81 protein-coding genes and 1 riboswitch (1 of these 82 cut by a window edge) are annotated in these 84,367 nt (G+C 67.5%); of the genes, 49 read left to right on the forward strand and 32 right to left on the reverse strand.

Annotated elements, in window-relative coordinates; genetic code table 11:
• On the forward strand, nt 1–328 hold the 3' portion of the coding sequence (locus tag ACPXB3_RS11280; RefSeq protein WP_425705578.1) for a hypothetical protein. The gene continues 209 nt to the left of window position 1, outside the view; 328 of the gene's 537 nt are visible here — the last part of the coding sequence; its start codon lies beyond the left edge, outside the window; its stop codon occupies nt 326–328.
• Nucleotides 329–521: 193 nt separating this feature from the next.
• Here ACPXB3_RS11280 and ACPXB3_RS11285 read toward each other — a convergent pair whose 3' ends face one another.
• Both ACPXB3_RS11285 and ACPXB3_RS11290 read right to left on the reverse strand, forming a co-directional pair.
• The gene (locus tag ACPXB3_RS11285; RefSeq protein ID WP_425705577.1) at nt 522–1,913 is read right to left on the reverse strand and encodes an FAD-dependent oxidoreductase; all 1,392 of its coding nucleotides are present in this window, start codon (nt 1,911–1,913) and stop codon (nt 522–524) included.
• A gap of 153 nt (nt 1,914–2,066) precedes the next feature.
• A complete protein-coding gene (locus ACPXB3_RS11290) occupies nt 2,067–3,050 on the reverse strand; it encodes an ABC transporter substrate-binding protein (protein WP_425727646.1) in 984 nt (327 codons plus the stop codon).
• Nucleotides 3,051–3,262: 212 nt separating this feature from the next.
• Between ACPXB3_RS11290 and ACPXB3_RS11295 the strand changes: the two genes are divergently transcribed.
• Genes ACPXB3_RS11295 through ACPXB3_RS11310 form a run of 4 tightly spaced genes read left to right on the forward strand, consistent with a single transcriptional unit; the run spans nt 3,263 to nt 5,913 of the window.
• Nucleotides 3,263–3,757, forward strand: coding sequence for a hypothetical protein (locus ACPXB3_RS11295; protein WP_425705576.1), 495 nt, complete (start codon nt 3,263–3,265; stop codon nt 3,755–3,757).
• Complete coding sequence (locus tag ACPXB3_RS11300) at nt 3,754–4,167, forward strand: rhodanese-like domain-containing protein (RefSeq protein ID WP_425727647.1); 414 nt, start codon at nt 3,754–3,756, stop codon at nt 4,165–4,167. The genes ACPXB3_RS11295 and ACPXB3_RS11300 overlap by 4 nt, the downstream gene beginning before the upstream one ends.
• Nucleotides 4,168–4,210: 43 nt before the next feature.
• Entirely contained in the window at nt 4,211–5,410 is a 1,200-nt protein-coding gene (locus tag ACPXB3_RS11305) for an O-succinylhomoserine sulfhydrylase (protein ID WP_425727648.1), read from the forward strand.
• 8 nt (nt 5,411–5,418) lie between these two features.
• Complete coding sequence (locus ACPXB3_RS11310; protein WP_425727649.1) at nt 5,419–5,913, forward strand: GNAT family N-acetyltransferase; 495 nt, start codon at nt 5,419–5,421, stop codon at nt 5,911–5,913.
• Nucleotides 5,914–5,921: 8 nt separating this feature from the next.
• Here the strand turns inward: ACPXB3_RS11310 and ACPXB3_RS11315 are convergent, their stop codons facing one another.
• Nucleotides 5,922–7,022 carry an isochorismate synthase gene (locus ACPXB3_RS11315; protein WP_425705573.1) on the reverse strand — a complete coding sequence of 367 codons (1,101 nt, stop codon included), beginning with the start codon at nt 7,020–7,022 and terminating at the stop codon, nt 5,922–5,924.
• 91 nt (nt 7,023–7,113) lie between these two features.
• Nucleotides 7,114–7,227, forward strand: a riboswitch (SAM riboswitch).
• Between the two features lie 17 nt (nt 7,228–7,244).
• On the opposite strand from ACPXB3_RS11315, the gene ACPXB3_RS11320 reads away from it, so the two are divergent.
• From ACPXB3_RS11320 to ACPXB3_RS11330, 3 genes are all read left to right on the forward strand, one after another.
• Nucleotides 7,245–8,615: an aminotransferase class V-fold PLP-dependent enzyme gene (locus tag ACPXB3_RS11320; protein WP_425727650.1), complete on the forward strand. Its 1,371-nt coding sequence runs from the start codon at nt 7,245–7,247 to the stop codon at nt 8,613–8,615.
• Entirely contained in the window at nt 8,612–9,043 is a 432-nt protein-coding gene (locus ACPXB3_RS11325; RefSeq protein ID WP_425705571.1) for a hypothetical protein, read from the forward strand. The genes ACPXB3_RS11320 and ACPXB3_RS11325 overlap by 4 nt, the downstream gene beginning before the upstream one ends.
• Before the next feature lie 512 nt (nt 9,044–9,555).
• A complete protein-coding gene (locus ACPXB3_RS11330) occupies nt 9,556–9,867 on the forward strand; it encodes a hypothetical protein (RefSeq protein ID WP_425727651.1) in 312 nt (103 codons plus the stop codon).
• A 129-nt stretch (nt 9,868–9,996) separates the two neighbouring features.
• On the opposite strand, the gene alc is transcribed toward ACPXB3_RS11330, so the two are convergent.
• On the reverse strand, nt 9,997–10,980 hold the full coding sequence (gene alc, locus ACPXB3_RS11335) for an allantoicase (RefSeq protein WP_425705569.1): 984 nt from the start codon (nt 10,978–10,980) through the stop codon (nt 9,997–9,999).
• Between the two features lie 185 nt (nt 10,981–11,165).
• Between alc and ACPXB3_RS11340 the strand changes: the two genes are divergently transcribed.
• Nucleotides 11,166–11,690: a MarR family winged helix-turn-helix transcriptional regulator gene (locus ACPXB3_RS11340; protein WP_425727652.1), complete on the forward strand. Its 525-nt coding sequence runs from the start codon at nt 11,166–11,168 to the stop codon at nt 11,688–11,690.
• A gap of 89 nt (nt 11,691–11,779) precedes the next feature.
• The gene (locus tag ACPXB3_RS11345; RefSeq protein ID WP_425706392.1) at nt 11,780–13,489 is read left to right on the forward strand and encodes an MDR family MFS transporter; all 1,710 of its coding nucleotides are present in this window, start codon (nt 11,780–11,782) and stop codon (nt 13,487–13,489) included.
• Between the two features lie 96 nt (nt 13,490–13,585).
• On the opposite strand, the gene ACPXB3_RS11350 is transcribed toward ACPXB3_RS11345, so the two are convergent.
• Complete coding sequence (locus ACPXB3_RS11350; RefSeq protein WP_425706393.1) at nt 13,586–14,098, reverse strand: inorganic diphosphatase; 513 nt, start codon at nt 14,096–14,098, stop codon at nt 13,586–13,588.
• A gap of 159 nt (nt 14,099–14,257) precedes the next feature.
• On the opposite strand from ACPXB3_RS11350, the gene dacB reads away from it, so the two are divergent.
• From dacB to tilS, 3 genes are read left to right on the forward strand one after another with little or no spacing between them, the layout of a single operon-like run.
• A complete protein-coding gene (gene dacB / locus ACPXB3_RS11355; protein ID WP_425727653.1) occupies nt 14,258–15,682 on the forward strand; it encodes a D-alanyl-D-alanine carboxypeptidase/D-alanyl-D-alanine endopeptidase in 1,425 nt (474 codons plus the stop codon).
• Entirely contained in the window at nt 15,673–16,803 is a 1,131-nt protein-coding gene (locus tag ACPXB3_RS11360) for a zinc-dependent metalloprotease (RefSeq protein ID WP_425727654.1), read from the forward strand. Before dacB ends, ACPXB3_RS11360 begins: the two co-directional genes overlap by 10 nt.
• On the forward strand, nt 16,782–17,729 hold the full coding sequence (tilS, locus tag ACPXB3_RS11365) for a tRNA lysidine(34) synthetase TilS (RefSeq protein WP_425727655.1): 948 nt from the start codon (nt 16,782–16,784) through the stop codon (nt 17,727–17,729). Before ACPXB3_RS11360 ends, tilS begins: the two co-directional genes overlap by 22 nt.
• Before the next feature lie 41 nt (nt 17,730–17,770).
• On the opposite strand, the gene ACPXB3_RS11370 is transcribed toward tilS, so the two are convergent.
• Nucleotides 17,771–18,160, reverse strand: coding sequence for a GlcG/HbpS family heme-binding protein (locus tag ACPXB3_RS11370; RefSeq protein WP_425706397.1), 390 nt, complete (start codon nt 18,158–18,160; stop codon nt 17,771–17,773).
• Nucleotides 18,161–18,173: 13 nt separating this feature from the next.
• Nucleotides 18,174–18,923, reverse strand: a complete 750-nt coding sequence (locus ACPXB3_RS11375) for a glycine zipper family protein (RefSeq protein WP_425706398.1) — start codon at nt 18,921–18,923, stop codon at nt 18,174–18,176.
• Between the two features lie 303 nt (nt 18,924–19,226).
• Between ACPXB3_RS11375 and hpt the strand changes: the two genes are divergently transcribed.
• From hpt to lysS, 14 genes are all read left to right on the forward strand, one after another.
• Nucleotides 19,227–19,796, forward strand: coding sequence for a hypoxanthine phosphoribosyltransferase (gene hpt, locus ACPXB3_RS11380; RefSeq protein ID WP_425706399.1), 570 nt, complete (start codon nt 19,227–19,229; stop codon nt 19,794–19,796).
• A gap of 189 nt (nt 19,797–19,985) precedes the next feature.
• Nucleotides 19,986–22,373 (forward strand): ATP-dependent zinc metalloprotease FtsH, encoded by a 2,388-nt coding sequence (gene ftsH / locus ACPXB3_RS11385; protein ID WP_425706400.1) that lies wholly within the window; start codon nt 19,986–19,988, stop codon nt 22,371–22,373.
• Nucleotides 22,374–22,408: 35 nt separating this feature from the next.
• Nucleotides 22,409–23,023: a GTP cyclohydrolase I FolE gene (folE, locus tag ACPXB3_RS11390; RefSeq protein WP_425706401.1), complete on the forward strand. Its 615-nt coding sequence runs from the start codon at nt 22,409–22,411 to the stop codon at nt 23,021–23,023.
• Nucleotides 23,024–23,043: 20 nt separating this feature from the next.
• Entirely contained in the window at nt 23,044–23,985 is a 942-nt protein-coding gene (gene folP, locus ACPXB3_RS11395) for a dihydropteroate synthase (protein ID WP_425727700.1), read from the forward strand.
• Nucleotides 23,985–24,356: a dihydroneopterin aldolase gene (gene folB / locus ACPXB3_RS11400; RefSeq protein ID WP_425706402.1), complete on the forward strand. Its 372-nt coding sequence runs from the start codon at nt 23,985–23,987 to the stop codon at nt 24,354–24,356. Before folP ends, folB begins: the two co-directional genes overlap by 1 nt.
• Entirely contained in the window at nt 24,353–24,886 is a 534-nt protein-coding gene (gene folK, locus ACPXB3_RS11405) for a 2-amino-4-hydroxy-6-hydroxymethyldihydropteridine diphosphokinase (RefSeq protein ID WP_425727656.1), read from the forward strand. The genes folB and folK overlap by 4 nt, the downstream gene beginning before the upstream one ends.
• Nucleotides 24,886–25,428, forward strand: coding sequence for a DUF3180 domain-containing protein (locus ACPXB3_RS11410; RefSeq protein WP_425706404.1), 543 nt, complete (start codon nt 24,886–24,888; stop codon nt 25,426–25,428). Before folK ends, ACPXB3_RS11410 begins: the two co-directional genes overlap by 1 nt.
• A 105-nt stretch (nt 25,429–25,533) precedes the next feature.
• On the forward strand, nt 25,534–26,868 hold the full coding sequence (locus ACPXB3_RS11415; RefSeq protein ID WP_425727657.1) for a DUF6779 domain-containing protein: 1,335 nt from the start codon (nt 25,534–25,536) through the stop codon (nt 26,866–26,868).
• Nucleotides 26,869–27,048: 180 nt separating this feature from the next.
• Nucleotides 27,049–28,050, forward strand: a complete 1,002-nt coding sequence (locus ACPXB3_RS11420; protein WP_425727658.1) for a Rossmann-like and DUF2520 domain-containing protein — start codon at nt 27,049–27,051, stop codon at nt 28,048–28,050.
• Complete coding sequence (gene panC / locus ACPXB3_RS11425; RefSeq protein ID WP_425706407.1) at nt 28,047–28,967, forward strand: pantoate--beta-alanine ligase; 921 nt, start codon at nt 28,047–28,049, stop codon at nt 28,965–28,967. Before ACPXB3_RS11420 ends, panC begins: the two co-directional genes overlap by 4 nt.
• Before the next feature lie 68 nt (nt 28,968–29,035).
• Entirely contained in the window at nt 29,036–29,470 is a 435-nt protein-coding gene (panD, locus tag ACPXB3_RS11430; RefSeq protein ID WP_425706408.1) for an aspartate 1-decarboxylase, read from the forward strand.
• Nucleotides 29,470–30,270: a type III pantothenate kinase gene (locus ACPXB3_RS11435; RefSeq protein ID WP_425706409.1), complete on the forward strand. Its 801-nt coding sequence runs from the start codon at nt 29,470–29,472 to the stop codon at nt 30,268–30,270. Before panD ends, ACPXB3_RS11435 begins: the two co-directional genes overlap by 1 nt.
• Nucleotides 30,271–30,463: 193 nt before the next feature.
• A complete protein-coding gene (locus tag ACPXB3_RS11440; RefSeq protein ID WP_425706410.1) occupies nt 30,464–30,883 on the forward strand; it encodes a rhodanese-like domain-containing protein in 420 nt (139 codons plus the stop codon).
• Between the two features lie 90 nt (nt 30,884–30,973).
• A complete protein-coding gene (gene lysS, locus ACPXB3_RS11445) occupies nt 30,974–32,548 on the forward strand; it encodes a lysine--tRNA ligase (protein ID WP_425706411.1) in 1,575 nt (524 codons plus the stop codon).
• A gap of 116 nt (nt 32,549–32,664) precedes the next feature.
• Here the strand turns inward: lysS and ACPXB3_RS11450 are convergent, their stop codons facing one another.
• A complete protein-coding gene (locus ACPXB3_RS11450; protein ID WP_425727659.1) occupies nt 32,665–34,170 on the reverse strand; it encodes an AAA family ATPase in 1,506 nt (501 codons plus the stop codon).
• Nucleotides 34,171–34,567: 397 nt separating this feature from the next.
• Here ACPXB3_RS11450 and ACPXB3_RS11455 point away from each other — a divergent pair, with 397 nt between their 5' ends.
• Nucleotides 34,568–35,191, forward strand: a complete 624-nt coding sequence (locus ACPXB3_RS11455) for a TetR family transcriptional regulator (protein WP_425727660.1) — start codon at nt 34,568–34,570, stop codon at nt 35,189–35,191.
• Nucleotides 35,188–36,006 (forward strand): mycofactocin-coupled SDR family oxidoreductase, encoded by an 819-nt coding sequence (locus tag ACPXB3_RS11460; protein ID WP_425727661.1) that lies wholly within the window; start codon nt 35,188–35,190, stop codon nt 36,004–36,006. Before ACPXB3_RS11455 ends, ACPXB3_RS11460 begins: the two co-directional genes overlap by 4 nt.
• An 18-nt stretch (nt 36,007–36,024) precedes the next feature.
• Here ACPXB3_RS11460 and ACPXB3_RS11465 read toward each other — a convergent pair whose 3' ends face one another.
• A complete protein-coding gene (locus ACPXB3_RS11465; protein WP_425727662.1) occupies nt 36,025–37,572 on the reverse strand; it encodes a FadD3 family acyl-CoA ligase in 1,548 nt (515 codons plus the stop codon).
• Between the two features lie 42 nt (nt 37,573–37,614).
• On the opposite strand from ACPXB3_RS11465, the gene ACPXB3_RS11470 reads away from it, so the two are divergent.
• The 5 genes from ACPXB3_RS11470 to ACPXB3_RS11490 all read left to right on the forward strand — a co-directional run bounded on the left by ACPXB3_RS11470 (nt 37,615) and on the right by ACPXB3_RS11490 (nt 43,148).
• Nucleotides 37,615–38,865 carry an acyl-CoA dehydrogenase family protein gene (locus ACPXB3_RS11470; RefSeq protein WP_425727663.1) on the forward strand — a complete coding sequence of 417 codons (1,251 nt, stop codon included), beginning with the start codon at nt 37,615–37,617 and terminating at the stop codon, nt 38,863–38,865.
• Nucleotides 38,862–39,683, forward strand: a complete 822-nt coding sequence (locus ACPXB3_RS11475) for an SDR family oxidoreductase (protein WP_425727664.1) — start codon at nt 38,862–38,864, stop codon at nt 39,681–39,683. Before ACPXB3_RS11470 ends, ACPXB3_RS11475 begins: the two co-directional genes overlap by 4 nt.
• Nucleotides 39,684–39,708: 25 nt before the next feature.
• A complete protein-coding gene (locus ACPXB3_RS11480; RefSeq protein ID WP_425727665.1) occupies nt 39,709–40,866 on the forward strand; it encodes an acetyl-CoA C-acetyltransferase in 1,158 nt (385 codons plus the stop codon).
• A 137-nt stretch (nt 40,867–41,003) separates the two neighbouring features.
• Nucleotides 41,004–42,509 (forward strand): aldehyde dehydrogenase family protein, encoded by a 1,506-nt coding sequence (locus ACPXB3_RS11485; protein WP_425727666.1) that lies wholly within the window; start codon nt 41,004–41,006, stop codon nt 42,507–42,509.
• A 48-nt stretch (nt 42,510–42,557) separates the two neighbouring features.
• Nucleotides 42,558–43,148, forward strand: a complete 591-nt coding sequence (locus tag ACPXB3_RS11490) for a TetR/AcrR family transcriptional regulator (RefSeq protein WP_425727667.1) — start codon at nt 42,558–42,560, stop codon at nt 43,146–43,148.
• Between the two features lie 40 nt (nt 43,149–43,188).
• Here ACPXB3_RS11490 and ACPXB3_RS11495 read toward each other — a convergent pair whose 3' ends face one another.
• On the reverse strand, nt 43,189–44,031 hold the full coding sequence (locus tag ACPXB3_RS11495; RefSeq protein ID WP_425727668.1) for a hypothetical protein: 843 nt from the start codon (nt 44,029–44,031) through the stop codon (nt 43,189–43,191).
• Nucleotides 44,032–44,246: 215 nt separating this feature from the next.
• The gene (zapE, locus tag ACPXB3_RS11500; RefSeq protein ID WP_425727669.1) at nt 44,247–45,248 is read right to left on the reverse strand and encodes a cell division protein ZapE; all 1,002 of its coding nucleotides are present in this window, start codon (nt 45,246–45,248) and stop codon (nt 44,247–44,249) included.
• Between the two features lie 55 nt (nt 45,249–45,303).
• On the opposite strand from zapE, the gene ACPXB3_RS11505 reads away from it, so the two are divergent.
• The gene (locus tag ACPXB3_RS11505) at nt 45,304–45,867 is read left to right on the forward strand and encodes a TetR/AcrR family transcriptional regulator (RefSeq protein ID WP_425727670.1); all 564 of its coding nucleotides are present in this window, start codon (nt 45,304–45,306) and stop codon (nt 45,865–45,867) included.
• 19 nt (nt 45,868–45,886) lie between these two features.
• On the opposite strand, the gene ACPXB3_RS11510 is transcribed toward ACPXB3_RS11505, so the two are convergent.
• Genes ACPXB3_RS11510 through ACPXB3_RS11525 form a run of 4 tightly spaced genes read right to left on the reverse strand, consistent with a single transcriptional unit; the run spans nt 45,887 to nt 49,460 of the window.
• A complete protein-coding gene (locus tag ACPXB3_RS11510) occupies nt 45,887–46,996 on the reverse strand; it encodes an NAD(P)H-dependent flavin oxidoreductase (RefSeq protein WP_425727671.1) in 1,110 nt (369 codons plus the stop codon).
• Nucleotides 46,993–47,751: a CoA-transferase subunit beta gene (locus ACPXB3_RS11515; protein WP_425727672.1), complete on the reverse strand. Its 759-nt coding sequence runs from the start codon at nt 47,749–47,751 to the stop codon at nt 46,993–46,995. Before ACPXB3_RS11515 ends, ACPXB3_RS11510 begins: the two co-directional genes overlap by 4 nt.
• On the reverse strand, nt 47,748–48,689 hold the full coding sequence (locus tag ACPXB3_RS11520; RefSeq protein WP_425727673.1) for a CoA transferase subunit A: 942 nt from the start codon (nt 48,687–48,689) through the stop codon (nt 47,748–47,750). The genes ACPXB3_RS11515 and ACPXB3_RS11520 overlap by 4 nt, the downstream gene beginning before the upstream one ends.
• The gene (locus ACPXB3_RS11525) at nt 48,690–49,460 is read right to left on the reverse strand and encodes an enoyl-CoA hydratase family protein (RefSeq protein ID WP_425727674.1); all 771 of its coding nucleotides are present in this window, start codon (nt 49,458–49,460) and stop codon (nt 48,690–48,692) included.
• A gap of 72 nt (nt 49,461–49,532) precedes the next feature.
• On the opposite strand from ACPXB3_RS11525, the gene ACPXB3_RS11530 reads away from it, so the two are divergent.
• From ACPXB3_RS11530 to ACPXB3_RS11540, 3 genes are read left to right on the forward strand one after another with little or no spacing between them, the layout of a single operon-like run.
• The gene (locus ACPXB3_RS11530) at nt 49,533–50,354 is read left to right on the forward strand and encodes an SDR family oxidoreductase (RefSeq protein WP_425706428.1); all 822 of its coding nucleotides are present in this window, start codon (nt 49,533–49,535) and stop codon (nt 50,352–50,354) included.
• Nucleotides 50,335–51,276 carry an SDR family oxidoreductase gene (locus ACPXB3_RS11535; protein ID WP_425727675.1) on the forward strand — a complete coding sequence of 314 codons (942 nt, stop codon included), beginning with the start codon at nt 50,335–50,337 and terminating at the stop codon, nt 51,274–51,276. Before ACPXB3_RS11530 ends, ACPXB3_RS11535 begins: the two co-directional genes overlap by 20 nt.
• A gap of 37 nt (nt 51,277–51,313) precedes the next feature.
• Nucleotides 51,314–51,700 carry a hypothetical protein gene (locus tag ACPXB3_RS11540; protein ID WP_425706430.1) on the forward strand — a complete coding sequence of 129 codons (387 nt, stop codon included), beginning with the start codon at nt 51,314–51,316 and terminating at the stop codon, nt 51,698–51,700.
• Between the two features lie 70 nt (nt 51,701–51,770).
• Here the strand turns inward: ACPXB3_RS11540 and ACPXB3_RS11545 are convergent, their stop codons facing one another.
• Nucleotides 51,771–52,427 carry a GNAT family N-acetyltransferase gene (locus ACPXB3_RS11545; protein WP_425706431.1) on the reverse strand — a complete coding sequence of 219 codons (657 nt, stop codon included), beginning with the start codon at nt 52,425–52,427 and terminating at the stop codon, nt 51,771–51,773.
• 159 nt (nt 52,428–52,586) lie between these two features.
• On the opposite strand from ACPXB3_RS11545, the gene fadD8 reads away from it, so the two are divergent.
• Nucleotides 52,587–54,224: a fatty-acid--CoA ligase FadD8 gene (gene fadD8, locus ACPXB3_RS11550; RefSeq protein WP_425727676.1), complete on the forward strand. Its 1,638-nt coding sequence runs from the start codon at nt 52,587–52,589 to the stop codon at nt 54,222–54,224.
• A gap of 23 nt (nt 54,225–54,247) precedes the next feature.
• Here the strand turns inward: fadD8 and ACPXB3_RS11555 are convergent, their stop codons facing one another.
• From ACPXB3_RS11555 to ACPXB3_RS11575, 5 genes are all read right to left on the reverse strand, one after another.
• Nucleotides 54,248–55,342, reverse strand: coding sequence for a DUF5685 family protein (locus ACPXB3_RS11555; RefSeq protein WP_425727677.1), 1,095 nt, complete (start codon nt 55,340–55,342; stop codon nt 54,248–54,250).
• An 82-nt stretch (nt 55,343–55,424) separates the two neighbouring features.
• The gene (locus ACPXB3_RS11560; RefSeq protein ID WP_425727678.1) at nt 55,425–56,651 is read right to left on the reverse strand and encodes a glycosyltransferase; all 1,227 of its coding nucleotides are present in this window, start codon (nt 56,649–56,651) and stop codon (nt 55,425–55,427) included.
• A complete protein-coding gene (locus ACPXB3_RS11565; RefSeq protein WP_425727679.1) occupies nt 56,648–58,048 on the reverse strand; it encodes a hypothetical protein in 1,401 nt (466 codons plus the stop codon). The genes ACPXB3_RS11560 and ACPXB3_RS11565 overlap by 4 nt, the downstream gene beginning before the upstream one ends.
• 37 nt (nt 58,049–58,085) lie before the next feature.
• Complete coding sequence (locus ACPXB3_RS11570) at nt 58,086–58,973, reverse strand: ABC transporter permease (protein ID WP_425727680.1); 888 nt, start codon at nt 58,971–58,973, stop codon at nt 58,086–58,088.
• On the reverse strand, nt 58,970–59,938 hold the full coding sequence (locus ACPXB3_RS11575) for an ATP-binding cassette domain-containing protein (protein WP_425706437.1): 969 nt from the start codon (nt 59,936–59,938) through the stop codon (nt 58,970–58,972). Before ACPXB3_RS11575 ends, ACPXB3_RS11570 begins: the two co-directional genes overlap by 4 nt.
• Nucleotides 59,939–60,245: 307 nt before the next feature.
• Here ACPXB3_RS11575 and ACPXB3_RS11580 point away from each other — a divergent pair, with 307 nt between their 5' ends.
• Genes ACPXB3_RS11580 through ACPXB3_RS11595 form a run of 4 tightly spaced genes read left to right on the forward strand, consistent with a single transcriptional unit; the run spans nt 60,246 to nt 65,543 of the window.
• Complete coding sequence (locus tag ACPXB3_RS11580; RefSeq protein WP_425706438.1) at nt 60,246–61,220, forward strand: alpha/beta hydrolase; 975 nt, start codon at nt 60,246–60,248, stop codon at nt 61,218–61,220.
• A 53-nt stretch (nt 61,221–61,273) separates the two neighbouring features.
• Nucleotides 61,274–62,749 carry a condensation domain-containing protein gene (locus ACPXB3_RS11585; protein WP_425727681.1) on the forward strand — a complete coding sequence of 492 codons (1,476 nt, stop codon included), beginning with the start codon at nt 61,274–61,276 and terminating at the stop codon, nt 62,747–62,749.
• Nucleotides 62,746–64,203, forward strand: a complete 1,458-nt coding sequence (locus ACPXB3_RS11590; protein ID WP_425727682.1) for a condensation domain-containing protein — start codon at nt 62,746–62,748, stop codon at nt 64,201–64,203. Before ACPXB3_RS11585 ends, ACPXB3_RS11590 begins: the two co-directional genes overlap by 4 nt.
• Complete coding sequence (locus ACPXB3_RS11595) at nt 64,200–65,543, forward strand: condensation protein (RefSeq protein ID WP_425727683.1); 1,344 nt, start codon at nt 64,200–64,202, stop codon at nt 65,541–65,543. The genes ACPXB3_RS11590 and ACPXB3_RS11595 overlap by 4 nt, the downstream gene beginning before the upstream one ends.
• Nucleotides 65,544–65,550: 7 nt before the next feature.
• Here ACPXB3_RS11595 and ACPXB3_RS11600 read toward each other — a convergent pair whose 3' ends face one another.
• On the reverse strand, nt 65,551–66,390 hold the full coding sequence (locus tag ACPXB3_RS11600; protein WP_425727684.1) for a glycosyltransferase: 840 nt from the start codon (nt 66,388–66,390) through the stop codon (nt 65,551–65,553).
• A gap of 60 nt (nt 66,391–66,450) precedes the next feature.
• Nucleotides 66,451–67,701 (reverse strand): cytochrome P450, encoded by a 1,251-nt coding sequence (locus ACPXB3_RS11605; RefSeq protein ID WP_425727685.1) that lies wholly within the window; start codon nt 67,699–67,701, stop codon nt 66,451–66,453.
• A 184-nt stretch (nt 67,702–67,885) separates the two neighbouring features.
• On the opposite strand from ACPXB3_RS11605, the gene ACPXB3_RS11610 reads away from it, so the two are divergent.
• The gene (locus ACPXB3_RS11610) at nt 67,886–68,497 is read left to right on the forward strand and encodes a TetR/AcrR family transcriptional regulator (protein ID WP_425727686.1); all 612 of its coding nucleotides are present in this window, start codon (nt 67,886–67,888) and stop codon (nt 68,495–68,497) included.
• A 49-nt stretch (nt 68,498–68,546) separates the two neighbouring features.
• Here the strand turns inward: ACPXB3_RS11610 and ACPXB3_RS11615 are convergent, their stop codons facing one another.
• Both ACPXB3_RS11615 and ACPXB3_RS11620 read right to left on the reverse strand, forming a co-directional pair.
• Nucleotides 68,547–69,026, reverse strand: coding sequence for a nitroreductase family deazaflavin-dependent oxidoreductase (locus ACPXB3_RS11615; protein ID WP_425727687.1), 480 nt, complete (start codon nt 69,024–69,026; stop codon nt 68,547–68,549).
• Nucleotides 69,027–69,047: 21 nt separating this feature from the next.
• Nucleotides 69,048–70,211, reverse strand: coding sequence for a steroid 3-ketoacyl-CoA thiolase (locus ACPXB3_RS11620; protein WP_425727688.1), 1,164 nt, complete (start codon nt 70,209–70,211; stop codon nt 69,048–69,050).
• A 319-nt stretch (nt 70,212–70,530) separates the two neighbouring features.
• Between ACPXB3_RS11620 and ACPXB3_RS11625 the strand changes: the two genes are divergently transcribed.
• Both ACPXB3_RS11625 and ACPXB3_RS11630 read left to right on the forward strand, forming a co-directional pair.
• A complete protein-coding gene (locus ACPXB3_RS11625; protein WP_425727701.1) occupies nt 70,531–71,838 on the forward strand; it encodes a cytochrome P450 in 1,308 nt (435 codons plus the stop codon).
• 31 nt (nt 71,839–71,869) lie between these two features.
• Entirely contained in the window at nt 71,870–72,319 is a 450-nt protein-coding gene (locus ACPXB3_RS11630) for a nuclear transport factor 2 family protein (RefSeq protein ID WP_425727689.1), read from the forward strand.
• A gap of 183 nt (nt 72,320–72,502) precedes the next feature.
• Here the strand turns inward: ACPXB3_RS11630 and ACPXB3_RS11635 are convergent, their stop codons facing one another.
• The 4 genes from ACPXB3_RS11635 to ACPXB3_RS11650 form a co-directional block, all read right to left on the reverse strand.
• A complete protein-coding gene (locus tag ACPXB3_RS11635; protein ID WP_425727690.1) occupies nt 72,503–73,483 on the reverse strand; it encodes a hypothetical protein in 981 nt (326 codons plus the stop codon).
• Nucleotides 73,484–73,707: 224 nt separating this feature from the next.
• Nucleotides 73,708–74,886, reverse strand: coding sequence for a thiolase domain-containing protein (locus tag ACPXB3_RS11640; protein WP_425706449.1), 1,179 nt, complete (start codon nt 74,884–74,886; stop codon nt 73,708–73,710).
• The gene (locus ACPXB3_RS11645; protein ID WP_425727691.1) at nt 74,886–75,941 is read right to left on the reverse strand and encodes a thiolase domain-containing protein; all 1,056 of its coding nucleotides are present in this window, start codon (nt 75,939–75,941) and stop codon (nt 74,886–74,888) included. Before ACPXB3_RS11645 ends, ACPXB3_RS11640 begins: the two co-directional genes overlap by 1 nt.
• A 56-nt stretch (nt 75,942–75,997) precedes the next feature.
• On the reverse strand, nt 75,998–77,050 hold the full coding sequence (locus ACPXB3_RS11650) for an OB-fold domain-containing protein (RefSeq protein WP_425727692.1): 1,053 nt from the start codon (nt 77,048–77,050) through the stop codon (nt 75,998–76,000).
• A gap of 87 nt (nt 77,051–77,137) precedes the next feature.
• Here ACPXB3_RS11650 and ACPXB3_RS11655 point away from each other — a divergent pair, with 87 nt between their 5' ends.
• The gene (locus ACPXB3_RS11655; protein WP_425706452.1) at nt 77,138–78,175 is read left to right on the forward strand and encodes an LLM class F420-dependent oxidoreductase; all 1,038 of its coding nucleotides are present in this window, start codon (nt 77,138–77,140) and stop codon (nt 78,173–78,175) included.
• Nucleotides 78,176–78,193: 18 nt separating this feature from the next.
• Here ACPXB3_RS11655 and ACPXB3_RS11660 read toward each other — a convergent pair whose 3' ends face one another.
• Both ACPXB3_RS11660 and ACPXB3_RS11665 read right to left on the reverse strand, forming a co-directional pair.
• Nucleotides 78,194–79,660, reverse strand: a complete 1,467-nt coding sequence (locus ACPXB3_RS11660) for a cytochrome P450 (RefSeq protein WP_425706453.1) — start codon at nt 79,658–79,660, stop codon at nt 78,194–78,196.
• Complete coding sequence (locus ACPXB3_RS11665; RefSeq protein WP_425727693.1) at nt 79,657–80,478, reverse strand: crotonase/enoyl-CoA hydratase family protein; 822 nt, start codon at nt 80,476–80,478, stop codon at nt 79,657–79,659. The genes ACPXB3_RS11660 and ACPXB3_RS11665 overlap by 4 nt, the downstream gene beginning before the upstream one ends.
• A gap of 79 nt (nt 80,479–80,557) precedes the next feature.
• On the opposite strand from ACPXB3_RS11665, the gene ACPXB3_RS11670 reads away from it, so the two are divergent.
• Nucleotides 80,558–82,291, forward strand: coding sequence for an acyl-CoA synthetase (locus ACPXB3_RS11670; RefSeq protein WP_425727694.1), 1,734 nt, complete (start codon nt 80,558–80,560; stop codon nt 82,289–82,291).
• Nucleotides 82,288–83,427 carry an NAD(P)H-dependent flavin oxidoreductase gene (locus ACPXB3_RS11675; protein WP_425727695.1) on the forward strand — a complete coding sequence of 380 codons (1,140 nt, stop codon included), beginning with the start codon at nt 82,288–82,290 and terminating at the stop codon, nt 83,425–83,427. The genes ACPXB3_RS11670 and ACPXB3_RS11675 overlap by 4 nt, the downstream gene beginning before the upstream one ends.
• Nucleotides 83,428–83,535: 108 nt before the next feature.
• On the opposite strand, the gene ACPXB3_RS11680 is transcribed toward ACPXB3_RS11675, so the two are convergent.
• Nucleotides 83,536–84,367 (reverse strand): DUF222 domain-containing protein (locus tag ACPXB3_RS11680; RefSeq protein WP_425727696.1); only part of this gene is annotated, 832 nt, incomplete at its 5' end.

The raw sequence follows: 84,367 nt of genomic DNA on the forward strand, positions 1-84,367 counted from the left end.
CGGCGCGGACTTCCCGAACGTCACGCTGCAGGAATTCAACGGTGAGCACAAGTTCGTCTCGAACCTCAAGAAGGACCAGTCGCTGACCATCGCGACCGACTGGCGCGCCTGCTTCCCGTCGTCGATCTCGGGCTACACCATCTCGAGCAACGCCGACAACCTGCTCGACAACGTCGGCTTCTGGTGGAACCTGCGCAAGCTGGAGGAGAAGGCGCCGAAGAACGCCGCTCCGTCGGACAAGGCAGGTCCCAACGCGGGTCTGTCCGGTGGTGGCAACACCACGTCGCGCGCACAGGCCCAGCAGCTGCAGGCCGAGTTCGGGCACTGATCGCCGAATTCTCCTTTCTCTCACAGACGACGAGGGGCGACCGGAATTTCTCCGGTCGCCCCTCGTCGTGTCTGTGGTGTTGTAAGTTCTTCCCCTGCTTCTCGTTACGTTCCCCAGAAGTTCCTGGGGAGCGAAAAGAAAAGTGGGGGAAGAAGATTCTTCCCCCACTTTCAGCGGCTGTGTGCCGGGTGTGTCAGCCCTTGGGAACCTTGTGTGGCTCCGACGCGGCGACCATGTCCTCGCGCTCGACGACCTTCACCCGCTCACGACCCTGTGCCGCACCGAGATTGCGCTCATGCTCATCGAGTCGGTACCAGCCATCCCAGGTGGTGAAGGGGATGTCCTTGGACTCCAGGAACTCGATGACGGCGTCCTCGCCGGGATGTGCCGGCTCGAGGAGCGCGCCGTTGGCCATGTCCTCGAGGATGCAGTCGACGGTCTCGTTGGCGTCGCCCTTGGTGTGGCCGATGAGGCCGACGGGGCCGCGCTTGACCCAGCCTGTCGTGTAGAGCCCGGTCTGGTGGGTGCCCTCGTCGAATACGCGGCCGGCCTCGTTCGGGATGACTCCCGCCTGGCTGTCGAACGGGATCTGCGGCAGGTTGTCGGAGAGGTATCCGACGGCGCGGTAAACGGCGGTCACGTCCCAGTCGGTGAACTTGCCGGTCGGTTTGACGTTGCCGGTGCCGTCGAGCTGGGTGCGCTCGGTGCGCAGGCCGACGACCTTGCCGTCCTCGCCGAGGATCTCGGTCGGACTCTCGAAGAAGTGCAGGAAGAGCTTGTGGACGGCGCCCTGCTTGGGATCGCGGATCGCGTAGTTCTCGATGATCGTGGCGACCTGGTCGGTGATCTTCGACCCGCGGCGGGCCACGGCCGAACCCTCGTCGTAGTCGATGTCCTCGGGGTTCACGATCACCTCGATGTTCGGCGAGTGATCGAGTTCCTTGAGCTCGAGCGGGGTGAACTTGGCCTGCGCGGGTCCGCGCCGGCCGAAGATGTGCACCTCCACGGCCTTGTTGGCCTTGAGGCCCGCGTAGACGTTGTCGGGGATCTCGGTCGGGAACAGCTCGTCGCCGGTCTTGGCGAGCACCCGCGCGACGTCGAGGGCCACGTTGCCGACGCCGATGACGGCGACCTTCTCCTCTTCGAGCGGCCATTCGCGCGGGAAGTCGGGATGACCGTCGTACCAGGCGACGAACTGGGCCGCACCGTAGGAGCGGTCGAGGTCGACACCGGGGATGGCGAGGGCCCGGTCGTCGGTGGCGCCGGTGGAGAAGATGACCGCGTCGTAGTGCGACTTGAGTTCGTCGAGGGTGATGTCGGTGCCGTAGTCGATGTTGCCGAGCAGGCGGACCTGCGGCTTGTCGAGGACCTTGTGCAGCGCCGTGATGATGCCCTTGATGCGCGGGTGGTCGGGTGCGACGCCGTAGCGGATGAGACCGAAGGGCGCGGGCATACGCTCATAGAGGTCGATGGACACGCCACGATCCTTGGCCGTGTCGGACTTCATCAGCGAGTCGGCGGCGTAGATCCCGGCGGGACCTGCGCCGATGATGGCAACGCGCAGTGGGCGGGCTTGGTCGGTCATTGGGCGTCAGTACCTCGGTTCTCAGATGAATCAGACGCCGCGGTACGCAGGCGGCGCGTCGACACTTATCTCTTCTACGGTAGGCGTTCGCAGCCTGTACCCAAAATCCTCGCTTAGGGTGACCTTACTCATATCGTGTTGTGTCCACATCGGTCAGCCCGCCCGTCCGGCTGCCGTCGCGATCCGACCGATCGATTGGTCGGCGATCCACGGAATGGACAGCACGGTCGGCACACCCATCGCGGTGCCGACCTCCTGATCGAGATAGACGGTGCGGCCACCGGTCACGAACGGCTGGGCGTTCCAGGCGGAGTTCTTGCGTATCTGGTCGTTGGCGCCCTGCCAATCGAGGACGACGACGACGTCGGCCTGGTTGAGCAGGCCGATGTTCTCCGGCGCGATCGATCCATAGAAACCGCTGGTGACGGCCGATTTCAGGCCGTCGGGGAAGCGTAGGCCGTACGAGGCCAAGATCTGTTGGCGTCCGTCGCCGGGCCCGAAGATCGAGATCGTCCCGTCGGGCGACGCGGTCACCGCGACCGCGGTCTTGTCTTTCAGTTCGGGGTGGGCGGCGGCGAGGCCGGCGACGTGCTTGCTGGTCTCGCCGATCTTGGCGGCGACGGCGCCGGGGCGGCCCACGGCCCGGCCGATCTCGGTGGCCTGTACATCCCACGGCACCTGCCAGTCCGGGTGGTTCGCCGGGCGGGTGATGGTCGGCACGGCGGCGGCAAGCTTGGCGTACTGCTCCTTCGTGGGAGCCGCACCAACCGCGGTGACGAGGTCCGGGTCGGTGCTCAGTGCCTTGGCGATCTCGTTGCCGAACTGCTGGGACGCCTCGGGGAGTGCGACCGGCTCGTCCGACCCCAGCAGCTTCTCGTTCCACGGCGTGCGCACGTTCGCGGGAGAGCCGAACGGTGCGGCCGCCACGGGACGGAAGCCGAGCGCGAGCAGGGTGTCGGCGTCGCCCACACCCATCGCGGCGACTCGGGTGACCGGTTTCGAGATGGTGGTCGAGCCGTAATTGTGCTCGATGGTGACCGGCAGGGCGCCCGACTCGGGCGATGGCGCGCCGGGCGTGGTGTGGTCCTCGGCAGGGGCGCTGCACGCGGCGAGGCCGATCGCGGCGGTCAGTACCAACCCCGCCAGCGCAAGGTGGCGAGCGTTCCTTCGGGGACGAGCGTTCTTCCGGGGGCGGGGCACACGGCCTCGGATGTTGGGCACGGCTCTCCTTTGGTTACGCACAATCGGCGGATCTAGTTGGTTAGCCTCACCTTAACTGCTGGGGGTGGTGGGGTGGAGTCCCATGGGTGCTCGATCCGGGATCGGGGTACGTCGATACACTCGCCGACATGGTCGGACGCGGAGGCGGGCGGAGTGAGCCCGAGGCCGTCGACGACGAACCGGCCGCACCGTCGTGGCGCAAAGCCTGGCCCTTCCTGGTGGCTCTGCTCGTCGTCGTGCTGGCGGCTGCGGGCATCGGACTGTCGTATCTGTTCCGTCCGGCGCAGGAGCGGGCCGGCGATTCGGCGCAGGTGCAGTACGCGATCAACGATCTCTACACCGCGCGCAACAACGTCGACTACACCGCCTTTCGGGACCACACGTGTTCCGTCGACGTGAATTCGGCCGGGTTTCCGGCGCAGCCGGAGTTCGCGACGGAGAACCGGCAGTCGTTGGAGAGGAACGGCCGGATCGTGATCCCGGAGATCACCGACCTGAAAGTGTCGGGTGACCGCGCGAGGGCGACGGTACATTGGCATTTCGACAAACAGTCCGATGAGACGCAGACGACCAAGGTTGCCGCGGTTCGGGAAGACGGGAACTGGAAGGTGTGCAAGGCATGACGTATGCCGGTGATCTGACCCCGCAAGAGGCGTGGGACAAGCTCGAGCAGAATCCGAAGGCCAAGCTGGTGGACTGTCGCACCCGTGCGGAATGGTCTTTCGTCGGGGTTCCCGACCTCGAGATCGTCGGTAAGCGACCACTTTTCGTCGAATGGACCACCTTTCCCGACGGCCGACCCAACGAGGGATTCGTGGCGCAGTTGCGCGACGGCGGAATCGCCGACGACGACGAGGTGATCTTCCTCTGCCGCTCCGGACATCGCTCGATCGGTGCCGCCGAGGCGGCCACTGCCGCCGGGGTCGGCAAGGCCTACAACATCCTCGACGGATTCGAGGGGGCGCTCGACGAATACGATCACCGTGGGTTCAAGGGTTGGCGGGCCCTCGACCTTCCGTGGAGGCAGTCGTGAGCGAAGCGAGCGAGCTGGCCGACCCTACAAGCTGGAGGCAGTCGTGAGCGACGGTTTGCCGGAGGGGGTTTCGGCGGAGACGCTGTCGGTCCGCGGCGGTATCGAGCGGTCGGGGTTCTTCGAGACCTCCGAGGGGCTCTACCTGACGAGCGGATACGTCTACGAGTCCGCCGAGGCCGCGGAGCGCGCCTTCACCGGCGAGGACGAGCGTTTCGTCTACTCGCGTTACGGCAATCCGACCGTGGAGATGTTCCAGGAACGGCTGCGTCTGATCGAGGGAGCCGAGGCGTGTTTTGCCACGGCCAGCGGGATGGCCGCGGTGTTCGTGTCGCTCGGTGCCCTGCTGAAAGCCGGTGACCGGCTGGTCTGTGCGCGCAGTCTTTTCGGGTCATGTTTTGTGGTGGCGAACGAGATCCTGCCGCGGTGGGGTGTGCACACCGACTTCGTCGACGGGGAGGACCTGTCGCAGTGGGAGCGGGCGCTTTCCACGCCCGCCGACGCGGTGTTCTTCGAGACTCCGTCGAATCCGATGCAGAGCCTCGTCGATGTGGCCAAGGTATCCGAACTGGCGCATGCGGCAGGGGCAAAGGTCGTGTTGGACAACGTATTCGCCACTCCGCTCCTGCAGAGCGGTCTGGAACTCGGGGCGGACGTCATCGTCTATTCGGGCACCAAACACATCGACGGGCAGGGCCGCGTGATGGGCGGCGCGGTGCTCGGGACCAAGGAATTTGTCGACGGTCCGGTGAAGATGCTGATGCGGCATACCGGTCCGGCGCTCTCCCCGTTCAATGCCTGGACCCTGCTCAAGGGGCTGGAGACAATGAAGCTGCGTGTCGACGCATCGGTCGCCGCGGCGTTGCGGATCGGTGAATTCCTCGAAGCCGATCCACGTGTGCGGTGGGTGAAGTATCCGTTCCTGAAGTCGCACCCACAGTACGAGCTGGCGACCGCGCAGATGTCCGGGGGCGGCACGGTGGTCACCTTCGAGCTCAACGACCGCGACGGCGTGGACGGCAAGGAGCGCGCCTTCGAGGTGCTCAACGCACTGCGCATCATCGACATCTCCAACAACCTCGGTGATTCCAAGTCGCTGATCACCCATCCGGCCACCACCACGCACCGTGCGATGGGGCCGGACGGGCGCGCGGCAATCGGGTTGAGCGACTCCGTGGTTCGGCTCTCGGTGGGCCTCGAGGGCATCGACGATCTGCTCGCGGATCTGGATCAGGCGCTGGGATAAGGGCGTTCATGGCGCCGTCGTTGTCGATCCGCCGTGCCACCGCCGCCGATGCTCCGGCCGTTGCGGGCGTGCACGTGCGGTCGTGGCAGCGCGGCTATCGCGGATTGCTGCCGGATGCCGAGCTGCGGGCGATGCGTCCGGCGGATCGGGTCGGCGACTACACCTTTGACGATGACCGTGGTCCGCACACGTGGGTCGCCGAGACGTCGGGCGGGATAGCCGGATTCGTGACGATCTGCGAGCTCGATGGTCATGCCGCGGTGATGGCGCTCTACGTCGACCCGGACCATTGGCGGACCGGGATCGGGTCGGCGCTGATGGATCGGGCGGAGTCGGAGATCGCCCGGCAGGGTTATCCGGTGGCCCGGTTGCATGTGCTCAAGGGCAATGAGCGAGCGATGGATTTCTACGCCGGCCGTGGATGGGCTCCGACCGGACGAGTGCGTTCCGGCGACGTCTGGGGTGTGCACGTCGACGAGGTCGAATACGAGAAGATCGGCTGAAAGGTCGGTTAGCTGCCGTCGACACCCAACGCCCGCAGCACCGTTCGTAATTTGGCGGTGGTCTCCGCGAGCTCGGCGTCGGGATCGGAGTCGGCGACGATGCCGCCGCCGGCCCAGGTGCGAAAGGATCGTCCGTCGGAGTCGATCTCGAGGCAGCGGATGGTGACCATCCATTCGCCGTCACCGTGGGCGTCGGCCCAGCCGACGGCGCCTGCATAATTTCCGCGCGGCTCCTCGTGGTCGCGAATGAACTGTGCCGCAACATCTGTCGGCGTTCCGCACACCGCGGGAGTGGGACTCAGGGCGAGGGCGAGTTCCAGCGCGTTGAGATCGGGATCGGTCAGGTGCGCCCGGATCGGGGTGGCCAGATGCCACATCTCTCCGGTCGACAACAGTTGTGGGGCATCCGGAATGGTGATCTCGTCGCAAAGCGGCGCGAGTCGTCGGCGCAGATGGTCGACCACGAAGGCATGCTCGCGGTGGTCCTTGCCGGATGCGGCCAGCTTCTCGCGGGCCTCGCGGTCGGCGACCGGATCGGGGAACCGGGGCGCCGACCCAGCATACGGCCGGCACGTCACCTCGCGACCGGCCTTGCGTAGCAACAACTCCGGGCTCGCACCGAGTAACCAGCCCGGTCCGGTGTCGACGGCGAAGGCATTGTGTTCACTGTTGCCATGGGCCAGTGCATCCAGCAGTCCGGTCACCTCGGCCGGGGAATCGAGCACTGCCCGAACGGTTCTCGCGAGCACCACTTTGTCGAGGTCGCCTGCAGTGATGGCGGCGACTGCGCGCCGCACGCGGTCGCGGTGGGTGGCGGCGTCGGGGATCTCGGTGAACCGGTCGAGTGTGTGCCGGGCCGGCGAGCGGCCGGCCAGGGGCGGCAGATCTCGTCGTAACCGGCGGGGGACCATCAACGCGGAGGTGCCGGCGGGATCGAACGGCAGGGCACCGACGACGGTGTCGGCGCGGCCGGTCCGCAGGTCGTCGATGGCCGCGTCGACCTCGGTGAAGCGCCGGATGATGCCCTCGGCGCGCACCGTCCCGTGGGGGCGGGAGAGGACGAAAGGCGCCTGCGCCGGGTTGTCGACGCTTTCCGGGTCACCGCTCACCAACCCAACCTAGCGCCCACATCGCGGCGACTTCGGCCCACGGTGAGTGAAAATTGACACCCCGACGCGAGATGGGCCACTCTGGACGTCAGGTCATGAGTGCCAGTGACAAGCCCCGGCTCGCTGGTCGGCAACCCTCCTCCACGGTGGGGTGCTCCGGGTGACGACCGGGCTGTGTTCCAACCGGACACGGCAAGCGTGGATTTCCGAGGAGTTCTTTCGATGACTGCTGTCGTGCGCACCGCACCCGTTCTGTCCGATACCGTTTTCGCCAATCTTGCGGCCTGTACCGAACCGCTGGCGGCGGTCGTCGGCGCCGACGAGAAGGCGCCGCTGGCCGGCGGTGGCGAGATCGCCTACGCCAACCTCGACTACGCCGCCAGTGCACCCGCGCTGGTCGCCGTCGCCGAGTCGGTGTCGGCGGCCCTACACCAGTACGCGAGCGTTCACCGCGGCGCCGGCCATCTGTCGCAGGTCACCACCCGGCGCTATGAGCAGTGCCGAGAGACGGTGCGGCGCTTCGTTCGTGGGCGTTCCGATGACACCGTCGTCTTCACGCGCAACACCACCGATGCGATCAATCTGGCCGCTCACTGCACACCCGGCGACGTCGTCGTCCTCGATATCGAACACCACGCGAACCTGCTGCCATGGCTGTCACGGGACGCCGGTTCGGCGCGCATCGTGACCGCGCGGCCCAGCATCGAGGACACTCTCACCGCGCTCGAGTGCGAGCTCGCCGCGGCCCCCACATCGCTGTTGGCGGTGACCGCCGCATCCAACGTCACGGGAGAGGTGCTGCCGGTCGGGCGGCTCGCCGCGATCGCCCACCGCCACGGTGCGCGCATCCTCGTCGACGCCGCGCAACTCGTCGCCCACCGCCCGGTGTCGGTGGTCAGCCACGGCATCGACTACCTGGTGTTCTCCGGCCACAAGCTCTACGCCCCGTTCGGGGCGGGTGTGCTCATCGGCCGCTCCGACTGGCTCGACGACGCCGATCCCTACCTCGCGGGCGGCGGGGCGTCGGCGCAGGTGAGTGTGGTCGACGGCCCCGACGAGAACTGCGCGGCGACCGCCTGGCACACCGGTGCTGCCCGGCACGAGGCCGGATCGCCGAATGTGTTGGGCGCCATCGCGATCGCCGCTGCGTGTGACGCCATCGCCGACATCGGCATCGAGTCGATCGGAGCGCACGAACACGAACTGCGCCGCCGCCTCGACGACGGGCTCGCCGCAGTCGACGGGGTCCGCACCCTGCAGGTCTTCGACGACGTGACCGATCGTGTCGGGATCGCCGGGTTCAGTGTTGCCGGACATACCCCGCGTGCGGTCGCGGAATACCTCAGCGCAGAACACGGGATCGGCGTGCGCGACGGCAAATTCTGCGCGCATCCGGTACTCAACCGCCTCGGACTCCCCGGCGGCGCGATCCGCGCCAGCTTCGGCCTGGGAACCGGCTCGTCCGACATCGACCGCCTCACCGGCGCCCTGCGGCAACTGGCCGCCACGCAACCGACCTCCACCCGACCGACCTCCACGCAACCGACCTCCACGCAACCGAGCGCGACGACACCCCCAGGAGCCCCGGCATGAGCATCGAACTCGACCGCATCAGCATCGGGCGTCCGCCGCTGCACGTGGCGATCCTCGGCGACGAGCCCGCCGACGCGGCACCCATCGTCGTGCGCCGACCCACGCTGCGTGACGCGCAGCGCGCCCGTTCGGTGCTGCGATCGGGCACCCGCGACACTGCCGGCTTCTCGGTCGCGCTCGAAGTGGAGGTGGCGATCGCACCGAGTGCCGCCTCGGCCCGCGCGGCGGTCGCCGGCATCCCGGACGAACTCGACGGCGGCACGGTCCGCTACGTCGGCACGCCGAGCGGTCTGGTCACCTTGATCCGCGACATCTACGCCGCCGAGGTCGCCGACGCGGTGATCCTGGTGCCGCTCGACGGATCGGCCACCGACAACCGGCTGCGTCAGCTGGTGCTGCCGTCGTTCGCGCCGCGCCGCGCGGCCTGAGCGACCGAAACAGATGAACCCCGGTTGTCCGAATGGACGCCGGGGTTCATCTGTGGAAGTTCTCCGCTGTCCCCGGGTGAGGCGAACCAACATGTGCCCAGGGCAAGCGCTAGACGGTGTACGTGTTCTCGGCTCTCGATGCAATGACGATGGCGCAGGTCAAGGCGGTGCGCAGCACAATCAGCCAGGCGCGAACGTCCACGTACGACAACGCGGTGACCTCAGTCGATTCGGCAGGGGAAGCGCGCACGCGCAGGGCACTGAAGCTGTAACTCTGGAACGCAGAAGTTGCCGGGGCATTCCTTTTGCCACTGCATCTGTGCGAAGTGTCAATTCGCAACGCGGTGTCGGACGCGATTGCCGCTCACTACGGAAGGCGCTGGCCTTGGTCTCAAGGTTTTGAACGGTCGTTGCCCGCAGACGCCCGTGGCCGGTACAACCCACGAACTGACCTGGCAAATGCTCGTCGGGACACATCGTCGACAGGGAAAGTCATCCCTGAGGTGAAGTTCGTGTTCTGGCAGAAGGTGTTCACCAGCCGCTACGATGCCGTCATCTGGGACTCGCAGATCGCAACCGTCCTGCCCGGCGACAACGTCAACCGGGGTAGTACGGCGAGACTCCGAGCTCGCGTGTATAGCGACCTTGACCGTATCCGATTGCTTCGCAACCGCATTGCTCATCACGAACCGATCATCTCTCGCGACCTTGCGGCGGACTTGGCCGCGATCAAGGACCTTGTTCAACTGCGCTGCACCCACACAGCGCATCTACTCGAAGAAGCAGAGAGTGTCACGGCGCTGCTGCCTCAGCGGCCTCTCTGAATCGGCATCTGGATGGTGGGCCGTATGAGCTGCGTTACCGGACGGTGCCGTTCCCGCACGGGGCCTCACCATTGGCCTCGGCATGCCAACAGGTCACCGAGAGCCCGCTTTCGCAGGCACCGGATGGTCCTACGCCTCCCCGCGCTCCCATTGTTCGACCAGTTCGGTCTGCGATTCCTCGGTGAGCACCCCGTACAGCCGGAGTCGGGCCATCCCGCCGTCGGGATAGACGTCGACGCGCGCCTCGGTCATCGGGCGGTCGGCGTCGATGACGAAGCGGTGGCGGGTGTCGGGCTGTAAGTCGGTGCGCCCCAACACCTCGAACCACTCGCCGTCCTCGCCGTCGCGTCCGTGGATCGTCGCGGCGCCGGGCGCATTGCCGAGGAAGTAGCTGGTGTCGAGTTCGACGAGACTGACCAGTCCCTGCCCGGCCAGCCGAACCTGCACCCAGTCGTTGCCGTCGTCGCGGCGGCGGGAGGTCTCCCAGCCCTCGCCCATGTTCCGGGCGCGGCCGGGCATCAGCAGGTTGTTGGGGGAGCTGTAGAACATGTTGGAACAGGCGGTGATCAGTCCGCCGTTCTCCAGTGCCGCGAGATCGAAGTGGCCGTACCGGAAGAAGTGCGGATTGGGCACGCCGCGGCCGTGCACGCGGAAGCGGGCGATGCCGCCGTCGGGATGCATCGTCAACCGCACATGGGTGAAACGATCCTTCGCATCGACCCGGAACGGGTTGCGGGTGTCGCCCTCGACGGGGCTCTTCTCGACGATGGTGACCCACTCGGTGTCGGTGAGCAGCTCGTCGACGGAGACGACGCCCTCCTTGGCGGCGGCCTCCACCGAGATGAACGGCGGATAGTTGCCCGTGAACCATGCGGTGTCGACGACGACGCCGTAGATGACCCCGGGTGCGCCGAGCCGGACGATTGCCTGATCGACACCTGGTTTGCGCCGCCGCCGCGATTCCCACCCGTCGTAGATCTGTCCTTTGTGCCCGAAGGTTGCCGGCTGATACTGCGCCGGCGTCGTCTTGATGAGGTTCTGTGCCTCGGCGAACAGGTCGTCGTTGGTCCACACCACGGCACCGCCGAGGTCGCGTAAGGCCAGGTCAGGCATCGAAGTGAAGTGCGGGCGGTTACCCGAGGGCGTCGGTGGGGGTGCTGGGGTCACGAGTGTCGATCCTAATGCGAGTTGCGACGGCATCTGAGGTGAGCGCATACTTGCGGCCGCCAACTAGGTGTGTGTCGCAACTAGTTGTCGCTCGCACGGAATCGGTAGCAACTCTGGAATCGGGAATCGTCATGCTCAACGACCGCGACGTCGATCAGCTCTTCGACACGCTCGCGCGGTACGTACGTCTACGCGACCGGGCGGTGCACACGACTTTCCGAACCGTCGACGGCGAATTCGAGACGGCTGCCTTCAAGGGCCTGTTCCACCTGGCACGGCAACCGATGCGTTCGCGTGAGCTGGCAGCCGAGCTCAACACCGACCCGTCGACGGTCAGCCGGCACGTGTCGCAGCTCGTCGAACTCGGGCTGATCCGCCGCGAAGCCGATCCGCACGACGGCCGCGCCACGCTGCTGGTGATCACCGGCACCGGACGCGAACGCGTCGAGGCGATGCGCTCGGGACGTCGTACCGCCCTGAACTCCGCGCTCAGTGAGTGGCGGGGTGAGGAGCTTGCGACGCTGCTGAGCCTTCTCACCCGCTTCGTCGATGCCGCCGAAACCCTGGTCCCGCCCGCCTGCGAACGTCGAACCCCGGACCCGGCGCCGCCGGGATCGGGGTTGGATTCGCCCGTCACTGGAGAACCTCACCCCTAGGACCTCTCCCCCCGAGAGATCCCGCCAGAGAACCCGACCAATCGATCCGCCCAGAGAATTCGTTCCGCCACTACCATCCCGAGGACTTCATGAGCAACGAGAACGCGGCCGCATCGTCGGCGTCACCACCGGTCGAGCAGGCCGGAGCCGGGCTCTCGCACCGGCAGATCCTGACGGTGCTCGCCGGGCTGATGCTCGGGATGTTCCTCGCCGCGCTCGATCAGACGATCGTCTCCACCGCGATCCGCACCATCGCCGACGACCTGCATGGTTACGACATGCAGGCGTGGGTCACCACCGCCTACCTGGTGACCTCGACGATCGTCACGCCGCTGTACGGCAAGCTCTCCGATCTCTACGGACGCAAACCGTTCTTCCTCGTGGCCATCACGATCTTCGTGGTCGGCTCGCTGCTGTGCAGCATGGCGACCTCGATGTACATGCTCGCCGGCTTCCGCGCCCTGCAGGGACTCGGTGCGGGCGGGCTGTTCACCTTGGCGCTGACCACGATCGGCGACATCGTGCCACCCCGCGAACGCGCCAAGTACCAGGGCTACTTCCTGGCCGTGTTCGGCACCTCGAGCGTCCTGGGCCCGGTGCTCGGTGGCCTGCTCGCCGGACAGACGACGATCCTGTGGGTGTCCGGCTGGCGTTGGGTGTTCCTGGTGAACGTCCCGATCGGCATCATCGCGCTGGTCGTCGTCTACTTCGTGCTCAACTACGAGCAGAACAAGTCCACCGGAACCCGCACCGACTACTGGGGTGCGACCGCACTTGCCGTCACCGTGGCGCCGCTGCTGGTGGTCGCCGAGCAGGGACGCGTCTGGGGATGGTTCTCGACGAAGTCGATCGTCTGCTACATGATCGGCGTCGTCGGTCTGGCCGCGTTCATCTGGATCGAGAAGAAGATGGGCGAGGATGCGCTGATCCCGCTGCGGGTCTTCAAGAACCGGGTCTTCGCGCAAGGTGTCGCCATCTCGGTCATCGTGGGTGCGGTGATGTTCGGCGGAATCTCGATGCTGCCGCAGTACTTTCAGGTCCTGCGTGGTTCGAGCCCGATGATCGCCGGGCTGCAGATGCTGCCGATGGTGCTCGGCCTGATGACCGGCTCGATATTGTCGGGTCAGCTGATCTCGCGGACCGGAAAGTACAAGATCTTCACGATCATCGGGTCGGTGCTCATCACCGTCGCGACCTTCCTGCTGCACTATCTGAGCGTCACGATGCCGGTGTGGGTGGTGATGGTCCTCGCCGCGCTGCTCGGCTTCGGGCTCGGCAACCTGATGCAGCCGATCACCTTGGCGATGCAGAACATCCTGCCGCCCAAGGACATGGGGCTCTCGACGGGTACGGCGACGTTCTTCCGGCAGATCGGTGCGACTCTCGGTGTGGCCGTGTTCTTTTCGGTGCTGTTCTCGCTGATGGGCCCGAACATCAAAGACCAGATGGTCCAGGCCGCCGAGCAGCCGTCGTTCTCCGCGGGAGTCATCGAGGCCGCCCAGAGCAGCGATCCGCAGGTCCGTGCGTTCGGTCAGTCGCTGATCGCGGCCAAGGAGCATCCCGGGCAGGCCGGGTCGGGATCGTCGGACAGCGTCATGAGCGACACATCGGTGATCGCCAAACTGCCCGACCAACTCTCACGGCCCATCATGACCGGCTTCGCCGACTCGATGGACCGGGTGTTCCTGTCCGTCTCGATCGTGTCGCTGCTGGTGCTCATCGGTACCGTCACCTGGCCGCAGCTGCCGCTGCGTACCGGACGCCCGGCCGGTCCGGCCAAGGAGCCCGCGACGACCTGACCCGCGGCCGGCCGAGGTCACCGCACCGACGACGACGGCGCCCGTCCCCTACGTGGGGCGGGCGCCGTCGGTCTTAGGTGATCAGCAGCTATGTGATCAGCCGCGCGAGGGCTCGGCGGCGTCGTGCGGGTGTTGCTTCAGGCGGTCGATGGCCTCCTGGGCGACCTTCTCGCCCTCGGCCTTGTCGACCCAGCCGCCCGGGGTGACCTCCTTGCCGGGCTCGAGATCCTTGTAGTGCTCGAAGAAGTGGGAGATCGCGCTCTTCTCGAAATCCGAGACGTCACCGATGTCCTGGATGTGATCCCAGCGGACGTCGCCGGCCGGCACGCACAGCAACTTGTCGTCGCCGCCGGCCTCGTCGGTCATGGTGTACATGCCGACGATCCGCGCGCGAACGATGACGCCGGGATAGACCGACTCCGGAAGCAGGACAAGCGCATCGAGCGGGTCGCCGTCCTCGCCGAGCGTGTTGTCGACGAAGCCGTAGTCGGCGGGGTAGCCGAAAGCGGTGTACAGATACCGGTCGAGGTAGATCTTCCCGGTCTCGTGGTCCACCTCGTACTTGTTGCGGCTTCCCTTGGGGATCTCGATGGTCACATCGAATTCCACGCTTCCTCCTTGATCATGGCAGTGTCGTTGGGGTGACGGCAGCCGATGATGCCCGATGCGCCGGATGGTGCGATCGTGGCATCGTGCGAGTCGGCGGCGCGAATCGCCTCAACGATACTGTTAGGGCCGCACGAAGGATTGTCGAGACCCGGAGGTTGTGTGGGTGCACATCACGGAAATGCTCCCGTGAAGCGACCAGGAACGCGTCGTCGACGCCTCATCTGGTCGCTGATCTCGGTGATCCTCGTCGCCGCCATCGCGGTCGGTGGCGTGTTCACCTACCGGCAGCTGACCGAGCCGGACCCGCTGCCGCCCGGAACCCCGGGCCGGCCGGCGCCGATCGCGTTCACCCCGGTGATCAACCCGGTCTCGGCGAACGCGCCGGAGCCGACGGCACCCGGGATCACCAAGGCCATCGTGCAGTCGCTCAAATCACCCGCGTTGGGCACGCTGACCGGCCAGATCAGTGACTCGCTGACCGGCACGGTGCTGTGGTCGCAAGGCGCCGAGCGGCCGCGCACACCGGCGTCGAACGCCAAGATCCTCACCGCATCGGCCGTCCTGCTGGCGTTGCCGCACGATCAGCGCCTCACCACCAGCGTGCTGGCCGGACCCGGCGGGCAGGTCATCCTCAAGGGCGCAGGCGACCCGACGCTGACCGCGCAGCCGCCCGGCGTCGAATCCTTCTACACCGATCCGGGCCGTATCTCGGCGCTCGCCGACCAGATCAAACGCGCCGGCATCGATCCCACCTCGGTGGCGGTGGATCTGAGCGCCTACTCGGGTCCGACGATGGACCCCACGTGGTCACGCGGGGATATCGCCGGCGGCGACATCGCACCGATGGAATCGCTGATGGTCGACGGCGCGCGCATCAAACCGCTCGACGAGTACTCGCCGCGCGTCGACGATCCGGGCGTCACCGCCGGGCAGGCCCTCGCCCGCGCGCTGGGCGTGTCCACCGACGTGACCGAACAGACCGCACCGGCCGGAGCGCGCACCGTCGCGCAGGTGACCTCGGCGCCGCTGGTCACCCGCGTCGACGACATGATGCGCTTCTCCGACAACGTCGAGGCCGAGGCGCTGTCCATCGAACTCGCCCGCTCGCAGGGGGAGCCGGCGACTCTCGCGGGCGGTGCCCAGGCGGTGCTGAAGGTGCTGAACGCCAACGGTTTTCCCACCGCGGGCGCCAAGCTCCAGGATTCGTCGGGACTGTCCTATGGCAACCTGGTCCCGGCATCGTTGCTGGACACGTTGATGGGTGCGGCCAGCGGACCGATCGGCTCCGACTCGCCGGCGCAGGCCCACGCCGCGAAGATGCGTCCGATGCTCGACGGACTGCCGATCGCCGGCGGCACCGGCACCCTGGCCGATCGCTTCGATGCGCGCACCAACCCGGGTGCGGGCTGGGTGCGCGCCAAAACCGGAACTCTGACCGGGGTCAGTTCGTTGACGGGCATAGTCCAAACCGTCGATGGGCGGGTGCTGTCGTTCGCGTTGATGTCGGGGGGAACCTCTCCCGCCGACGCGCGGCCGGCGCTCGACGCCATCCCCGGTGATCTGAGGGAGTGTGGATGTCGATAGACGACGAGACCGCGAACACGCTGGAGTCGGCCGCGCTGGAGTCGGTCGGGGCGAAGATCGACTGGGGACTGGCCGCGACGGTGGGCAAGAAACTCTCCCGTCCCGGCCCGAAGATGACCGACTACACCCGGATGGCCGCGCGCACCGAACTGGCCGACGCCGCGGTGCGGGCCGAGGGACCGGTTCGGGAGGTCACCGGCCTGGCCGACGGGCTCGCGGTGCCCGCGGCACGGGTCCTCGAACGAGACGAGTGGATCGACGCCTCCGGCGAATCGATGCGCGCCATGCTATCCGGGGGTGCCACCGAGGAGTCGCCCGGTCTGTCCGGCCGGATCGGCGGCCTGCAGGCGTCGGGACTGCTCGCCTTTCTCTCGACCGCGATCCTCGGCCAGTACGACCCGTTCTCGCCGCCGGCCGATTCCCCCGCTGGCCCCGGCTCAGCTGCCCCTGACCCCGCTGCCCCCGGCTCGTCTGTCACCGACCCCGGCGTCCTGATGCTGGTGCTGCCGAACATCGTCGGCGTCGAGCGTGCCCTGCGGGTGGTGCCGTCGGATTTCCGGCTGTGGGTGTGTCTGCACGAGGTCACCCACCGTGTGCAGTTCTCGGCGAATCCCTGGCTGCGCCAGTACATGCTCGACAACATCGAGGTCCTCACCTCCGATGCCGGTGAGTCGGTGTCGGACGTCGCTGCGCGCCTCACCGGTGCGCTGCGCGGTGGCAAGCCGCGCGAGAAGGGCATCATCGGCGCGATGCAATTGCTGCAGACGCCCGAACAGTACGACGCGTTCAACCGGATGCTGATGCTGGGCACCCTGCTCGAGGGCCACGCCGACCACGTGATGGACGCGGTCGGCCCGGCCCAGGTGCCGACGGTCGCGTCGATCCGTGAGGCGTTCGACCGCCGCCGAACCGGCCCGCGAAACCCGGTGCAGCGCATCATCCGTGCCCTCATCGGCATGGATGCCAAACTGGCGCAATACATTCGGGGCAAGGCGTTCGTCGACGAGGTGGTCGCGACGGTGGGGATGGCACGATTCAACACCATCTGGACCTCGCCGGAGACGATGCCGCGGCCCGACGAGATCGACGAACCGGCGCGATGGATAGCGCGGGTGCTCTGACCCGGGCGGTCGAGAGGTTCGTCGCTGAACACCTCGACGGTGCCCGTCGGGTGTGCGTGGGGTTGTCCGGTGGTCCGGATTCGCTTGCGCTCACCGCGGCGACGTTGCGTGCCGGTCTCGAGGTCCGGGCCCTCGTCGTCGATCACCGGCTGCAGCACGGATCGGCGCATGTCGCCGACGCCGCCGCCCGGGCCGCCACCGCGCTCGGCGCGCGGGCCGAGGTCCTCGAGGTGAGCGTCGGTACCGCCGGCGGAATGGAGGCGGCCGCCCGCGACGCGCGCTACACCGCACTGGGCGCCGCCCGCGACGGAGCGCCGGTGCTGCTCGGCCACACCATGGACGATCAGGCCGAAACCGTGCTGCTGGGCCTGGCCCGCGGGTCGGGCGGGCGGTCGATCGCCGGCATGCGCGCGTGGTCGCCGCCGTGGGGGCGGCCCTTCTTGGGCATCCGGCGCGCCCAGACCGTCGCCACCTGCACCGAACTCGGGCTGGCCCCGCACGCCGACGCGCACAACCGCGATCCCCGGTTCACCCGGGTCCGGCTGCGTTCGGAGGTGCTGCCGCTGCTCGACGACGTCCTGCGTGGCGGGTCCGTCGAGGCACTGGCCCGCACCGCCGACGCCCTGCGTGCCGACAACGACGCGCTCGACGCAATCGCCGACGAGCACTACCGCCGGACGGTCACCGATGCGGGCCTCGACATCGGCGCGGTCACCGGACTCGCGGTGGCACTGCGCACCCGCGTGTTGCGTCGCTGGCTCGTCGACCTCGGCGCCACCGAGCCGACGAGCCGGGTCATCGGCGCCGTCGACGCGCTGCTCACCGGCCGGGCCGGGGGCCAGGTGGCGATCGGCGGCGATCCAAGCCACCGGCTGGTCGTGGAATCAACCGGTACGACGCTGGTCGTCGCCGCCGTCGCGCGCTGACAGCGGCGGCCTGCTCGCCACCTCATGGGAGCCGGTGGGTGTCATCCGAGCGCAGCAAACCCGGCCTCGGCGATGGTCTGATCCTGTTCCCCGGACCCGCCGCTCACCCCGATCCCGCCGACCACCACATCGTCCACGACGAGTGGGATACCTCCCGCGAAGATCACGACACGATCGTCGTTGGTGGTGTGGATGCCGTAGAACTGCTGTCCTGGTTGCGAATTGGCCCGCAGCTCTTTGGTGGAGATGTTGAACGCACGCGCCGTCCAGGCCTTGTTGATGGAGATCTCGACACTGCCGATCCACGCCCCGTCCTGCCGGATGTGCGTGATCAGGTTGCCCCCGGCGTCGACGATCTTGCGGGCACGGCTGTTCGGCGGCCGCCTGCCGTCCCGATTCCCTCGCAGGTCGCCGCCGTCGCGCGCCGACACCGCGCGGGCCGGATCAGTTGGCTGGTGCGGTGAACGGTGCGTTGATCGTCTGGAAGTACTGGATGGCAGCGACGATCAGGACGCCACCGCCACCGGCGATGGTCCCGGCCACTCCACCCAGCGAGGCGCCGAGCGGGATCCCGGGTAGGCAGCCGAGACCGGCGAGCGGGAGCCCGAGGAGGCAGCCGGCCACGCCGCCGATCACCGCACCGATCGCGGTGCCGACCAGCGTGGAGATCGTCAATCCCGCGGCGAGCTGCTGGTTGAAACGCGCGAGCGCGGCATCATCGCGTTCTTGGCGGGTTTTCGGGCCGGCCGATTGTGTCGCCGATTGTGCGGCCGGGGTGCGAACCGGATCGACCGATCGCGGATTCACCGGTACCGACTCGTCGACGTCTCGCACCGGCGTGAGGATCACCGACTTGTCCGCTATTTGGGCACGAATGGGGAATTGTCGATATTCGAGACGATAAGTCAGCGGCAACCGGAATACGACAGTGCCGTCGGCATCGACCACGGCGAGGTCGTCGCCGCGGCGCTCCACGGTCCCGTTGTCCACCGACAGGTGTACCTGTCCTGGTGTGGTGGAGACGGCGTAGCGCACCGGCGTCGGTGGCGCGGCCTCGGCGACGCTCCCATGTATGAGCGGGGCGAAGAGGACCGACACCGTCACAGCCGCAGTCAGCAGCCGGAACAACCGTTTTCGGGTGGGGGCCGACGAGACGGTGGTGATAAGACCGGGACGGTGCGGCAAATCGGACATGACGTGTGTTTCTGAGATGGGGGAGTCGGCGGCTTCGGCCGCGCGGGAAACGGTCTCCGATGGTGCTTTGCGTACGTTCGTCGCCGATCATTACCGAGAGCCGGAGAGAATGACGGATAAATCGAAGAGGAGTGACAATTGTGGCATCTTGTTATTCACCTGAGACGATTCGTCATGGAAATCCGCCAAGAATGGCAGGTATTAATACGGCAGCTGTATTCGTGAGCGTCATCGCGACACGGGCGGGTACGTCCGGGCCCCGTGTGATGGGTCACTCGCGGTCGGCATGACAAGCTAGAGCCCGTGGCGAACGAGATCGAACACCATTACGGCGATGACATCGAGGCGGTGCTGATCACCGAGGAGCAGATCCGCGAACGCACGGTCGAGCTGGCCGAGTCGGTCGCCGCGCGTTATCAGGACCTCGACGAGGACCTCGTCCTCATCGGCGTGCTGAAGGGCGCGATCATGTTCATGACCGACTTTGCGCGGGCGCTGCCGATTCCCTCGCAGATGGAGTTCATGGCGGTGTCGAGCTACGGCTCGGCGACCTCGTCGTCGGGTGTGGTCCGCATCCTCAAGGACCTCGACCGCGACATCGCCGGCCGGGACGTGCTGATCGTCGAGGACATCATCGATTCCGGGCTCACGTTGTCCTGGCTGATGAAGAATCTCGCGACCCGCTCGCCGCGGTCGTTGTCGGTGTGCACGCTGCTGCGCAAACCCGAGGCCGTTCGCTCGCCGGTCGACGTCGCCGACGTCGGCTTCGACATCCCCAACGAATTCGTCGTCGGTTACGGCCTCGACTACGCCGAGCGGTACCGCGACCTGCCGTTCATCGGCCGGCTGCGGCCGAGTGTGTACCAGCAATGAGTTCGGCCACCGGTTCACGGGTCCGGCGGGATTCCGCCCGTAGGGGAACGGTTTTACCTGCGTGATCGTTGACCGGTAGCCTTATCTCAACGACCGCCATCGGGCCCGGGCCCACGGCGATCACGAACCGATGGGAAGGACCAACGGGACCGGCCGGCTGACAACAGCATCGGCCGAACCTTCACTGGCATGAATCGCAAGACAGTCTTCCGCAACCTCGCCATCGTGGCGGTCATCGTGCTCGCCTTCTGGGGCTGGAGCGTATGGCGCGACAACGGTCGCGACTACACGGCCGTGGACACCTCGGTCGCGTTGACGCAGCTCAACACCAAGAACACCAAGTCCATCCAGATCGATGACCGCGAGCAACAGCTGCGCATCGAGACCAAGTCGCCGGTCAAGGTCGGTGGCGACGAGCTGACCAAGATCAGCACGAAGTATCCCGCCGCCGCGAGCGAGGAGATCTTCAACGACGTCAAGGCCACCGGCACGCAGTACCAGACCAACGTCAACCAGCAGTCGGTGTTCTGGCAGATCATGATCTTCCTGCTGCCGATGCTGCTGTTGTTCGGCCTGTTCTTCTTCGTCATGAGCCGGATGCAGGGCGGTGGTCGCGGCGGCGTGATGGGCTTCGGCAAATCTCGCGCCAAACAGCTCACCAAGGACATGCCCAAGACGACCTTCGCCGACGTCGCGGGCGCCGACGAGGCAGTCGAAGAGCTGTACGAGATCAAGGACTTCCTGCAGAACCCGGCGCGGTATCAGGCGCTCGGCGCCAAGATCCCCAAGGGCGTGCTGCTCTACGGTCCGCCCGGAACGGGTAAGACACTGCTGGCGCGCGCGGTGGCCGGCGAGGCCGGGGTGCCGTTCTTCACGATCTCCGGATCGGACTTCGTCGAGATGTTCGTCGGTGTCGGCGCGTCCCGGGTGCGTGACCTGTTCGAACAGGCCAAGAACAACAGTCCCTGCATCATCTTCGTCGACGAGATCGATGCCGTCGGACGCCAGCGTGGCGCAGGTCTCGGCGGCGGTCACGACGAGCGTGAGCAGACCCTCAACCAGTTGCTCGTCGAGATGGACGGCTTCGGTGACCGTCAGGGCGTCATCCTGATCGCCGCCACCAACCGGCCCGACATCCTCGACCCGGCGCTGCTGCGTCCCGGTCGTTTCGACCGCCAGATCCCGGTCGGCAACCCGGACATGGCCGGCCGCCGCGCGATCCTGCGCGTCCACGCCAAGGGCAAGCCGGTCGACGCCGACGCCGACCTCGACGGTCTGGCGAAGCGGACCCCGGGAATGTCGGGCGCCGACCTCGCCAACGTGGTCAACGAGTCCGCTTTGCTCGCCGCCCGCGAGAACAAGCACAGCATCACCGCGGAGATGCTCGAAGAGGCCGTCGACCGCGTGATCGGTGGGCCGCGTCGCAAGAGCCGCATCATCAGCGAACACGAGAAGAAGGTCGTCGCCTACCACGAGGGCGGCCACACACTCGCCGCCTGGGCGATGCCCGATCTCGACCCGATCTACAAGGTCACCATCCTCGCGCGCGGCCGCACCGGTGGACACGCCTTGGCCGTGCCCGAGCAGGACAAAGATCTGATGACCCGCTCGGAGATGATCGCGCGACTGGTCATGGCGATGGGCGGGCGAGCCGCGGAAGAGCTGGTCTTCCACGAGCCGACCACCGGCGCCTCCTCGGATATCGATCAGGCCACCAAGATCGCCCGCGCGATGGTCACCGAATACGGCATGAGCGCCAAGCTGGGCGCGGTCCGTTATGGACAAGAACAGGGCGACCCGTTCCTGGGCCGGTCGATGGGCAACCAGACCGACTATTCGGCCGAGGTCGCCGGCGAGATCGACGACGAGGTGCGCCGGCTCATCGAGGCCGCGCACACCGAGGCGTGGGCCATTCTGTCGGAATACCGCGACACCCTCGACGTGCTCGCCAGTGAGCTGCTCGACAAGGAGACGCTGACCCGCAAGGACCTGCAGAAGATCTTCTCGCAGGTCGAGAAGCGTCCGCGGATCACGGCCTTCAACGACTTCGGGGACCGCACGCCCAGCGACAAGCCGCCGGTCAAGACGCCGGGCGAGCTCGCCGTCGAGCGCGGTGAGCCGTGGCCGCCGGAACCGGCGAAGGTGCCCGAGCCGGTCGGTGCCGGTGGGGGACCGGGCGCGCCGACGTACCCGCCGCAGGCGGCGCCCGGATATCCGCCGCAGCAGGGGCAGTACCCGCCGCAGCAGAATCCCTATCCGCCCCAGTCTTATCCACCCCAGTCCTATCCACCCCCGCCCTATCCGCCGCAAGGCCCCCCGCAGTCGGGCCCCCAGGGTGCGACGTGGCCGGATTACGGTGCGCCCCGTGACTGGTCGGCGCCCGGGTGGCCGCCGCGCGAGCAGGGCCACGGTCCAGGTGGCGGCGAGCCCAACGGTGCGCAGGGCCGCAACGGCGCGCAGGGTCCTAATGGCGCATATGGCAACGGCGGCAACGGTTCTGCGCCCGGCACGCCCGGTCCGGGCCACCCGGGACGGCCCGACGAGTCGGGTAAAGACGCGAACGGCAACGGCGCCTGAACCGGGAGTGACTTCTGGCGATCGAAGGGACGGATGTGACGACACTCGACCAGCGCGGAGCGGAGTCCGCTTCGGAGCCGAGCCGGCAGTTCGATCAGGCCCGGGCCGAGGCGGCCGTGCGCGAACTGCTCATCGCAGTCGGCGAGGACCCGGAACGAGAAGGCTTGCGGCGCACGCCGACCCGCGTGGCCAACGCCTACCGCGAGATGTTCGCCGGGCTCTACACCGATCCGTCGGAGGTCCTCGCGACGACCTTCGACGAAGATCATGACGAACTCGTCCTGGTCAAGGACATCCCCTTGTACTCGACGTGTGAGCACCACCTGGTGTCCTTCCATGGCGTCGCGCACGTCGGCTACATCCCCGGCGTGAGTGGGCAGGTGACCGGGCTGTCCAAACTCGCGCGGCTCGTCGACCTCTACGCCAAACGGCCGCAGGTCCAGGAGCGGCTCACCACCCAGATCGCCGACGCCATCGTGCGCAGGCTCGACCCGCGCGGGGTCATCGTGGTGATCGAGGCCGAACATCTCTGCATGGCGATGCGCGGTATCCGTAAACCCGGAGCGCGTACCACCACGTCGGCGGTTCGCGGACTGTTCAAGACCAGTGCGGTGTCCCGGGGCGAAGCGCTCGACCTGATCACCCGGTGAACACCGCTGCAACCCAGGTGATGGGAATCATCAACGTCACCGCCGACTCGTTCTCTGACGGCGGCCGGTACCTGGACCTCGACGCTGCGCTGGCCCACGGGCAGCAGCTGCTCGATGACGGTGCCGACCTGATCGACGTCGGCGGCGAGTCCACCCGGCCCGGAGCCATCCGCGTCGACCCGGACATCGAGACCCGACGCGTCGCCCCCGTCATCTCCGGACTGACCGGTCTCGGGGCCACCGTCTCGGTCGACACCATGCGTGCGTCGGTCGCCGCCGCCGCGATCGAGGCGGGCGCCCGCCTCGTCAACGACGTCTCCGGCGGTCGCGCCGACGCCGACATGGCGCGCGTCATGGCCGATGCCGGGCTGCCCTGGATTCTCATGCACTGGCGGCCCGCCGGCGATGACTCCGATGCGGGACGCCGGTTCATCCACCGCGTCGACGACACCGGCGGCTATCACGACGTCGTCGCGGAGGTGAGCCGGGAACTGCTCGGACAGGTCGACGCAGCGGTTGCCGCCGGAGTCGACCCGGATCGGATCATCCTCGATCCGGGCCTCGGTTTCGCCAAGACCGCCGAACACAACTGGACCCTGCTGCACGCGCTGCCGACCTTCGTCGGACTGGGCTTCCCGATCCTCATCGGCGCGTCCCGCAAACGCTTCTTGGGTAGATTGCTCGCCTCCGGCGGTGGATTATCCGCCTCCGGCGATGGTGGATCGCTCGCCTCCGGCGACGCCGAACGACCACCGGCCGGACGCGATGTGGCGACTGCCGCGGTCTCGACACTGGCCGCCGCCGGTGGCGCGTGGGGCGTCCGCGTGCACGATGTGGCCGGCAGTCGCGACGCCGTGCGCGTCGCCGCCGCGTGGTGCGCGGGCGGAGCGGACCGCGTCGGGCGGGACACGTCCACACCGACCGGATACGCCGCCCATGGACACGTCGGGGAGCAGCACTGATGGCCGACCGGATCGAACTGCGCGGTCTGCGTGTGCACGGCAACCACGGGGTCTTCGACCACGAGCGCACCGACGGTCAGCTGTTCATCATCGACGTCACCCTGTGGCTGGATCTGCGTGCGGCCGCGGCCACCGATGACCTCGCGCAGACCGTCGACTACGGGACGCTGGCCCAGCAGGTCCACCGCATCGTCGCCGGTCCACCGCATGATCTGATCGAGACGGTGGGCGCCGAGATCGCCGACGAGGTGATGGCCGACCAACGCATCTCGGCCTGCGAGGTCGTCGTCCACAAGCCGTCTGCACCCATCCCGCTGGCCTTCGACGACGTCGCCGTGGTGACCCGACGATCCCGGAAGTCGGTCAAGTGATCGCGCCCGGTCACAGCCGCGCGGTGCTGTCGGCAGGCGCCAACGTCGGCGACCCGATGGCGATGCTGCGCCTCGTTCCCGGCGGGCTGGCCGATGCGGGCGCCGACATCCGCGTCGTCGATGTCTCGCAGGTGTACGCGACCGCCCCGTGGGGCGGTGTCGAGCAGGATGATTTCCTCAACATCACCCTGATCGTCGAGGGCGAACGAAGCCCGGTGGACTGGCTGCGTCTGGGCGCAGAACTGGAGACCCGCGCCCACCGCACGCGGGAGGTGCGATGGGGTCCGCGCACCCTCGACGTCGACGTCATCAACGTGGCCGACGCCGACGGGGTCGTGCGCTCCGACGACCCCGAACTGACGCTGCCCCATCCGCGGGCCGCGCAACGCGCCTTCGTGCTCGTGCCGTGGCTCGAGATCGAGCCCGACGCCGAACTCGTGACGCCCGACGGCCCTCGGCGGGTCGCCGAGCTGGCCACGGCGCTGCCGCAGGCCGAGCAGGACGGTGTACGCCGGATCGGACCGCTGTGATGAGCGGATCCACCGCACCCAAGAAGGACGACGACGAACAGCAGGGCATGGGGCCGACCAAGCCGCTCGACCTGGTCCTCGTGGCCGTCATCGTGGGTGTCACGGCCTGGATCCTGGTGCGCTACAACTACTCCAGCGTGCCGCCGATCCCGGCGCTGGCCGGCATCGTCCTCTATGTTCTCGCGGTGATCGAGGCCGTCACCGGGTTCATCGTGCATGCTCGGGTCCAGGGTCGCCAGGTCGGCCGGGCCCGCGGACAGCTGCACCCGCTGACCGCGGCGCGGGTGCTGGCGCTGGCCAAGGCGTCGGCGATCCTGGGGGCCATCGCCACCGGGCTGTGGGCCGGAATCCTGGTGTTCCTGCTCAACCAGACCGGTGTCACCGCCGCCCAGCACGACACGCCCGCCGCCGTCGTCGGGGTGATCGGCGGTGTGTTGCTCACCGTCGCCGCGCTCTGGCTCGAATACTGCTGCCGCGCCCCCGACGATCCCGACGACACCCCGGTCGACGGCGATACCCACCGGCATCCCGGTCCGGCCTGAGGTGCCGCGAACATCGACTGCGCGCGCGTGTATCGCATCGATGATTCGTGACTCTCCGCCGGGCTTGCGCGCCGCGAGCGAGCCCACCGGGTAAGTTGCACAGATATGACGACCTCCACCGGCCGTTCCACGGAAACCCGGCGCACGGGCCGCTCGGTCGGCCAGTGGTTGCTCGGGCTGCTGATTGTGCTCGCGCTGGCGGCCAGCATCCTGATGATCTTCAGCAACAATCTGTCGGTTGCCGGCACCCTGGCGGTGGTCGCGGCCCTGTGGGCAGCGGTCATCGGCGCGATCCTGGTGACCCGGTTCCGTAAGCAGGCCGAGACCGCCGAGGCCAAGAGCCGGGATCTGCGGTTGGTCTACGAATTGCAGCTCGAACGGGAGATCGCCGCCCGCAGGCAATACGAGCTGGACGTCGAGACCACCATCCGCAAGGAGATCTCCGCCGAATCCGGGACCGAACTGACCGCGCTCAAAGAGCAGGTGGTCTCACTGCGCGCGAGTCTGGAACGGCTGCTCGGCGAGTCCTTGCCCGACGACCAGGTCGCGCTGCCCAACGAGCGGCTGCGTGAGCTGGCGTCCGGCCTCGGCGGCGGTGGCCTCGGGCCCGATCGCTACGGCACCTCCTACGGGGATCTGGGACACGGCTCGGCCGCCTACGACTTCAGCGCCCCCGACGACAGTGTGGTCGCAGCCCGCGACTTCGCCGAGACCGTCCCCGCCGCCGACGACGGGCGTCACATCGAGCGCACGGCCGACCCGAACGAGATGACCGAGGTCATCCCCGTCGTCACCGAGGAGACGCTGTCCGGGAGTTTCGCCGCGTTCGGCACCGCACCGGAGCCGGACGAGACCGCATCGGTCGTCGAGGAACCGGTCGACCTGACGAGCACGCAGGCGCCCGCCCACCCCGGCCGGAATGAATCCGGGCCGAACGAGTCCCGTCCCGCCGAGTCTGCGGTGTTTGTCGACGAGACACCCACCGACGAGTGGGACCGGCCTGCCCCGGACTCCGCCACCGAGACCGCGGGCGCCGAGACCGCGGGCGCCGAGACCGCAGGCGCCGAGCCCGAGCCGGAGTCGGCCCCCACATCCGAAGCCGTCTCGGCCCCCACATCTGAAGCCGTCTCGGCCCCCACATCTGAAGCCGTCCCGGCCCCCACATCTGAAGCCGTCCCGGCCCCCACATCTGAAGCCGTCCCGGCCCCCACATCTGAAGCCGTCCCGGCTTGGGCCCGTGGTCGTCACGAGACCGCCGCCGGGCCCGGAGCGGTCGGCGGGCGGCGCCGCGCCGATGAGCCGCAGGCGTCCACCGAGACCTCGGAGCCCGTCGACGACCCGGACAGTGCCCACTCCAACGGTCTGCCGGTCTCCGAACTGCTTCGGCAGCTCCGCAATGCCGAAGCAGGTAGCGGCGGTCGCCGCCGCCGGGGCGACTGAATCCCGCGTCCGCACACACGCCGCAGTTGCGGGCGGTGAGTCCGGTCACATGGATTGGATTCGCCCAATCCGGCGGCCTAGCCTGGCTGTGCAACGTCTGGTACCCGGCCGTCGCGGTCCGGCACAATCGCTGTGCCTCCGCGCGGCAGCCACGGGACTGGAACGATCCGGAGGACAACGGTGACCTCACCGAATGATGACGCCCGCGCGGCGTCTTCTGGTACCCGCCCCGCATCAGGGGCGATCCCCGGTATCTCCAATCTGCCCACCCCGGCCCGCCTGACGGTCGGTCTCGTCTCGGCCGGACGGGTCGGCACCGCACTGGGCGAAGCACTCGAACGCGCCGGACATGTCGTCGGCGCCGTCGTCGCCCGTTCGCCGCAGTCCCGGCGACGCGTTGCGCAGCGACTGCCGGAATCGGCCGTCCTCGATCTCGCCGACGTCGTCGCCCGCTCCGAACTGCTCATCATCTCGGTTCCCGACGTGGTCCTGCCGTCGGTGATCGACGCCGTCGCGGCCACCGGTGCACTGCGTCCTCGGACCCTGGTCGCCCACACCGCCGGCGCCCACGGCGTCGGAATCCTCTCGCCGCTGGTCGAACTCGGCGCCATCGGATTGGCCATCCATCCCGCCATGACGTTCGTGGGGACCGTCGACGACACCGCGCGGCTTGCCCAGGCATGCTTCGGGATCACCGCGGCCGGCGAGGTCGGCGACGCTATCGCCTCGGCGCTCGTCCTGGAGATGGGCGGCGAGCCGGTGCGGGTGGCCGAGGCCGACCGCACGCTCTACCACGCCGCCCTCGCCCACGGCGCCAACCACCTCGTCGCCCTCGTCGACGACGCCATCAGCGCCCTGAACCGCGCGATCGCCGGCTCCGGCGGTGCCGGACAGTCCACCGCGACCGTCGACGGGAACCCGGTCCGGCTGGCCGAACGCGTCCTCGCGCCTCTGCTCACCGCGTCGCTGCAGAATGTTCTCGACCTCGGCGCCGGCGCACTCACCGGCCCGGTGGCCCGCGGTGACGCCGACGCCGTCGCCGCCCACCTCGCGGCGCTGCGGACACTGCCCGACGCGGATACCGACGACTCGATCGCCGAGGCCTACCGCATCCTCGCCCGCCGTGCCGCCCACCAATCCGGCGCGCCGCCGGCTGTTCTCGACGTATTGGAGCCACGATGAGCGCACACGTCGTCGCTGATGAGACCAACCTCTACACACCCGGGACGCTCACCGTGCACCGGGAGCCGCAGACCCTGCACCGCGTGAGTAATGCGTTGCGCCGCGCGGGCAAACGCGTCGTGCTGGTGCCGACGATGGGCGCCCTGCATGCCGGTCATCTGCAACTGGTGCGTGCTGCGAAGGGCAAGGGTGACGCCGTCGTCATCGTGTCGATCTTCGTCAATCCCTTGCAATTCGGTGTCGGCGAGGATCTCGACGCCTACCCGCGCACCTTCGACGCCGATCTCGAACTGCTGCGCCCGCTCGGTGTCGAGTTGGTCTTCGCGCCGACCGAGGCCGCGATGTACCCCGACGGCCGCCGCACGACGATCCAGCCGGGACCCGTCGGCGACATCCTCGACGGCGCCGCGCGCCCCGGGCACTTCGCCGGAATGCTCACCGTCGTCAACAAACTCCTCGCCATCGCGGCCCCGCACGCCGCGTACTTCGGTGAAAAGGACTACCAGCAACTGGTTCTCATCACGCAGATGGCCGCCGACCTGAACATGGATGTCGAGATCGTCGGGGTGCCGACGGTCCGTGAATCCGACGGCCTCGCGATGAGCTCACGCAACCGCTACCTCGATGCCGGCCAGCGTGAACTGGCGACCGCCCTGTCGGCGGCGCTGACCGCCGGATCGCATGCCGCCCCGGGCGGCAAGGACGCCATTCTCCATGCCGCGCATGCAGTTCTGGCGTCCGCACCCGACATCGAGCTCGACTACTTGGCCCTGCGTGGCCGGTCGTTGGAGGAGGCGCCGGACAAGGGCCACGGGCGGCTGCTCGTCGCCGCCCGCCTCGGTCCGGCGCGGCTGATCGACAACGTCGGCGTCGCGATCGGCCTGAGTCTGGAAGAACGCGCGGCCGGCTCCCCGTGAGCAAGTAGAACACCCACTGAGACAACATATTTCCTATCGAACGCACCGCCGATTCCGGAGGACCGCACATGCTACGCACCATGATGACCTCAAAGATCCACCGCGCCACCGTCACCCAGGCCGACCTGCACTATGTCGGCTCGGTGACCATCGACGCCGACCTGCTCGACGCCGCCGATCTCCTCGAGGGGGAGCAGGTCACCATCGTCGACATCACCAATGGCGCCCGCCTGGAAACCTATGCGATCGCCGGCGAGCGTGGTACCGGAGTCATCGGGATCAACGGTGCCGCAGCACATCTCGTTGCGCCCGGGGATCTGGTGATCATCATCGCCTACGGGATGCTCGACGCGCAGGAGATCGCCGACTACGCCCCGCACGTCGTCTTCGTCGACGAGCGCAACCGCATCCTGGAACAAGGTGCCGATCCCGCCCGCGCGCCCGAGGGCTCGGGATTGCGGGATCCGCGGCACGTCGACGAATTCGCCGTCGCCGGGATCTGATGCTCCTCACCATCGAAACCGGCAACACGAACACCCATCTCGGGGTGTTCGCCGGCACCGGCGCGCACGCCAGCCTCGTCCGCGACTGGCGTCTGCACACCGAGCCCGAACGCACTGCCGACGAACTGGCCCTGCTGATCAGGGGACTGCTCGGCTCCGACGTCGAGCAGGTGACCGGTGTGGCGGCCCTGTCCACCGTGCCGTCGTTGCTCCGGGAGACGCGGGTGATGGTCGGTCGGTACTTCGACAACCCGCACAACGTGATTCTCGAACCCGGTGTGCGCACCGGTGTTCCGCTGCTGGTCGACAACCCCAAAGAGGTGGGCGCCGACCGCGTCGCCAACTGCCTTGCCGCGCACCACAAATTCGGCGGACCGACGATCGTGGTCGCGTGCGGAACGGCCACCGTCGTCGACGCGGTGTCGGCGCGCGGCGAGTTTCTCGGCGGTGCGATCGCCCCCGGCGTCGACCTCGGCGTCGAGGCCCTGAGTGAGCACACCGTCACCGTCCGCAAGGTGGAGCTGATGCCGCCGCGCAGTGTGCTCGGCAAGAACACCATGGAGGCGTTGCAGTCGGGCATCCTCTTCGGCTTCGCCGCGCAGATCGACGGGCTCGTCGAACGCATCCGCACCACCGTCCCCGGATTCGACGGCGACGTCACCGTCGTCGCCACCGGCTACCTGGCGCCGCTGATGTTCGACGAATGCCGGACCCTGAGCACCCACCACACCCACCTCACGCTCGAGGGACTGCGACTGGTCCACGAGCGCAGCAAAGCCGCAACCACCCGCCGCAAATAGCCACCGGCCGTCACCACCTGGGGCGACTTTCGCCCGCAGCTGCACAAAATGTGGACCGTCGGACGCCACTGTGGCAAACTGTCCGGCGTGATCAAGAGCTGTCCGGAGTGTTGTCAGGGCTGAGTCCGCATCTGCGGCCGCCCTCCTTCGTGCTCCCTGCTCATCTTTCTGATCACTTTCGAGGTTTCTCACCATGACCGCATCGGTCCGGGTTCTCGCACCCGTCTCGGCACCAGCCCCCGACGCCCCACTCTCCCTGCAGGCCACCGACTACCGGTCCGCGATTGCCGCGGGCGCCACTGCCGTCGACATCCGCAGCCACCGCAAACGGCAGACCGACGGTGCATTGATCGGGGCCCTGGCACTCGACGCCGCCGAAGCGTTGGACCTGCTCACCCCGGGTTCGCCGTCGGCGCTGCGCTCGGCGACCGCCGGCGCCCGCTGGATCCTCGTGTCCGACGACGGCCACGAAGCCGAATGGCTGACATGGCATCTGCAGGCCCGCGGGGTGACCGGCGCGGTGTTCGTCGTCGGTGGCCATCGCAGTCTTCGGCGGGCCGGGATCAACGGCCTGATCAACCAGGGCGAGTTCGACGTCTTCTCCGCCCACTGAACCGGTACCCGTCGCGTCGGCGCCGGTCGACTCCCGTCGACAGATGCCACAACTTGGTACCCGCCGCTGCCGACGAATACCCTCACGTGCGTGAGTGACGCCCAGACTTCCCAGGCCGCGACCGCCGCCACTGCCGGTGGCGATCCGAGTGCAGACGAGCAGACCCCGGAGCAGTTACGCATCCGCCGGGGCAAGCGCGAGCGCATCCTGGATACCGGACGCGAGGCCTACCCGGTATCGATCCCGCGCACCCACAGCCTGGCCGAGATCCGCGCGCAGTTCCCCGACCTGGCGGCCGGCACCGAGACCGGCGAGATCGTCGGCGTCGCCGGCCGCGTCATCTTCTTGCGCAACAAGGGCAAGCTCTGCTTCGCCACGCTGCAGGAGGGTGACGGCACCCAGCTGCAGGCGATGGTCTCGTTCAACGGCGTCGGGGAGGAGTCGCTGACGCGGTGGAAGACCGACGTCGACCTCGGCGACATCGTGTTCGTCCACGGCCAGGTGATCAGTTCGCGCACCGGCGAGCTGTCGGTGATGGCCGACAGCTGGGCGATGGCATCGAAGTCGTTGCGGCCGCTGCCGGTGGCGCACAAGGAGATGAACGAGGAGACCCGCGTCCGGCAACGCTACGTCGATCTCATCATGCGGCCCGAGGCGCGCAGCATCGCCCGCACCCGGATCTCGGTGATGGCCGAACTCCGGGCGGCACTGGACCGGCGCGCGTTCCTGGAGGTCGAGACGCCGATGCTGCAGACGTTGCACGGTGGGGCGGCGGCGCGGCCGTTCGTCACCCATTCCAACGCCTTCGACATCGACCTGTATCTGCGTATCGCACCGGAGCTGTTCCTCAAGCGGTGCGTCGTCGGCGGCATCGAGCGCGTCTTCGAGATCAACCGCAACTTCCGCAACGAGGGCGCCGACTCCACCCACTCGCCCGAGTTCGCGATGCTGGAGACCTATCAGGCCTACGGCACCTACGACGACGCCGCGGTGATGACTCGTGAACTGGTGCAAGAGGTTTCGCAGGGAGTGCTCGGCACGCTGACCCCGACGATGCCCGACGGCGAGATCTACGACCTCTCCGGCGAGTGGACCTCACTCGAGATGTATCCGTCGCTGTCGGAGGCGTTGGGCCAGGAGATCGTCCCGCAGAGCGCAGCGACGGGAAATGAGTCCGGCACGAGCGTCGACGAGTTGCTCGCGATCGCGGCGAAGGTCGGCCTTGAGGTCCCGAAGGGCAAGGGTTACGGCCACGGCAAGCTCGTCGAGGAACTGTGGGAACACATGGTCGGCGAGAAGCTCACGCAGCCGGTGTTCGTCCGGGACTTCCCGGTGGAGACCTCGCCGCTGGTCCGCGCACACCGCAGCGTGCCCGGCGTCGTCGAGAAGTGGGACCTCTACGTCCGCGGCTTCGAACTCGCCACCGGCTACTCCGAGCTCGTCGACCCCGTCATCCAGCGCGAACGCTTCGTCGACCAGGCCCGGCTGGCCGCCGCCGGCGACGACGAGGCCATGCGCCTCGACGAGGACTTCCTCGCCGCGATGGAGTACGGCATGCCGCCGACCGCGGGCACCGGCATGGGAATCGACCGCCTCCTGATGGCCCTGACCGGGCTCGGCATCCGCGAGACCATCCTCTTCCCGCTGGTCAAGCCGCGCGACTGAGCGGTCGGCGACGGCGCTGCTGGAACCGGGGGAAGAACCGTTCTTCCCCCACTTCTTCGATCGTCCCCCAGAAGTTTCTCGCCGAAGAACCAAGAAGTCACGGAAGAACCAGCAAGTCACGGAAGAACCAGCAAGTCACGAAAGGACGATGTGTCGGCGCGGGCGTCGACGTGCGTCCAGTCCGCCGGCGGTTCGAGGGTGTCGCTTTGCCGGCGCGCGACGGACGCGTCTGCGTCGGAGGCATCCGGGCCGCGCTGCGCGATCCGTGAGATGCGTTCGGCCTCATCGAGTTCCAGCCAGATTCCGGTGAACTCGACGCCGGTCTCGGCGGCCACGTCGGCGATCGCCTGTTGCTGGGGCGGGCTGCCGAAGACGGCGTCGGCGACGACGCTCATCCCGCGCCCCAGGTCGGCGCGCGCCAGTCGGTCCAGTTCGACGTAGACTCCCGCCCGGGCCTCCGGTGTGTAGGCGCTGCGGGGCAGGGCCTCGGTCATGGCGACGCCCGCGAGCCGTTTGCGCAGGACGTCGGTGCGCAGGATGCGTGCTCCCGGTGCCGGTTCGACGTCGCCGCCGACGGCCCGGGCAACGGTGGTCTTGCCGGTGCCCGATCCGCCGCCGATGGCGATGAGCCGCGGCGCGACCGGATCGGTGAACCCCAGTGCCAGCGCCAGATATCGTCGGGCGTCGTCGGTGGCGTCCGCGGCCGCCGACACGTGCGCGCGGACGGTGGCGCGCACCGCCAGCATGGCCGGGAGCAGGCAGAAGCCGTCCTCGTCGGCGGCGCAGAGATCCAGATAATGGTTGACGACGACGTTGGCCTCGTGTCGTAGTCCGCGCGCCCACAGATCCATCACCAGGAAGGCGAGGTCGTAGAGCACGTCGGTGGTGGCCATCTCCTCGTCGAATTCCAGGCAGTCGAAGGGGACGGGCCGGCCGTCGATGACCGCGATGTTGCCCAGGTGCAGGTCGCCGTGCACGCGGCGCACCCGTCCGGCGCGGGCACGGGCGTCGAAGAGGTCGGCGTGCGCGGTGATCATCGCGGTGATCCGGTCGGTGACCTGCCGGGCCGTGGCGGGATCGAGGACGTCCGGGAACGCCGACATGCTCGCCAGATTGCCGTCGACGATCTCCTGCAGCCGGGCCGCGCCCTGCGGGTCGTCGTGCACCGGTGAGGTCGCATGGAGGTCGACGACGCTCTCGGCGAGCAACCGCAGGAAGGCATCGTCGAGACGGCCCGGTTCGGCGCGCTGTACCAACAGCGCTCCGTCGTCGAAGCGCGTCATCTCGAGCACCCAGTCGAGCGTCTCGCCCGGCCCGTCGAGGGTAGGCGAAGCATCGTCGGCGCGGCGGATCGCATGCACCGCGCGGTACAGCTCGGGCGCGAACCGCTGATTGAGCTCGAGCTCCTTGACGAGGACGTCGTGTCGCAGCTCCGGGGTGGAGAAGTCGAAGAACCGCAGGCGCACCGGGCGTTTCATCTTCCACGCCCGCGGCCCGTTCAGGAACACGAAGGCGCCGTGCGTGACGATCCGCGTGGTCGGCACGGTCGGGTCGAGGGCACCCGCCCGGGTGAGGAGATCCTCGGCCGTATCGAAGCCTTCGGGGTGCTTCGTCGTCGCCATACGTCCATCCGATCACAGCCGGCCGGGGGTCGCCAACAGGCCAGGAATCCAATGACAGTCGTACGGCCGCGAAAACGCGAACCGCGAGAAGTGCGGTCGACATGCCGATCCCGGATGCCTCGAGCCGCGCCGAGAATTGCGGTCACCTCTCTTCTTAACCCGACCAGCAACAGGGTGCGGCACACCAGTCCAGCGGCCAAGCCATCCACCAGGGTGCGAGCAGGGCCCCCTGTCGAAGCGGGGAATCAGGGAAACTCGTGCCGCCGGCACCACAGCCCCGGTGCCGTTCAAGACGCAGGCGAGGAGCCAACCGACAGGCTGGATTGCGCGACCACGAACAATGTAGTCAGTTTCCGACTATCTGTCAGAAACTGACACACGAGTGTAGGTTCAGAGCATGAGCACGAAACCGGCGTCGCTACGCGAACGCCGAACGGCGCAAACGCGCACAGAGCTGTCGGCGGTCGCCGCCGACCTGTTCATCCGGGACGGGCTCGCCGATACCACGGTCGAACGGATCGCCGCCGAGGCGGGCGTCTCCACACGCACCTTCCATCGATATTTCGTCACCAAGGAGGAGGCGATCGCGCCGATCCTCGACGCCTGTTGGCACGAGTACGTCGACGCCGTCGATCGGCAGCCCGGGGACCGGCAGATCGTCGACGTCCTGGTCTCGGCGCTGACCTCGACATTCGATGGCCAGTTGGGACGGCGTCACCGAGAGCTTCTCCGGTCGTTGCCCGAATCTCCGGCGCTCAAACCGATCTGGGAATCGGTGCATGCGCGCAGCGCCGAGGGGCTGCGCACAGTCTTGGCGAGCCGGCTGGGTCTCGACCCGAGCTCGTTGCACGCACGCTTCGCGGCAACATGTGTGGTCGCGGCCAACAGATTGGCCGTGGAGGAATGGGCCGCCGACACACGGGCCTCGGTGCCCGACGTGACACGCAGGTGCCTTGAGCTTCTCGGCGCTGGAGTACTACAAACATTGGCCCCGATGATGAAAGAAGGAGAACAATCATGAGTACAGGACGACTGGCAGGCAAGGTCGCATTCGTGACCGGTGCAGCCCGTGGGCAGGGCCGGGCGGAGGCGCTGCTCTTCGCCGAGCAAGGAGCCGACGTCATCGTCACCGATCTATGCGCAATCCCCGCCCAAACAGATTATCCCGCAGCAACTCCCGGTGATCTCGACGAAACCGTGGCGCTCCTCGAGAAGACCGGACGGAAGGTCGTTCACGCGATCACCGATGTGCGCGACCTTGCTGCGCTCGAGGAGCTGGTGGGTCGCGGTGTCGACGAGCTCGGGCGCCTCGACATCGTGGTGGCGAATGCCGGCATCGTTTCGTGGGGGCGATTCTGGGAGATGACGCCCCAGCGCTGGCAGGACATGATCGACATCAACCTCACCGGTGTCTTCAATACGCTTCGCGCGGCGGCGCCGGCCATGATCGATGCCGGCAACGGCGGCTCCATCATCGCCACGAGCTCGGTCGCAGGAATCAAATCCCTTCCGGGGCAGGCGCATTACAGTGCGGCCAAGCATGGCGTCGTCGGACTGGCGAAGTCTGCGGCAATCGAGTTGGCGCCTTACAACATCCGGGTGAACACCGTCCACCCGTGGGGTGTCTCGACCGCGATGGGCGCGATGGGCGTCGACGGCGAGAAGGTCTTCGCCGACAATCCCTCATACACCGCGGCGATGGGCCAATTCCTCTTCGAGCCACCGATTTCCAGCCCCGAGGACATCGCGAACTCCGTGTTGTTCCTCGCCAGTGACGAATCGCGGACGATCACGGGTACCCAGCTCACCGTCGATCACGGTGCCACGAAGATCTGAACCCTGGTCGATACGACCTCAGTCCAACTCCCGCTTGAGGATCTTCCCCGCCGCGTTGCGGGGAAAGGCGTCGACGAACACCACCGACCGCGGCACCTTGAAGTTCGCGAGATGTTCACGTGCGTAGGCGATGACGCCGTCCGCGTCGAGGCCGGCATCCGCGCGGACGGTGAGGTAGGCGCGTCCGACCTCTCCGAGCCGCTCGTCGGGGACGCCGATCACCGCCGACTCGGTGACGCCGTCGAGGCGGGCTAGGGTCTGTTCGACCTCGGCGGGGTAGACGTTGAAGCCGCCGCAGATGTACATGTCCTTGAGGCGGTCGGTGATGGTCAGGTTGCCGCGCTCGTCGAGGGTGCCGATGTCGCCGGTGTGCAGCCAGCCGTCGGCGTCGATCGTCTCGGCGGTGGCCACCTCGTCGTCGAGGTAGCCGCGCATCACCATCTTCCCGCGGGCGAGCACCTCGCCCTGCTCGGACAGCGCGATCTCCATGCCGGCGAAGGCTCGTCCACATGTGTTGGCGACGGTGTCGTCATCGTCGTCGGGAGTGCAGGTGGAGACGAATCCGCTGGCCTCGGTGAGCCCGTAGGCGGTGATCACGGTGTCGACGCCGAGATCACGCTGGATGCGTTCGACCAGCACGACGGGCACGATCGACGCGCCCGTGACCACCAGCCGCAGCGACGACAGGTCGACGCTCTCGCGCGCAGGTTCGTCAAGGATGGTCTGGAAGATGGTCGGCGCCCCGGGAAAGACAGTGATCCGTTGCGCGGCAACGTGCTTCATCGCCTCGGTGGGTGAGTACACGGCCTGCGGGATCATCGTCGCGCCGAACAGCGTGCAGGGCAGGATGCCCGCCTTGTAGCCGAAGGTGTGGAAGTACGGGTTGACCATCAGGTAGCGGTCGTCGGGGGAGAGCCGGCCGTTGGCGCCCCAGGCGTGCGAGCCGGCGACGGTCTGACGATGTTCGGCCAGTACACCTTTCGACTTTCCGGTGGTACCGGACGTGAAGAGAATGTCCGACAGGTCGTCGGGTGCGACGGCGTCGGCGCGGGCGTGTGCCTGCGCGCGAGTGTCCGCGGTGGCGAGCGAAAGGAAGTCGTCCCAGTCGACGGCGTCATCGACTGGGACGCGATTGTCCGACAGCGCGATTCGTACGACCAGGTCGGGCATCGACCCCCGGTGTGCGGTCATCAGCTCGGCGGCGTGATCGGTGCCGAGGAATTCGCCCGACACCAGCACGGCGCGGGCGTCCGACCGTTCGATGACGTCGACCGCCTCGCCCGCGGTGTAGCGGGTGTTGAGGGGGACGAGCACGCCGCCGGCGTAGTGGATGCCCAGCGCTGCGACCGGCCAGTGATGGCTGTTGGGTGACCAGAGCGCGACCCGATCGCCGTGGGCGATGCCGGAGGCGATCAGCGCGGCGGCGACCTCGACGACCCGATCGTGCAATTGCGACCACGTGTACTCGACCGGGGTGTTCCACTGGGTGTCGACGAGGGCGGGGCGATCCGGCCATTCGCGAACTGCCCGGCGCAATGCGGCCGGGGTCGTCGAGACGCTCTCCATCTCACCAACCTAGCACTTGCTTGGTGGGCTATGCTAGCGGTCATGGCCTCTATCGATCTCGCCGACAGGTCCCTCGACCTCGGCGAATGGGCAGCAGCGACGCCCGACGCAGACGCGGTGTTCACCGCCGCGGTGCGCGAATGGCTGACCGAGAACCTCGTCGGCGACTTCGCGGCACTGCGCGGACGCGGTGGCCCGGGCAGCGAGCACGAGTTCTTCGCCCAACGGCTCGAATGGGATCGTCATCTCGCACGCGCCGGATGGACATGTCTGGGCTGGCCCGTCCGCCACGGCGGGCGCGGTGCGACCCTCGACCAGCGCATCATCTTCCATCAGGAATACGCGCGTGCCGACGCGCCGGCACGCGTGAACCACCTCGGCGAAGAGCTCCTCGGCCCGACACTCATCGAGTTCGGCACCGAGGAACAGAAACAGCGCTTCCTGCCGGGGATAGTCGACGTCACCGAACTGTGGGCGCAGGGGTACTCCGAGCCCGGCGCCGGCTCGGACCTGGCGGCCGTCTCCACGTCCGCGCGACTCGAAGACGGGCGCTGGCACCTCGACGGGCAGAAGATCTGGACCTCGTTGGCGCACGTCGCACAATGGGCGTTCGTGCTGTGTCGCACCGAACCGGGCTCGACGCGCCACCATGGTCTGAGCTTCCTGCTCGTCCCCCTCGACCAGGACGGCATCACCGTCCGGCCCATCCAACAGCTCACCGGCACATCGGAATTCAACGAGGTCTTCTTCGACGACGCGGTCACCGACGCCGATCTCATCGTCGGTGAACCCGGTGGCGGCTGGCCGGTCGCGATGGGGCTGCTGCAGTTCGAGCGGGGTGTCTCCACCCTCGGTCAGCAGGTCGGTTTCGCCCGCGAACTCGAGGCCGTCACCGCGCTTGCCCGGCGCAACGGGGCTCTGGACAACCCGGAGATCGCCACCCGCATCGCCCGCGCGGGCATCGGGCTGCGCGTGATGCGCGCCCACGCCCCGGCCGTCATCGACGCCGCACCCGGCGCCGACTCGGTGGCAAAACTGTTGTGGGCCAACTGGCATCGCGATCTCGGCGAGCTCGCCATGGATGTGGTGGGGGCGGCGTCATTGATCGGACCCGACACGACGGTCGAGGGCGTACCCAACGACATCACCGATCCCGAGCACGTCGAACTCGACGAATGGCAACGGCTGTACCTGTTCACCCGCGCCGACACCATCTACGGCGGCTCGAACGAGGTACAGCGCAACATCATCGCCGAGCGGGTGCTCGGCCTACCACGAGAGGCACGCGTATGACCGTCTCGGACAGTCGGACCCATCGGTCCCCGTTGGCCGATCCGCCCGCGGAGACCCCCGGACACGGGCTACTGGCGGGCCGCAAGGTCGTCGTCACCGCCGCGGCGGGCACCGGCATCGGGTTCGCGACCGCCCGGCGGGCGTTGCTGGAGGGCGCCGAGGTACTCGTCAGCGACTGGCACGAACGCCGTCTTGCCGAGGCGCAGGCCGAGCTGGCGGCCCAGTTCCCCGACCAACAGGTGGCGCAGGCGGTCTGCGACGTCTCCGACACCGGCCAGGTCGACGCGCTGATCTCCCGCGCCGCAGACGAACTCGGCCGCATCGACGTCCTCGTCAACAATGCAGGCCTCGGTGGCGAGACCCCCGTCGCCGACATGACCGACGAACAATGGGATCGCGTCATCGACATCACCCTCAACGGCACGTTCCGGGCGACCCGCGCCGCGCTGCGCTACTTTCGCGCCGTCGAGCACGGCGGCGTCATCGTCAACAACGCGTCGGTACTCGGCTGGCGCGCACAGCGCGGACAAGCCCATTACGCCGCGGCGAAGGCCGGCGTGATGGCACTGACGCGGTGCGCCGCAATCGAAGCCGCCGATGTCGGGGTCCGGATCAACGCCGTCGCGCCCTCGATCGCCAAGCACCCGTTTCTCGCCAAGGTCACCAGCGACGACCTCCTCGACGAACTCGCCGCACGCGAGGCCTACGGCCGGGCGGCCGAAGTGTGGGAGGTCGCCGCCACCATCGCCATGCTCGCCAGCGACTACACCACCTACCTGACCGGCGAGGTCGTATCCATCTCCAGTCAGCGCGCCTGACCCCGAACACCCAGCAGGAGAACACATGTCCGCACCGCAGGCCTACATCGTCGACGCCGTCCGCACCCCGGTCGGCAGGCGCAACGGTTCGCTGGCCAAGACCCATCCGGCCGATCTCGGCGCGCACGTCATCTCCGCGATCCTCGAACGGACCGGCATCGACCCGAGGGCGGTCGACGACGTGGTCTTCGGTTGCGTCGACGCGATCGGGCCCCAGGCGGGAAACATCGCGCGCACGGCGTGGCTCGCGGCGGGCGGACCGCTCGCGATTCCCGGCACCACCGTCGACCGTCAGTGCGGATCGTCCCAGCAGGCAATCCATTTCGCGGCACAAGGTGTGTTGAGTGGCACCCAGGACGTGGTGCTCGCCGGTGGTGTGCAGAACATGAGCGCGATCCCGATCAGCCAGGCGATGGTCGCCGGCCGGGAGTTCGGGTTCACCACGCCCACAGCCGAATCGGTCGGCTGGCGAGAGCGCTTCGGCGACGCCGAGATCTCCCAGTTCGCCGGCGCCGACGCGATGGCGCAGAAGTGGGATATCAGTCGTGAGGACATGGAGGCGTGGGCGCTGCAATCGCATCAGCGGGCACGGGACGCCATCGCCGGGGGTCGCTTCGACAACGAGACCGTGGCGCTGGGGGATTGCGTCGTCGACGAATGCCCGCGCGAGACGTCGCTGGAGAAGATGGCGGGGTTGGCGCCGCTGGCCGACGGCTCGCGGCTGACCGCGGCGGTCGCCTCGCAGATCTCCGACGGCGCATCGGCGACCCTCGTCGTCTCCGAACATGCACTCGCCGAGCACAATCTCACGCCGCGGGCCCGTATTCATCACCTGTCGGTGCGCGGTGACGACCCGGTGATGATGCTGTCGGCGCCGATCCCGGCCACCGCCTACGCGTTGGAGCGGGCCGGGATGAGCATCGACGACATCGATGTCATCGAGATCAACGAGGCGTTCGCCTCGGTGGTGCTGGCGTGGCTGAAGGAGACCGGCGCCGACCCGGCCAAGGTCAACCCCAACGGCGGCGCCATCGCGCTCGGCCATCCGCTCGGCGCGACCGGGGCGAAGCTCTTCGCGACCCTGCTCAACGAACTGGAACGCACCGGTGGCCGCTACGGCCTGCAGACCATGTGCGAGGGCGGCGGTACCGCCAACGTCACCATCATCGAGCGCCTGGGCTGACTGCTCGCCGCCGACGGCACTCGGCGAATCTGAGTACGGGAGAATCTGGGTACGGGCGTTGCCACATATCTGTGACGTGGCGCATACTATGGCAGAGCGCGCGGAGGGACGAGCGGACCAACCATGGGAGAGTGTCGATGACCAAGCCTGCTGATGTGACCGGCACAACCGGGGGACATGTCTCCTCCGAGACGCATTCGATGACCGAATTGCTGGAGATCCAGCGCGCAGCCTTCCTGCGCGACGGTATCCCCGATGCGGCGACGCGCATCGACCGGATCACCCGGCTCTCGTCGCTGCTGCTCGATCACGCCGACGAGATCGCCGACGCGCTGACCATCGACTTCGGCTCCCGCCCGAGGGATCTCAGTATCGCTGCCGACATTGCCGGGTGCATGGTCGACCTCACCCACCAGCGGCGCGGGGTCCGGGAGTGGATGGCCGATGCGGTATCGGCGCGAGTCCAGGGCGCGCTCGGGTTCAAGCAGCGGGTCCGGCATGATCCGCTCGGGGTCGTCGGCATCATGGGCCCCTGGAACTTTCCCCTGCAGTTGACCTTCGTGCCCGCGGGTTCGGCGTTCGCTGCCGGCAACCGCGTGCTGATGCGCCCGTCCTCGATCACCGCGCGCACCACCGAGGTGATCGCTCGGCACGCGCCCGACTACTTCTCCATCGAGGAGCTCGCGGTCATCACGTCCAAGCACGGGGGCGGATCGGATTTCGCGAAGCTCAAGGTCGATCACCTGTTCTTCACCGGTTCCCCCGAGGTGGGTGCATCGGTGGCGCAGGAGGCCGGCAAGAATCTGGTGCCGGTGACCCTGGAACTCGGCGGCAAGAACCCGGCCGTCGTCGACGTCTCCGCCGACATCGACAAGGCCGCGACGATGCTCGCCGACGCCCGCATGGTCAACGGCGGTCAGGTGTGCCTGTGCCCCGACTACGTCTTCGTGCCGGAGGCCCGGCTCGGCGAGTTCACCGACAAGGTGATGGCGCGCTGGACCGCCAACTTCGCCACCATCTACGACAACCCCGAGTACACCTCGACCATCAACCAGAAGAACTACGACCGCATCATCGGTCTCATCGACGACGCGGTCTCGCTCGGTGCCGACAAGCGACAGGTGATCCCCGGCGGCGAGCCGCTGCCCTCGGCGGAGCGCCGAAAGATCCCGCCGACCCTGCTGACCGGCGTCAAGTCCGGCATGAAGATCACCGAGGACGAGGTGTTCGGCCCGGTGCTCACCGTCTACCCGTACCGCGACCTCACCGAGGCGATCAGCTACATCGCGAGCCACCCGCATCCGCTGACGATGTACTGGCGTGGCGACGACAACGACAACTTCGTGCGCCTCGCCGACAACACGCGCAGCGGGTCGATCATCAACGACTTCGCGCTGCACATGTTCGGCGCCGAACTCCCGTTCGGCGGTGTCGGGCGCAGCGGCATGGGCGCCTACCACGGCAAGACCGGCTTCGACACGTTCAGTCACGCACGCGCCGTGGCCTTTTCGACCATGCCGGTCAGCATCGCCGAGATGATGGCGCCGCCGTTCACCAATCGTGACAAGCGGATGACCAATCTTCAGATGAAGCTGTGGACCAAGCTCAATGCGCGCGCACAGAAGAAGGCGCGCAAACGCTGATCGCTCGCACCGCCACCCCCGTACCCAAGCACTTGCTAGGGTACGGGGGTGGCGTCACGTAACGGTACTTCTCGTCGCGACGAGCTGTTGACGACGGCGGGTCGGATGTTCGCCGAACAAGGGCTGCGCTCGACGACGGTGCGCGACATCGCCGACGCCGCCGGCATCCTTTCCGGCAGTCTCTACCATCACTTCGACTCCAAGGAGTCGATCGTCGACGAGATCCTGCGCGGCTTTCTCGACGGCCTGTTCACCCGGTATCAGCAGATCGCCGGCGCCGGGCTCTCCGCGGCACAAACGTTGCGGCAGTTGGTGATCGCCTCGTTCGAGTCGATCGACGCCGACCACAACGCGGTCGCGATCTACCAGGACGAGGCCAAACGCCTTGCACCGCAGGATCGTTTCGCCTACATCCGGGAGCGCAACACCGAATTCCGGTCGCTGTGGCATGCTGTGCTCGCGCGCGGGGTCGCCGACGGCGAGTTCCGCGCCGACCTCGACGTCGAACTCGTCTACCGCTTCTTGCGCGACACCGTGTGGGTGGCGGTGCGCTGGTACCGGCCCGGCGGATCGCTCTCGGTCGAGCGGATCGCCGACCAGTACCTGTCGGTCGTGCTCGACGGAATCCTGCCGCGCTGAGGGCGTTTCGGCCGGGCGCAGTCCTGGCGCAGCAGGGTTCTCACGCCTTGTCGAACACATCACCGGGCGACTGCGCCGCGGCGGCTCGTACGAGCCAGCGGCGCAACACGGCGGTGTCGGTGCAGGAATCGATGCGGTCACGCTCGGCGGCGGTGAGCTCGATGCCGCGGTCGGCGAGGAGGTCGTGGATTCCCTCGACAAGCCCCTCGGCGATGCCCTGGTTGTAGTAGCGGCGTGCGAAGTCACTCGTGTACCGCTCACCGGATGTCACTGTCACGAGTTCCTCCAAGTAGTCGCCGTCGTCGTCGGACAGGATGCTCAATACCAGGTCAGTGTAGTCACCGATCTCCGCCGTGTACTCCCCGAACGCCTGCACCAATCGAGCCAGCGTCTCCTTGGTGATCTCGTGGGTCAGCAAAGACAACACCGCCACCGGCGGATCGGTGTCCGGCGAAATGATCGGCACCTGCGCCGGACCGATGACGACCGGAATCACCTGCGACCGGCCGCCGAGCACGATCGGGGTTCGTGCCCACTCGGCCACCACGTCGGAGGCGCACACCACCATGAGCACAACCGGGCAGGCCAACCTCGATCGCAACGACACCACATACTCCGGCCAGACATACACCTTGGTGTCGTCGATGCTGCGTTGCACTTCGTCGACCACTCCCAGCAGTGGGCGGCCATCCGGGTCACGCACCGTCACCACCGAATCTGCCCGGCGCTCCTTGTGGGTGACCTCGGTCAGATCTGGAGATTCCAAGGTCGCCGAATCGTACTCGGGGACATCGAGATCGGTGAGAGCTGAGAGAACCTCGACCGGGAACGCCGGCTGACGGCGCACCAGGTCGATCAGAACCTCATGCTCATCCGACGGCATTCCGCAACGCTAGACCCGAAACCATCGACCACCGGAACCGCCATCCACAGGCACCTGCGCAGGATTTTCGGGCGGCTGGTGAATCCGGTGATCAGTGTCCGGTCGTGAAACGTTCCCGGTTGTGCTTGTGCTGTTCGATCTCGTCGACGAATGCCAGCGTGAAGCCGGCGCTCCGAAGATGACGATGTGTGTGCTCATGGCCGGGATCGCCGCGCTCACCGTAGCGCATTCCCGGCGGCGAGCGCAGAGATACGGCTGAGCAGCCGGGCGACACCGGTGATCGGCGGGGCGCCGCGGCGTCCGAACTCGTCTCGGCCGACGGCGCTGTGGATCGTCACGGGTGCGTCGTGTTCATAGAGCACGTCGATCGCGTACACGAAACGTTGTGCCGGTTCCCGCTCGCAGGATGACAGGTCGGGTACCTCGGTGATGGTCCACGATCGGTGGCGACGGACCAGGCGTAGATAATCGGTGGCGCCGAGAGGTCGGGCGCACAGCTCGCCGAATCGCACCCCGAGATGGTCGGGGCCGGCATCCCAGGCGAGCAGCGACCGGCCGTCGAGCCGCACCTCGACGCCGGGGCGAGACTCGGCCGCATGCTCCGTCGAGACCGGCGGCGTCACGATCCACCGCCCCGACGCGAAACCCGACTCATGGTGTGCGTGGGTGCGATAGTCCGTGCCCGCATCGAGTTCGATTACCCGGCAGTGCGTTTCGATCAGCCCGATGGTCGGGATGAAGGTGTGATGCATCAAGGGATTCGGCATCAGATCCGGCGGTCGGCAATTGGAGCTGAGGACGACCCGGACACCACGTCGAATCGCGGTCTCGAGCAGTCGGTGGACGAAGATGCCGTCGGCGCGGTCATCGACGTTCAGTTCGTCGAAACACAGTAGACCGACGCCGGACAGCAGGTGATCGACCGCGCCGGCGAGGCCGTGGTGCTCACGGATCAACACGTGCAGATCCCTGGCGAATTCATGCCAGTGCACACGCATGACAATTCCGGTCGGAAGCGCTGCCGCACAGGTGTCGAGCAGCCAGGTCTTGCCGGTGCCGGGCGGACCGACCAGGTAGACGTTCCCGGTGCCGGAGAGCGCGTCGACAGCATGCAATTGGGCGGCATCGAGGAAGAAGCCGGCATCCTGTGCGGTGCGCCGAAAGGCTTCTGGATCGATGACCGCCCGGTGAACCCGCCTGGTCGGTAACAAGCCCATGCCGCGAACTCTACCAATGTAGAGTCCGCCGATGGACGCCGATAGGATGTGAGTCATGCCTCGTCCGGGTCGCCGTCTGTTGATCGCCGACGCCGCAATCGAACTCGCTGCCGCCGGTGGCAACCACGCGGTCACGCACCGGGCGATCGATCAACATCTCGGCTTGCCCAACGGGTCGACCTCGTACTACTTCCGCACGCGGGACAGGCTGATCGCCGCGGCAGCGGATCGATTGATCGCCGTGTCGCAGGGCGCTTTCAGCAGGCTCACCGGCAGCGCGGACCGACCGCCGATCGAGGTGATCGCCGACTACACCACCGAACTCGTGACCGAGCGCCGCGCCGAGGTACTCGCCCGTCAGGCGCTGCTACTCGAGACCGGTTTGTCGGCGGATGTGCACGAGCGGCTGGCCCGGTGCTTCTTCTCGGTGCCGGCGGCCACCGCACTCATGGCGGGTAGGCCGGCACCGGCGGTCGCCGCGAATCAGTTGATCACGGTCCTCGAGGGAATCGTGTTCGCCCACACCCAGGGCGCCGATGCTACGAGGACGCGTGGGCGCCGACGTGCGATCCGCGGTCTCCTCGCCGATACCTGCCCGCATCTGGTCGATGCCGAATAGCTCTGTCCGGAAGGGAAAGTCAGCCCAGCGCGCCCAGCGCCTTGAGCCGTTCGTGTGCCTGGGACATGATCGTCTGGACCAGATCGTTGCAGCTGGGCAGGTCCTCGATCATGCCGACCACCTGCCCGGAGGCCAGTACGCCGGCATCGGTGTTGCCCTCGACGAGACCGGCGCGCAACAACATCGGGGTGTTGCCTGCCATGATGATCTGCTGCCAGGTGCGCTCACCCGAGCGGCGCATCGCCCGTCCGTCGCGCAGCATCGCGGTCCAGCGCATCCCGGTCAGCTGCTTGAACTCGTTGGCGTTTCGGGCGGCGGCGACCAGAGCCGTCACGGCATTACCGCTTTCGAGCGCCTCGACCAGCGGGGTGCGCAGCACACGATGCGGCATCCCGTCGACCTTGCGGGACACCACAGTGTCGGTCAGGCCACGCCCGAGGTACTGCTGCTTCACCGAGTCGGGTACCGCAGAGTCGGAGGTGAGGAGGAATCGGGTGCCCATCGCGACGCCCGCGGCTCCGTAGGCCAGTGCGGCGGCGAGCCCACGGCCGTCGAAGAATCCGCCGGCCGCCACCACCGGCATGTCGAAGCCGTTGTCGGACAGTCCGTCCAATACCGAAGGCAACAGCAAGGTGGTCGCCACCGGGCCGGTGTGGCCGCCCCCCTCGCCGCCCTGCACGATCACCGCGTCGGCACCCCAGGACGCCACCTTGACCGCATGTTTGGCCGCGCCGATCGACGGGACGACCACCACGCCGTGGTCCTTGAGCTTGGCGATCAGATCCTGCTTGGGGGCGAGCGCGAACGACGCGACCTTCACCTGCTCCCGGATCAACAGGTCGATGCGCTGCGGCGCGTCGGTGGCGTCGGCGCGGATGTTGACCCCGAAGGGCTTGTCGGTCAACGACTTCGTCTTCGCGATCGCCGCGACGAGTTCGTCGTAGGTCATCGTCGCCGATGCGAGGATGCCCAGACCGCCGGCATTGGACGTGGCGGCGGTCAACGACGGCCCGGACACCCAGCCCATCCCGGTCTGCACGATCGGGTACTCGATGCCGACGAGTTCGGTGAAGCGCGTCGGCAGCGCGGCCGCGCGGGCCGGCGACGGTTGACCGGCGGTGTCGTTCACCTGACCTCCCGGTTCCGAACACCCTTGGGATCGAGCACATCCCGGATCAGCTCCAGCTCGGCATCCGACGGCGCCCGCGTCTGCGGTGCGGTGTCGAGTCCGGCGACCTCGAACGACGTGTTGTCTGCGACCTCGCGAGCATCGACACCCGGATGCAGCGACAGTGCGCGCATGGTGTGGTCGGGGCCGCCGAAGTCGAAGGCACCGAGATTGGTGACGACCCGATGGATGTCGACGTCGTCGAAGGCCGGGTTGCCGGGATCGACCTTGTCGAAGCCGATTCCGGACACGATGTCGACCGCCTCGCCGAACACCCGGGCCGAATGCCGTGCCACCCAATAGCTCGTCGGGTGATTGATCGTGTTGCCCGGTGCGCCCCGCACCCCGAACATCTGCCGCGTCGGCTGCTGCAACGGTCCGAATGCCGACAGATTCTGATTGCCGAATCGGTCGATCTGATTGGCACCCATGACCACGTGACGCCGCCCCGACGCTACGACGTCGAACACCTTGGAGAACGGCATCCACCCCTCGATGGGACCCGTCCTCCCGATCGGCGGCGTGTCGGCGAGGATCAGCGCCTCACCGTCGGTGATCAACAGATCCGGTTCGAACGTCAGTCGCGCCAGCCGGGCGCCCAGCAGCGGGATCGGCGCCATCGGCGACGCCATGATCTCGCCTGCGCCGCGGAAGATCTCGGCACACGCGATCACGCAGTGTTCGGCCCGGGTGATCTCGGTTGTCGCGGTGGTCATTCGGCGTCCTCCTGCTCGGCGCGCCAGGTGGTGACCTCGCGCTGGTACGTCGGCTCGTCGACCTCGAGGAACCGGGCCCGGAACGCGGCCCACGCGTCGGGGTCCTTGGCCGATTCCACATAGAACCGCTGGAATGCCTCGTCACGCGGATAGCCGCGGCCTTCCTCGCCGGCACCTGCGTCACCGGCGAAGGTGAAGTGCGCGCCGGCGGGGGTGTGTACCACCCGGTCGACGTTCATCCGGTTGAGCAGCAACCGTTGGGTGGGAACGGATTTCACGAGCACATCGGTCGAGACGAGCTGGTCGGTCTCCACGAACCGGCGTTGTGCGGCCGCACAGAACAGGTCGTCCATGTACGGGTCGACGCCGGTGTAGGCGGCGTTGCCGCGCGGATCGGCCAGGTCCAGGTGGACGAAGGCGGCGTCGAGTCGCAATGCGGGCATGGCGATCAGGGTCTGACGGCGCCCGTCGGAGTCCCGATACGGCGATTCGACGGTCCGCAGCTCGCCGTCCCAGAAATTCGACACATCCGAGCCGAGTCCCGCCCGGATCGGCAGGAAGGGCAGGCGGGACGCGGCGGCCTGCAACCCGCACCGGATCATGCCCTCGTCCATCTCGCGCGCCTCGATGGTTCCGGTGGTGCGGGCGTGGGCGAACCACGGATCGTAGAACGGTGCGGAATCCAGCGACACGAATCCGTAGTAGGCGCGGCGTACCTTGCCTGCGGCGCAGAGCAATCCGAGATCCGGCCCACCATAGGTGACGACGGTCAGATCGGTGACCGACGAGCGGGCCAGCGCGCGCACCAGGGCCATCGGCTTGCGTCGCGACCCCCAGCCGCCGATGCCGATCGTCATCCCGTCGGCGAGCTCGCCGATCACATCGTCGAGCGTGCTGGTCTTGTCCTTGGGTGCAACGGGATTCACTGTTGCGGTCATCTAGGCGCGTCCCCCTGTGTTGAGTGCTTTTCCGGTGGCGACAAAGGCGTCCCGGTGTTCGTCGGCCACCCCGGCCAGGTTCAGCTCGAAGGTGTAGCCCTGTTCGAGGCGATAGCTGGTCTTCACGTCGACGGGGTCGATGTGGTTGATCGCGGCCTTCGCGGCCCGGATCACCCGGGTGTCCTTGGCGGCGATCTGTTCGGCGACCTCGGCGGCGGCGTCGTCGAGCTCGTCGCCCGGCACCACGCGGTACACGGATCCGAAGTGCAGCAACTGTTCTGCGGTCACGTTCTGCGCCGTGTAGTACAGCGTGCGCATCATGTGCTGGGGGACCAGCCGCGCGAGATGCGTTGCCGCACCGAGAGCTCCGCGGTCCACCTCCGGCAGGCCGAAGACCGCGCCCTCGGCGGCGACGATCACATCGGCGTTGCCGACCAGGCCGATCCCGCCGCCGACACAGAATCCGTTGACGGCGACGACCACCGGCACCGCACAGTCGTAGACCGCGCCGAAGGCGGCGGCACACCCGTGGTTGGCGGCGATCAGCGCGTCGAATCCTTCGCTCGCCTGCATCTCCTTGATGTCGACGCCGGCGTTGAACCCGCGCCCCTGCGCGCGCAGCACCACCACATGTGTCGCCGGGTCGGCCCCGGCGGCGGTGATGGTGTCGGCGAGCTCGAACCATGCCGTCGACGGCAGTGCGTTCACCGGCGGGTAGTCGACGGTGACGGTGACGACTCCGGTGTCGGTGCGGGAAGTGGTGATCGGCACGCGTGCTCCTCTCGGCAAGGCGTCCAATGAACCAACCAAGCAATTGCTTGGTTGTTTGGTAGAGTAGCACCCATGACGACGACGGCGCAGGTCCCCGAGCGGCCTGCCGGCCTCCCGAGCGGGTTCGACCTCGGGCTGGCCGGGCGGGTCGTGCTGGTGACCGGTGGCGCACGCGGCATCGGACTCGGCATCGTGCGGACGCTCGCCGACCTCGGTGCCATCCCGGTCGCGTGCGCGCGACATTCCGGAGATGGGATCGAAACGATCACGGCAGCAACATTTCTCCCGTGTGACGTGCGCAACGAGGAAGCCGTGACCGCCACCCTGGAGCGCATCGTCGACACCCACGGCCGCATCGACGGCGTCGTCAACAACGCCGGTGGGTCGCCGTTTGCACTCGCCGCCGACGCCTCGTCGCGCTTCACGAGCAAGATCGTCGAACTCAACCTGCTCGCCCCGCTGATCGTGGCCCGCGCCGCACACGCGATCATGCGCGATCAGGAATCCGGCGGGGCGATCGTGAACGTCTCCAGCGTCAGCGGGCACCGCGCGTCACCGGGCACCTCGGCCTACGGAGCGGCCAAGGCCGGACTCGACAACCTGACCGCCTCGCTCGCCGTCGAGTGGGCGCCGCAGGTTCGCGTCAACTCCGTCGTCGCCGGACCCGTCGAGACCGAGCAGGCACACCTGCACTACGGCGACGACGCCGGCGTGGCCGCGGTCGGCGCGACCATCCCGATGGGCCGGATGGCACGGCCCGCCGACATCGGGTCCGCGGTGGCATTCCTGTTGTCACCGCTGGCCGCATACATCACCGGCGCCACGCTGACGGTCGACGGAGGCGGCGAGAAACCGGCCTTTTTGGATGCGGCCAATGCCGGCAACGACATCTGAATTCGTAGAAGGAGCAACAACAGTGGGAGACAACGCGTCCAACGCCGGCCGGGTGGTCGTGGTGACCGGAGCCGGGCAGGGCATCGGCCGGGCACACGCCCTGGCCTTCGCCGCCGACGGCGCCAAGGTGGCGGTCAACGATTTCGTCCCGGACGCCGCCGAGGCGGTCGCCGAAGAGATCCGGGCGGCCGGCGGTACCGCGGTCGCCGTATCCGGCGACGTCGCCGACTGGGCGAGCGCCGAGGGCATCGTCGCCGCGGCGATCGAGGAGTTCGGGGCGCTCGACATCCTGGTCAACAACGCCGGATTCGTCCGCGACCGCATGCTGGTCTCGATGTCCGAGGACGAGTGGGACGCCGTGATCCGGGTGCACCTGAAGGGCCACTTCGTCATGCTGCGGCATGCCGCCGCGTACTGGCGTGCGCAGGCGAAGGCCGGTGCGCCGCGCGCGGCGCGCGTGGTCAACACCGCATCCGGTGCCGGCCTCTATGGTTCGGTGGGACAAGGCAATTACGTCGCCGCGAAGGCCGGGATCGCCGCGCTCACCGTGCAGGCGGCCGCCGAGATGGCCGGCTACGGCGTGACCGTCAACGCTATTGCGCCGGCCGCCCGCACCCAGATGACACTCGGCGCCGGCGAGGCGATGGCCGCGCAGATGGCCGCCCCCGACGACGGCTCGTTCGACGCGATGGATCCGGCCAACGTCTCGCCGCTGGTGCTGTGGCTGGCCTCGCCGGAGTCGGTCGAGGTCACCGGGCGGGTCTTCGAGGTCGAGGGCGGCAAGATCTCGATCGCCGACGGCTGGCAGCGTAGCGTCGAGCGTGACAAGGGTGAGCGCTGGGAACCGTCCGAGCTCGGTCCGGTGATCGCCGAGATCATCGCCAAGGCGCCGGTTCCGATGCCGGTGTACGGCGCGCGCTGAGCCCACGATCTCGTACATCAAAGCCTGGGGGAGTGCCATGACCGATTCCGTGGAGTCCGATTCCGTGGCGGGCGGCCGGGTGGCCGCCGCGAAGGCCTATGTCGACGCGCTGGTGAGCCACGATGCGAGCGCAGTGTCGCTGCATCCCGACTGCACGCGTGTCGAATTGGGCGTCAAGACCGGCCGCAACGGCCCGCATATCGCGCGCAGCCTCGAGCGTGGGCCGCAATTCCGGCTGATCTACCGGGTCAGCGGCTTCGAGGCGACGGTCGACGGGCACAGCGTGTCCACGCGCTACCTCGTGCACGTGCGGCCCAAGACGCTGAAGCTGGCCGCGCCCGTGTCGGAGACTTTCGTCATCGACGAGGACAACCGCATCCGGGCGATCGTGGCCCGGTTCGGGCCGCCCCGACGTGTCGGTTGAATTCTGGCGAGCCGTGTCGGTTGAATCAAGGCGGGCCGTGTTGGTTGAATTCAGGCGGGCCGAGCAGATCTCAGGCGCCCGGCGCGCGCACCACCATCGGTACACCGGGAAAGTACGCGGCGATCTCCGTGCGTGACTTGCGCAGGGCCGCGGTGCCATATCCGCGCTTGCGGTACTCCGGATGAATCCAGATCCGGACGTCCACCTCGCCGGAATTCTGTTCGCCGAACACGAAGCCCACCTTGGCATCTCCTTCGATGGCGACGAACCATACGGCTTCCTCGTCGTCGACGCGGGCGATGGCCTTGCGTAGTTCTTCGTCGAGATCGCCGGCCGGTGCGCCCGAACCGTCGCCCGCGACCCCGAGTTCGGCGGTGCGGACGGAAAACAGGTCGGCATCGTCCTCGCGGGAGAACGGCCGCAGATCAAGCGTGTCGCCACTGCTGGCGGGGCGCTCGGCGAGCGTGAAGGTCAGTGCCGAGTTCAGGTCGTCGAGTTCGGCCTGATTGCGGCGCCGCTCGTCCTTGGTGAGTTGATCGAGCTTCATGTCGAGTACGGCCTCGGCGCCGAGCCGGGATTTGCCGAGGAGCTCGGCGATCGCCGAGACCGCGTCGTCGTGGTTGTCGGCGTCGACGATGGTGTCGAGGACCTCGTGGCGCCGCTGCAGCGCGGTCAGCAACGCGTCGGTGATGTCGCGGCGAGTGGTCGCTTGGTCCAGATCAGTCATGGTCCGATCCTAGTTCTCGTTCGGGCGGAGCAATAGGGTTCGTGTGTGAAACACGTTCGAGTTTCGGTGATCGCCCGATGGGGCATCGTAATGGCACGTCAACCACGAGTTATGGGAAGCACCCTTTCGCGGTTCTGTAACACGTTCTAGTCTGTTGCCATGACTGTGGACAACTCTGAGACCGAATATGACCCCCTGCGCAGCGGGGTACACCTCGGCGATCTCATGGTCGCGGCTCTGCGACGGCACCGCAACCACAAGGTGCTCGAGATCGGCGACGCCGAACTGACCGGCGGCCAGATGGCCGATGCGGTCAGCCGCTATGTGCAGGCGTTCGATTCGCTTGGCGCGGGAGCGGGGACCGCGGTCGGGTTGCTTGCACTCAATCGACCGGAGGTGCTGCTGGTGATCGGCGCCGGGCAGACCCAGGGCTGGCGCCGCACCGCCCTGCATCCGCTCGGTTCACTCGACGACCACGCCTACGTCCTCGCCGACGCCGGGGTGACCACCTTGGTGATCGACCCGATACCGATGTTCGTCGAGCGTGCGGTGGGCCTCATCGAGCGCGTGGACAGTCTCAAGCAGGTCCTCACCCTCGGGCCCGTACCGGCGGAACTATCGGCCTATGGCCGCGACGTCATCGCCGAGGCCGACACCTTCGCGCCGGTGCAACTGGCCGCCGCGCCGCTGCCGCCCGACCACGTCGTCTCGATCACCTACACCGGCGGCACCACCGGAAAACCCAAGGGCGTCATCGGAACCGCGCAGGCGATGGCGACGATGACCCAGATCCAGCTGTCGGAGTGGGAGTGGCCGGAGCGTCCGCGGTTTCTGATGTGCACCCCGCTCTCGCATGCGGGTGCGGCCTTCTTCGTGCCCACCCTCATGAAGGGGGGCACCATGATCGTGCTCGGAAAGTTCGATCCGGCGCAGGTGCTCGCGACCATCGAGGAGAAGAAGATCAGCGCGACGATGCTGGTGCCCTCGATGCTGTATTCGCTACTCGACCATCCGGACTCGAGGACGCGCGACCTGTCCTCGCTGCAAACCGTGTATTACGGTGCGTCACCGATCAATCCGGTCCGGCTCGCCGAGGCCATCGAACGATTCGGGCCGATCTTCGCGCAGTACTACGGGCAGTCCGAGGCGCCGATGGCGATCAGCTATCTCGGCAAGCACGACCACCCGCAGCCGGGTGACGACCCGCGTCGTCTCTCCAGTTGTGGCCGCCCGTCGGCGTTTCTGCGGACCGCGCTGCTCGGACCCGACGACACGCCGGTCGCGCAAGGCGAGCCCGGTGAGATCTGCGTCGCCGGACCGCTTCTCGCGGGCGGCTATTGGGGGCTGCCGGAGCAGACCGCCGAGACCTTCCGCGACGGCTGGCTGCGAACCGGCGACATCGCGCGTGAGGACGAAGACGGGTTCTACTACATCGTCGACCGCACCAAGGACATGATCGTCACCGGCGGCTTCAACGTCTTTCCGCGTGAGGTGGAAGATGTTGTCGCCGAACACCCCTCGGTTGCGCAGGTCGGCGTGATCGGAGTGCCCGACCCGAAGTGGGGGGAGGCGGTCACCGCCGTCGTCGTGCTGCGTGCCGACGCCGGCGCCGACGACGACGCCAAGGCGACGATCACCGGCGAGATCCAGGACGCGGTCAAGAGCCGCAAGGGTGCGGTGCAGTCCCCCAAGCAGGTGATCTTCGCCGAGTCACTGCCGTTGACCGGTCTGGGCAAGCCCGACAAGAAGGCGCTGCGTGCGCAGTTCTGGGAATCTGCCGGGCGCTCGGTGGGCTGAGTCCGCAACCGCCGGCGATCCGTTCAGCAGTCGCAACCGCAGCAGTCGCAGCAATCGCCGCAGTCGCAGTCGCAACAATCGCTGCCATCGCAGCACGGCTCCTTGAACTTGTCGCTGCAATGGTTCCAATGATCGGCGCAGCATGCCTTTCCCATACATGCGGAGGCCAGAAACGGGCCGATCCGGTCGGCGAATCCGCGGTTCGGCGGGAATGGCGGGGGATAGGGCCAGGACTGCGGATACTCCGGTGGGCGGTACGGGGGCCACTGCGTCCGGGCATGCGTCCGTTGCGCGATCGCGTGCCGCAACCCGTCGAGCAGCACCGCCCGCAGCAGTCGGTCGTCACCGAGATGCAAACGGGTGTACCGGGTGCCGATCGCAGTGACGAGGCGACGGCAGTCGGATAGTGCCGAATCGACGTCGGTACCGCTGGCACGCAACGGATTGAACGCGCCGGCCAGCGCGTCGGAATGGTAGTCGTCGACAGCGTCGAGCAGATGTGCGATCCGGCCGAAGTCAGATCCCATGGTGGCGAGGTCCGCGCGGTTCGCCGGCACGTCGGCGGCATCGGCGGTCGCCGCGAACACCTCGGCGCATGCCTGTGCGGTGGGCCCGGTGAGCTCGTCGAGACAGGTTGTGGTGCACTCGATCTCGGCCTGCCGGTCCAGGGTGGCGAGGATGGTGTCGACGTCTGGGCCCCCGTCGGCGGCGGCCGATCGACGCAGCAGCGGCGACGCGGCGCGCGCAGCCAGCGTGGCAATCCGGGACGGTGGTGCCAGTCCGAGCTGTTGCTCGGCGCCGACGTCGCCGGCCTTGGCCGCGGCGAGCGTGAGCGAGGCGGTGGCGGCCAGGCGGATGCCCGGGTCGGCCGCAGCCACCACGGTGGCCGGGCGCATCCCACGCAGCGGGCACCGGCCCGCTCGGGTGGTGGATGCCTCGATGCCGCGTTGCGCCTCGGTCAGGATCGAGATCATCACCGCATCGGTGTTGGTGGTCAGCCGGGCCAGGTGGCCGTGGCCGTCGCGCAACGCCAGGCACAGCCCGCACATGTGCGCACGCCACTGGGCGGTGAGTTCGTCACCGAGCCGATGACGACATGGCGAGAGGACTCCGAACATTCCGTCATCCAAACATCGCAACGGACCGGATTCCAATCACACCCGGCCGACGTCGATCAGGTGGCCGACCCGAGCCGGGCGGTCACCGCGCGGTGATGATGTCGCAGGCGGTGTCCACGGCGGCTTCCGGCGCGGTGAGTTTTGCCGAGAGACGCTGCGCCGCCGCCCGAGCACGCTGTTCGGTCAGTACCGAGAGGTGCGCGGCACTCAAACGTGACAATCGAGTGCCGACGCCGGATCCCCAGCGGTGCACCGTGGCCGCCCACATCGGCTGGTCGGCGCTGAACCAGCCGACCACCGACGGGATTCCGGCGCGCAGCGCCGCGCCGGTCGTGCCGGCGCCGCCGTGATGTACTGCGCCCCGGCAATGTCTGAGCAACTCCTCGTGATCGACCATTCCCGCGACACGCAATAGCCGGGGGTGGTCGGCGAGCTCGGTGTCGGTGTGCGCGATCACCCGTAGGCCACGGCTCAGCAGGTCGCCGACGATGAATTCGATTCGCTCATCAGGGGTTCGCATGCTGCCGAAGCCGACGTACACCGGGGCCGGCCCCGCGTCGGCAAAGGCGACGACCTCGTCGGTGCGTCCGGTGCCGCAGTTGATGGCCGACCGGGTCTCCTTGTCCGGCACCAGGAATCCGATCACCGGGCGCCGCGGCCCCCACTCGCGGGCCAGACCGGGGAACAGTGATCCATCGTAGGCCTGGATCTCGGGAACCCCGGCGGCCCGCAATCGCCTGCGCAGGGTCCGCCGGTCGGTCGGCAACCCGAGACGTGCGCGTAGCGCGCCATCGGTGCCGCGGGTGGACAGCCACATCAGGCGGTCGGCAAGCGTCCACGTCGTCAGTGAAACCGTCGGCGGCAGAGAGTGGTAGAGCGGCGATACCGAGTGTGACGGGCGGATGGGGCAATAGTGCAGAGGGACGAAGGCGATCCGGCGGCTCTCGGCAATGGACGCGGCACGATCCTGGGCGAGGAGGCCGGTGGCGAGAACATCGGAGTCGTCGGCCAACTCGCCCATCACCCGTTCCGACTCGTCGGCCCCGTAGGCGCCGACCTCGCGCAATGCATGTAGCCGTACCCGGGGATTCTTCGATTTGAGATCTTCCTGGATCAGTGGACTCCTCAACAGATCGGCAGTCGAGGGGCACAGCGCCGACGTCGCGATCCCGGTCCGCGCGATCGGTTCGACGAGGTCCTCGGCAACGGCCAGGCGGACCCGGTGACCGCGGCGCACCAGCTTGGCGGCGACCGCCACCGCCGGTTGCACGTCCCCGCGGCTGCCATGAAGAGCGAAAGCGATCTTCATGCGCCCCAACTCCTTCCGTTGAGCCTCCAATTCTTCAGCTCATCCCGGATGAGTGTGGACAGCGACTGCTGGTCGGGGATGCGGCCCGGGTCGAGCGAGGTCACCGCAAGACCGGCCGTCTCCGGACCGAGGCAGAACCAGCCGCTGATCCCGCCGCCCAACGAGGCCAGCTCGGCCGGCGACGAGTCGGTGACCGCGCGCACCGCCACCGTGGCGTCGACACCACTGCCCAGGCCGGTGAAGTCCGCCGACAACTGCCCGAGATTGGATGCCAGACACAGCGGGGTCGACTGGTTGGCGGCCAGCCGGCGTACCAGCCCGTCGCCGAGCGACTGGGCGACGATCGACAGGTGTCCCAGCGTCGACGTGCGGTCGGCGACGCCGCCATAGGCGGACCTACAGGCCGCCCGGATCGGTGTGAGGTCGAGGTACCGCCCGTCGGAGATCTCGATGGCCGCACTGGTTCCGGTGGTGGCGTTGGCCTTTCGGTCGCCGTCCGGATGCATCGACACCGGAAGCGACACCGGCACGACGTCACCCGGCGAGACCAGTCCGGCGCGTTCGAGCAGGCCGACCATGATGCCGACGAACAAGGCGTTCGGGGTGCCGTTCGTCCGGTCGGCGACTGCGATGAATTCGTCGGCGGCAATGGTGAGGAGCACGCTGGGTGTCTGGTCCGCGGACGCGGCGGTGGCGGTGTCGGCGCCGGTGGTCTGCACCGGATCGCCGGTGGCAGTCGTCGGCGCGGCGGTGCGGCCATCCCGGCGACTCCGCAGTGCAGCCACCGTCAGTCGCGCCGCGGCGAGAGCCGCCGCGGTCGCGGTCCGCATGCCGTCGGCGATGTCGTCGGTCCACCGGGACCGGTCGATGCGGGTGTCGAATTCGGTTCCGCGGACGGCTTCTTCGACGGCGGTCACCACCGACCAGCCATCGCCGACGGCATGCGCCACGATCAGCGACACATAGGTTGCCCGCCCGTCGGCGGAGTAGGCGGCGCTCAGGCGCCACGCCGGTCCGCGCACACTGTCGACGCCGCGATCTGCCTGGTGTTGTGCCCAGGCGGTCGCGGCACCCTCGCCGACCGGCGCGGACTCGAACACATCGGTGCCGGCCGCCTCGGTGTAGTGCCAGGCGTCGCGGCACGGTGCGGGCCGTCGCCGCACCACCCGGGACAAGCGGCCCTGACGCAGGCGATCGGCGAGGCCGGCAAAGTTCTCGGCACTGAGCCGGCCATCGAGCCGCCACACCGCCTGATTGATGACACCGACACCGAGAGCGTGTTCCATCCGCACGAACAGGTCGTCGTCGGTGGTCAGTCGCTCGGGCCTTTGTTGTTGCGCGGCAGCATGTTCAGAGGTGCCGCGCGCGGCGGTGTGGTGTGCGGCCGGGACAGGCATGATCGGTCTCCCTACCGGGTGCTCCGGGATCGTCAGGTCAGAGACGTGCGAGATATGCGCGCAGGGTCAGCGGGGCGAAGATGGCCAGGATCGCGCAACTTCCCAGCAGGGTCCAGCCCACGTCGGCCGTGAACTGCCCGTGGTTTGCCAGCGCACGAAACGACGAGATGAGATGGGAGATCGGGTTGATGTCGGCGATCACCCGAAGCCACCCCGGCATCGTCGAGGTCGGTACAAATGCGTTGGACGTGAACGTCATCGGCATCAGGATCAGCATGGATATGCCCTGAATCGCCGAGACCTTGTTGAGCAACACACCCATCAGGGCGAAGATCCAACTCAACGAGAACGCCGAGAACACGACCAAGATCATCCCGAGGATGACGCCGAGCGGGCTGGTCGGCCGATACCCGATCGCCAGGCCGACGACCAACGAGACCGTCGTCGCGATGACGTAGCGCAAGGTATCGGCGATCAGCAGTCCGGCCAGTGGTGCGATGCGCGCGATGGGCATCGACACGATCCGGTCGAACACCCCGCTGTCGATGTCCTCGCGCAGCTGGGTGCCGGTGACGATGGAGGTGGTCACCGAGACCGACACGAGCACGCCGGGAACCAACAGCTGCAAGTAGTTTCCGACCCCACCGGCCACCGCGCCACCGAAGATGTTCGCGAACAACACCGTGAACACGATCGGCACCACGATGACGTCGATCAGTCCTTGCGGAGAATGCCGCATCCGGAGCAGGCCACGCCGCGTCAACGCGCCGATCTGCCGCAGCGTCACCCCGGGCGGGATCCGATCGGTCGGGGTGATCGGCCATTCGATCCCTCCTGACCCGATCCCACCTGACTCGAGCCCGCCCGTGTCGCGGACCGCCGGGTACAAGTGGCCGGCGAGTTCGGTTGTGCGGCCGTCACTCATGACGCGTCCTGCATTCGCGGGTCCGCGTCACCGGTCAAGGCGAAGAACACGTCGTCGAGTGTCGGCCGCTGCACCGAGAATTCGACGATGTCGATCGAGGCGGACTCGAGTTCGGCGACGGCACGCGCGGCGAGCGCCGGATCGGTGATGGTTGCCGACAACCTGGCCTCGGTGGGCAATTCGACGACCTCGGTGGCCAGACAACGTCGGAGAAGCGTTGATGCGTCGTGGAGCCGGGCGGCGTCGCTGATCAGCACGTGCAGCGATTTGCTGCCGATGCGTTCCTTGAGGCTGTCGGCGGTGCCCTCGGCGACCACGTGCCCGGAATCGATGACGACGATGGAATCGGAGAGCTTGTCCGCCTCGTCGAGGTATTGCGTCGTCAGCAGCACAGTCGTGCCGCCGGCGACGAGTTCGCGAACCGCCTGCCACACCTGCGCCCGGGTCGTCGGATCGAGGCCGGTGGTCGGTTCGTCCAAGAACAGCAGCGGTGGCGCAGTGATCAGCGAACAGGCCAGATCGAGCCGCCTTCGCATGCCACCGGAGTATCCCGACACCGGGCGTCGCGCCGCATGCGTGAGTCCGAATTGCCCGATCAGCTCGTCCGCGCGGGAGCGGGCGCGCGGTTTGCGCAGGCCGCGCAATTCGGCGAAGAGCCGCAGGTTCTCCTGGGCGGTCAGGTCCTCGTCCAACGATGCGTACTGGCCGGTCAGCGCGACCAGAGAGCGCACCGCCGTGCCCTCGGTGGTGACGTCACGCCCGAAGACCCGGGCCCGGCCGCCGTCTGGGCGCAGGAGCGTTGCCAGCATCCGGACCGTCGTGGTCTTACCTGCACCATTGGTGCCCAGCAGCCCGCACACCGATCCGGTCGGTATGGACAACGAAACGTCGTCGACCGCGACCACCCGTCCGAACGTCTTTCGCAGGGACTCGGCCTCGATCGCTGTCGATGGCAGAACGACCATGCCGGGCTCCTTTCTCGATCCGCGTCAGCCCGTAGCCTACCGATGCCGGAGCCGGAGTCCGATACGAAGTCGGCTTCGGTAATTGATTCCGGCTACTTCACCGGCGATTTAACATGGTGTTCACTCCGACGAATCCGTCAGTGTGATGTGTGCATCCGGAAAATCGAATTGTGACGAAGTCGTCGTGCCGGGTTATCTTTAGCGGGTCGGTGGCATTCTGTGTCGGTACCGCCGCAGTCTTCGTGTAGGGGAGTGGAATTTGTCGAGCAGGGGTGGCCGCCGTTTCCGGTGGGGATTTCGTACATGTGTGGGCGTGCTGAGCGTCGTCGCGACAGCTGCGGCCGTCGTCGTGAGTGGGCAGGCCGGCGCCCTCGCGCAACCGGCCGCGCAGGCGAGGATCGAGCGCACGGTGTCGGAGGGGAGCGGCCTGACCGCGGTGTATGTGTATTCGCCCGCAATGGCCAAGACCATCAAGGTCCAGGTCCTCACGCCCGCGCACGCCGATCGCAGCCGGGGTTCGCTGTACTTGCTGAGCGGACTCGGCGAGGAGGACCCGGAGAACAGCATGTGGTTGCGCGAGACGGCGGCCCGGCAGTTCTACGCGGACAAGAACGTCAATGTGGTGATGCCACTTGCCGGTAACGGGAGCCTCTATACCGACTGGCAGCGCGACGATCCGAAACTTGGCCGGTATCAATGGGAAACCTTCCTGATCAAGGAGTTGCCCCCGTTGATCGACGAGGCGTTCGACGGTAACGGCAAGCGCGCGATCGCGGGGATCTCGATGGGTGCCGGTTCGGGTTTGGTGCTGGCCGCACGTAATCCCGGTTTCTATCGGGCGGTGGCGTCCTACAGTGGCTGCTACACGACGACCGGCGTTGCGGGACAGGCGTATCCGCGCGGTATCGTCGCCGCGTTCGGCGGCGATGCGAACAATATGTGGGGTTCTCCCGGCGATCCCGACTGGGCCGCGCACGATGTCCTCCGGCTGGCGGGTAACCTACGGGGTACGACGGTGTATGTCTCGAGCGGTACCGGTCGTCCGGGTGCCTACGATGCGCCCGGCTATCCGGGCAATTCGGACCCGGTCAACCGCCAGGTCATCGGTGGCGGGATCGAATTCGGTACGTATATGTGCACCCGGGAACTCCAGTCCAGGCTCGCCGCCGAGCGCATTCCGGCAACCATTCACATTGTCGATCCGGGAACACACTCATGGCCGTATTGGCGCGATCAACAACGTGAGAGCTGGCCGATAATCGAACGCGGTTTGGATAACTGAATCAGTCGTTCACCAGACCATCAACATTCACCAAACCATCTGGGGAGGTTTCGTTGGAATACACCGAACTCGCCGACTACCGGATACCCGGTGGTTCGCTCACCGCCTGGGAGCCGGTTGCCCATCAGGACGCCTGGCGCGACGATCCACGTCGGCTGTCTTATGTGCATGTCGAGCATGCACGTCGCGCACAGCTGGTGGGGGCCGGCTGGTACAGCGAGTGGATCGGCACGGCGTTTCTCGTCGAGCACGCTCTCGACCGGGACGCGCTCGCGGCGACCATCGAGGAGTGGTACCGCAGACATGAGGCATTTCGGTCCTCGGTCCGGACCGATTCCGATATCACGCCCGAAGACGAGCTGACCCGTATCACCGCGCCGCCGCAAGCCATCTCGGTTCGCGGTACGTCCCTGGGGGAGGACCTCGATGACGCGCAGGCGCATGCAGCGGTTCAGGAGTACTTCAACACGACGGTGTCGCCGCTGCGGTGGCCCCATTGCGTGGCGGTGACCGTCGAGCCGGCGGGGCGCGATGACTGCTTTCTGCTGATGTTCGCGGCCGATCACACCGTCATGGATGCCTACACCCAGGTGTTCGCGATCCGTGAGCTCACCACCCTGTACGAGGCGGCGCTGGCCCAGCAACCGCACAATCTGATCGACTACGGCAGCTACCTCGACTTCGCCGACGCCGAGCGCTGCCTCGGCGAGCAGATCGATGCGAACAACTCCGCGGTCGCCTTGTGGCGCAGATTCTTCGACACGTCGACGAACACCGCGCAACCCGTTGCGATGCCGACGTTTCCGCGATTCGAGGTGCCCGACGAACAGGCCACGGTGGCGTCCAGGCGACCGCCGACCACCGGATTCCAGGCCAGCTTGTCGCGCTATCTCCTCGATGGAACGGAAACCGAACTCCTCGACGGTATCTGCAAGACCGCCGGCGGGTCGCTGGCGGCCGGGATCTACGCCGCGCTCGCGATGGCCAACACGGCGCTCACCGGCGAGGCAGACCTGCGGTTCGTCAGCCCTATCCACACCCGCACCGGCCCGCAGTGGGGTGAGGCGGTGGGCTGGTTCGTGGGCGTGATCCCGATGCACGTCCGGTCCGGTGGTGCCGCGACGTTCACGCAGGCCTTGTCGGCGGTCACCGCGAGCGTCGGGGAGTATCGCGATGCCGGCGCCGCGCCGTTCGCACCGATCGCCGATCTGATCGGCGGCGACACCACCCCGCCGGGCTTCGTGGTCTCCTACATCGATCTGCGTCGCGCCGAAGGCGCCGAACGTTGGGATGCGCGCGAGGCCCGGGTGTTGCGCAGCGCCACCGCGGACGCCGACGAGGTGTACTTCTGGATCAACCGGATCCCCGACGGACTCAACATTTCCGCGCGCTATCCGGCCGGGCCCGCGGGGCGAGCGGTCGAGGTCTTCCTGTCGCGCTTCCACTCGATCCTGACCAACGTGGTCGCCGAAGGTGATTGCTCCGTAGAGGTCGCCGCACGCGGCGCGCTGGCCTCGGAGCGCCGATGACGGTCCGTTTCTCGGGCACCGGGGAGCTGAGTCCGCTGCTGCGCGAACCATTTCCCGGGGGAGACGTCGTCGAATGGACGGTGCGTGCACCCGAACAGGTCCGGCAGCAGTCGGTGCCGTCGGGGGCAGGCACATTTCTGCAGTCCGACCATCTCGCGACCGCGGTCGCCGGGCGTCGGCGCGGGGATGCACATCGCGCGATCATCGGTTCGCTCACCCGATTCGACGAGAGCCTCGACGACGCTGCGATGGCGCAGGCACTCACCGAATTCCTGCGCCGGCACGAGGAATTGCGGGCGCACTACGTGATCGACGAGTCGGGGATCACGCGGATGGTCGCGCCCGCGAACGTCATCGAGGTGGTCACCACCGGATCGGGCGGTGCCGGTCGGCAACGGGTGGACGGCGAGTCGATCGGCGAACATGCCGCCCAACGCATCGCCGCCCACACCGACTACGACTCCGTGCCCGCCATGCACTTCGGGGCGGCGGCCGACGCCGACGGATTCACCTTCTATCTCGGCACCGATCACGTACACGGCGACGGCTACTCGATGTGGCTCGCGCTCGCCGAGATCGTCGCCCTCTACCGGGCCCGGGTCCATGGCGACGACGCCGACCTGCCGCCGGTGGGACTCTACGCCGACTACATACGGGACGAATCGATCTCGGCGACCGCCGTCGGCGCCGCCGACGAGAGCGTGGAAATCTGGCGAAAAGCGTTGCGCGCCAAGGGTGGGATACCGACCTCGGCGCTCGACCTCGGACTCGCCGACGATGCGCCGGTGGCCGCGGTGCGCGCCCGCCGGGACCTGTTGACCGCGGAACAGGCCGCCCGGATCGACGAACGGCTGGCGTCCACCGATCTCACGTTCACCGGATGTGTCTATGCGGCCCTGGCATCGGCACAGCTCGCCGTGACCGGCGAAGGTCTCTTCTGCACGACGACTGCGGTGGCCAGGCGCATGCCGGGGCACGAACGAACACAGGGTTGGCTCTGCAACTTCGCCCCGATCTGCTTCGACACCGACCCCGACGGCGACTGCTGGGCGCTGATCGCCACGGCGACCGCCGCCGTACGCGACGCCCGGATCGCATCGCAGGCCCCGGTGGGAGCGGTCTTGGGTGCGCTGGCCCAATCCGGTGAGCTGCCGCCGATCAACGGCTCCCCGCAGATGGTCACCTATCTCGATCACCGCAGGCTGCCCGGAGTGGCCGACCCCACGGTCGCCACCACGGTCGGCTTTCCGGGTGTGGGACGAACCCGCAACGCCAACCTCTGGGTGAGCCGGATGACCGACTGTCTGACGATCGAGACGCAGATACCCGACAACGCGACCGCGCGCGCGAACGTCGAATCATATTTCGATGCGATCGCCGACTGGCTGGGCGTCTTCGCCGCCGGTGTCGACGAACCACCGAGGAGTCACCGGATCGCCGGGTTGCCGGCATGAAACTGGCCAGCCTGGAGCACTATTCGGTGGAACCGGGGCGTTTCGTCCAATGGCGTCCGCAGGCCACCGCCGACGCCGTTCCCACCGGTGTCGCCGTGTCGGAGAACGAGCGGTTTCACCTCGATTCGGTACGGGCGGGCCGGCACGGATGGCTGACCCTGGTCGTCGATTTCTCCAGGGCGATCGAGCGCGACCGTCTCGACCGGCTCGTCCCGATCCTGCTGGCGCGCCACGACGCGCTACGCAGCCACTTCGTCGTCGGCGCCGGCGACTATGAGCGGCATGAGTGTGGCCCCGACATCACCACTACCGCCGTCGCCGAAGCCGATGGCGTCTCGACCAGTGCAACGGCATTCACCGATGAGGTGATGGGTCGAATCGCCATGGTCTGCAACCCGTTACGTCCGCTCGACCACTTCTTCTCGGCGGTGGCGCGCTCCGATTCCACGACGGTCATCTGTGCCTTCGACCATGCATACGTCGATGCGCGGTCGCTGACCGTGCTCGCCGGGGACATCTCCGACATCCTCGCCGACCGGCCGTTGCGAACCGCGGATTCGGGTCTGGATGCGGTGCGCGGGCACACCGTGATCCAGAATGTGTCCGCCGACGACCCACGCCTGACCGGCTGGCAGCGGTATCTCGAGCAAACCGATTGGCAGATACCGGATTTCCCGCTCGATCTCGGTGTCGCGCCGGGCACCCGCGTGCCGATGCGCACCCGGGTCGAGACGCTGCTGTCGCGGGAGGCGAGTCGCCAACTCGGTACGGGAGTGCGTCGGCACGGCGGGCGTACCCTGCCGACGCTGTTGACCTGTATCGGTGCGGCCGTCCATCGCAACGGTGGTCCGTCGGAGATGGCGACGATCATCCCGGCCGGGCCGTCCTCGGACGAGCGATTCGTGGCATGGGTGGTCGAGAACATCCCGCTGCGGGTGGCATGTGCAGGTGATGTGCTGGAGTTGCTGAAGATCAATGCCGATCGGCTGGCGACGGCGAGACCGCTGGCCGAGATCGGATTGACGCCGGTCTATCAGACCTTCGGTGATCGCCTGCGCCGCAAGCGCGATGACGTGTTCATGGTGTCCTATGTCGACTACACGCGATGGTATGAGCCCGTCGATGGGGTCGAGGTGCGGCAACTCTCCGGCGACCACGCCACCGACAACGCCCAGTGGTGGCTGTGGCGGGATGCGCGCGGTATCCACGTTCGGGTGCGCTACCCGGCGACCGCACGCGCCGATGCGGTGATGGACGCGGTGCTCGCCGATACCGCGTCGATCCTGGAGCAGACGGTGGATCGGGTTGCGATGTCGCGCGCCGGGGGCGCGAGCGCCTGAGCCCGGATCAGCGGATGTCGGCTGCGCGACCGGATGCGGTGCGCTCGCCCGAATACCATTCCACGGTCCCCCGGAGCCCGAAGGCCTGCCGGCGGCGCTGCGAGGTGTAGACGAGCGCGTCCTTCTGCAGTCCGATCCCTTTGGGGCCCACCAGTGCTCGCACCCGGGCCTGTAACACCGCGTCTTCGTCGGCGTCGTCGACCCGGGTCCGGGGAAAGCCACCCGACTCGAGGTACATCTCGGCGTCGATGGCCATGTTGTTGCCCACGACGGCGTAACTGCGCCGCGCGGCGGCCGGCCCGCGCAACGTACGGAGATATTCGATTCCGTGCCCGACGCGCCACAACCGGCCGACCGCATTGAACAGAATCGGCGAAAGATCCTCGTCGGGGCGCGCTTTCACCCGACCGCCGACGAGACGCTTGCCGGCGAACAAGGGCGCGATCAGGTTCGCCAGCCAGCACGACGCGGGGCGCGAGTCGGCATCGGTGCGCGCGATGACCGTTGCGCCCGAATCGATCGAGTACCGCGCCCCGGTGTCGGCGGCACAACCGGTCCCCTTGTCGCTCTCGTGGATCAGCTCGGTCGGATACCGGGGCCCGGACTCGATGAACTCACGCACCAACTCGGGTGTCCGGTCAGTGCTGTCGTTGTCCACCACCACGATCCGGCAACCGCCGAGTACTTCACGTTGCAACGGGGAATCGAAGTCCTGCTCCTGCAGTGCTTGCAGGGTGTCGACGATCAGGTGTTCCTCGTTGTATGCGGGGACGATCACCGCGACGGCCGGACCTGCGGCGTCGACGGACTCGGAACGATCGGTGGTGGAAAGGTGTTCGTCGGACATGTCGCGAGTCTAGGTATCCGGGCGGGACCCGGCCACCTCGGATCAGGCCGGGTAGGGCGATCAGGCCGGGCATCCCCCATAGCGCACCGGCAGGTCCTTGACGCCGTTGAGCCAGCCGGAACGCACCCGCCGCATCTCGCCGGTCAGCGAGATGTCGGGCAGCACGTCGGCGATCGCATCGAAGATGAGGTTCAACTCGAGCCGGGCCAGGTTGGCGCCGATGCAATAGTGTGCGCCGCTGCCGCCGAATGCCAGGTGCGGGTTGGGGTCGCGCAGGATGTCGAAGGTGAACGGGTCGGCGAAGACCTCCTCGTCGTAGTTCGCCGAACCGTAGAAGATCCCGACGCGCTGCCCCGCGGAGATGGCGACACCACCGAGTTCGGTGTCGGCCAACGCGGTTCGCTGGAATGCATTGACCGGGGTGGACCAGCGCAGTATCTCGTCGATCGCCGAGCGCGGCCGTTCCCGCCGGTAGAGCTCCCACTGCGCGGGATGCTCGAGGAAGGCGTTCATGCCGTGGGTGGTGGCGTTGCGGGTGGTTTCGTTGCCGGCGGTCATGAGCAGGATGACGAAGAAGCCGAACTCCATCTCGTCGAGTGCTTCGCCGTCGATGTCGGCCTGCACCAGCGTCGTCACGATGTCGTCTCGGGGATTCTTCCGGCGGTCCTCGGCCATCTGATACGCGTATCCCAGCAGTTCCGCATTGGCCGTGGCCGGGTCGATGGCCTGATCGGGGTCGTCGGAATTGATGATGGCGTCGACGAGTTCGTGAATGCGCGGCCGGTCCGGTTCGGGCACTCCGATGAGGTCGAGGATGGCCTGCAACGGCAGGTGGATGGCGACGTCGTCGACGAAGTTGCCGCCCGGTGTGGCGGCTGCCTCCGCGACGACGCGGCGGGCGGTCTGTGCGAGTGTGTCTTCGAGCGCACCCACCGCTCGCGGTGTGAAGATCCGGGAGATGATCTTGCGCAGGCGGGTGTGTGACGGCGGATCGTGGTTGATCAGCAGCGCCTTGGTGAACTCGATCTGATCGGCAGTCACGTACTCGGGCAGCCGGATGATCGCTCCGTTGGCGTTCGTCGACCACAGCCCATGATTGCGCGAGACCTCGCGGACGTGAGCATGTTTGGAGACCACCCAGAATCCGCCGTCGTGGAATCCGCCGCCCATGCCGGGCTCCTGGGCGTTCCACCACACCGGAGCGGTGCGCCGGAGTTCGGCGAACTCCCGACTGGGCAGGCCGCGCTCGAGGACGTCGGGGTCGGTGAAGTCGATACCCGGATCGAACGGGCAGGTCTTGGTGGTGGTCACGTTTGCTCCTCGGAATGGGGATATGGACGTAACGATGTGGAGGGCGGGCGTGTGTGCCGTGTCACCACACCATACATCACGCCCCGACACGTATGGTCATCGTTTTTCGCTCGGACTTCCGACTAGGCTGGGTTCCCATGAAACGACGGCCCTCGACGGCGCCCCGGCAACGCAGAGCGAACTGATGCGTACGCACGGATGGGCCGGTCAGGTGCCCGCCACCGACGAGGAGGCCATCGCGCGGATTCTCGCGACCACCCGTGAGGTGATCGACGAATGCGGGGAGGCGACGCGGCTGGCCGATGTGGCTCGCCGCCTTGGTGTCACCCGGCAGACCATCTATCGCTACTTTCCCAGTACCGAGGCACTGCTGTCGGCCACCGCGATCGATGCGGTGGGGGCCTTCCTGGACGGGATCGCGGGGCGCGTATTCGGTCTGGCCGACCCGGATGTGGCTGTGGTCGAAGGGGTTTGCGCGGTGCTGGAGACCGTTGCCGACGACCGTTACATGGGCATCCTGCTACGTCCGGGGCATCAGAGCCTGCCGGTGATCGGCCAGATCACCTCCGACAGCGCGGCGGTGTTCGCCCGCACCATGGTGGCGCGGATGGACGTCGACTGGGCCGAACGCGGCTACACCGATGATGATCTCGAGGTCCTCGTCGAGATCGTCCTGCGCACGCTTCAGTCGCTGATCATCGACCCGGGTCTCGAGCCGTATTCCGCTGCCGGGCGCAGAGCATTTCTGGACCGCTGGCTGGGCGCGGCGATCAGGGCGCTGCCCGCTGCACGGTGACGCCCTGCTCGGTGAGGACTCTGCACGGTGACGCCGGAACGACTGTGTCTCAGCGTGGTTCGCAGATGACGACGGGGATCTCGCGGTCGGTCCACGCGTCGTAGGCGTCGAAGTCCGCGTACAGCTCGACGAGCCGCGGCCACAGTTCGGCGCGTTCGGCGGCGGCGGCGGTGCGGGCGGTCAGTTCGTGCCGGTCCCGGCCCACCTCGATCGTCACCTGCGGGTTCGCCTGCAGGTTCAGATACCAGGCCGGATGGTGGGCCAGCCCACCCTGCGAGGCGACGACGACGAAGTCCGCGCCGCGCCGCAGATAGAGCAGCGGTGCCGTTCGTGGGCGGCCCGACTTGCGTCCGATGGTGGTCAGCAAGCACACCGGCACGGGCTTGGCGAAGGCCGCACCCATCCGCCACTTGCTGCCCAGCCGGCCACCGCTCGCCCGATAGAGCGCAGTGTTCGCTCGCGACCCGAGTTTCATCACCCGGGCGACGACGGGGGAGTCGAGCTGCGGCGGGCGCTTGTCGGGGTCCATGGTTCACCTACGTTCTGCGGCTCAGATACGTTCTAGCACGGTGCCGGTGGCCATCGCGCCGCCCGCGCACATCGTGATCAGCGCGGTCTGCTTGTCGGTGCGCTCGAGTTCGTACAGTGCCGTGGTGAGCAGGCGAGAACCGGTGCTGCCCACCGGATGTCCGAGCGCGATCGCCCCGCCGTTGATGTTGACCTTGTCCATGTCGGCGTCGTGTACCTGCGCCCAGCTGAGCACCACCGAGGCGAAGGCCTCGTTGATCTCGACGAGATCGATGTCGCCCAACGACATTCCCGCCTTGGCGAGAAGGCGTTCGGTGGCCTGGACGGGTCCGTCGAGGTGGAAATGCGGTTCGGCTCCGATGAGCGCCTGTGCGCGTAACCGGGCCCGCGGCGTCAGCCCGAGTGCGCGGGCGCGGTCTTCGTCCATCAGCAGGATCGCGGCGGCGCCGTCGGAGATCTGGGAGGAGTTTCCCGCGGTGTGGATGCCGCCGTCGATGACCGGGTTGAGCGCGCCGAGTGTCTCTGTGGTGGTGTCGCGCAGCCCCTGGTCGCGGGTGACGTCGAGGATCTTGCCGGTCAGCTCACCATTCTTGGTGCGTTCGGGTGCCTTGAAGGTGAGGACCTCGCGGTCGAAACGCCCTTCGTCCCAGGCCTGTCGGGCACGTTGCTGGCTGCGCAGGCCGAGTGCGTCGACGTCGGCGCGGGTGATGCCGCGCCGGCGGGCGATCCGCTCGGCCGCCTCGAATTGATTGGGCATGTCGACCTGCCACGAATCCGCGTGGTACGGACCGGCATTGGTGCCGACGTTGGCGCCGAGCGGTACCTGGGTCATGGTCTCGACACCGCACGCGATGCCGACCTCGATGGTGTCGGTGGCGATCAGTCCGGCGATGAGGTGATTGGCCTGCTGCGCCGACCCGCACTGGCAGTCGATCGTGGTCGCCCCGGTCTGCTCGGGCAGTCCCGCCGACAACCACGCCTTGCGGGTGATGTTGCCGGCCTGTGCGCCCGCCTGTGTCACACATCCGCCGATAGCCTGCTCGACGAGCGCGGGATCGATACCCGCTCGCTCGATGAGGCCGCGCTGCGTCAAGCCGAGCAATTCCTCGGCGTGCAGGCCCGACAGCCATCCGGCCCGTTTGCCGATCGGAGTCCGAACGGCTTCGACGATCACCGGAACGCCCATGGTGGTTCCTCTCCTCTGAGAAATCTTCGGTATCAACTCAAATTAGAACACGTTCTCGTTTGCGTCCAGCCTTGGTGACGGTGATGTGCGCTGGCGCCTGCGCAGGATCGGGCATCAACGGCAATTGTCTGGACATAGGTCCAGAAATACTGGAGTGGGACGGTCGCCCCACACCGAATTCGCACGTCTGACTGGGGCGACCGTCCAGAAAAAGGTAGAACGAGTTCTCGTGATCGGCCCGTCTCTTGTGTACCGTAGATCACATGTGAGACCGATTTCCGTTCTCATCTCACTACAGGAAACGACAGGTGGTGTGACAGTGGTCAGGACCGTCAACGTTCCCGCGGGGGAGTCGCCGACCGGGGCGGCAGCGTCGGCCGAGGATGCCGGCAACCGCGGGTTCATGATGCAGGAGGGCTGGGATTTCACCAGTCCCGCCCTGCTCGAACAAGGTATTCCGATGGAGCAATTCGCGACCTTGCGCAAGACCGCTCCGGTGTGGTGGAACGCGCAACTGCCCGGCAAGGGCGGCGGATTCCACGACGGCGGTTACTGGGTGATCTCCAAGCACGCCCATATCCGCGAGATCTCCAAGAACAACGCGGACTGGTCGACGGCGGCCGACGGCGTCATCATGCGTTTCGAGGACAGCATGACGCAAGAGCAACTCGACGTCACCAAGGCGCTGTTGATCAACCATGATCCGCCGGATCACACGCGGCTGCGCAAACTGGTCTCCAAGGCGTTCACGCCGCGCGCGGTCCAGGCGCTCGAGGACAAGCTCGATACCGCGGCGCGGACCATCGTGGCGCGCGCCGCCGAGAGCGGTAGCGGTGACTTCGTCGACGACGTCGCCGTCGAGCTCCCGCTGCTCGCGATCGCCGACCTGCTCGGGGTGCCCGAGGCTGATCGCAGCAAGCTGTTCAACTGGTCGAACAACATGATGAACTACGACGATCCGGAATTCGGCGAGGACCCGGAGATGGCGTCCGCGGAAATCCTCGGGTACGGCTACACCATGGCCGAGTCCCGGCGTAAGAACCCCGTCGACGACATCGTCTCGACCCTGGTCAACGCCGACATCGACGGACAGAGCCTCGACGAGGCCGAATTCGGGTTCTTCTTCATCCTGCTGACCGTCGCAGGCAACGAGACCACGCGTAATGCGCTCAGCCACGGCATGAACGCTTTCCTCGAACATCCCGATCAGTGGGAGCTGTTCAAGCGCGAGCGCCCGGCCACCACGGTCGACGAGATCGTCCGCTGGGCCACGCCGGTCAACTGTTTCCAGCGCACCGCCAAGCGGGACACCCAGGTCGGCGGCGTCGACATCGCCCAAGGCCAGCGGGTCGGCATGTTCTACGGGTCGGCGAACTACGACGAAGACGTCTTCGACGATCCGTACTCGTTCAACATCCTGCGAGATCCCAACCCGCACGTCGGATTCGGCGGCAACGGCGCACACTTCTGCGTCGGCGCGAACCTGGCCCGGATGGAGATCAACCTGATGTTCAACGCGCTGGCCGACTTGGTGCCCGATATCAGCCGGCTCGCCGCGCCCCGTCGCCTGCGCCACGGCTGGATCAATGGCGTCAAGGAACTCCGCGTCGACTATGGCGCGAAGTGAGACGGGGCGAAGTGAGACGGGGCGAAGTGAGATGACCACGGCCAGTGAGTCACCGGCGTATCTGACCATCGACCGCGAGAATCACCCGGCGGTGATCGCGGGGCGGCGGTCGCGGGAATGCGTCGAGGCCCGCGACAAGCAGGCCTGGATCGACAACTTCGCCGCCGAAGCGAAGGTCGAAGACCCCGTCGGCCCGTCGATGTTCGACCCCGAGGGGATCGGATTCACCGGGCACCAACGTATCTCGGAGTTCTGGGATCTCTCCATCGCGACCACCGAGTCGATCGAGTTCGTCTTCGGCGATGAGATCATCTGCGGCAACGAGGTGGCCTACGTGGGCAAGATCGTCACCCACATCGCCGGTCACGTCTCCGAGGCGCACGGGGTGTTCACTTACCGTGCCGACGCGGAAGGCAAACTGTCTGCGCTGCGGGCATTCTGGGAAGTCGAGAAGACGATCAACTCGGTGCGGCCGGCGTAGCGGTCCCTCTCACCCGCTCCGGCCGGGCGCTGTACGAAAAGTAGGGGAAGAGCTGTTCTTCCCCTACTTTTCGGTTCTTCCCCCGGAAGTTTCCTGCGGAAGAACCGGAAACTGGGGGAAGAACGGGGGTGGCGGGTGCGGGAGCGTGGTCAGTTGCCCCACCGGGTGCGGCGGCGCGGTCGGCTACCTCACGATTCCGGCGCGGCGAAGTGCCCGCAACAGCCGGCCGATGAACGCCTCGGGATTCGTCAGCTCCTTCCACGTCCAGCGGACGACGATGATCCCACGATCGCGAATTGCATCCTCGCGCAACTTCTCCTGGTAGATGACGTCCTCGGCGAGGCGATGGCCACTGGCCGCCGAGAGCCGGTGATATTTGAATCGGCCGTCGAACTCGCCGACGAGCAGCAGGCGTCCGTTCGCGTCGCGCCACCCGAAGTCGCAGCGCTTCACCGAACCGTCGTCGACGACGACCTCCGACTGCAGTTCGGGTGCCGGGAGCCGGCCGTCGTCGACGATGACGCAGCGGCTCAGGGACTCGCCGATGCTCTCGGCGAGATCGGTGGACAGTGCGGCCGCCGTGCGCAGTCGGCTGATCCCATGCTGCCGGCGCATGGCATCGACGTGGTGGCCGAGATCGAGCGGTTCGCCTCGTCGACGGGCAACGAACTGCCCGGAGTCCAGGGCGCACACCGCCTCGTGCAGCGGCGCCGTCCGCGCGACGTCGCAGATCGTCCGCCCGATGCCGGTCAGCGTGTAGCTGTCGACTGCGACGAGATCGGCCGGCGGAATGCGCGCCTGATGGATCACCAGGCCGGCCGATGCCCGGCCGGTACGTTCGGCGGTGAAGTGGACCGTGGAGATATCCTTGTGCAGCAACGGGATGTCGAGGATCGTCGCCGCGGATTGATGGCTGAGATGGCGGTCCGGCCCGCCCGCGCTCACGGCGGTGTGGATCATGGCCCGATACCGGTTCTCCCGGGCAGCAACGTCGTCGACGGCGTCGTCGGCGCCGGCCGGAACGTAGCCGCCACGCCAAACGCGCTCGATGGTGCGCTCCCGCAGCCCGCGCCGGATGTCGGCGTCGGTGCTGCCCTGCCGCAACAACTCCCGCCGCAGGGTCAGGTCATCGGCGCCGGTGCGGGACTTGTCGGGTGTTGCCATGCAGCGATGGTGTACTGCTGGAGGTGTGGGTGCTGTTGCGCTGTCCACAGCTGTGGACAGCGTCGTTGCCGGCCGAGCATCGTTGGGCGATACTGCCGCTGCCGTCGAGCTTCTTCCGCGACTTTTAGGGCCTTCCGCGGGAAACTTCCGGGGGAAGAACCCAAAAGTGGGGGAAGAACGAATCTTCCCCCACTTTTCGTCGGCCGGTCGGTCGGCCGGTGAACTCAGTGCTGCGGTTTGTCCGCACCCACCAGCCACAGCGAGAAGTATTGTGACCCACCGCCATACGCGTGACCGACGGCCTTCCTGGCATCGCGCACCTGGTGGGCGCCGGCCTTGCCCATCACCTGGATGGCGGCCTCGGCGAAGCGGATCATGCCCGACGCGCCGATGGGATTGGACGAGAGGACGCCGCCGGAGGCGTTGAACGGGATGCGGCCGCCGATCTCGGTCTCGTGCGCCTCGGTGAGCTTCCAGCCCTCGCCCTCCGCGGCGAAGCCCAGATTCTCCAACCACATCGGCTCGAACCACGAGAACGGGACGTAGATCTCGGCGGCGTCGATCTCCTCGATCGGGTTGGCGATGCCACCGGCCTTCCACAGTGCGGCCGAGGCGTCGCGGCCGGCCTGCGGGCTGACGACGTTGCGGTGCGCGAATGCCAGCGGCTCGGTGCGCATCGCGGTGGCGTGAATCCAGGCCACCGGGTCGCCGGCGGCGACGGCGGAGTCCGCAACCTGCTCGTCACCGATGACGACCGCACACGCGCCGTCCGACGACGGACACGTCTCGTCGTAACGGATGGGGTCCCAGAGCATCTGCGAAGCCATGACGCTCTCGGTGGTGATGTCGGGCTGATGCAGGTGGGCCAGTGGATTCAGCGCACCGTTACGGCGATCCTTGGCGGCGACCATGGCGCCGATGTACTCCGGCGCCCCGGACTGCCGGATGTAGGCGCGCACGTGCGGGGCGAAGAATCCACCGGCACCGGCGCCCACCGGCTTGGTGAAGGGAACCGGAATCGACAACGCCCACATGGCATTCGACTCGGACTGCTTCTCCCACGCGACGGCCAGCACCCGCCGGTGGACGCCCGCGAAGACCAGTGCCGCCGCAACATTCGCGGTCGAGCCGCCGACCGAGCCTGCGGTGTGCACGCGGATCAGCCGCTTGCCGACCGCGCCGATCGCCTCGGCCATCGCGAGTTCGGGCATCATCGATCCCTCGAAGAGGTCCGGGGCCTTACCGACGACGATGGCGTCGATCTCGTCGATGGACACCTTCGCGTCGGCCAGCGCGGCGTCGATCGCCTCGCGGCACATCCCGGCCATGGTCACGTCATGGCGTTTGGCGACGTAGTTCGTCTGACCGGTGCCCAGCACCGCCGCCCGATTGTTGTGTGCCATCAGTTCTGTTCTCCCGCATCATCGGTCGCGTCCGCGCTCAGGGTGACCACCATGTTCTGTTGCAACAGGGGACCGCTCGTCGCATGGGCGACGGCGGTACCGGCGTTGCCGCCGAGGATCTCGGTTGCCGCGTAGCCGATCCGCTGCAGCCCGGCCGAGAACAGTGAATTGCCCGTCAGCACACCGCCGGACGGGTTGGTCCGCACCGAATCCGGCAGGCCCAGCGCATTGCGGACGATCAATTCCTGATGCGTGTAGGGCGCGGCGATCTCGGCGACGTCGACGGAGCGGCTGAGTCCGCCGAAGGCGGTGTCGGCGGCCAATACGGTCGACGGCGACACCGTCAGGTCACGGGCGCCGAAGTTCGGGGTGTCGATGCGATGATCCCAGCCGGTGACGAAGGCCGGGTTGGCGACGAGCTCGCGGGCGCGCCGCTCACTGGCGAGGATGACCGCCGCCGCGGCATCGGTGTATGGCGCGATGTCATGCGCGCGCAACGGGTTTGCGACGTAGTCGGCGGCGAGTAGGTCGTCGACGGCACCGCCGGTGGTCCGGGCGGCCACCGCGGCCATGTCTTCCTCGGTCCAGGTGCCGGCGTCCAAGCCGGCGCGTGCCTGCAGAGCGGCGAGCTCGCGGGCCCGCGGCCACAGCGGCGCCACGGTGTAGGGGTCGGTCTGCAACGCCAGCGTCAGATCCGAGTCGCCCGCGGTGGCCTTGCCGAATCCGTAGGCCAGGGCGAGATCGACCTCACCCGTGGCGATCTTGACCCACGCCTCATACAGTGCCCACGCGCCGTCCATCTCCACATGGGATTCGTTGATCGGCGGCATCGCCCCGATGGAGTCGATGGCGGAGATGAACGAGAAGGCGCGTCCGGCAAGGTAATCCGACGATCCGCTGCACCAGAACTCGATGTCGGTGCGGCTGATCCCCAGCTCGGCATAGAGTTTCGCGAAACAGGGGATCAGCATCTCCACGCCGTTGGTGGTGCCGTGCGTCCCGACGACGTTCGGGCTGTGTGCGAACCCGACGATCGCTATCCGTGGCAGGGTCATTGCGAGATGTCCTTTTGGTGATTCGGAGTCTGGATGGGACGGGGTCCGGCAGGCGCTCAGAGGAATTCGCGGTAGGACGCGAAGTCGGCGTCGGGTTCACCGGTGGGCCGGAAGTGGCTGATGCTGCCCAGGGACAGTTCACGCTCCGCGGCGGGCGCCCACACCGCCTGCACCCGCATACCCATCCGGACCTCGTCGGCCGGGCAGTCGAGAATCAGGTGCAGGAACGGGATGTCGGTGCCGTCGAGCAGCACATAGGCCGCCACGTATGGCGGTGTGATGCGCTGACCCTGGAACGGGACGTTGACGATGCAGAAGGTGGTGACAGTACCGGTGTCGGGCAACTCGACCCGCTCGAGAGCCGGCGCGCCGTCGGACGGACTGACCTTGCGCGGCGGGAAGTACACCCGGCCGGCGTCGACGCCCGTGCCGATCCGCGAACCGTAGAGCTTTCCGGCCTTGAGTCCCTCCAGATACCAGGATTCCTCTTCGGTCGCCGAATGGGTGATCGTGGTGGTGATCGGGGTGGTGATGACGACGTTGCCGTCGGCGCCGACCTTGGTACCGGAGTCGTCGGCGGTGTCGTTGGGCGCGGCCGGGGTCGGGGACTGGCCGGGTGCGAAGTGGCTGATGTCGTCGATGCGCCCGGTTCGCGCCGCCCGCCAGCGGGCGTGCACGCGCAGCCCGGTGTGCAACTCGTCGGGCGAGTCGACGCGGACCGCGTGCAGCAGGGCGGTGTCGGCGCCGTCGAGGCGGATCAGCGCCCAGGCGAAGGGCACATCGAGCGGTTGCGGGCCGGCGGGTTCGGGATTCCACGTCCATGTGGTGACGGTGCCGACCGTGGCCACGTCGACGAGTTCGGTGGTGTGCGCCCCGGTTGTCGGATCGAATTCGACCGGCGGGACCGCGACCTTGCCGTCGCTGCCCTTGGAACCGACGATCCGGCCGTCGCGCAGTGCGAGCGCGAACTGCGAGAGCACCGGCCCCAATGACCGCGTGTATCCGAAGGTATTGGTCAGCGGGGCGGTGAGGACGGCGTGCTGCGGTGGCGGAACGTCCGCCGTCGGATCGGGGACTCGGGCGCGGCCGGATGTTGCGATGGTGCTCACACCATCGAGTAGAACACGTTCTAGTATTGGATACAAGGCGCACGTCGTCGCGCCACCGACCGACGCAGGGAGAGGACGGCACCTGCCGTGAAACTGGCTTTGCAGCTTGGCTATTGGGGAGCGGGCCCGATTCCCGATGCGCCTGATCTCGTCGCGGTGGCCGAGGCCAGCGGATTCGACGCCGTGTTCACCGCCGAGTCCTGGGGCTCGGACACCTACACGCCGCTGGCCTGGTGGGGCGCGGCGACGTCGCGGATCCGGTTGGGAACCGCGGTGTCACAGCTGTCCGCGCGGCCGCCGACCACGCTGGCGATGGCCGCATTGACCCTCGATCACCTTTCCGGCGGCCGGCACATCATCGGCCTGGGCGTGTCCGGACCGCAGGTGGTGGAGGGCTGGTACGGGCAGCCGTTCGCGAAGCCGTTGGCGCGCACCCGGGAATACGTCGAGATCGTCCGGTCGGTGCTGGCGCGGGAGGCCCCGGTGCGCAGCGACGGTCCGCACCATCCATTGCCGTATCCGGCCGGCGCCCCGGGCTCGACGGGACTGGGCAAGGCGCTCAAGCCGATCACGCATCCGCTGCGTGCCGACATCCCCATCTGGCTCGGCGCCGAGGGGCCACGCAACGTGGCGCAGACCGCGGAGATCGCCGACGGCTGGCTGGCCATCTTCTACAGCCTTGCCCTCGCCGATCAGTACGAGCAGTGGCTGGCCGACGGATTCGCCCGGCCGGGAGCGCGCCGCACACGCGCGGAGTTCGAGGTGGCGGCCACCGTCCAGGTGGCCATCACCGACGACGTGCCGGCGGCCATCGAACGCTACCGACCTTCGACCGCCCTGTACGTCGGCGCTATGGGCGCGGCGCAGAAGAACTTTCACGCCCAGCTGTACCGGCGGATGGGATACGGCGAGGCCGTCGACGCCATCGGCAGGCACTTCCGTGCGGGGCGCAGGGCAGAGGCGATCGCGGCGGTGCCCGACGAGATGGTGTGCGAGACGCTGATCGCCGGAACTGCCGACTCGGTGCGCGCGCAGATCAAGCAATGGGAGGCGGCCGGGGTCGACATGCTGATGGTCACCGCCCGCGACGTCGAGACCATCGAGACGCTGGCCACGCTCTGCTGAGTGCTCGAGCGCTCGGGCTCAGACCTGCGCGGCTGCCGGAACGCGTCGTGGGGTCAGGGTGAGGTGAAAGTCTTTGGGCACCATGGTGAGCCGCTCGTCGACGGCGAGTTCGTAGTCGGGCTCGGGGGTGAGGTCGTAACGGTGGAGCAGACTCGCGAGTACCAGGACTGCCTCGTGCAGCGCGAACTGTCGGCCGATGCAGGCCCGCAGGCCGGTGCCGAACGGCTTGTAGGAGTGGGCCGGGCGCTTCTTGACGTTCGCGGGGAGAAACCGGTCCGGATCGTAGACGTCCGGACGGTCCCACACCGCGGGGTCACGGTGGACCAGGCCGAGAACGATGATCGCCCAGTCGTCGGTGCGCATCGGGACCTCGCCGTCGATCACGGTGTCGGCCCGCGGGCTGCGGGCAAAGGCGGGCACGGTCGGCCAGATGCGCAGGGCCTCGTCGAGACAGCGCCGGATGTAGCGGAAGTGCGGAACCTGCTCGAAGGTGGGCATCGCCTGTGGGTCGGCGCCGAGTATCTCGTCGGTCTCGGCTTGCGCACGGGCCAGGCAGTGCGGATTCTGCGACAGGTAGTACAGAGTGAAAGACAGTGCCCCGGAAGTCGTTTCGTGTCCGGCGACCAGGAACGTGAGGATCTGGTGGCGGATGTTGAGCATCGAGAGCTTCTCGCCGGTCTCGGGGTGGGCGACGTTGAGCATGATGCCGAGCAGGTCGTCGCGCCGGGGATCTCCGGCCCGCTTGGCGATGACCTCGTCGAGCATGGAGTCGACGTAGCCTTGATCCCCCGCGTTGCGCCGGTCGAGGTAGGCCATCAGGAAGCGTCCGCCCGGTGCGGTGCCGAGGCCGCCTTTGCGCCGCCCGGTCTGCAGGGCGTGGATCATGGCCGTGATGAACGGGTGCCGCTGGGTCGACGAGAAGGACCCGAAGTCCTGACTGAAGGCCGTTCGGGTCAGCGTCTCGAGCGTCAACTTCGTCATGTCGGAGGTGACGTCGGCCCGGTTGTCGCGCCGATCCCAGTACGCGAAGAGTTCGCTTGCCGTCTCGATCATCGTCGGATGGTAGGAGCGTATTGCCGCCTTGGTGAATGCGGGCATCAGGAGTTCGTGTGCCAGTTGCCAGTTCGACTCGTCATTGAATGCTGTGAACAAGCCGTCGCCGGCGTACTGGCGCAGCGCGGTGATCGCCGGCGGCAACGCCTTGCAGAAGCGGGTCTCGTCGCACAGTTCGGCGGTCAGGGCGGCCGATGCGACGAACACGAACTTCTGCCGGAAGACCTGGAATTCGAAGATCGGCCCGAGGTCGGCGCCCCAGTCGAGAATGCTGAGCACCGGTTGGCGCGGATCGGATACGCCGAGGTCGCCGACGATCCGGCGGCGTCTGCCCGCGTGCGGGAATTGCCGACCGGACCAGTCGTTGTTCAGCGGGCGTCGGAACACGTCTCTGACCCTGCTCGCCGCAGACCGGACTGTCAAGGAGGTCATTCGCCGGTGAAGACCGGCTTCTCCTTGGCGGCGAATGCCTTCGGCCCGACCTTGGCGTCCTTGCTCTGGAACACCGAGATGCCGATCGGCGCCTCGATCGCGAAGGCGTCGAGTTCGTTGAGCCCCTCGGTCTGGCGGATGGTGCGCAGGATCGCCTGCACGGCAAGGGGGCCGTTGTCGCAGATCGACTGTGCGAGTTCCAGAGCCTTGTCCAGCGCGGTGCCATCGTCGACGACGTGTCCGATGAGGCCGAACTCCTTGGCCTCCTCGGCATCGATGTGACGCCCGGTGAGCAGGATGTCGCAGGCGACGGTGTACGGGATCTGCCGCACGAGGCGGACTGCGCTGCCGCCGAGCGGAAACAACCCCCAACGTGCTTCGGACACACCGAATCTGGCGCTGCGGCCGGCGACCCTGATGTCGGTGCCCTGCAGGATCTCGGTGCCGCCGGCAATGGCGGGGCCCTCGACCGCGGCGATCAGCGGCTTGGTCAGGCGCCGGCCCTTGAGCAGGGCCGGCAGCGCCTCCGGATTCCAGGTGCCCTGCTTGACGGTGTCACCTGGGGCGTTGCGCGACATGGTCTTCAGGTCCATGCCGGCGCAGAAGGCGCCGCCTGCCCCGGTGAGGATGGCGGCGCGGATCTCGGGGTCGGCGTCGACGCGGTCCCAGGCCTGCGTCATGATCGCCATCATCTCCGCCGACAGCGCGTTGCGGGCCTCGGGACGGTTCATCGTGACGATGAGAACGTGCCCTCGCTGTTCGACGAGGCAGTGCGGTGCCGGGACGGTGGTGGGCTCGGTATGCGGCATCGTGGTCATCTCGACCCCCAAGATCGGTGAGGCGGTTCGGCGGAAACATAGGGTTGCCGAAAACGATAACACGTTCTAGTTTTGTCCCATGGCATTTACCATCGGGGACCTCATCGAGCATGCCGTCGACCTCATGCCCGACCGCATCGCACTCGAATCGGGGGACCGTTCGCGGACTTACGCCGAGCTCGAGGCCCGCAGCAATGCGCTGGCCCACCATCTGCGGGGCCTCGGTGTACGGCCAGGCGACCGAGTGGGTCTGTACAGCCGGAACACCATCGAATCGGTCGAGGCGATGGTGGCGATCTTCAAGGCGCGGGCGGTGATGGTCAACGTCAACTACCGCTACGTCGAGGCCGAGCTCGACCACATCTTCACCGACTCCGGCATGACTGTTCTCTTCCACGAACGGCAGTACTCGCCGCGGGTGGCCAACGTCCTGTCGGACGGGGGCTCAGCGGACGGGGGCTCAGCGGACCGGGGCGGCCACGAGTCTGCCCGGCCGGTCATCGCCCACCGGGTGGTCATCGACTCCGACACCGACGCCGACTCCGACGCCGACGCCGACTCCGGCACCGAAGTAGGCGCGGTGGCGTCCCCGGTCGACTTCGAGGAGGCGATCGCCGCGTCGTCGACCGAACGCGACTTCGAGGAACGCTCCGACGACGACCTCTACATGCTCTACACCGGCGGGACCACCGGAAAGCCCAAGGGCGTGGTGTGGCGTCAGGAAGACATCTGGCGGGTGCTCGGCGGCGGCATCGACTGGAGTACCGGGCAGCCGGTCACCGACGAGTGGGAACACGCGCGTATTGGCGAAGCGGGCGGCCAGCTCGTTCGGTTCGCGATCCCGCCGTTCATCCACGGTGGCTCTCAGTGGGCGGTGTTGCAGGCACTTTTCGGCGGCGGAAAGGCGATCGTCTATCCCGACTTCGACGCAGACGAGGCCTGGGCGGCCATCGAACGGCACGGCGTCCACGTCGTGTTCATCACCGGTGACGCCATGGGCCGCCCGATGATCGAGGCACTCGGCCGGCGGGACTACGACACCTCCACCCTGTTCACGGTGGCGTCGTCGGCGTGCCTGTTCTCCCCGAGCATCAAAGACCAATTCGTGGAGAAGTTCCCCAACGCCATCATCATCGACGCGATCGGCTCGTCGGAGACCGGATTCGGCGGGATGGCCGTCGTGGCGAAGGGGCAATCGCACGTGGGCGCGCCACGTGTCAACGCCGACAAGCAAACCCACGTCCTCCGGCCGGACGGCTCGCAGGTGACGCCGGGTAGCGGCGAGGTCGGGGTGCTGGCGCGCACCGGGCACATCCCGCTGCGCTATCACAACGATCCGAAGAAGTCGGCGGCGACCTTCAAGGCGTTCAACGGGATTCGCTATTCGATCCCCGGCGACTACGCGCGCGTCGAGTCCGATGGCACGATCACGATGCTCGGACGGGGGTCGGTGTCGATCAACACCGGCGGCGAAAAGGTGTATCCCGAGGAGGTCGAGGCCGCACTCAAGGCGCATCCCGACGTCTTCGACACCGTCGTCGTCGGCGTGGCAGATGACCGGTTCGGGCAACGCGTCGCCGCCGTCGTCGCCACCCGCGACGGCGCGCGTCCGACGCTCGGTGAGCTCGCCGACGTCGTGCGGAAAGAGCTGGCGGGCTACAAGACTCCTCGAAGTGTCTGGTTTGTCGACGAGATCAAGCGCTCACCCGCCGGGAAGCCGGATTACCGGTGGGCGGCGGCGATCACCGAGGGCGGACCGGCCGACGAGACCGCCGAGGCCGCCCGGCCCGCGAACGCTGCGGCAACGCGATGAAGACCGAACTGGCGGCCCGCTTCGGGATCGACTATCCGATCTTCGGCTTCACACCGAGTGAACATGTCGCCGCCGCGATCAGCCGTGCCGGCGGGTTCGGAGTGCTCGGGTGTGTGCGATTCAACGACCCCGAAGAACTCGACGAGGTTCTCGAGTGGATGCACGAGAACACCGACGGCAAGCCGTTCGGGGTCGACGTGGTCATGCCCGCCAAGATTCCCACGGAGGGCAGCCACACCGATCTCGATGCGATGATCCCGCCGGAGCACCGTGCCTTCGTCGAACGCACCCTCGACGACCTCGGGGTGCCGCCGCTACCTGACGGCGAACGGGTCAACGCGGGCGTGCTGGGCTGGCTGCATTCGGTGGCCCGGTCACACGTCGACGTCGCCATGACACATGCCGACAAGTACGGGCAGATCAAGCTCATCGCCAACGCGCTCGGTTCCCCGCCCGCCGACGTCATCGCCGCCGCACACGACCACGGGGTGTCCGTCGCCGCGCTGGCAGGCGCGAAAGACCATGCGCGACACCATGTCGAGGCCGGCGTGGACATCGTCATCGCGCAGGGATACGAGGGTGGCGGCCACACCGGCGAGGTGACGTCGATGATCCTGTGGCCCGAACTCGTCGACGCCGTCGGCGATCGCGCCCCGGTGCTCGCCGCCGGTGGCGTCGGCAGCGGCCGCCAGATCGCCGCCGCGATAGCCCTTGGGGCGCAGGGTGTCTGGATGGGAACGTACTGGCTGACCGCCGCGGAGTACCGACTGGGAATGGCCGACGGCCAGGAGGGCCCCTCGACGGTCCAGCGGGCGCTGCTGGATGCGACGTCGCGCGACACCGTGCGTCGGCGCATCTACTCGGGCAAGCCGGCGCGACTGCTCAAGACGTCCTGGACCGACGCATGGGATGCGGTGGGTGCGCCCGAGCCGCTGCCGATGCCGTTGCAGAACATCCTGGTCTCCGAGGCGCATGCGCGGATCTCGGCGTCCGACGATCCCGGCGTCGTCGCCATGCCTGCCGGCCAGATCGTCGGACGGCTCAACGCGATCACCCCGGTCGCCGAGCTCATCGCCGACATGGTCAGCGAATACGACGAGGCCGTCGCCCGGATGCAGAAGACCCTCGAGCGGTAGTTCCGGCAGTCACCGGGCGCCGGCGCCGAACTCTGTGGAGTTGTCAAGGTACGGATGCGGTCCCGGTGGGCCGGGTGCGGGTCGGGAAAGTGTTGTGGGGCAGTGTGTTCAGGCGGCGACGTTGTCGAGGCGTAGGGTGCGTCGGTGGTAGGCGGGAAGTGGTCGGCGGTGTGGGTCGATCGTGGCGGGTGGGATCAGCCATGGATGCCGGTCGAATCCCATGATCACTTCCCACCCGTGATGATGCACATCATCGTGGCAGTTGGTGCACAGTAGGCAGCCGTTGTCGAGGTCGGTGGCGCCGCCGTCGGCCCAATGGGCGAGGTGGTGGGCTTGGGTACGTGCTGCTGGCGCACCGCATTTCACGCAGCATCGGTCGCGTACGAGGAGTGCTTTGCGTTGTCCGGGGGTGAACAGGCGTTTCTCCCGTCCGACGTTCAAGGGGACTCCGTTGTGGTCGCGGACGATCATGGTGATCGAGGTGTCGCAACACAATGCTTTCGCGGTGGCGGGCGTGACCGACCCCATGAACTCGAGCGCAGACAGCTTCGGGGTGTCGGCGGGTATGGTCAGTAACACTCCGCCGGTGGGTTTGCACGACACGGTCTCGTCGGTGAGCCCCTTCGCCGCGAGCTCCAAGATGGTTTCGAGAGCATCAGCACGTCTGCGTTCAGCTTTCCGCGGATCGAGCGAACCGTCGGGCTGAGGCTTTGGTGCGGAGAGTGTTTCGACGAGGCTGTGCAGCTTCTCGCCGACGACCGCATCGAGGTTGGCGTGCACGTCCAGACGTCCGTCGTCGGTCTGGTGGTAGCCGAGTTCGTTGATCGTCTTGTCTTCGCCCGCGGGTAGTCCACCGTCGGCCTCGGCGATCTGGTTGCCGAGGGTGCGGGCGTGGTCGCGGATGTCGGCGGGGGTGGCGCCGGCGAAGTAGTGCGAGAGC

The organism is Gordonia sp. DT219, from assembly GCF_049847065.1.
Taxonomy (GTDB): domain Bacteria; phylum Actinomycetota; class Actinomycetes; order Mycobacteriales; family Mycobacteriaceae; genus Gordonia.

Excerpts from the sequence above, each read along its gene's own strand:
- fadD8 (WP_425727676.1), top strand. The coding sequence starts at position 52,587 with ATGACTGTGGACAACTCTGAGACCGAATATGACCCCCTGCGCAGCGGG.
- ACPXB3_RS11295 (WP_425705576.1), top strand. The coding sequence starts at position 3,263 with ATGGTCGGACGCGGAGGCGGGCGGAGTGAGCCCGAGGCCGTCGACGAC.
- ACPXB3_RS11310 (WP_425727649.1), top strand. The coding sequence starts at position 5,419 with ATGGCGCCGTCGTTGTCGATCCGCCGTGCCACCGCCGCCGATGCTCCG.
- ACPXB3_RS11555 (WP_425727677.1), bottom strand. The coding sequence starts at position 55,342 with ATGTTCGGAGTCCTCTCGCCATGTCGTCATCGGCTCGGTGACGAACTC.
- folP (WP_425727700.1), top strand. The coding sequence starts at position 23,044 with ATGGGAATCATCAACGTCACCGCCGACTCGTTCTCTGACGGCGGCCGG.
- tilS (WP_425727655.1), top strand. The coding sequence starts at position 16,782 with ATGGATAGCGCGGGTGCTCTGACCCGGGCGGTCGAGAGGTTCGTCGCT.
- ACPXB3_RS11535 (WP_425727675.1), top strand. The coding sequence starts at position 50,335 with ATGCCGGCAACGACATCTGAATTCGTAGAAGGAGCAACAACAGTGGGA.
- ACPXB3_RS11325 (WP_425705571.1), top strand. The coding sequence starts at position 8,612 with ATGAGCATCGAACTCGACCGCATCAGCATCGGGCGTCCGCCGCTGCAC.
- ACPXB3_RS11640 (WP_425706449.1), bottom strand. The coding sequence starts at position 74,886 with ATGGCACACAACAATCGGGCGGCGGTGCTGGGCACCGGTCAGACGAAC.
- ACPXB3_RS11485 (WP_425727666.1), top strand. The coding sequence starts at position 41,004 with ATGACCAAGCCTGCTGATGTGACCGGCACAACCGGGGGACATGTCTCC.
- ACPXB3_RS11505 (WP_425727670.1), top strand. The coding sequence starts at position 45,304 with ATGCCTCGTCCGGGTCGCCGTCTGTTGATCGCCGACGCCGCAATCGAA.
- ACPXB3_RS11440 (WP_425706410.1), top strand. The coding sequence starts at position 30,464 with ATGACCGCATCGGTCCGGGTTCTCGCACCCGTCTCGGCACCAGCCCCC.
- ACPXB3_RS11545 (WP_425706431.1), bottom strand. The coding sequence starts at position 52,427 with ATGACTGATCTGGACCAAGCGACCACTCGCCGCGACATCACCGACGCG.
- ACPXB3_RS11470 (WP_425727663.1), top strand. The coding sequence starts at position 37,615 with ATGGCCTCTATCGATCTCGCCGACAGGTCCCTCGACCTCGGCGAATGG.
- ACPXB3_RS11300 (WP_425727647.1), top strand. The coding sequence starts at position 3,754 with ATGACGTATGCCGGTGATCTGACCCCGCAAGAGGCGTGGGACAAGCTC.
- ACPXB3_RS11460 (WP_425727661.1), top strand. The coding sequence starts at position 35,188 with ATGAGTACAGGACGACTGGCAGGCAAGGTCGCATTCGTGACCGGTGCA.
- ACPXB3_RS11410 (WP_425706404.1), top strand. The coding sequence starts at position 24,886 with ATGAGCGGATCCACCGCACCCAAGAAGGACGACGACGAACAGCAGGGC.
- ACPXB3_RS11530 (WP_425706428.1), top strand. The coding sequence starts at position 49,533 with ATGACGACGACGGCGCAGGTCCCCGAGCGGCCTGCCGGCCTCCCGAGC.
- ACPXB3_RS11475 (WP_425727664.1), top strand. The coding sequence starts at position 38,862 with ATGACCGTCTCGGACAGTCGGACCCATCGGTCCCCGTTGGCCGATCCG.
- zapE (WP_425727669.1), bottom strand. The coding sequence starts at position 45,248 with ATGGGCTTGTTACCGACCAGGCGGGTTCACCGGGCGGTCATCGATCCA.
- ACPXB3_RS11540 (WP_425706430.1), top strand. The coding sequence starts at position 51,314 with ATGACCGATTCCGTGGAGTCCGATTCCGTGGCGGGCGGCCGGGTGGCC.
- ACPXB3_RS11595 (WP_425727683.1), top strand. The coding sequence starts at position 64,200 with ATGAAACTGGCCAGCCTGGAGCACTATTCGGTGGAACCGGGGCGTTTC.
- ACPXB3_RS11590 (WP_425727682.1), top strand. The coding sequence starts at position 62,746 with ATGACGGTCCGTTTCTCGGGCACCGGGGAGCTGAGTCCGCTGCTGCGC.
- alc (WP_425705569.1), bottom strand. The coding sequence starts at position 10,980 with ATGCCTGACCTGGCCTTACGCGACCTCGGCGGTGCCGTGGTGTGGACC.
- panD (WP_425706408.1), top strand. The coding sequence starts at position 29,036 with ATGCTACGCACCATGATGACCTCAAAGATCCACCGCGCCACCGTCACC.
- ACPXB3_RS11360 (WP_425727654.1), top strand. The coding sequence starts at position 15,673 with ATGTCGATAGACGACGAGACCGCGAACACGCTGGAGTCGGCCGCGCTG.
- ACPXB3_RS11620 (WP_425727688.1), bottom strand. The coding sequence starts at position 70,211 with ATGGGCGTTCCGGTGATCGTCGAAGCCGTTCGGACTCCGATCGGCAAA.
- ACPXB3_RS11610 (WP_425727686.1), top strand. The coding sequence starts at position 67,886 with ATGCGTACGCACGGATGGGCCGGTCAGGTGCCCGCCACCGACGAGGAG.
- ACPXB3_RS11665 (WP_425727693.1), bottom strand. The coding sequence starts at position 80,478 with ATGACCACGATGCCGCATACCGAGCCCACCACCGTCCCGGCACCGCAC.
- ACPXB3_RS11575 (WP_425706437.1), bottom strand. The coding sequence starts at position 59,938 with ATGGTCGTTCTGCCATCGACAGCGATCGAGGCCGAGTCCCTGCGAAAG.
- ACPXB3_RS11515 (WP_425727672.1), bottom strand. The coding sequence starts at position 47,751 with ATGACCACCGCGACAACCGAGATCACCCGGGCCGAACACTGCGTGATC.
- ACPXB3_RS11495 (WP_425727668.1), bottom strand. The coding sequence starts at position 44,031 with ATGCCGTCGGATGAGCATGAGGTTCTGATCGACCTGGTGCGCCGTCAG.
- ftsH (WP_425706400.1), top strand. The coding sequence starts at position 19,986 with ATGAATCGCAAGACAGTCTTCCGCAACCTCGCCATCGTGGCGGTCATC.
- panC (WP_425706407.1), top strand. The coding sequence starts at position 28,047 with ATGAGCGCACACGTCGTCGCTGATGAGACCAACCTCTACACACCCGGG.
- ACPXB3_RS11675 (WP_425727695.1), top strand. The coding sequence starts at position 82,288 with ATGAAGACCGAACTGGCGGCCCGCTTCGGGATCGACTATCCGATCTTC.
- ACPXB3_RS11645 (WP_425727691.1), bottom strand. The coding sequence starts at position 75,941 with ATGACCCTGCCACGGATAGCGATCGTCGGGTTCGCACACAGCCCGAAC.
- ACPXB3_RS11480 (WP_425727665.1), top strand. The coding sequence starts at position 39,709 with ATGTCCGCACCGCAGGCCTACATCGTCGACGCCGTCCGCACCCCGGTC.
- ACPXB3_RS11415 (WP_425727657.1), top strand. The coding sequence starts at position 25,534 with ATGACGACCTCCACCGGCCGTTCCACGGAAACCCGGCGCACGGGCCGC.
- ACPXB3_RS11670 (WP_425727694.1), top strand. The coding sequence starts at position 80,558 with ATGGCATTTACCATCGGGGACCTCATCGAGCATGCCGTCGACCTCATG.
- ACPXB3_RS11345 (WP_425706392.1), top strand. The coding sequence starts at position 11,780 with ATGAGCAACGAGAACGCGGCCGCATCGTCGGCGTCACCACCGGTCGAG.
- ACPXB3_RS11635 (WP_425727690.1), bottom strand. The coding sequence starts at position 73,483 with ATGGCAACACCCGACAAGTCCCGCACCGGCGCCGATGACCTGACCCTG.
- ACPXB3_RS11660 (WP_425706453.1), bottom strand. The coding sequence starts at position 79,660 with ATGACCTCCTTGACAGTCCGGTCTGCGGCGAGCAGGGTCAGAGACGTG.
- folB (WP_425706402.1), top strand. The coding sequence starts at position 23,985 with ATGGCCGACCGGATCGAACTGCGCGGTCTGCGTGTGCACGGCAACCAC.
- ACPXB3_RS11600 (WP_425727684.1), bottom strand. The coding sequence starts at position 66,390 with ATGTCCGACGAACACCTTTCCACCACCGATCGTTCCGAGTCCGTCGAC.
- ACPXB3_RS11375 (WP_425706398.1), bottom strand. The coding sequence starts at position 18,923 with ATGTCCGATTTGCCGCACCGTCCCGGTCTTATCACCACCGTCTCGTCG.
- ACPXB3_RS11565 (WP_425727679.1), bottom strand. The coding sequence starts at position 58,048 with ATGCCTGTCCCGGCCGCACACCACACCGCCGCGCGCGGCACCTCTGAA.
- ACPXB3_RS11520 (WP_425727673.1), bottom strand. The coding sequence starts at position 48,689 with ATGACCGCAACAGTGAATCCCGTTGCACCCAAGGACAAGACCAGCACG.
- ACPXB3_RS11320 (WP_425727650.1), top strand. The coding sequence starts at position 7,245 with ATGACTGCTGTCGTGCGCACCGCACCCGTTCTGTCCGATACCGTTTTC.
- ACPXB3_RS11285 (WP_425705577.1), bottom strand. The coding sequence starts at position 1,913 with ATGACCGACCAAGCCCGCCCACTGCGCGTTGCCATCATCGGCGCAGGT.
- ACPXB3_RS11630 (WP_425727689.1), top strand. The coding sequence starts at position 71,870 with ATGACCACGGCCAGTGAGTCACCGGCGTATCTGACCATCGACCGCGAG.
- ACPXB3_RS11465 (WP_425727662.1), bottom strand. The coding sequence starts at position 37,572 with ATGGAGAGCGTCTCGACGACCCCGGCCGCATTGCGCCGGGCAGTTCGC.
- ACPXB3_RS11340 (WP_425727652.1), top strand. The coding sequence starts at position 11,166 with ATGCTCAACGACCGCGACGTCGATCAGCTCTTCGACACGCTCGCGCGG.
- ACPXB3_RS11615 (WP_425727687.1), bottom strand. The coding sequence starts at position 69,026 with ATGGACCCCGACAAGCGCCCGCCGCAGCTCGACTCCCCCGTCGTCGCC.
- ACPXB3_RS11570 (WP_425727680.1), bottom strand. The coding sequence starts at position 58,973 with ATGAGTGACGGCCGCACAACCGAACTCGCCGGCCACTTGTACCCGGCG.
- ACPXB3_RS11455 (WP_425727660.1), top strand. The coding sequence starts at position 34,568 with ATGAGCACGAAACCGGCGTCGCTACGCGAACGCCGAACGGCGCAAACG.
- ACPXB3_RS11450 (WP_425727659.1), bottom strand. The coding sequence starts at position 34,170 with ATGGCGACGACGAAGCACCCCGAAGGCTTCGATACGGCCGAGGATCTC.
- ACPXB3_RS11435 (WP_425706409.1), top strand. The coding sequence starts at position 29,470 with ATGCTCCTCACCATCGAAACCGGCAACACGAACACCCATCTCGGGGTG.
- ACPXB3_RS11560 (WP_425727678.1), bottom strand. The coding sequence starts at position 56,651 with ATGAAGATCGCTTTCGCTCTTCATGGCAGCCGCGGGGACGTGCAACCG.